We start from the raw sequence: 111,059 nt of genomic DNA, 5'->3' as shown, positions 1-111,059 counted from the left end.
TGTGGGCGCTGTACCTACTGCGCGAACTCCACTTCACCGCGACGGCGTTCGGCCTCGTGATGGGGGCTGCCGCCCTCGGCAGCTGCGCCGGCGCGCTGTCCGCCCCGCGCATGACCCGGTTGGTCGGACCCGGTCCGATGATGCTCACCGCGCTCATCCTGACCCCGATCACCCAGCTTCCCCTGCTGATCGCGTCACCGGGGCGCTCCTGGCAGATTGCGATCGGCGCCGCGCTCACCGTCCAGCTGATGTGCGCGGCGGCGGCCGGCACCACCCAGCGCTCCATCCGGCAGATGATCACCACGCCCCGTCTGCAGGGACGCATGCAGGCGGTCAGCACCTGGCTCACAGGCGGCTCACGCCCCTTCGCCGCACCCCTCGCCGGAGCCATCGGCACCCTGCACGGGGTACGCAGCGCCCTGGTCGCCGGCACCGTTCTGCTGCTCGTCCCCCTCGTCGTCCTGGCCTCCTCCCCGCTGCGCTCGCTGCGTGCCCTGCCGATGACGGCCGCCGATCCCGGCGGTGATGCCCCTTCAGCGGCGGAGGTCCCGGCCGCTGCCGACCCACGCCTTCACCAGCAGGAAGGAAAACGGCAATGACGGAGACCGCTGACCGCCTGCATGGCGAGAGCGGCGAGACCGACGACGTAGATGCGCCGCCTGCCGCCGAGGAGGAGCTGGCGTTCAACCACCCCGGCGGGGACAGCCTGGAGCTGGCCGACCTGCTCACCGGACGGACCATGGCCCGCCGGCTTCCCTCACTGATCCGCAGGACCTTCGCCCTGGCCTGGGAGGTCGACCGCACCACCGTCGTCGCCCTGCTGGTCTGCCAGGTCATCTCCGGGATCTCGGGGGCGCTCGGTCTGTTCGCCACCACCGCGGCGCTGTCCGTGCTCATCGAGACGGCCGACGATCCCAGCCGGCTTCCCGCGGCGATCCCGGCCGTGGCCGTCCTCGCCGGGACGGCCGGCTTGCGCGCGTTGCTCGGCATCGCCATCCAGGCGCTGTCCAACCGGCTCTCGCCCCGCATCTCCCGGGAGGCGGAGTACAAGATGCTGGAGGCGGCCACCAACGCCGAACAGGCCGCCTACGACCACCCCGGCTTCAACGACCGCTACGACGCCGCCGAGCGGGGCGTCGACGTCAGCCGCGACATGATCGGGCAGTCCCAGAACTACGTCTCGTCGCTCACCACGCTGATCGCGGCCGGGGTCGTTCTCGCCAGCCTCTACCCGCTGTTGTTGCCTCTGCTGCTCCTGGCGGCCGTGCCGCAGGCGATCGCCGGCATCCGGGGCGAGCGGATCACCTACCTCGCGGTGGTCGCCACCCACAAGGACCGGCGGGTGAAGACCATGCTGCGCTGGCACCTGATCGCCAAAGACCAGTCCGACCAGGTCCGAACCGACACGCTGGCCCCCTACCTGCTCGCCAAGTACAGGGCCAGCGCCGAGCGAGTGGAAGCCACCAGCGACGCCGCCGCCTGGGACCGGGCCAAGATCGCCGTCATCGGTGCCGCCGCCTCCGGGCTGGCGTCCTCGGCGGTGTGGGGTGCGGTGTTCGGCCTGCTCGCAACCGGCCGGATCTCGGCCGCAGCGGCCGGCACCGCCGTTTTCGCATTGCGCACCGCTGCCACCGGTCTGCAGGGACTCGTCGGCTACGGCCGCGACCTGCTGCGCACCGGCCTCTACCTCGACGACTGGGAGCGGTTCGTCACGGAGGCCGCCGGCCAGCGTCTGGACCGCGGCACCCTCATCCCCTCGCGGCCGCGCCACATCGCCTTGCGGAACGTCTCATTCCGGTATCCGGGGGCGGACGAAGACACCCTCCATGACGTCGACTTGGACGTCCGCCAGGGCGAGATCGTGGCCGTCGTCGGGGAGAACGGTTCGGGCAAGTCGACCCTGATGAAACTGCTGTCCGGGCTGAACCTGCCGACCAGCGGCGTCGTCACCTGGGACGGCGTCAGTGTCTGCGACCTCGACCCGCACGCGATGTGGCGGCAAACGTCCGTGGTCCCGCAGGACTTCGCCCGCTGGCCCATGACCGCGCGCGAGAACATCACCCTGGGCCAGCCGCACGCCGAGGGCGACGCGGCCGTCCATCGCGCCGCGCGGTCCAGCGGAGCCGACGACGTGATCAACACCCTCCGCTCCGGGCTGGGCACGTTGCTGGCCCGGGAGTGGTGGGGCGGTGTGGCGCTGTCTCCCGGACAGTGGCAGCGCATCGCGGTGGCCCGACCCGCGCACCGGGACGCTGGACTGCTCGTCATGGACGAGCCCACCTCGGACCTCGACCCGCGGGCCGAGCACCGGATTTTCACCGGGCTGCGCGACATGGCCGGTGACCGGGCCGTCGTCCTGGTGACCCACAACCTCGCAAATACCTCCGTCGCCGACCGCATCGTCGTCATGGACAAAGGCCGCGTGGTGCAGGAAGGCACCTTCCACGAACTGGTCAGTCAGCCCGGACTCATGCAGGAACTGTGGCTCCTGCAGCAGGACCGAGCCGCCTACCGCACCGAAGGGAACAACGCGTGAGCGCCTCTGCTGCCGACTACTGGGAGCCCCGGTGGGCCGCCGGCCGCCGCTACCGGCAGATCACCGGCACCGAGGCCCAGCTCATGGCCGAACACCTCGGCCAAGGCCACGGGCGGCCGGCGCTCGATGTGGGGTGCGGCGACGGTTCCCTTGTCCGCCATCTGCACCACCAGCTCGGCTACCGGTCCACCGGCATCGACTGTGCACCCAGCGCCATCGCCCTCGCCACGGATGGCGCAGCGGGCACCGGCGATCACCCTCAGTTCCGGGTCATGGACTTCGCCACCGACGACCTGGGCGAGCTGCCCGAGAAGGCGTACGCGGTCATCGCCTGCCGGCTTGTCTTCCGGTTCATCACCGACAAGGCAGGCTTCCTGGAACGCGTCCGTCAACTCCTCGTCCCCGGCGGGACCTTCTGGGTGGTCACCGAGCTCGCCGACCGGCGCTCCAACGACGATCCCCTCAAGAGCCTGGGCATCACCGCGCCCGACGTCGAACTCCTCACCGCCCGCTGGTCGAGCGTGACCGCCGCCGACCTCGACCTGCTGGCGTGCTTCGCCTTGCGCCCGTGACATTCCACCCTCGATCGGAGAGGACCCCATTGAACAGCGATCACACCAACCTGGCGGCCTGGACCGCGTACGGCCGGCATCACATCGAACGGGCCACCGACGTTGCCGAAGTCGGCCGTATCGCCTGGGGTTTCTGGCCGAGCGGCCCCGGTGCCGAGGTCCTGGGCGACCTGTCCGGCAAGCGGGTCCTCGACCTCGGTTCCGGGCTGGGCAAGTACGCCGCCCATCTGGTGCGGGAGTACGGCGCCGTGGTCGACGCCGTCGAGTCCTCCCCCACCCAGCACGAACGCGCCCTCGCCCGGTACGCCACCGTGCCGGGACTCAACCTGCTGCACGCCGACGCCGTGGAGTATCTGCAACAGGCCCAGCCGTACGACGTCATCTACTCGATCCATGGCTTCGGCTACATCGACCCGCACCGTCTGCTCCCGGCCCTGCGTTGCGCTCTGAAGCCCGGCGGGCTCCTGTGCTTCTCCGTCCTGCACACCAACTCCGACGGCCGCGGTCCCTCACCGAGCGTCGTACCCCGCCCCGAACTCCTCCCGCTCGCCGGCGGCGATCCGCTGACGGTCCAGATGTGGGTGCTCACGCCGAAGCTGTGGGAGGACCTCCTGGTCGACAACGAACTGTTCATCGACGGAATCGACATCCTCAACGCTCCAGAGGCGACCAGTCGTGTCTCCTGCCGACTCTTCCGGGCGCGCCGTCGTGTTCCACCGGAGCGGCGGTCCCATCGGCAGAACTTGTCCACAGGGCAGGGCTCGTAGCGTGTCGGTGTCCCCGCAGCTCCCGGCCGTGCACCGACCCCGTGTGACCGGCCGGGTCCGGCCGAGATGAATGCCCCGCGTCCGGCATAGGCCCTGGTCAGGCCGATGACTGCCCGACACAGGGCCCTCGGCCCGCCGGGGTGTCGCCGGCCGGTCCCCCGCGGCCTGGTGACACCCCGGCCCGCACCGCGCTGCGGTCGCCGCCTCTGCCGTTTGACGCGGCCGCACACGGACAGGCGGCCAACAAGCAGGACGGGCCCGGCACCCACCGGCCTGGATGAGGCGTTCGAGGCCTACACATCGCCCGTGGTCTCGGTGAGCGTGATCTGCTGGTCGGTTACGTCGGAGTCGCTGTAGGGGCGGGCGATCGAGGACCCGTCCCACTGGATGTAGTAGCAGCCCATGCCGCTGGTCGACTCCCACGACGTGGTGCGGACCGTGCCGTCCTGCTTTCCGTGGGGCGTCGGCCGCTGAACGCGGTCCTCGGGCTCGAAGTGCAGCGTGATGGTCACCAAGCGCTTCCTCCTTGGTCGTGTGCCGGCAGCTCGTGCGGGGTGGTGATCAACATGAGGCGAGCCGTGGTCCTCTGCGGGGACGCCAGTCCCCTTCCCGCACACCCGCACACACAATGACGCTTAAGTGTTGCACCCAAAGGCTCCCGAGAGTATCATCTTAAGCGTCACAATGGGGTGACTTGCCGCTAGCCATCCCCTTCGTGAGATCGGAGCCCCTACGCGTTGCCCGCCCCGCTCGGCCACCGGCAAAACAGCGCCCTGCAGAAGCTCGCCAGCCACAACTCCGGCTCGTGGACACCTGCGTGCGGGTGGCTGATCGGCACCGCCTCCGAGACGCGCAGGATTCCCGACTCGCTCGCCGCGCGGGGCCTCGCCGTGCGGACATCGGTCCGCCCGCCTCGCTACACGATCACCGTGAAGGGGCTCGCGGAGCTGGGCTGGTACACGTGCGCGGACTGCTCACGCCTGACCCGGCGCCCTTACTTCGCCCGCACAGACGGGCAGCGGATAGTGCGGTGCGAGCAGTGCCACGAGCTGTCCACGTTCGGCCTGTGCGAGCGATGCGACGGGGACTGCAGCGACGGTCTGCCCGTACCCCGGATCGGCGCCTGGCACCTGATGCTCAGCCGCACCTGCCTGGCGGTGATGTACTGCGAGTCCGCCGAGGCGGCCGGCGCACGCTTGTGCGGCAACGCGGCACCCCTCCGCTGATCCGGCCCGGCTTGTACATCCACCGGTCGCCACGCGCGCCGTCACGGACGCGACCGCCCCCTCCATCCGGCGATCCAGGGTCGGCCATCCGCCGGCACACGCGAGAGACGCTTAAGACTTGCGGAGCCGCATCCGCCGACCGTACAGTCTTAAGCGTCACGATGGCGTGGAGAGGCCGCGTCGTAGCCGATGACGTAAAGGAGGGGCGCATGCGCATGTTTGACCAGGCCCCCGCACGCGGGCGCCACCGGCGGCGCCTGGCGATGCGGCAGCAGCCGCTGCTCCGCAAGTCCGCTGCAGGGCGTGCCGGTTGCGCGGAACGGCCTGGGGCTGACTGGCCGCCGGCCTCGGGCACGCGCCCCGGAGCTCGCTCGGCGATCCGCTCTCGCGCCACGGTTCTGGGCGGCGCCCTCGGCGCGGGCCGGGTGCCCGTCAACCATCCACACCTGCCATCACCCAGACTCGACATCCGCGCGGCCGCCGACGCGGATCGGAGCTGTGCCGCCGCGCCCGGGAGGAACGAACCGGGGGCGGGGCGGCGCCGACCGGCACTGACTGGAGGGCCGCTTCGCACCCGCCCCGCCCGCTCGCCTCGAATTCCGGAGACCACCGACATGACCGACCCGCTGCCGCTGCGGCACGAGGATGAAGCCCAGCGCGCTGGAGAGCTGGTGGAGGCCTGGAGCCTGCTGCGGATGTTCGTCGCGCGGGAGCCGGCCCTCGCCGGCGCGCTCGCGACGATCGACACCACCGACTTGTCGGGGCCGTTGGACGGCCCCGCGATCGAACTCGCCCTGGGAGAGGCGCGGGCCGACCTGGACCGCACTGCCGCCTTGGCCGAGCTCGAGCGGCGACGCCGCGCGGCCGGGGTGACGCCGGACGCGCGGTGCACCGCCTGCGGCCATAACAGCACGGCGCATGCGCACCGCATGGAGTCCGGCCGGCTGCCCTGCCCGGCTGGCGGCTGCGGCTGCCGCGACTTGGTCCTGGTGGTCGGCGGCTGATCCCTCGTCCCGTCCCATCCGCTTGATCCGCCTGCTCGCACAGCCGCCGTCGCGGGCAGGCGTACACCGCTATCCAGGAATGGAGATCCGTGAAGCACCAACAGGTCGCCCGCCGCGCCTGGGACGCTCTCGTCCAGGCCGTCGCCGGCAACGTCGACGGCGCGCTGGAGCAGCTGGTCGGCAATGTGCCGGAGAGCCAGGCGTCGTTCGGGCTGTGCTGCGACGTCGCCGAGGCCGGCGCCCGGGCCCTGTGCCGAATACACGGGCTGTTGCCGGCTGCAGCGCAGTTCACCCTCGTCGAGTACGTGCCCGGGAGCCTGGACGCGGTGCCGGGGCGGGCGTTGGCCGCCCGCTTCCTGGAGACGTACGCCAACGGCGACGACGCCGGTGCGCACGACCTGTACGCGGCCGCCGCGGCCCGCGGCCGCCCCGAGCGCCTCGCGTTCGCACGCGAGCTGCTGGCCATCGTGGCCCGCCTGGTGCAGTCCACGACCACCGCTGACGCCTCCAGGTATGCCGCGTGAGCCGGTCCGCACGCATCGCGGCGCCTTCGATCAGGTGCCGTATTCTCACCGAAACTGCAAGTCTTAGGAGTCAAAGGCAGAGTCATGACCGATTCAGAAACGCCCATCGACCTCACCAAACGCACCGAGCCGCTGAGCCTGACCGAGATCTCGAAGGCCTTCCGGCTCGGCCGCACCGCGGCCCAGCGGTGGCACCTTCCGCAGAAGCAGAAGCTCGCCGGAGGGAAACCCACGCGGGAAGTGCCGCTGCTCCACGAGATCGCCGAGAAGATCGGCGTCGAACTCGACCCGGAGATGGTCGGCGGCAGCCGGCCTCGCTACCCGGTCGAGGTGGTCCTGGCTCTCGGCAAGGCCCTCGGGTACCTGGACTCCAAGGGCAAGTACGTGGAGGAACAGGAAGGCACCAGCCGGCGGTGGCTGCCGAAGCACCCGACCATCGATCCCGAAACCGGGCGCAAGAGGGTGTACGTCAACCACTTCACCAAGGCTCTGGGCCTGGGCGAGAGTGCGATTCCCACCGCACTGAGCCGCGGCAGCTTCCCTGAGCCTGACGGTACGGACGAGATGAGCCGGATCTACTGGTGGGTGCCGACGGCTAACAAGGAACTCAAGAAAAGGAACCGAACAGAGCGGTTCTGAGCTGCGAAAACACCAGAAAACAGGTATACTCTTAAGCGTCAAAGGGCGTTGGTCCCGGCACCGGCCAGGCGACTGGACATCTCTGGGCTGGTGCCGGGATCACGCTGGAACACCGAGCGGTTCCCGGAGGAACCTTGACGGATACCACGACGCATCCTGGCCCCGGTGCTGCCGCAGCACAGGCTACCCGGCCCGAGAGGTACCGGTTCGACAAGGCCGTACGCAAGCAGCGCCACGCTCGCATGGCGCTGGACGGGCCCCCCGGCTCGGGCACGCTGTACACCGCGCTCGCCCTGGCCACCGCCATCGGCAAGAAGGTCGCCGCGATCGACACCCAGCGCGGCAGGGCCAGCGTCTACGCCGACACCTTCCCCTTCGACATGTGCCCGCCGCTGTCGTACTTTTCGCCCGAGACGCTGATCACCGCACTCGCGCACTGCGCGGACCAGGGCTACGACACCGTGGTCATCTCGACCCTCAGCCAGTTCTGGAACGGCCCCGGCGGCGTGCGGGAGAAGGCCGTCCGCGCGGGCAAGCGTGGCGCAACCAGCGGCTGGAACGAGGTGAGGCCGCTGGAGTGGAGGATGCTCGACGCCCTCATGGGCTACCCCGGCCACGTGTTCGTCACGGTCCGAGACAGGCTCGACTACGTCAGCGAGCCGGACGAGTACGGCAACCAGCGCAGGCGAGTGATCCCGCTGGGACCGAGCTGGCGCGACGGCCTGGAGTACGAGTTCGACATCGTCGCCACGATGCATCACCCGCACACACTGGTCGTCACCAAGGCACCCACTGCTGATCTCGCGGGTGCGGTCGAGCCGGAGCCCGGCGCCGCCTTCGCGGCCCGCATCAAGGCGTACCTCGACCAGGGCGCACCGATCGAGCCGGTCGACGACCTCGTGGCCGAGGCGCGGGTGCCGGGCCTGTCCTTCGAGGAGCTGGGAGACCTGATGAACCGGGTCCGGCTGCGGCAGGCGGAGGGCTACCCGCTGCTGCTTCCCGACAACACCGGCACCACGCTCGGCGCGTACATCGCCCAGCGCGGCAACGAGCTGCGCGCCGACCGCTAGCCGCGCCCGGTCCGCCTCCGGCGGAGCCCGTCCCCCCATCTTTCGCCTCAACCGCCCAGCAGCACCGGCCCGTTCGCCCCGTGCTGCCCTGGCGCGGCCCGTCGCGGCCGCGCCTGCGGATGAGGCCTTTCCCCAACGTCCCAAGGATGTGCATGCCCCACACGCTGATCGACCCTGCACCGATCTACGCCCTGCTCGACAGCTACCGGGCCCTGGCCGACCGGCACAAGGCTGCCCTCGACCCGTATCTCGACGCCGACGGCGAGCTCGAGGCCGATCGGGAGGAGGAGTACGACGAGCAGGAGCTGGCCATCGCGCGGGAGACCCGGCAGTGGCTGGAGGAGGCCATGAGCACGCTGACCGAGCTGGTCCGGCTGCCCGACGGCCAGCAGGTGACCGTGCCCGGCCGGGACGGTCTGCGTTTCCCCCTCATCACCGGCACGCTCGACGACAACGCTCGCGCCGCCTTCCGCACCGGCCAGTGCCACGCCATGGCCCGCGCCCTGTCCGACACCACCGGCTGGCCCATGGCCGTCCTCATCAGCGACTACTGCGGCAACGACCCTGACCTGTGCGGCGCCGAGGAGGTGAGCGACGGGGTCTGCGCCTGCCAGCTGGAGCACCTCGTGGTCGTGCACCCCGACGGCGTGCACATCGACATCACCGGCGCCTACCCGCCGGGCACCGTTCCCGACTACGAGGACCAGGAGGCCATCGCGGTCGACGAGCGGCTCTGGTCACACCTGCTGCGCTCGCCGAACTGGCGCAGGCCCGCGCTCGACGTGGCCCGCACCTTCGTCGGCCCGCTGATGGCGTCGCTTCCCCCGGCGCTGCGGACGCTGACCGCGACGAAGGACGTCGCGTGATGCGGCAGGTGGTGACGGGGCTGGGTCGCGCCGCCGTCGACGGCGCGGCCCGCTTGCTCCTCCGCCTGGCGGACACAGTGACCAGCCGCTCCCGCGTCCCCAACCCGGTCGCGGCTGTACGGGCCATCCGCGTGTCGGCCGCCTCGGGCAGCGACTGCTGCAAGACCGTCCACGACCACCTGCGCGCCGCCGGACTCCTCACCGATCAGGACCACGACGTGTGCGGTGCCGCCTGCGCTCCCTGCCCCGTTCAGGACCTGCTGGACGTCCTCGGCCCCTGGGGCCTGCGCGGCGCCGTCCGCACCGCCGTCGAGCTGTACGACACCTACGGCGACCCCGACGACGTGCTCTCCACCACCCAGGTCGAGCAACTCCGCCTGGCCACAGCGCACTTCCACGCCGACGACTGACCGCCCCGCCGCCCGCTGCAGAAAGGGACTCCCCGTTGACCGGCCTCGCCGTCCACCCCGTCCTCGCCACGCTGCTCAACGCCTTCGACGACTCCCGCCAGACGGTCATCACCGAGGCCGCGTACGCCACCGGCCTGCTGTGGCCATGCCTCAACTCCGCCTGCTCCACCCAGAGCAATCCGGGCAACGCCGAGTTGTGCTCCGGCTGCGGCTACGACCGCACCGGCAAGCCCATCTCCGACGTCGAGCCTGGCCTCTACCCCATCCCGCCCGAGCTCTGGGAGGAGCTGCGGCATCACCTGCGCACCTGGTTCGCGCAGCGGACCGAGCCCACACCGGACGCGGTGACCTTCCCCTACCGGTCGCAGAACACCCCGTGGTTCCTGCGCGAGGTGACCGCCCACTACGGCGGCCGCACCGAGACCCTCGATGCCGGCTTCGACAACACCGAGATCGACGAGACCCTCACGGCCATCGCCGACGAGGCCGAGCCGAACTACGGCGAGGACCTGCGCATCACCCTGTGAACCCCCATCCCGCCCGCGCCGACTGCCGGGCACCCTTCAGGAGCAACCCCCTCATGGTCGGCTCGCTCACGGCTGCCGATTGCGCCGAGCTTCCCCTGCCCGGCGGGGGCCAGCTGAGCGTGCGCACGCTGTCCGGACCACACGGCCGCGCCCGCTACCTCGTACGCGGCCGCCACGTGCGCGGCACGCTGGTCGTCATCCCCCACACCACCTACGACGGCCCGGTGCTGGCCGAGCAGGTCCGCGTCCAGTTCGGCGACGGTCCCGACCGGGCGCCCCACGGGCAGTCCCGCCTGGACGAGCCGGTCGTACGCGGCGTCCGGGTCCACGGCCACACCGCCGCGCTCGGCCCTCGCGCGGTCACCGCCAACAGGCCGATGCTGTGCGGTGACGCGGTGGCCGTGCGCAAGGACGGGCGGACCCGGCGCATCCCGGAACGGCGCGCGCAACGTCCTCGAGTCCGTGGTCGTCGCCGTGGTGCGGCACTGGCAGCAGCGCCACGACCGCGACGCCCTGATCCTGGCCGCCGCCCAGCACCGTGCCGGCGACCGGGCCGCTTGGGAGGAGCGCCATGTCCGCGCCCTGGAGGGCGAGTTGGCCACTGTGCGTGCCCAGCGGGCACGCGCACGCCGCTGCATCAACCAGATCACCGGCCTGGTCAGGCGCCGACAGCCGGCCATCCTGCCGCCGGCCACGACACCGGCTCGACTCACGCTCGTCGACGGCGCGGGCACCGCGCTGGGGGTGGTGACGGTCCGGGAGCGGGAGGTGATCGCCGCCCAGGGGCGGGTGGTGTACGAAGTCCACGGCGCCCGGATCCACGGCCTGTTCACCGTCGGCCCCGACCGCTACAGCAGCGACCCCGTCCCAGGCGGCATCTACGTCTTCTACGGCTGCCCCACCGGCACCGGCTGGTACGACCGCGCCTGCCGCGACGAGCCCACGGTCAACGGCGTCCAGCTGTCCGGCGGATGGAGCCACCCTCGCAGCAGCGACATCACTCCCACGGCGCCGAGCCGGCTGCCGGCCAGCGTGCGGATCGACGACACCCGCTCCCACTCGGCGCCGTACGCCACAAGCATCCGGGCCGGCGCTATCCTGCGCGCCCTGGCCCTGCACTACCTGGCCCGGCCGGACGTGGCCGGGCTGCGGATCGCCGCCGGGAAGCTGCGCGCCGAGGAGAACCTGAAGGCCGCCCGCGCCCAGGCGGCCCGGCTGCGCCGCGAGGAAGCCCGGGTCGCGAGGAAGCTGCGTCACCGCACCGGTCAGCACCGCAAGTTCACCGCGCTGCTCCCGCAGGCCTCCTCCGAGCAGGCCGCGGGTGAGGCCCGCTCGTGCGGAGCGGCTCGTGCCGCCTGAGCACAAGACCACATCCCAGGCGGCTCGGGACCCACCACCCGGAAGCCTCCCCGAAGTCCGTCACGGACCCGAGGGAAGAAGCCACATCCCGCTGACGCACCGATCTGTCCACACCGATGAAGGGATTCCCGCATGACCTCGCGACGCTACGTCGACATTCCGCGACCCCACCAGCTGAGCCCGGGCCGCTTCCAGGCCGACCTGTACTTCCCGGCCAGCGCCCCGAAGCGGGCGCGGCAGCAGCACGCCGTCGCCACGGAGCTCGCCCGGATCTACGGCGTCAACGCCACCATCCCCGCCCTGGACGGTCCCGACGGATCCGTCGCCCAGGCGCCGGTCACCGGCCGCCTGGACTACCGCCGTCTGAAGGTGCAGGGCAAGCCGCGCTCGCTCGCCCGCTACCTCGCCGCCCTGCGGCGTGTCCTGACCTCCGTCGAGCGGCTGGCCACCCGGGCCGCCCGGGCCTTCGGCAGCTGGCGCCGCTCCCTGCTCACGGTGCTGTCCGGACACCTGGATGACGAGACTCCCTCCACGCTGCGTGCTCGCGCGGCCGGCTTTCGTGCCGAGGTCCTGAGCACGCTGATCTCCTACCTCGCGCGCGGCCCGCAGCAGCTCCCCCGCCGTGATCCGTCCCGGCCGCTGTGGGAGGAGGCCGAAGGCATGGCGTTCGAGGTGTGGCAGCAGGTGGGCGGCATCGACCCGTGGGCCGTGACCGCGGAAGAGATCGACGCCGAGCTCCAGCAGATGCTGCACACCGACCTGTCCGTCGTTGAGCAGCCGGAGACTGAAGACGTGCCGGCGGTGCAGTTCACGATGCCGGAGACGGTCGCTGAGCTGCTGGAGCAGTCCGGACCCGCCGAGCAGGCCCCCCTCGAGGATGTCGTCCATCAGAAGATCGTGATCACGGCGCGCGGTCCCGCTGGCGCTTCGGTTCGTATGCCGGCAGCAGCACGCCGTGCCGTACGACTCGCGGGTGCCGGATCGCGCTGACGTCGTCACCGCCGCTGGTCGTGGCTTCAGGTGCTGTCCGCGCGTTCGCCGTGCGGACAGCACCTCCCCTGCTTCGTGCCCTGACCGCAGGCGGCCATCTGGTGCCGGTCTGACGGGAAGCACCCCTTCTTCGCCTGCCGGTTTGGCACGCGAAGAAGGGGTGCTTCACCACGTGTCATCGCCGGCGCAGGTCGATGCCGCGCTCGCTCGCCAGGGCCAGCAGCGATGTGACGGTGGTGCCCTCACGAAGGCGGCGGCGGACCTGCCGTCCGTCCAGGACGACGTCCAGCGCAGCGGGACCAACTCCCCAGGCCTTGCAGGCCTGTACAGTCGCGGCGCCGTCCACGCCCAGGGCCCGCATCCAGGTCTCCAGTTCCGGGGTCGTCAGACCGAGCGCGGCCCAGGCGGCGGTTCGCTCACGCAGCAGATGCTGCCGCATCCGGGGCGCGAGCGTGGCGATCAGCTGCTTCACCTGGGAGCGTTCCGCGGGGCGGGGACGGGTGTTGCGGCGGGGTGAGCTGGTGCGCGAAGCGGCCGTGCGGCTTCGCTGGATGACGCGCTGCAGTTCGGGCCCGAGATCGAGGCCTTCTCGGGCGGCGATGGCCTGGGCGTTAGGTGTCCGGTGGCGCGTGGCGCGGGCCAGGCGCGCGGGCGACGGGCCTTCGGCCGGGGAGGGGCGCAGGTATGCCCAGATAGCGGTCAGTTCGGGGTCGGTGAAGTGCGGCTCGGCCACGGGGTGCCTCCAGGTTGCAGCGGTTTCGGGCATGCAAAAGGGCCCCGTGCCATCGGCAACGGGGCCCTGTAAGGGGTCGTAGAGAGAAAACCAGTGGGGGTGGGTCGTGTCGGTCCGCCGGTTCAGCAGCGGCGGACGGCGGGTGGCTCCTTCAGATGGGGCGCAGCCCGCGTAGAGCGGCCAGCGTAGCCATTTTTCTCGCCAGCTTCTGAGAGTTGCCGAAAAATGCAGGTCATGGGCGTTCGCCTGGCGGGAGCCCCGGGGTTGGGGTGCGCGACGGGTCGGGGTTGGGTGTCAGGTGGCGTCCTTGATCTGGTCGTAGGGCTGGTGGACGTCGCGTTCGGTGAGGAAGGTGCGCACGGCTTCGACTTGAGCGGGGGTTGCCTGTTTGGGGTGCCACAGCCGTATACGGGCGGTGTCAGCGACGTCGAGGGTGCGGCCGTCCAGCGTGAGGCAGCCGGCCGGGTGGGGAAGGCCCGCTGTCCAGATGCCCTCTTCGCTCTCGTACTCCCAGATCAGGGAGCGGGCGAAGATGCCGGTGAGGGGGTGATCGCGGTAGTAGCGGGCCCATTCGGCATGTGGCCACAGGCGGTTTTCGTACAGCAGCGCGTACAGCCGGCGACGCTCGGCGCTCAGGGACTCTTCGATCTTGCGGGCCAGAAGCCGGGTCGCGTCGACGTTGTGAGGCAGGTACTTGGTCTTGAAGCCGGTGGGCGAGCGGAACGGTGAGGAGGTACGGGTGGTGGCGCCGCCTTCGTCTACGTCGATCCAGTCCACGGTGACCCGGCCCCTGTCGGAGACGGTGATGACGGCCTCGTAGGGAACGTTGAGCCAGATCGCACCGCGGCCGATCCAGCCCAGCTTCAGGGTGCCGTCCGGACCGACGCCGTGGGTGGGCACGGTGCGTTCCTGGAGCTGGTGGGGCGGGACGCCGAGGCGGGTGGCGGTCTTCTTGACCATCTTGGCCAGGTGCCGGTGCGAGTGGGCGCCGGGCTGGACCTCGCGGTGCAGGGTCCAGAGGGCTTCCATGGCCGACAGGTCGGCGAGGGCGGTGAAGACGGCGCCGGACAGGTCGTCGTCGCGCTTGTAGTAGCCGTCCAGGACGAAGGCGTTCTTGCGTGCCACCGTCAGCAGGTCTGCGACCAGGTCCTCGAGCTCGGTCGGCGAGGCGCCGCGGGCGAGGTAGCCGGCGGCCAAGGCGAAGCCGCAGGCCAGGTTACGGGTGGGGGTCCGGTCCGATTTGGCCCACAGCTCCTGCCAGGTGACGTTGGGGTCGGTGCAGTCGTGCAGGGATCCGTCGGCCGACAGGGCGCGTATCGCCTCCGCCACCAGCTCCCGGGCGCCGTCGGCCTTCAGCAAGGCCTTCGTGTGCCGCTTCCAGGCGGCGTCGACCTTGTAGTGCCAGTCCCAGAAGGTTCCGGCCTGCCCGAGGTGCAGCACCAACGCGGTCAGCTCCGGCGGCAGGTGGGTCACCCGGTCCCGGATCCGTTCCGCCCAACCGTTGCCGTGCTCCAGCAGGTCATCCACGCATTCAGCCATACCGTGATCTTGGCAGGCGGCACTGACATACCCGTCCCGTCGCCCAGGACGCCTGCCCGGTCGTGGCTGGGCAGGAGGTGTCGCTTGATCGAGGCCTCTGGCACCGCTGAGCAGGTCGTCTTGGCGTTCGAGCCGTGCGCAGGGCTGTCCTCAGCGCAGGGCTGCCTCGAAGACCTCGCGGTTGGCCGCGGTATGGGCGTATTCCCGCTCGGACCAGCGGATGCGCTCGGTGATTTGCTGGTCGTCAGCGACGCGAGGCCGCGGTTGAGTGAGGTGGCTTCGCCACCACTGGGCGTTACGCGTCTGGCGCTCGAGTATGGCTTCGACAAGGCAGGAGCGGGAGGCGGCGTCGAGTCTGTAGGCATCGGCAAGGATGCGCACCTGCGCTGCCTGGGCGCCGGCAGGCGGTGCCGCGGGTTTGGAGGAGATGCACCAGGTCCACGCCATGTAGCCGAGGTCTTCAAGCGGATCGCCTGGTGCGGCAGTGTCGAAGTCGATGAAGGCGACCGGAACATCGTCGTCTGAGAAGACTGTGTTGTTCGGCCCCGGGTCGTGATGGCAGACCACGGGACGCCGACCAGCGAGGCGGCTGCCACGGGTGGCGTCGTGCAAGGCGCGCAGCAAGGTACCCGCGGCGGCGACTTGGGGGTCACTCCAGCGCTGGAAGCGTGCGGGCACCCAGCCGGGCAGGTAGCTGAGCATATCGCGACCCGCCGGGTCGTACCCAAGGTGGCGTGGGGCACCGGCAAAGCCCTGCTGCTGAAGGTGATCGAGCAGCTCTGCAACGAACGGCGACGATGGCGTAGCCGGCCGTCGAACGGTGTCGCCGACCCTGACCACGCCGCGGGTGATGCGTCCACCGGACAACGGCACTTCGTCCTCCATGGCTCCATCCTGCACGCTTTTTGCTCCCTGTCAGTCCACCGGATGCGAATGTGAGGGCGCGGCCCTGGACGGTGGCGGCCGGGGGCGGTGGCGTCACAGGGGGCCGCTACGGTTCGGACATGGCCGCGCACCTCTCGGGTCCGAACGGACTCGTCCCCGTTCACATTGCTGTCCACGACCCCGCCGAGATGGAGGAGCCCGATCCGCAGGCCGCCGACTACGCGCGCCAGCGCTTCGCGGCCTCGGCCAAGTACGCGGGCATCAGGTGGAGCGAGCACGGTGTTGAACCGCGCTGGCTCAACCAGGACACCAGTACCTGCGCCGCCGCGATCAACCCGAGCCACTTCGCCGATCGGGGCGCCGACGAATTCGACAGGTTCCTCTCCGGGGCGGCATCGCGCCGCGAGCCCGCGCTGATCATCGCCACAATGGGCAACGTTGACGATGACAACAACGGCGTGCGGTCGGTCTTCGGCCGACCTGGCGGCCGCGTGGACTTCCGTCACTTCACCGGCTCGATCGCCGGCAAGCGCCTGCTCGCAGGGGCGGAGGTGTCGTTGGCTCCAGATCTGGACGCGGCCGATCGCGACCTGGGCCTGAGGCTGCGCAACCGCCCGGCCGACGCCCCCTGGTGGGCGATGGCCGTGCAGCCAACCGCCATGGAGGGCCCGCGCGGCACCACCGTGCACACGCCGGAAGGCGAGTTGGTGCCGATCCTCGTGGACAGCCTGGATGAACCCGTCGTCGCACGCTGGACCTCCGGCGACGGTCAGCAGATCTGGTACGTGATCCCTGATGGGATCGACTGGAACACGGTGGTCGACTGGCTCGTCCAGCGTGCCCTTCCAGAGCACGTCCCGGCCGCGCTTCGCCGCGTCCGCTCCCGACACAGCGTCGACCCCGACCTCGAGACGCCCGCAGAGAAGCAAGCCCGCGGCGCCCTTCAGGAGTTGGACCGCCGCTACCTAGAAGACAAGGGCCGCCTGCAGAGCGATCTGGAGCGGGCGCGGCAGGAAGCCGAACCCGTGCGGTCCGGTCTGCTGTACGGCAGCGGCGCCGAGCTGGTCGACGCGGTGGCCGTCGTGCTGCGCGCCGCTGGATTCACCGTCACCGACCTGGACGCGGAACTGGGCACCCAGTCGGCTGACCTCCTCGCCGTTCTGGACGGGTCCGCCTGCCTGGTCGAAGTGAAGGCCGCCGCCGGCGCGGCGGGGGAGAAACTGGTCTCTTACCTGCAACGCCATCTGGAGACCTGGCCGCAGCTGCGTCCCGGCCAGCCAGTCACCTGCGCCGCTTTGATCGTCAACCATCAGCATCGGCTCGACCCCGCCGAGCGCCCTGACGAGGTATACCAGCGCAAGGGGTTCGTCGACGCGCTGCCCTTTCCGGTGCTCGCCACCAAGGCCCTGTTCTCCTGGTGGTGTGAACAGGACTGGCCGGCCGTACGGGCTGCCGTGCTCGGCCACTCCCATCCTAGTGGACCGCCGGGCAGTCCTTCCACGGGCCGGAGCGAGCCGCGAGGCCGCCGCAGACGGCGGTGGTTTCTCTCGGGCGGAAGCGGTACCGCGTAGTGATTCACGGAGCACACTCGGCCCCAGGGCGCCCTATGGGCCTACCGGGGCTCCGAGGTCTCTGATGCGACCACGTTCCTTCACTGCCGGAATGACTGGCGACGTAGTTCAACACGGGCACGTGCGTTGCGGAGCGTCTCCTTCTGTCGGCGTGGGCATGGGTCCTTCAACCACCATCTGCTTCGACTCGATCTCCAGGCTCGACGCCCTCGGCGAGCATCAAAACCAGGGAGCCAGCAAGCCGCCGCGCTGCCTCATTCATACCGAACGTGCCGGTCCATTTCGACGGATCGGGTGGCCGAAGAGTCAGTCGAACCACGCTCCGAAAATTGAGCCCCGAGATACGCTAAGCCCAGTGATCCGCTCATACAAGTCGACGGCCTGATCTTCCGTGAGCACGCAGATGTAGTCACATACAGCTCTGGCTCGACGCTGACGCTCTCCCATTGACCTTCCTGGAGATTCCGATTCGTACCGCAGGAGATCGTCGTAGATTTCCCCCAGGAAGGCCGGAACAGGGTTCTTCATGCCGGGGCTTGCATTGCGACGCTCCAGGAGTCCTTCAAGTTCGTCAAAGAGTCTGGCGATCAACCCTTTCTGTCCCTCTTGCGCAAGCGCAAGAGATGGCCGATTTATGACATAGAACCACGTAAGCTGCTTCAGGGCTTCAACTTGATATTGGATGCCGTCTGGAATCAACAAGCCCGAGGGGCTACTGGAATCGATCTGAAGGGAATTGGCGAACCGGGCGATGAACTCGTTTACAGTCTGCGCGAGATCGGTTCGATCGGCGCGCAAATCGCGCCATTTACGCTTCGGAACCTCCCCCTTGAGTCTCTCGTATTCACTTCGTAGCAGGTTTGACCGGTAGCCCTCGTGGCTCTTCGTAAGGCGCCTGTCAACAAAATTGTAGAAATCCTCTGTCGCTTCGGTCTCCTCCATGGCTAGCGTATGCAGCGGTATCAAGCCAGCCCGGAAATAATCTTGCAGGTCGTGAGTGGCATATGACACGTCATCTGCCCAGTCCATGATTACCGCTGCGGGGCTGCGGATCTTGTTTCGTTCTTCGGCTCCGACTCGGGCTCGCGCAAACTCGAACTCTTCCGATTCTGTGCTATAGACCCCCCACTTGCTGCCATAACTACGATTGGTCCAGGCTTTCCCTGTTGACCTATCGGTGGCGGGGAGTTCATCCTCGTACTGCGGATACTTCAAGATCCCGTTCAGGGTTGCCCGGGTCAAATTGAGTCCGCGCTGCTCCTCCCACGCGACAGCAAGTTTAGTGACGACGCGGAACGATTGCGCGTTTCCCTCAAATCCACCAATCTCTCTCATTTTATCCATGAGTACATATTCCGCGATGTGGCCGAAAGGAGGGTGGCCGATATCATGAGCTAGGCCTGCAGACTCAACGACATCCGGAAGGTACTCCGCCTCGAAGCCAGGGTCGAATCCTTCTCTGTGTATTCGCTGCGCTATCCTGCGCCCCAGTTGCGCCACCTTGAGGCTGTGCGTCAGTCGGTTATGCAGAAGGTGGTGTTCTCGCACCGCTGCTACCTGCGTGACTCCCGCAAGTCGCCGGAACGCAGAGGAGTAGAGTATGCGATCGCGATCATGTTCAAAGTAGGTGCGCTTATCCTTATCTCCGTAATTGCTGACCGCTTTCCTGTCCTCGCGGAGTCGCCACGCGTCGAACGGAGGTGTGTCTGGTGCAATACCCATGTGTGCGCTCACCACCCAGAAGGGCCCGCAGCGAAGGGCGGTTTCGCCTATTCGGTCCCGGCCGGCAAGGCATCCGCCATTCCATGCTGACACAACGGTTACGGTGGCGCACGAGGGGACCTAAGTGACCTCTGCGACCAGTGATCAAGTCGCATTCCCGCGCAACCACGGCACGGCCCGACTGCCCCGACTCGGGATCGATGTCGTGCCAGACTCCGTCCAGCAGCGCCGCATCTACCGCATGTCGATACATGCGGTGGCTAGCGGTGGCCTCCTGACGATCCGGACCGAGCGTTGCCTTTGGTGCAAAGGCATGACGATGGCTCTGCCGTCGACCAGCCGCCTAACGCGACGGGGGGTTGCTTTCCAGCGTCGCCTCGGCTTGGCGGTTCGTCCGCTTCGGCGACCCTCGGCACGTCCGTTGGATGCATCTCCTCGCGGATGCGTAGGAAGCGCACGGGGTGGCGGTGGCGGCCGTCGTCGACGGCGGTGTCTGCGAGGTACTCGACGACGAGCTCGGGCCGCACCGTTTGGTACTGGAGGTCGCCGCGGGTTCCCCAACCGACGGAGAATCGGCGGCCGCGCCAGGGATGGTCGGTGTCGGCGGGGGTCAGCCGTGATCCGAGGTCGCGTCGTGCGGCGGTGGCCAGCGGGGTGGTGCGGGCGACGAGGCGGAGTTCTCCGGACTGGTCGTAGCGGGCCAGGAGCAGGGTGAGCGGCCTGGTGACCGTTCCGGTGACGCCGCCGATGACGGCTTCTGCCGTGGTGTGCGAGCGGACCTTCACCCAGCCGCGTTTGCCCTGCTGATAGGGCTGGTCGAGGCCCTTGACCAGGCAGCCTTCAACACCGACCGCTCCCCAGGCGGGATCAAGCCAGCCTTGCGCCGTCGACCGGTCCCCTGTGGCCGGTATCAGCGTGAAGGGAGCGACGAGTATCTCGCGGTCGATGAGGTCTTCCAGCAGAGCTCGGCGCTCGCGGTACGGGTGGTCGACCAGGACAGTGTCCCGCTGCTCCAAGACGTCGAAGACCCCGAGGTTGGCGGGTCTGTCTGCGGCGGCCTGGACGGCGCTGCGTCCGCGTCGGCGGGCGCGGCGCTGCAACTCGCCGAAGTGCAGCCGTCCCTCATGGGCCACGACCAGCTCACCGTCCAGGACGAGGGCCTGTCCGAGGTGTGCCGCCGTGTGGGCGATCTCCGGGAAGGCGTCGGTCAGGTCAGCGCCGCTGCGGGACTGGATCATGGCATGGCCGGGGCGGGCGAAGACGATAGCCCGGAACCCATCCCACTTGGCCTCAAAGCGGAGGTCACCAGGGAGCGCGCCGTCGGGGGGCAGCTCCCGACGGGCTTCGGCGAGCATCGGCACGATCGGAGGAGTCAGCACCACATCGCCACATTTACGCCGCCCGTGGCCGATGCGCGCGCTGAGGGCAGTGAGCGGCGTGCCTTCTAGTCCACGGCCTTCGAGATCAGCTCCCGGCACCGTTGGACGTCCTTGGTCATCTGCTCCACCAGTGCCTCCACCGTGTCGAACTTCTGCTGCTCGCGGACGAAGGCGAGGAAGTCGACGGCCACATGGAACCCGTACAGGTCGAGGCCGGTCCGGTCGATGGCGTACGCCTCGACGGTCCGCTTGATGCCGTCGAACTGCGGGTTCGTGCCCACGGAGATGGCGGCCGGCAGTTTCTCTCCCCGGGCGTGGAGCCAGCTGGCGTACACGCCGTCGGCAGGGACGGCGGTGTACGGCAGGGTCTGGACGTTGGCCGTGGGATAGCCCAGCTCGCGGCCGCGCTGGTCGCCGCGGACGACGACGCCGTGCACCCGGTGCGGGCGGCCGAGGACCTCGGCGGCGCCGGTGACGTCGCCGGCGGCGATCAGGCGCCGGGTCAGGGTGGAGGAGAAGGGCTCGCCGCCGCCGGCGGTCCCGGACACGTACAGGTCGACGACCTCGACCTCGAAGTCGTACGTCTTGCCCTGCTCGGCGAGGTAGGCGACGTCGCCGGCGGCCTTGTGGCCGAAGCGGAAGTTCGGGCCCTCGACGACCGCCTTGGCGTGCAGCCTCTCGACGAGGACCTTGACGACGAAGTCAGCGGGTGAGAGCTGCGAGAACTCCAGGGTGAAGGGCAGGGTGAGCACCGCGTCCACGCCGAGGTCGGCCATCAGCTCGGTTCGGCGCTGGTGCGGGGTCAGCAGCGGCGGGTGGCTGCCGGGGCGGACGACCTCGCTGGGGTGCGGGTCGAAGGTGACCACGACGGCGGGGACGCCCAGCTGCCGGGCCCGGTCGACCGTGTGCCGGAGGATCAGCTGGTGGCCGCGGTGGACCCCGTCGTACGAGCCGATGGTGACAACGCTGCGTCCCCAGTCCTGGGGGATGTCCTCCAAGCCGCACCAGCGCTGCACTGTGACTGCTCCTCGTCGAAACCCGTGTCCGGGTGTGCAGCCGACCTCGCACACCGTGTTCGAGGCTCCCATGCCGGTGGTGTCGTGCCCGCATCGGCGTCCGGGAAGGACCATGCGGGCGGGGCGGCGGCCGGCGTCAGGGGGTGGGCCGCCGACGGCGCGAGGCGCGTTGCTGCTGTTCTTCCTCCCAGCTCTGGCGGAACCATTCCGCGACGCGTGGATCGGTATAGACCGGTTCGCGAAAGACGGCGGAGTAGTCGGGCTGGGGGCACAGCGGCGGGCGGCGGGAGGGACGGGCCGGGGCCGTGCGGCTGCGGGGGATCGGGGCGGTGGCGGTGCGGCGCACGGGGTTCTCCTTGCTACTTCTTCTTGAGCGCGACGCCCGGATCGTTCTCGCCGGGCAGCGGCTGGGCCGGGCAGGCGCCCAGCACGCGGGCCATGGCGGTGCGCTCGGAGGGTGTGACCCACAGGTGGTACTTCTTCTTCACCGCGATCTGCCGGGCGACGTAGGTGCAGCGCCATCCGGTCGCGGCCGGCAGCCAGGTGGAGGCGTCTTGATCGCCTTTCTGCCGGTTCGCGGAAGCGGACACCACAGCCAGATTCAGCGGATCGTTGGCCAAAGCCTCACGGTCGGCCTGGCTCAGGGCGCGGGCACCGGTGCGCCATGAGTCGCCGAGCGCGACGAGATGGTCAATATCGAGGGAGCCCGAGCTGCCGCGGCCGCGGACGAAGTCGATGCGGCGCCCGGTGTAGGGGTCCTTGAGGAGGGTGCCGGAGGCGACGATGCACGTCGAACCGTCCCGGAACCGGACCTGCGAAAGATCTCTGAACAGGACATCGTTCCGCGTGTCACACGAATTCCGTGCTCCGGGGGCGGAGGTGGTGTCGAGCCAGGCGGTGCCGAACTTGTCGATCCGGTCGTATCCGGACTGGGTTCCGGCCTGGTGGACGGGCAACCTGTCCAGGGCCTGGCGGGCGGGGCTGGATGCCGGCTTGTCGTTGGCGGCGGCGTGCTGGGTGAGCGGGGTGTGGCAGGCGGCGAGGGTGCCGGCCAGGGCGGCGGTGCAGAGCGCGCGGAGCGCGGTGGAGGGCTTCACCGTGAGGGGACCTCGAAGTCTTCGGGCGGGAGCGTGGTGGGCGGAGAAGTTGATGATCACTGATGTGGTGTGCGGGACGGCGGCAGGCGTGGCCAGGGAACGCATGTCCGGTAGGCGGGGACTGCGCGAACGCTCCCCCATGCCGGTCCGTGCGCCGGTGACCGAGCCGTCGGCGAACGTCCGGTGCCGTAGTCGGTGCGGTGGCGTGTCGGCCTGGGGTGGGGGTCAGGGGGCGGTGTCGCTGTGCAGGGGGCTCAGGTCGCGTGCGCGCAGTGACTCGACGAAAGCAGCGGTGCGGTCGGCGGCCTCGGCGATGCCGAGGGGGTCGGGCTGGCCGAGGAGGATGCGGACCACGGGGGATCCGATGACGGCTCCGTCCACGAAGGGGGCGACCTGCGCGGCGAGTTGGGGAGTGGCGACGCCGATGCCGGTGACGACGGGCAGGGGTGTGGCCCGACGCAGGCGGGTGGTGAAGGCCTGCAGGGCGGGTAGGTCGAGGTCGTGCCGGGCGCCGGTCTTGCCGTGGGTGGCGGGCGCGTAGAGCCAGCCGGAGGCGGCGGCCGCGATGTGGGCCAGGCGCGTGTCGCTGGTGTGGCGGGCGACGAACTGCGGGGTGTGCAGGCCTGCCGCGCGGCAGGCGGCGATCCAGGGGGCGGCTGCTTCGAGGGGAAGGTCGGGGATCATCGCCCCGGCGGCTCCGGCGTCGGCCAGCGCGCGGGTGAAGCGGTCGACGCCGTAGCGGTAGACGGGGTTGTAGTAGGTCATCACTACGACGGCGGCATCGGTGGTGGCGGCGGCCCGGCGGACGGTGGTGAGGACATCGGCGATGCGAGTGCCGTGGCGCAGGGCGTGCTGGTAGGCGGTGGTAATGGCCGGCCCGTCGAGGCTGGGGTCCGAGTACGGCAGGCCCACCTCGAGGATCCGCGCGCCGGCTGCGGCGAAGGCCTGCAGGGCTTCGAGATCCAGGCCGGGGGCGGGAAAGCCGGCGGGCAGGAAGACCCCGAGGGCGGGGTCGGTGTGCGAGAGCGCGGCGGTGAGGCGGTCGGGCGCGGGGCGGGTCATAGGTCGTTCCCTTCGAGCGGCGTGCGGCGGGCCGGGGTTGCTCACGCGGCGTGGGGAACGGCGGAGGTGACCTTCACCTTGGCGCGGGCGAGGACGTCGGCGAGGTGCTGCTGTGCGTCGTGCGCGCTGTCGCCGCTGACGACGGCGTACCCGGCGCGGATGTTGTTCGGCGTGGTGCTGGAGGGGGTGAGGGTGGCCGAGTCGCCGACGTCGCACAGCCACTGGAAGTGCTCCAGGTGTCGGTCGCTTCCGGGCCGCAGGTCGCGGTGGGTGACGATGCCCTCGGCTGGCGGGTAGATCATGCCGATGGCGGCGCTGCGCTGCTGGGTGGGGCGCAGGTTGGGGATTTCACCGCAGGCGAGGGCGGCGGACGCCAGGGGCAGGGAGATCCCGGTCGCCAGGCGTACGAGTTCGCCGATGAGGTCGCCGCCCAGGCGCGCGTTGACCTCGATGACCTTCGGTCCGTCCTGGGTGAGGCGGAGCTCGACGTGGCTGACGCCGTGGGTGATGCCCACTGCCTCCAGGGCGGCCGAGGCGATGGGGGCGACCTCGTACAGGAGCGGGTCGCCGGCCGTGACGCTGTGCCCGGTCTCCAGGAAGTAGGGGGCGAAGCCGACCGACTTGCGGGTGACGGCCACGGCGCTGGTGACGCCCCGGTGGGTGACGGTCTCCACGGAGACCTCGGGGCCGTCGAGGTACTCCTCCACGAGCACGCCCTGTCCCTCCGGGCCCTGGTGGGCGGCGCCGGCGGAGGCGATGGCCCAGGCCGCGGGCAGGTCGGTGATCGTGTCCACGCGGACGACGCCGATGCTGCCGGCGTGGGCGGCGGGCTTGAGGACGATCGGATAGCCGACGCGTTCGGCGGCCGAGGCAGCGGCGTCCAGGGAGTGCACCCAGGTGGAGGCGGCCGAGGGAACGCCGGCGGCGGCGAAGCGCTGGCGGGAGGTGGCCTTGTCGCGGGCGGCGGCGACGGCCGACAGGGGGTTACCGGGCCGGCCGCCGAGGCTGTGGGCAAGCCGGGCGGCCGCCATCAGGTGGTACTCGTCCCAGGTCAGTACGCCGGCGATGGGCCAGCGCACGGCGAGCGACGCGGCGGCGGCGTTGACCGCGATCGGGTCGCTCAGGTCGGCCACCTGGTGGTCGACGACGTACGGCTTCTGCCAGGTCAGCGGCGCGTCGTTGATCAGCAGCAGCGGGTAGTGAGCCGCGGTCTGCTCCAGCAGGTAGCCGCGCATGGGGCGCGGGCCGGAACCGATCACGAGCAGCATGGGGTGGGACACGGTGAACTCCCGGGACAGACGGGCGGGTGGGGGAACGGGATCAGGCCGCGCGCGGCGCGTCCGCCTCGGCGGGGACGGGTAGGCCGGCGGGCGCGGGATCGGCGGCTGTGGGGCGGGACGCGTAGGAGGCGCGGTGGTGCCACAGGCCGCGGAAGGCGAGGGCCATGGCCAGGCCCTGCAAGACGGCGCAGGCCAGGAGCAGGCCGGGCAGGGCGCTGGCAGGCAGGGCGGCGACCAGGGCGCCGGCCACAGGCATCGGCACGACGATCAGCACGATGGTCACGCTGAGCGTGCTGCCGAAGACGGCGGCGGGGATGAGGCGGGCGCGCAGGGTGCGCAGGACGACGGTCAGCGCGCCCTCGCCGGCCATCAGGACGCCGATCGTCACCGCGTACACGCCGAGGTTCGGGGCGAGGGCGGTGGCCAGGCAGGCGGCGCAGGCGGTGGCGGCGCCGGCGGCGCCGACCGGCCACAGCCCGAAGCGGTCGATGGCCCGGCGGCAGGCGGCGACGGCGGCGAGGGAGACCAGACCGGCCGCGCTCCAGACGGCGCCGACCGCGATCGAGGAGTGGCCGTAGCTGGTCATGACGGTGATCGGGGCGCTGGCCTGGGTGACGGCGAGGGCCAGGTTGCTGGCGAAGAGTCCGGTGACCAGCCAGGCCAGGGCGGGGATGCCGCGTACGGTGCGCCAGCCGGTGCGCAGGCTGGCTGCCACGGCGCGTACCCCGGAGGCGGTGCTGTCGGCGGACGGCGGGGCGGTGATCGTGCTGGCGGCGGCGGTGGCCGACAGGGCGGCCACGACGGTGAGCATCAGGGTGGGGCCGACGGCCAGCAGCAGGCCGCCGAGGAGCGGGCCGGCCAGCAGGGCGCTCTGGTCGATGCCGATCTGCACGGACTGCACGCGGTGGGCATCGGCGCCGGCGGCGCGGCTGGCGTGTGCGCCGAGCGTCTCGACCGCGACGAAGCAGGCCTGGGAGAGCAGTCCGCCGGCGGCGCCGACGGTCATGACGATGACGGTGGCCGCGGTGCCGGCGGCGGGCACGACGGCCAGGGCGCAGGCTGCGGCCGTGCAGAGCAGCGTGCGGGCGAGCGCGGCGGTGCGGAAGACGCGGTCGGCGCGGAAGCGGTCGACCAGGGGCCCGCCGATGGTGAAGGCCATCAGCCGCGGCAGCCATTCCAGGAGGAACGCGGCTCCGGTCAGGGCGGTGGAGCGGGTCGTCACCAGGATGAGCAGGGGGATGGCGTAGGTGGCGGTCTGGGTGGCCAGGGCGTCGCTGGCGCGCATCAACGAGCTGCGCGCCATCGGCGCAGGAACGGCGAAGGAGAGCATGGCGATACCTGCGCGGTAGAGAAAGAAGAGTGAGGGGAAAAGGGCCGGCGGCCACCGAAGGGGGGCGGTGCCCCGGCAGCACGGGTTGCCGGGGCACCGCGGTCAGGGGTGGATCAGTCCAGGCACATCTTCACGTCGCGGTAGACGTACTTGCCGGAGACCCAGCCCCGCACGCCGGTGTTCTTGTCGGTGATGTTGACCCACTTCGCGCCCTTGGTCCACGAGTGGACCTTGAACTTGTGCGACTTGTACAGGACGCCGAGCGCGGTGGAGTGGGTGGTCGCCTTCGAGCGGATGGTCACCGCGTTGGTGCCGTGCACCGCCCACGGAAGGTAGGGGTTGGCGGTGCAGGACGAGGCGGGAACCGCGGTGGCGACCGACTGCGGCGCCGCGGTGGCCGCCGGGGCGGACAGCAGCGGCAGGGAGACGGCGGCCGCGGTGGCCGCGAGCACGGCTATACGACGTGCAGACATGCACGAACCTCCATATAAGGGGTGTTGTTGGGTAGGGGTGTGCCTCGGCGAGAGGTCGGTGAGCAGGCACTGGACGCGGTGTCGGACACCGGCGTCACCGAGGCCTGGAAAGGTGGGCCTGGCCGTGGTCAGGTCACGGCGCTTGGGCCCGGGCGCTCCATGAGGGAGCGGTCTTAAGGGCGCGTCGCGTCGGCGGCGCGCGGTGGTGCTAGAACCAGCTGGCGGCGACCCAGCCCTTCACGCCGTACGAGCTGCTGGACAGGGACTCGCCGTAGTACCAGCGGTTGCCGTACTTGTTGACGGCGGAGCACTCCACCCAGAACTCGCCGGCGGAGTCCAGGTGGCCCTTGGACTTGTAGGCCACGCCGGGACCGGTGCGGATGTTCGGCCATTCGAGGTTGGGGCCCCACACGCTGTGGTTGCGGTCGTTGCGGGTGCACGCGCTGGAGCCGACCGCGGAGGCCGGAGTGGCCGTGGCGGCGATCCCTCCGACCAGCACAGCCGTGGTGGCTGCGGCCATCGCGGTGCGGCGCAGTACAGGTCGCATCTGCTTCCTTCGGGTTCGAGTACGAGTGGTTGACGAGGCCGTCGTCCGGGGGCCCGGACGCCGGCACGCTTCTAGGCGGCGCCGCGCGGCTTGTCGGTGTCGCCCGGGGTGCGGCGTCGCCCGTAGCGGGCCGCGCCGATCGCGGTCATGCCGACCGCGAGCATCCCGGCTGCGACCAGGGCGAGTTCGCCGTCACCGGAGGCGCCGGTGTGGGCCAGTGAGGCGTTGGCGGCCGGTTCGCTGTCGGGCGTTTCCTGCGCGGACGTCTGCCGGGCGCCGCTGCGGTGGGAGTCGTCCGAGCCGGTATCCGAAGAGCCGTGCTGACTGCCGGAGTTGGATCCGCCGCCGCTGTGGCCGCCGGAGCCTGCGTTGCCGCCTGGGTCCGGTGTCGGCGTGGGATCGGTGCCCGGATCCGTTCCCGGGTCCGTCGGCGTCCCCGGATCGGTAGGCGTTCCCGGGTCGGTGGGCGTCCCAGGGTCTGTCGGCGTCCCGGGATCCGTGGGTGTTCCCGGATCCGTCGGGTGGCCCGGTTCCGTGGGTGTGCCCGGATCGGTTGGGGTGCCGGGGTCGGTCGGGTCGGTGCCCGGATCGGTCGGCGTGCCGGGGTCGGTGGGGTTTCCGGGGTCCGTCGGTGTGGTCGGGTCGGTTCCGTTGCCGGGATCGGTGGGGGTCGGATCGGGCGTGGGATCGGTGCCGTCACCGGGGTTGGTGGGGGTCGGGTCGGTCCCGTCGCCGGGGTCGGTCGGGTCCGTTGTCACGCTGAGTCCGGCCGATGCCGACACCTGCACGCCAGGCAGGAGGTCCGGGACGCTGACGGCCGGTGTGTCCGTGGACTGCTCGGCGGCGGACGCGCCCGGAGCGGCGAACAGACCAGCGGCCGCCACCGCAGCGGCCGTGGCCGCTGCCCGTCTGATCACGCGCGCACGGGTTCTGAGCATGGGAAAGATGCCTCTCCTATCGGGATACGCGACGGCCGGGACTTCCCCGCCCTCGGGCGGGTGCCGTCCGCTGAGAAGAGCTTCCGACGGGGAGCCTGTGGATAGTTTTTGACGCCGCGGCCTCCGGGCGGGCTGGCCTGTGGATAACCCATCGCCTTCAGCGGCGGGCGAGTTGCCTCGGTGCGGCGGTCGGGACAGGCGGTGTCAGCGTGCGGCGTGCGGCGGCGAGGACGAGGCAGGAGCCGGCGGCGCCGGCGACCGTGACGGCTGCCGGGGCCAGTGGTCCGCTGCCGCCGACGGCGCCGGCCAGTGCGGAGCCGGCGGCCTGCCCGAGACCGAGGCTGGCGATCATCCAGGCGGCTGCTTCACCGAGGGTGCCTTGCGGGGCGAGCTGGTCGAGTCCGGCGAACGTCTGGACGAGCAGGGGTGCCAGGAACAGGCCGGGCAGCAGGGCGGTCAGGACGGCGAGGAGCGGCGGCGGCGCGACCAGGGTCGGCAGGAGTCCGCCGAGCAGGCATCCGGCCGTGGCCAGGAGGTGTCCGGTCGGCGGTCCGCTCCAGGTGCGTCGGCCGTAGACGAGACCGCCGGTGAGGCTGCCGGCGGCCAGGGCGGCGGGGATCAGGGTGGACAGGGCGGGTGTGTGGTGGGTTTCGGCGAGTTCGAGCGCGACGATGTTCATCGCGCCCAGGGCGATGCCGGCGCCGAAGAGGGCCGCGGCCAGAACCCTGGGCCCGCGCAGGCGCAGCGGGCTGACCCGGCGGGTGTGCCGGGTGCCGGGCGGCATCCAGGTGCGGGCCGGCGGGGCGGTGGCAAGCAGCAGGGTGCCGCCGAGGACGAGGACGGCGCACGCCGCGAGTGCGGTGCGGGCTCCGAGGGCGGTGTCCAGGAGGAGGACGAGCAGCGGGCCGGCGATGAAGACGACCTCCTGGGCGGCGGCGTCCAGGCCGAGCGCGGTACGCAACTGGCGTGAGCTGTCGGTGACTTCGGGCCACAGCACGCGCAGCGCCGCTTCCAGCGGCGGGGTGGCCCACCCGGCGGCCGCAGTCAGCGCGAGCAGGCCGGCCGGGTGGGCCCCGGGCCTCAGCGCCGCGAGGGCGGCGAAGGACAGGGTGGAGGCGAGGGCGGTGGTGGTCAGCACGCCGTGCTGGCCGTGCCGGTCGAGCAGGCGTCCCCACCAGGGCTGGCCGAGGGCGGCGCTCACGCCGTAGACGGCGGTGAGTACACCGGCCTGCCGCACGGATCCGCCGCCGGTACGGACCGCGAGCAGGAGGGCGAGCGGGGCCATGGCGACCGGCAGGTGACCGACGACGGCGCCGGTCAGCAGCCGCAGGACGTGCGGGCGGCGCAGCAGCTGGGAGTAGCGGGCGGATGCGGTGGGCTGGGCAGAGGGGGTCATGACGGGGTACCGGCCTTGCGGGAGATGCCGCGTGCAGCGGCCAACAGAACGAGACAGAAGTCGGCGGCGGGCGGCCCCGCACCGGTGCGGGGCCGCCCGGCTTCACCCGGCGCGGGGGAAGACCGGCGGCGTCCAGCCCACGTAGTTGGCGCCCCAGCGGTTTTCGATCTCGTCGGCCTTGACGACGTCGATGTAGCCGGGCCTGACGATGTCGTTGGAGGCGATCTCGCCGTTGCCGAGGTAGACGGCGATGTGGCCGGCCCGGTGTCCGGTGTCCCAGTACAGGAGTGCGCCGGGAGGGGGGTGCCGGTCGCCGGGGTGCCGCATGTTGGCGGGTACGACCTTGTAGTGGTCGATGGCGTAGTCGACGCCGCTGAAGGACCAGCCGTAGACGTTGGCGACGAACGCCAGGCAGCGCCGGTACCAGGCGGGGGTCGACAGGGCGCCGGAATGCAGGCGGGCCCAGCGGATGGCCTCCTTGACGGTGCGGGGGTTGTGCAGGGTCACGGTGTTCTTGCCGTCGGTGAAGGTGCCGCTGCTCGCGCCGGTGGTGCTGCCGGGGACCGTGTCGTTGGTGGGGCACTGGCTGGGGACGTCGCCGGAGGCCGCCGTGCTGTCGTCGCCGCTGCTGGCGGTGGCGTTGTCTCCGCTGGTGCCGGTGGCGGATCCAGCACGGGCCAGGTCGATGTCGGCCTCTTTGGCCAGGGCACGGACTTCGGACTCGTGGCCGGCGTACAGCGAGGGGTACTTGCTGTGCTGGACGGCCTGGGCGACGTCCCCGGGCGGGCGGGTCGTCCAGTTCTTGATGTCGATGAGGCCCTGGTTGGTGCCGCGGCCTTTGAAGAAGGACTCGGCGGCGTAGGCGGGCTTCATGATGTTCGCCTTGCTGCCCCAGCCCATCGAGGGCCGCTGCTGGAAGAGGCCGACGGAGTCGAGATGGCCGGTGTCCTGGTTGAGCAGACTCGACTCCTGCATCGCGGTCATCATTGCGATCAGGGTGGCCTTGCCGGGCAGGTGGAGACGGATGGCGACGTTGTCGATGGCCTGCGCGTTGGCTATCTGCTTGTCGTGGACGCTGCCGGAGCCCGAACTGGAGCTGCCGGTGGAGGCGTTGTCGGTGACGGGTGTGGCCGATCCGGTGCCGACGCCGGTGTCCTCGCAGCTGGAGGCGGCGGCCGAGGGCGCGGGCAGGAGCGCGCCCATCAGCATCAGGGCGGCCAGGAAGCACACCCCGGCCGCGATGGCGATCTTCCAGGTGAGGGTCTTCTTGGCGGCGACGGTGACGGCGATCTGTCCCAAGTCCTGCTGCACGCCTACTCCTTCAGGCCGAGCACGCGGGTGACCATCCACGGCTGGCCGACGTCGGCGCGGGCGATCTCGAGGGTCAGGTGGCGGGTGTAGCGGTAGTCGTCGGTGCCTTCGACGGCGATGACGGCGGTGGCCTGCCGGTACACGCGGACGGCGGTGTCCGGTGCGGGCCGCTGGCTGGCGGCGGGCTGGCTGATCGTCACCGTGGTCGGGGCTGCCTTGACGGCCTGGGCGGCGACGAGCTGGTTGAAGTCCTTGTCGTCGTGTTTGGCGAGGTTGGTGACCAGCGGTGCGGAGGCGTAGGGGGCGGCGCGTTCGACGGCGGCCTTGTGCGAGCCGTCCTGCAGGGGCTTGCGGGTGCAGTAGGCGGTGACGAAGGCCTTGGCGATGCCGTCGGGCGTGGTGGGCCTGGTGGTGGTGGTGGGGCTTGCGGTGGTCGCCGGGGTCGGGGTCGCGGGGTCGGCGCTCTGGGCGGCCGCGGCGGTGGGGGTGGCGCTCGGTGCCGGGTGGGCGCCGGCCTGGTGGTCGTGGCCGGACTGCAGCCAGGAGGCCAGGCCGACGGCGCCGGCCAGGACCAGGGCGATGATCGGGATCGTGATGGGGGTGGGTACCTTGCGGCGCTCGGCCTTGACCCACTGTTCGCGCTGGGCGCGGCGGGCCGACTTCCAGGCCCGCCGTCCGCGGCGGCGCGCTCGCCAGGGCAGGTCGGCCAGTTCGTCCGGCGGTGGCTGGTCGCGCAGCAGTTGCCGCCACTGGGCTGCGGTGCGCTCGCCGTCACCCGCCGTGCCGGTACGCCGGTCCGCGCTGCCGGTGTCGCGGGCGGAGGGGCGGGTCGGGTCGGTGTCGTGCTCGGGCTGGGTCATGGTGCGGGGCTCCGTGAGGGCGCGGGTGAAAGGGCGTGCGGGCATGGCGAGATGGCCCCGGGGCGGTCCGGCCGCAGGAAGGGCCGGACCGCAGGGGGTCTCGCGAAAGGGGGTTGGGGAAGGCGGGCGCCGGTCAGTTGGCCGGCGCCCGGGTCAGCTGCTGTCCTTGGCGGGCGGCAGGGCGGGCCTGGCCGCTTGCCTGATCTCGGGGCGAGGCGCGGGCGCGGGCTTGTCGCGGACCACGGATCCGGTGATCACCCGGCCGCTGGCGGGCGGCGGGTAGGAGCGGAACTTCGCGCCGACGGGGTTGGCCGGCTCATCGCGGACCACTTCGCCCTGGATGGTCTTGGAGCCGTTCTGCCGCGGGTGGGGTGGCACGCCGGTGGGGTCCGGGGCGCCGTAGCGCACCTGGTAGGGGCCGGCTTGCCCGGCCCGCTGGCGTGCGGCTGCCGCCTTGTCGGAGCCGGGGGTTCCGGCGCTGGGCGGGGAGCCGGGGCCGCCGGGCAGGCCCGGGCGGGTGGCGGCGTGGTCGCCGTAGGTGCCGGACGGCAGCCGGGGCCGGCTGGGCGGGGGCGGGTAGGTGCGCACGCGCTCGACGGTGATCGACGTGTCGTCGTCGCCGGCGGGCTGCGGGGATGGTGCGGGCGAGCGGCGCGGTATCCGCGGCAGGTTGATGCCGCCGGGGAAGCGGTCACGCAGCACGCCGACCAGGCCTCCGCTGCCCCGGCCGCTGCCGGTGTTGCCCATGGCGTTGCGCAGGCGGCGGGTGGCGGCGAAGTGCCCGGCGGCGTTGAGGATTCCGCGGCCGGCGAGCTGGGCGCCGCCGCCGGAGACGATGCCGTCCAGGCGGCCCTTGAGTTTGATGGCCATGCCGGCGCAGGCGATGTTGAGGCAGGAGACCATCAGCCAGCCGAAGCTGGGCAGCAGCGAGAGCATCGCCAGCGACGTGATCATCGTTGCGCCCAGCAGCATGGTGCCGGTGAAGCTCACCAGGGTGAGGCCGACGAGGATCTCGAACCATCCCACGCCCCACTGGCGGGGCTTGCCGGGAATGCACCACAGGGCGGCGAACACCACACCGCACACCAGCAGCATCAGCGAGCCCAGCAGGCTGGCCAGGGTGGCCGCCGCGAGCGAGAGGGCGAGCACGGCGAAGATCACGGCGGAGATGAGGGCGGCGATCAGCAGGCCGATCCGCCCGGAGGGGGTGTGGCCCTGACGCCACTGGACGGCCTCATGGCCGGCGCGGTCTTCGGTCATGTGGTCCTTGAGGTAGTCCTCACGGGAGTCCATGTCCGAGCCGCGCTTGAGGGTGTCGGGCCCCCACCGCTTGCACGCCTCGATACTCCCCAGATCCGCCAGGCACCAGGGAGTGGCGACGTAGGTGCGCCACACCGCGTCGCTGGCCTTGCGGATCGCGTCGTCCTTGGCGTTCCCGCTCCAGGTGGGGGTGGGGGTCTTGAAGGGCAGGGAGTCGGAAGTGTCGCCGGACAGGCCGCCGTTGATGGTGGTCATGGCGACGGTGGAGCCGGCCTGGCGGACGTTGTCGACCCCTTGGACCCAGGTGGAGGGGCTGGTGAAGAACGTCGTCGCGATCGCAGCGCTGGCGGCGACCCACGCGAGCTGTCCGAGCATGGAGGAGTCGGAGCGACGGGCCCAGGCGATGAACATGCCCAGCGCGAGCGCCGCGGGCAGGAACGTTTGCGCCATGGGGGTGGCGGCCGCGCCGATCGCCTTGGAGATGGCCGGTTCGACCTCGGGCAGGCTGACGACCTTGAAGCACCACTGCACGATCGTCACCGTGGCGCGGCCGACCATGGTGAGCACGCCCATGAGCATCTGGGAGATCTCATACATGCTGCCGTCGATCAGATCGCCGCCGAAGAGGTCGTCGGAGAGCTGCTTGTCGAGCTGGTAGGCGCCGGGGGCGTACGTTTCGAAGAGGGTGTGCTGCCCGTGGGGCGGGGTGATCGGGGACGGCATCAGGTCGCCGATGCCGGCCGGGTTGTACTTGTCGGTGTCGTCGGCGGCCGCGGCCGGCGCGAGCACCACCATGGTGGTGTAGAGCCCGACGATCGGGATCATCAGGTTGCGCAGCCGCGGCAGCCGCAGGCGTCGTGTCAGGCGTCGTATGCGGTCAACGAGCCGTTTGTTCATGGTCATTCCATCTGTGCGAGTACCGCGGCCACGGGGTCGGCGGTGTGCGCGTAGCGGTCGCCGACGTCGGTCTTCTGCTCGATCCGCCATGCGTCACCGTCCTTGACCAGGCGCAGCGCGTAGCGGAAGGGCTTGTCGCCGGTGCGGTGCATGGTGGCGAGGACGCCCTTGCCGGCCGGGTGGGTGTCGGAGGCCGGCACGTCCTGCACGTTGGAGACCTTGATGCTCAGCGGGGCCTGGGTGGAGGCGGGGTCGGCGGTGTCGGCGGCGCTGTCCTCCTGGCGCTGGGCGATGCAGCCCTTGAGGGTGCCGCCGTCGTCGTCGTAGTTCGGGCGCGCGGCCGCGGTCTCGAGCGTGCACATCGTGCGGCCGTCGGAGGGGGTGACGGCCATCCACGCCTTCATGTACGTCGCAGCGGTGGACTTGACCTTGGCGGTGGGGTCCGCCGACGCGGACGGTTTGGCCGGCGTGCCGCCGGAGGACGAGCATGCGGCGAGCGCGCCGAGGACGGTGGCGGTCAGGGCGGCGGCGGCCAGGCGGGTTCGCGAGTTCATCAGGACTCCTTCGTTGGCAAGTACACGTGGTATTCACGCGGCCTCCGATCCTGCCTTGATCAAGTCCGGTTGTCCGCCCGGGTCCTGGCCATCGGTTCCCGGTCCGTCCGGATCGTCGTGCTTTGCCTGCTCGGCGGCCTCGTCGGCGGCCTGGTCCTTGGGGTTGGTCGACAGGGCGCGCAGCAGCTCGGCGGAGGGGGCGTCCCACTGCATGGTGGCGACCCGGTCGCGGCGGTCGCGCACGATGCAGTGCCCGTGGCGGATCTCGCCGTGCGCGTTCTTGCCGACACCGTGGATGAGGGCGCGGCTGGCCGCTCCGACCGGCAGGCGCAGCAACTCGGCGAGGGCGTCTTGCTGTTCGCGGGTGGAGAGCTCGAAGCCGAGCACCGTGGTGATGGCCTCCAGCACACCGTCCAGGCCGAGCAGGGAGCGCGGGTCCTGGGTGTCGATCGCCAGTGACGTATCGAGCGCGCGTCCGGTCCGGGCGATGTAGTCCAGGAAGCGGCGGCCGTCGTCCGTCGCGGTCAGGACGTGCACCTCGGGCACGGAGATGACCTTGGGCAGGTCGCGCAGGTCGGTGCGGGCAGCGGTGTTGAGGGAGTACGCGATCAGACCGCGCATCAGCGCGAGGCTGACCCGCTCGGTCATCGTCATGTCGCCCGGCCTGGTGCCGACCTGGGGCATCGTCAGGCCGGGTACCTGCACCAGCCATAGGCCCGGTTCCGGGCGCAGCGGGGAGGCGCCCTCGCGCGGCCGGCCCAGCAGCGGCGCGCCGAGCTGGGTGCGCGAGACTTCCTCCAGCGCGCGGCCGGCCTCGGCGGCGAGCTCGTTGGTGGAGGACTTGAGCAGGTCGACCACGCGCCAGGAGGCGGGGTCGTCCATTTCGGCGACCTCGTTGCAGGCGCGCAGCAGGTGGGTCTCCACGCCCTGCTCCCGCATCCGCTCCGGCAGCATGATCAGCATCTGGGAGACCACCTGGAGAGCGGCGTCCCCGCGCCCCAGGAGGCGGAAGAGGTCGGCGACCGCAGGGGTGTCCAGGCCGCAGGTGACGTGGTGGGCGTCCAGTCCCAGGTACTGTCCGGCCCGGTACAGGCCGACCTCGTCGCCTTTGAAGCCGAGCATGAGCGCGAACGCGCCGCGCATCGCCGCGGTGAGCGTGGCCAGCATCATGCTGGTGGTCTTGCCGCGGCCGGAGCGTCCGACGAACAGGGTGGTCGTCGCGTCCCCGCGGGCGCTGCCGGCGGTGATGTCGAGGCGGCACACGCCAGGGGTGGTGCCGGTCAGCAGTCCGGCGATCGGCCCGGTGTCGTCGCCGGCTTCGCTGCCGCCCCAGAACATGGACGCGGCCAGGGCGTCGGTCTCGCGCACGTGCCCGAGGTCGGGGACGCGCAGCATGTCGCCGATCTGGCATTCCAGCCACAGTTCGCGCTGCTCGTCCTCGGCGGTGATGACGTCGATCGACAGTCCGTCGTAGTGGGCGATGACGGCATCGACACGGGCGCGCAGGTCCTCCAGCGACTCGGTGGAGGTCACGATGAGGCGGGGGTGGTCCTCGAGGAGGGTGAGGCTGTCGCGCGACATGCGCTGGCGCAGGGCCTCCATGGTGAGCTCGGTTTCCTGGGTCTCGACGAAGGTCTCCCCCGCCGAGCCTTCGGCGGCCGAGCGCCGTTGCTCCTTGGCGGCCTGGCGGACCTTGTCGACGGCCTTGATCGCGGCGCCCTTGCGCCACACCGCGAAGCGGACGCTGGCTTCCGGGCACACCAGGGTCTCGTCGCCGGTGTCGGGGTGACTGTAGGTGATCTCGCTGAGGCAGCGCAGCCATTCCTGTTCGCCGGGGGTGTGCAGCTGCTCGGGGAAGGTGGGCATGGCCAGCACCGCTGTCCATGCCACCGTCTGGCCGCGGGCGTCGAGGAGTTCGACGTGGTCGTGGTGGGGGATGGCGCGGGACTGGGTCAGGCGCACCAGGGAGGCGCCGGTGATGGTGGGCAGGTTCGGCGGGGCGGGCTGCGGCCGGTGGGATTCGCGGGAGATCGCCCAGGCGAGCAGTTCGACCGGGGCGAGCGTTGCCCGCCAGGGCGTGGCCTCCAGGCGGCGCTCCAGCCGGCGGGCGACGGCGTCGAGTTGGGTGAGCTCGTCCTTGGCGAGCCCGGTGGTGCGGATGCCGAGCGCGCCGGTGGCGGCGTTCTTGGCGCTGGCGGTGCCGGCCGAGGAGCGTTCGGCGATCTTCACGCCGAGCAGGAGGTGGCGCTGGGGCAGGTCGAGGCCGTCGAGGCGGTAGGCCCACAGGTCGGCGAAGTGTTCGACGTCGCCCGCGGTGAACAGCTCGCGTGCCTCGGCGCGGAAGGCCTCGCCGTCCAGCCGCGACCACACGATCTTCAGGTGGGCGTTGTACCCGGCCAGCGTCTTGGCCAGGGCGAGGGCGGCGGCGTCCTGCTCCAGGTCCTGGGTGGGCTCGGGCATCAGGTCGGTGTTGGCACTGTGCAGCACGAACCAGGCCTCGGCCTGGGTGGAGGTGACGACCAGGCCGTCGGCGAGGGCGACGAGCTGGGGCGGGGGCATGAAGCGTTCGGCGCCCAGGCCCAGCAGGCGGCCGACGCGGGAGACGCTCTTGCGCTTGGCGCGGGTCGCGGTGGTCATCGCAGCTCCTTCGGGGTGGCGCCGCGAGCCCAGGCGTGTGCCTCGGACTCGCTCAGGTACAGGGCCTGCAGGCGGGTGGCGGTGCGGTCGCGGACGGCGTGCAGCCGGCCGGGGATGACGGAGACGGGCGGTACCGGCCAGATCTCGGGGGCGATGCGCGCCCACAGGGTCTGGCCGGCGTAGGCGAGGAGCCGGGTGGGGAAGAGGTCGGCGATCGCGGTGCCGAAGTGACGGCCCAGTCCCTGCGGGCTGCCGGCGGCGATCCGGATGCCGCTGGCGGGTCCGGCGCCCAGCAGCATCTGCAGGGCCTCCACGCCGGGGGCTTCGGCCAGCTGGCTGTCCGGGCGGGTGTCGGACCAGAACTGGCGCAGGGCGAACACGAGGCGTTCGGCGTGCTCGATGACGATCAGCCGCTGCGGTCGGGGGGCGGCGGCGTGGCGCAGTTCGTCGAACAGGCCGATGAGGTGGTCGTGGATGGCTGGGATGCGCCGGAAGTAGGAGACGTTCTCCACTGCGGTGGCCCAGGGGTGGGAGGGGCCGCGCTGGTCGAGGTCGAGGATGTCGACCAGCTGGCCGCGGGCGAGGCTCTGGGCGGCGAGGGTGCGCAGCACGGTGGTGGTGCCGCCTCCCCCGCCGGCGGCGACCAGGACGTGGCCGGCGTCGTCGGGCCAGGTGACGGGGGTGTCCTCGGCGGCGAGTCCGATCAGTACCCCGCCGCCGGTGCGCAGGGCGCGGGCGGTGTGCGCGTCGCCGAGCCGGACGAGGGTGCGCAGGGCGGTGATGGGCATGGTCGTCTGGACGGTCATCGCGATTCCTTGGGTGCGGAGCGGCGGATGCGGCGGGCGCGGCGGCGGGCCTTGGCCACGGCGTCCGGCCCGTACAGCCGCGGGCGGGGGGTGAGGTGCAGCGCCTCGCCGGCCGAGCGGGCGGGGTCGGGGCCCTCGGAGGTGAACAGGGAGGACAGGCCCGGCATCTGGGACAGCTGCGGGGCCCGCTCCCCCAGCCGGCGGCCGCGCAGCCGCATCCCGAGGCGGCCGTGCGGGATGCGGCCGCGGCCGATGACCGGGGCGATGCCGCGCAGCAGGTACTGGGCGCGTACGGCCCAGACCATGAGGTTGGTGCGCCGCCAGTAGATGAGGGAGCGTTTGGCGCCGTAGTAGGTCAGGCCCAGCGGCGGCAGCAGGAAGAGGGGGAACAGCGGCCTGGAGGGCAGGCCGAACAGCAGCAGCCAGGTGCCCCACCAGAGGGGGAAGATCACCGCGCCGTAGCGCAGGGTGGTGCGGGGGATGCCCTCTCCCAGGTCGATGCCGAGCAGCTCGTGCTGGCGCATCTCCAGGTCCCAGTGCCTGCTGAAGGTGTGTGAGGTACGCATGTCTGGGCCGCCTCCTACTGAAAGATCGAGAAGGCTTTGCCGCCGACGAACGTGAGGATGTCGATGGTCTTCTGCGTGTTGAAGATCGACATCGCGGCGACGGCCGCACCGAGTAGATGAGTGATCAGCTTTCCCCACTCGCTGCGCGCCCAGTGGCCGAAGCTGCGGACGGCCAGCACGGCGCCGAAGAGGGTGCCGACGATGGTGATGACCCACGTAGCCAGGCTGTTTCCGCCCATGGCTGGTATCTCCCTTGCTGCTGGTGGTGCTCGTAGCGGTGCGTGCCGCCGCGTCGGGGCGCGGGCCGGGGCGGTGGCTACTGGGCGGTGACGGACCACACCTGCCAGCGGGAGGCGCCGCTGGCGCTGACCCGGGTGAGGGTGATCCGGTAGGTCTGCTGGAGGGTGGCGCCGCCGGTCTTCCAGCCCACGACGGCAAGTCCGGTGCGCTTGTCGTCGGAGCCGTCCTGGACGTTCCAGGAGTCCAGGCCGCCCAGGACGATGCCGTCGCCGAGCGGGGCGATGTCGGCGCCGGGCGCGGCGGTCTGGTCGGCGGTGCCGGCGGCCCATGCGGTCAGGAAGGCCTCGACGGTGGAGCGGGTGGAACTGCTCAGGTCGGCGTCGGTGTCCGGGGCGGCCGGCTCCGTGTAGGTGACGGCCTCGGGCAGGCCGACCAGGGCGGGCTGGCCGGTGACCAGGACGCGGCCGCCGGACTCGGCGACCGGTACTTCCAGGGCGCGCCAGGTCGAGACGGTCTTGGTCTTGGTGCCGCTGCCGGTGGTCGTGGAGATCCTGGCGTCGACGACGACGCGGGCGTGGTGGGGGGATGTCTGGGTGATCTTGCCGGGGATGGTCTGCGCGACCAGCTGGGTGCCCTGCCCGTCCCAGCCGGCCTTCGGGTCGGCACCCTTGGGCAGGTCCCGGGCGAGTTCGCTCTCGCGGGCCTTGGGGTCGTCCTCGGACCAGGTCAGATACGAGCGGGTGAAGCGGGCCGCGACCTGCGCCGCCTCGGCCTCGGGCACGTCGTCGCGGGCGGCCTGCGCCTGCGGGTCGGACGTGGTGGTGCGGGCCGGCGGCTGGGCCGGGGCGATCCAGGTCTTCACGCCGGTGAGCGCGGCCAGTCCGATGACCAGCCAGAGCACGACGCGGCCGGTGCGCCGGGCAACGATGTGACCGGACGGCTCGTCCTCCTCCGCCCAGCCGGCCGCCTGCGTCGGACGGGTCTCGGCACCCGCGTCCTGGGACTCCTCGGGCTCCGGGACATCTGTCACCGCGCCGTCGGCGGGCCTTTTTCGGGCACGCCCGGCAAGGGCTTCGGCGAATTCCTCGCCCCCCGCCCTCTTCTTTTCAGGAAGGTTCAGAAACCTTCGCAGTCGGCTCATTTACTAACTCCTCGGCCGTGTCGCGCTCGAATCCCGCGCCCGGCAGGCACGACGGAACACAGCACCCCGCATGCATGTGCGGGAAGCTCACACCGAAAAGCTAAAGCGGATGCCCTGTGGATAAGTTTTTGCATCCAGGAGCGCTCGCACGCCGGAGGATGCGGACAAAAATGGGGCCCGCACCGGCTGGTGCGGGCCCCATCGGGCTGTCGGTTCGGTTACTCGGCGTCGTCTTGCTCGTCCGGATCGGCTTCAGCGCGCGCCATCGGCCGATTCCGTTCCCACCGCAGGAGGTCGGACGGCAGATAGAACAACTGCTGCCCCTTCTTCTCCACGTGATCGGGGAATTCAGGATCGATGGCGCGGGCTCTGCGCAGGGCCGCGAGGGTGAGGTGCGGCAGGTATTTCTGCTGGGCCTCCCGCAGACTGACGGGCGCCTCGGCCTCCTCGGCCGCAGCCTCACCGGCCGCGCCGTCCGTGGCGTCCTGTACGGATGCCGATTCGGCGCCCTCGGCACGGTCGGGCGCCGCGGCCTTCAGGGCAAGCGGCCCGTGCGGGCCCGCCTCACCGGCCTGTGACGCCCCTTCCGCCATGCCGCCCGATATGCCCTGTATGCCCTGTGACCCTGTGACATCACCCCCCTGTTTTCCCTGGTGGACAGAGGTACCTGTGACCCTGTGACCCTGTGACATCTCCTCCTTGGCGAGCGAGACGGTCGGACCGGACGCGGCCCCGGCCATGGCCCAGGCACGAGCCTCGGCGTCGGTCATGAACATCACCTGCGTCTCGTGCGCAGTGCCGCCGAGCACTACCTGGGCGCGGCCGATGTGCCGGGTCGACTTCGGAGCCGGCTGGACCTCGGGCACGAGCATGCGCCACGCGTTCTGGGTATAGCGGGCGAGAATGCGCGTAGCAAAGTTCTCACGCATTTCCGGACCGCCCAGGGCACGCGCGGTCGCCGACTGCGCCACCAGCAGAACGTGCAGCCGCACCGCGCGGCCCATGAAGAGGATCTCAGCGAGCGCATCGACCGCCGGGGAAATCTTCGGGTCGCCCTTTTCCTTGATTTTCTCCCAGTAGCGGGTGAGCTGTTTCATCGTCGCATTGATCTCCTCCAGGAGGATCACAATGCGCGGCCCAACCTCCGACGGGTCGGCGTCGTCGCTGAGCTGCTCCGCCGCATGAATACGCCGACGTCCCTCGGCGCCGAGCGCAATAAGCGCGTCGTGAATATCGGCGATATCCCGGCAGTAGCGCACGTTTTTCACGCCGCGCGCCCACAGGTGCGAGACGCGTTTGAAGTCGAGAATGTACGCGTGCGCGCCGTGGTGAATCAACTGGGAGGCGATAGTCCGCAAAATGACGGATTTACCGCCGCCGGTGCCGGCCGATACCAGGACGTGCGGCGATTCGGCGTCGAGGTCGACGCTCACGATCTTATGGCCGCGTTCCAGGCCGATCAGCGGGGCGGACTCGGGGACCTTCTGGACGAGCTCGCGCACCTTGGGATCGGAGAAGACCACCTTGCTCGGGGGCCGGTGCACCTTCTTGACCAGCACATACGGCTCGCGGCCGTCGTACTTCCAGGAGAAGCTCACGCCCTGCAGGGCGAGCTTCTTGACGACCATCTCGGAGACCTTCTGCTCGTTGAACTGCAGGTCCACCGGCAGATCGATCCGGATTTCGGCGTCGTCGTCGGAGAAGTTCAGCGGGATGTGCAGGTAGGCGTCCGGGCGGGTTCCCTCGGGCACGCCGAGCGGCTCCTTGAGGGCCAGGTGCAGCGGCTCGACCCACTCGCGCATCAGCTCACGGCGGCCGCGGGTGCGGACCCGGTGCAGCACTCCCCCGGCCAGCAGCAGGCCGCCGGCCGCGGAACCGATCGTCGGCGCGAGGTCCTGGGCCTCGTGCAGCAGGGCCATCGTGCCGTCGGGGTCGTCGTAGTAGCTCCAGCCGCCGGCACCGAGCGCGCCGAGGGTGAGCAGCCGGGTCCCGGCGCGCTGCCAGCCGGCCCGGTAGGAGCCGCGGCGCACGGTGCCTTCGACTCCGTCCAGAACGCGGGTGCCGCGCTTGAAGAAGGTCGCGTCGGTGCGTTGCACGCCGTCCAATTCGCGTCCGGACAGCAGCCGGCCCAGACCCAGGGCAACGGCCTCCACCGTCTCCTCGATCTGCCGGTCCACCTCGCTGCGCGCCATCGCCGAGCTCCTCCACACCACAACGCTCCGCCGCCCGTCCGACGGGCGGGGACGATCTTGTGCGGGCACGCTACGAGCGGCTGCCTGTGGATAAGTCACGGCGCCGCCGGCGCCCGGACTCCCCCGGCGTCACACGCCCCGGCCCCGTGGTCCGTCCCGGGAGCAACGGGTGCAGCAGCAGGGCACGCAACAGGCGGCCCGCGGAGGCGAGGGCCGTTGCGCTGGGCGGGCCACGTTGTGCAACGGGGCGCGGCCCGCTGCTGGACGTTGCGCAGCACACGTGTTGCGTCGTTGCTGCGTTGCTGCGTTGCTGGGTGAGCGCTGCCCGGCTGCATCCGCAACGACCGCGCGACGCAACAGGCGCAACCAGGGCAGCAGGTTCGGCGCGGCGTTGCTCGGCCCCGCGGCAGCGGGCCGTTTGCCCTGGTTGCCGGTGGCAGTACGGGAGAGCACCGTGCCGGCGGCCGGCGGCCCTGTACAACGGCGGGGCCGGGAGGCGGGAGCGGCGACGCGGGTGATCGGCGAAGGGCGCCGGGCGGTGCGGGCGCTGTGGTGGACGCCGTCCGGTTGCGTGGGCGCGTTGCCTCGGGGATGCAACGGCTGCGTCGAGCGGGCGGGGTCCGGTGGTAGTCCGCGCCGGGCGTTGCGCAGCAACGGGTTGGCGCGTTTCACCCCGGCGCCCGGGGTGGGAGCGTTACGGTGCTGGCAGCCGGGGCGGGGCGTTCCCCCGTCGCCCCGTTCCCGGCGCTACCCGTTGTCTACGCTGCAGTCTGCTGCAACGGGTCGGTTTCCGTCTCCCGCTGGGCGTCGGCGTGCGGTTGCTTGCTGTTTCTCTCGGCGGCCTCGGCGACGCGGAAGGCCTGGCCGCGGTTGACCTTCTTTCCGTGGAGCTTGAGCCACTCGACGAGCTGGGCGTGGTCGAAGGTGTTGAGCACGGTGATGGCGTGGCGGATCGCGTCCGCGGGCCGCATCCCGGCGACGATCTTGGCCTGGTCCTCGTCGCGCTCGAACGGGGGGCTCGTCGCCTGCTCGCCGCCACTGCCGCTGCCGGCGTGGGCGGCGGTGTCCTCGCCGGGCTCGTCCTGCTCCACGTCGGGTCCGTCTCGCCCCTCGTCTATCTCGGCCTTGCCGGCCTGGGGCTCGCCGGTCGGCGTCGGCTGCTCGACGACCTGCTGCTGGTGCCGCGCCGGCTCCTGGCCCGAGGCGGCCTCCCGGTCCGTGTCGCAGTCCGCGCCGGGGCGCGTCTGGTCGTCCGAGTCGGCCGACGGCGGCCGAACGGCGGGGGATGGCGGCTGCGGCGCGGCGTCCGCCCCCTGCGATGGCTCGGGCGCGGTCGGGTCACCGGTGGGTTCCAGAGCGCGGTGTCCCGTCGACGTGGCGGGCGCGGCGAGGAGGGTTGCCGGGTCCAGGCCGAGGAGCAGGGCCGTCTCAGGCGTGAGGGAGTCTCGGATCGGTATGCCATAGCGGGCCATCTTCAGGGGCATGCGCGCTTCGACGGGAGCCTTCGAGCGCCACTTCCAGCCGAACCGCGAACGCAGCCGGGCCCGGTAGAGCATCCTCTCCTGCTCCAGCGTGATGGTCGTGGCGTAGGAGGTCAGCTCCCACAGCTTCATCCGCCGCCACAGCAGCAGCGTGCTGCGCGGGGCGAGGAACCAGCGGGCGAGGCGGACGCTGTCCATGGGCCGGTGTTCGGACAGCCCGGCGAGCCGGCTGATGGCGCGGCGGGCGGCCTCGACGGCGGCGAGGAAGCTGAGCGGCATGGTGGCGTGCATCGCCATGGCGACCGGATCCCCGATCGCCGCGGCGGCGTTGAAGGCCACCGTGGCACCGGAGAGGAACCAGGCCGCGTAGCGCAGCAGGAGCAGCTGCATGCCCAGCCAGTCCAGCAGCAGGTCCAGGGCGAGCAGCATGACGATCGCGGCGTCGACGCCGATGGGGAACCAGGCGGCGAACTCGCCGAAGCCCTTGGCCCGCGCCAGGTCGCTGACGGCCGCGTACGAACCGACGAAGCCGATGGCGGCGACGACGGCCACGCCGAGGACGACGATCGCGATGAGGACGCGGTGCCATCGCGTCAGCTGGATGCGGCTGGTGCTGGCCGGCACGCCGGACTCCTTCCATGAGTGGAGTCTGGGAGTCTTCGACAGCCGGCCTGTGGACAGATCACGCTCCCGGGCCGCCTGGCCCGGCGCCTTGAAGCGCGCCCTGCTTGCCCATGACGTTGCGGGCAGTGGTGCGTGACAGGCCGGTCAGCCGGGCGGCTTCCGCCTCCGCGATCCCGCCGTGGGCCGAGCGGGCCAGGAGCCCGTCCCGGCCGCGGGCGTTGTACCCGTACGCCGCCAGGTCTCGGCGAACCCCGGGTAGTTGCCCGTGGCCAGCTCCTGCAGCACCGGCAGCGGGCGGCCTCGGGGCCGTGGCCGAGGGCGGGCGGCTCGGTGGTCTGTCCACAGGGCGGCGCTGGCAGCGTCGGTGGTCTCCCCCGCCTCGCCCGTCCCGGCAATCTGCCGGAAGGAATCGAAGGGATCACGCGTGCCCCCGCCCCAGATTCAGCAGACCACGCCCCTCGCCGTGACCCGCGCCGCCCACTACACCGACCTGCCGGCGGTCAACGCCCTGCACGCCCGCTGCTCGCTCGCCAGCACCTACGCCCGTTACCGGTGCGCCCGGCGCTCCCTGACCCGACGCGAATGGACGCGGCTGGTCCACCCCGCCGCCGGCCGGACCTGGGTGACCAGTCCCACCGGGCAGCCGGAGACGGTCATCGCTGTGACCCACCTGCTGCGCACCAGCATGCCGGGAGTGTGCGAGCTCGCACTCCTCGTCGAGGACGCCTGGCAGGGGCAGGGCCTTGGCACCCGGCTCGCCGCCGAGGCCCTCGCCGCGGCGGAGGCCGACGCCTCCTGCCGACGCGTCGAACTGCTGGCCGGTGCCGGGTGTGACCAGCTGCTGCGCCAGCTGCGAACGGACGACACCGCCACCCTCGAGATCGCGCTGATGGAGAACTGATCGTGTCTTCCACCACTGAGCCCGCCCGCCGGGAGCGCAGCGCCCGGTCGTTCACCGAAGTGCAGCGTCCGGACGGCGCCCGCCTCGCCGTTTACACCGAAGGGCCCGCGTCCCCCGACCTCGTGGTCGTCTTCAGCCACGGCTGGCAGGCCACGGCGTCCGTGTGGGACCAGGTGGTGCGGCACCTGCCGCACGACCGGGCCCGGATCGTGCGCTACGACCAGCGCGGCCACGGCGCCTCCACGCCCGGCCGGGCCCGGCCCTCGATCGCGCTGCTGGGCGATGACCTCAAGGCGGTCATCGACGCCACCGTGCCCGCCCGCACCCCGGTCGTGCTCGTCGGGCACTCCATGGGCGGGATGGCCGTGACGGCTCTGGTCGCGCAGTACCCGCATCTGATCGGTTCCACGGTCTGCGCCGTCGTTCTGGCGGCCACGACCAGCGGCGGCCTGGACACCAGCGCGGCCGGCCACCCGTGGTCGCGGCGGCTGGTGGGGATCTCCCGCCACGCCATGGCCGCCGTCTGCATCCGCGCGCCACGGCCGGCCTGGCATGTGCGGCAGATGGTCAGGCCCCGCCCGTATCCGCAGCCCCCGATCGACCTCGCCGCGCGCTGGTTCCGTGCCCTGATGCAGCACGATGTGACCGGCCGACTGGAGGCGTTGGGCCGGATCCCCGTACACATCGTGGTCGGGGAGAAGGATCAGTTGATCCCGGCCGAGCATGCGCTGCGGCTGGCCGATGAGATTGCCACCGCGCGCGTGCGCGTCGTGCCCGGCGGCAGCCATCGGCTGCCGACCCAGCATCCCGAGGCCCTGCTCGCGGTGCTGGAACAGGCGTGCCAGCAGGCCCGATCCGCCGTCCGGCCGCGGCGCAGCCGCTGGCGCAGGCCCCACATTGCCGCAACCACGTAGCCGCGGGCGCCGGCCTCACCTGCCCGATCGTGCACCTGTATCCCGTTCTGCGACAGGGCGTTGACCGCTTCGAGGGGGCGGGGGCGGTGGATAGGGTGACCCGGTGACTGTGGCTTTTCAGATAGCGGCCTGCGCCACGTGCCATGCCATCGCGGACGGTTGGTGGACGCACGGCATCGCCGACGACCGTGCGGGCCTCAGGGCGGACGAACTGGCCTTCTACGAGCACCTCGCGTCCGCCCACCCGACCGTCACGCTGCACGGCCGAAGCGAGTGCCGCGACTGCCGCTCAGCGGTGGCGATGGCCCAGTTCGCCATGGCCGATACGGCCATGTACCTCAAGGACGGCACCCCGGTGGACCCGGCCCGTCTGCACTTCATCCACCACCTGCTGGAGCAGACCGCCGACCTGGACCAGGCCAAGGTGACCAGCGTCCACTCCTTCACGGCGTACCTCTACCATCACGCCTCCGGCGCCCCGGCCGGTCACGTGTGCTCCCCCGACCGCGGGCACCGCTACGACGTCACGGTCGAACTCGTTGCACCGGCACGCCTGATGAGCGACGAGCAGACCACCACACTGAAGACCGTGGTCGCCGAGCTGGACCGCGATCTGCAGTACCGGGAGGTGGAGCGGCTCGACGCCGACAGGGCCCTGGCCACCCTGGATGATCTCGCCCGGTGGGTCCACGCCGCCGTCACGGCCCGGCTCGCCGACGGCCTCGGCAGGCGCCTGCGCGTCAGAGTGCAGGCGCCCGACGTCTCTGCCGGCCCGGCGGTCTTCCCGCCCCCGCAGTAAGGCCCCGCGGCCACGGGCGCCGGCGGCTAATGGACGCGGGTGGGCTCGGCGTACCAGAAGTAGGTGTCCTCGGCGAAGTAGGCGGCGGGCTTTCGGTCGACCAGGCGGGCCTGCTCCCAGGCGTCGATCCGGTCGCCGCGTTCCTGGGCCGAGCGGATGCGTGCCTCCTTGAGGTGGCTGGCCAGGACCCGGTAGGCGCCTTCGCACCAGCGGTCCCACTCCTGCTCGCCGGCCCCCTCCAGCCGTGCGATGTCGGTCAGGCGCAGCCGCCCGCCGAGGCTCGGATCGCCCAGTGGCCGTACGGCACGAAGCTGCCGGCGACGTCCGGCCGCCTCCGGCTCGGGGCGCAGCCACGCCATCGGTGCCGTCAGGGGCAGCGCGGCCATGCGCTCGCCCGTGCCACGGCGGAACGTGCTCTCGTACAGGGCGAGGGCGAGCGCCACCAGGATCATGTGGGCTTCACGGTCCGGGGTGTCGTTGTCGAAGACCTGCTCGTACAGGCGTCCGTGCTGGAGCAGCGCCCAGGCCGTCAGGGCGCGCGCCCAGGACAGGGCGATCACGAAGGCAGGGCCGTTCTCCTCGGCCGCGAAGCCGAAGCCGCTCTCCCACTGCACGCGCGGGTCCGCGTCGTCCGCCTCGTCGAGGTCGCGGAACGCCGCGAGCGTGCGGTCCTCATCCAGCACCGGAGTGATGTCCAGCCACGGTGCGCCGCCGCCGAGCGGTGCGGGAACCTCCAGCGTTTGCTCTGCAAGAGGTCGGGCGGACAGCAGGCGGACCTTCAAGGCGGTGATCCGCGGCTCGGCGAACGCCCGGTTGTCCTGCGGGCACACCACGACAGCCGTGTCGTCCCCGGCCTGGAGGGTGAGCCCTGTGCTCGTCCCGCACTGCGGGCAGGCGAGCGTGCGGGTGAAGTCCTCGAAGGTGAGGCGGTCACTGTCCCTGACCTGGATCTCGCCGGGCACGGTCAGCCGTACGAGCCCGTGGAACTCGTACTCGGGTTGTGCCTGCGTCACTGCGCAATCCTCCTTGCGGGAAGCGGCGCGCGCAGGCGGCGTCCCCCTTGGAACGGTTCGGGCTCAGGGGCCGGCGGCCCCGAACGATGGTGGGTCGGCCAGATCGCCGGGCGGCCCCTGGCACAACGCCCCACGATAGTGAGGCCGTTCGCCTCGTACGCGCGGGCCGGGCCTGTGACCGCTCCGCCGCAACCACCTGGACCGGGCGGTCGGGACAGCCTCGCGTGGGCTCTGGCTGTGCCGGGCTGAGATCGTGTGACAGCCGGCTGGGCTCCCCGGTGGCGCCGGCGGGCCCCCGATGGAGCTTGGTGACGGACAAGGAGAGTTGATGCTCGACCTGGAAGAGCGGGTCTCGCGGGTGTTCAACCCGGACGTGCGGCCGCTGGTGCGGGAGGCGCACCGCTGCTACGCCTCCGGTGCCGCCCGCGCGGCGATCGTGCTGACCTGGACGGCGGTGTGCGCGGATCTGATCCACAAGGCGGAGATCCTCAAGGAGGACGGGGAGAGCGACGCCCGCGGCCTGGTCGAGGACGTCGAGCGGGCCCAGCAGCCGGGTCAGGCCGACGCGGTGAACATCATGCTCGGCATCGAGCGCAGCATCCTGGAGATCGCCGAGAAACTCGAGTTGATCGACCGCACGCAGAAAATGCAGTTGGAGCGGCTGCGCGAGGACCGGCATCTTTGCGCCCACCCCTCGCTGCGCCCGCTCGGTGAGCTGTTCGAGCCGACAGCCGAGTACGCCCGGGCTCACCTCGCGGTGGCGCTGGAGGCGGTGCTCGTCCACCCGCCCAGCCAGGGCCGCAAGATCCTGGCGAGTTTCATGGTCCAGGTCGCCGACCCGGCGTTCACCTTCGATCCGCAGTACCTCAGCTACGCCTTCTTCGACCGTGTCCGCCCCTCGGCCCGCGCCAAGGTGGTCGAGTTCGCCGCGAAGTTCGCACTGCTGCAGATCGACGATCCGCAGGTGACGATCCCGGCCGGGATGCTCGCCGACCGGATGGCCCTGTGCCTGCGGCACTTCGCCGGGCGCGATGCCGCCCTCGCCACGGACTGTCTGGCCCGGCACGCCGACCGCCTGGTAAAGGCCGACCCGGCCGTCCAGCTCGCCGCTCTGGCCCGGCTCGGCGACCTGCCGGCGTTCTGGGCCTGCCTGCCCGAGGCTCTGATCACACAGTTCAACGCCCGGATCGAGGGCATCGGCCAGGCCGAACGCACCGGCGCGCTGCCGGCGGAGGAGGCAACTGTGCTGGCCCTGGTGGCGAACGCGGAGGTCCGCACAAGCCTGCCCGCCTTGGAAGGGGCGTTCGCCGCACTGCATGTCAGCGACCGCTGCCAGGTCATCGCACAACGCCCCGACGCCTACTTCGCCGCCCATCTGCCGGGCGTGCTGGAGGAGGTGGGCAGCTTCGACCACGGCCAGTTCGTCGCCCGGACCGCGGTGCTGCCGTGCGCGGGCGTGCTGAGCATGGGCGACCTGCGGGCCGTGCTGCGCGCGTGGTGGGACAACGACCAGTGCTGGGGGCGGGCGATGCCCGGCTACCTTGTCGAGCTGTACACCGCCACCGCGCACCTGGGCGAGCAGCGCGACGCGGTGTGGCGGGAGTTCCTGGAGGAACTGCGGGAGTTCAAGGCGCTCTTCAACGAAATCGCCGCCGGCACCGGCCTGATGGACGTGCAGGCCGACTGAACCGTCACCGGCCCGTCCAGGGGCAGCGGGCCCGGCGTGTCCGCCCTGCGGGGCGCAGGAGGACTGATCGTCACGGTGCCTCATCACGCCGCCTGGCCGGGTCTGGGCGTGTAGGGGAAGGTCGGGCGACGGGTGTCGGACAGGTCCCAGCCGTGCCATCTCTCGTCGTGCACCTCGCCGGTCGCCGGGTCGACGACCCCGTCGGGTACCAGGACGAGGCCTCGCCGCTGGCCTTGACGCAGCTGCCGCTCCTCCAGCCACCGGCGGTAGCAGACGCGTTCCACCTGGTGCCGGGCACGGCGGCACCGGCCGCGACCGCTGGTTCCTCGCCGGTGGGCGCTGTCGTCAAGGAGGTCCTCGTCGGGGTGCAGGCGTGCGGGCCCGGCGAGCGCGGAGGCGAGGTAGTAGTAGCCGTCGAGTTCGGCGACCAGGCCGTCGGCGACGAGGTGGCGCAGCCGGCGCTGGATGGTGCTGCGGTGCAGGCCGGTCGCCTCTCGCAGGGCTCTCACGTCGAGGCCGTCGAGCGGGTCGAGGCAGGCCAGGATCCGCGCGCCGGACAGGCCGTGTCCGTGGTGGTGGAAGGCGTCGTGGTGCATCAGCGAGCCGACCGCCCGCGTGTCCGTGTGCACGGTTGGGACAGTTCCTGCCCCCCGGTACCCCGCGGTTGGCGACCGTCCTACTCGCGCACCACCTGTCTCTGCGGTCACACACGGGCGCAGACGGTCGGGGATCTTCAGCCGCCACACCGAGCCGTGGAGTTTGCCCGAGCCGCTCTTGACCAGCACCAGCCAGTCCCCGTCGACGAGGCGGCGGTTGCTCGCCTCCACCGTGGCCCGCGCGCAGCCCATCGCCTCGGCCAACTGCCGCACCGACGCCGTGTGCTCCACACCACCGGACCGCTCGCACAGCGTGAGCCGGGCGATCAGGTTCTTCAGGTCGCTGCCCGCACCACCGGCCGCCGACCACGGCTGGTCCTCAACGACCTGGCGCACGGCCTCGATCGCCTCCAGTGCGTCCTGCCGGCACGTGATCACCGGGGCCTCGGCAACCAGCCGGCGCGCCTTGTCGAGCATCGCGCCGAGTTTCGCCTCGGCGTAGTCGGTGCCCTTGCGCTCGCGCAGCTGCCGCGCCCACGCCCCGCCGGCCGTCGGCGTGTACAGCAGGGCCTCGAAGAAGTCCGCCGGCGTCCAGGCCCGGCCCGGCTGCGAGCAACCCACCGCCAGCGCCATGGTGAGGCGGTAGCCGCCATCGGAGTCGGTGGCGCCGCCGTAGCGGCCGGTGACGTCCCCCTCCAGCAGCAGCCGGCGCATCCGGGCCGACAACCCACGCCGCTCCCACACCGGCACCGCGCGCCGGCCACCGCGCACGGGCGGCCGAACCTGTACAACCTGGCCCGTCATGCGTGCACCAACTCCCGCACCGCACGCTCGGCGTCCTCCGGCAGGGCCTTCGCCGCGAGGTCGGGCAGCACCCGGTCCCAGTCGGTCACCTCGACCGGCGCCGCCTTGCCGAGGGAACACACCGCCCGCAACTCGGCCAACAGCTCGCCCAGCCACCGCTCGGCAACCCGGCGCCGGGCCGCCTCCCCCGCCGCCCGCACGGCATCGCGGGCCTCGACCGTGTGCGCCTCGCGCTGCTTGCGGCGCACGGCCGCGGCCGCCATCCGGGCGGCCTGCTCGGCCTCCTCGTGCTGCCCGAGCCGCACGAGCGCCGCCTGCCGGCGCCGGTCCCGCAGCTCCTCGATCAGCCGACGGCCTGCGAACGCCACGGCCGCCTCATCGTGGCCCTGCTCGCGCAACCGGCCGAGCCGCTCAGCCAGCACCGTCCGGGTCACCCGCTCGCAGTCCTGCCACAACGCCCTGGTGCCAGGCGCATCGTCCGCATCGAACCGCAGCGCCAGCGCGTACCGGACGGCATCCTGCAAGGCCGCCTCCATCCCGCGCCGCTCAGTGCACCCCAGGCACAACCCGGCAGCCTCCGGCAGCCCGCAGTCCGCACACGGCGCCGCCGCCCGCGCCCGCTCCGCCTCGGCGAAAGCGCGCCGCTTCAACCCGTACGACGCATCCCGCACCACCTGCTCGGCCACCGCCCGCGCCCGCGCCGCGGCCTTGCGAACCAGCTCCTCACGCACGGCTTCCTGCAGCCGCCGCTCGACCTCCCGGCCCACCTCCCGCTCAGCCAGCACCAGCCGCCCCGACAGCCGCTCCTCCAGGACCTGGCTCGCCACCCGCTGCCGCAGCCCCCGCCGGTCCCCCACCAGCACCTGACAGCTCTCACACGCCCCCCGCGTGTCCATCCTCAGGCCCTCGTCACACACCTGCGACCAGCACCCAGGCCGCTGCGGCAACCCACGCTTCAGCAGCCAGCCCACCAGATCCCCCACCGGCGGCCGCTGCGCATCCAGCCGCCGCTCCAGCCTCTCGGCCAGCACCCGCTGCGCCAGCTCAGGACCCACCAGCCCCCGCAGCCGGCCGACCTCACCCCGCACCAGGCCCGCCAGCCACCGCCGGGTACTCGCCCGGCCCAGCTGAGACCACAACCCCGCCACCGGCGCCAGCGCCTCACTCAGCTCTTCCGGGACCGACGCAGCAGGGCCGAACACCCGCCGCTTGCTGCCGAATTCGCCTCCACCCGACCTGAGCCGACCAGGCTTCTCCCCGCGCAGCGGGCTACCCCCAGCCCCACCCGGGACAGGCGACGACGCACCAGGCGCGTCCTCACGCGCACGCACGCGCTCCCGCCGACTACCTCCGCCCCCGACGGCAGAGCCGGAAAACCCCCCATCACCCGCACTCTCTTCTTCAACCTCAGCCACCCCAGCGTGGACCGCGTGTAGGCACGCGGCATCGGGGCGCCCCGCAACCTCGCTCCCAGCACCCTCGACAACGTCCGAGACAGGGCGCTGACCTGGGGCATTGCCTTGCTGACCGGAGTCAAGATCTCCGGGTGCAGCAGCGGGGCGCTCCTTAAAGAGGTCCTCGAACGACTCCTGCCACCACCCCTCCCCCGCCAGAGGCGACGCCTCATCCGCCGACTCCACGGCCGCGCACGCCGGACAAGCAGACGATGCGGCAGCGACGGCCGGCTCCGGCATCCCCTGGACGGGCGCAAGACCGGCACCCGGCACGGCACCACCATCGGCGGACGCGTCGGCGACCGCCGGCACCAGCAGCAGCTGCTTGCCCCGCATCCCCGACCCCGTACGGCGCGACGGGGTCTGCACGACCTTCCACCGCCGCAGCCGCGCCAAGACCTTGCTCCCGCCCGACACCGAACAGCCCAGCAGCTTCGCCACCGTCGCCGCACACCGGCCACGCCCGCCCTTGACCGTCCCACCCACCAGCGGAACCGTTCCGTCCTCACGCGCGTGCAGCACCAGCAGCAGCAACGCCAGCCGATCGGTGGCCGCACCCCGGCCATCACGCTCCGCGAGCAACCCCGCCGGCGTCTCGACGCCCGCCCAGCCCGGCGCGAACAGCGCCTCCAACAGCCCCAGAAGGACGGCGAACTCCTTCTTCGTCAGCGCGAGCGCAGCCCCGTACTCGCCCCGCACCTCCCACACCGGCTCGACTCGGCACAAAACCCCCTCGACCCGGCCGCTCGGCGCCGTGACGACCTCCGTCGTCACCGCCTTCGCCGCCACCAGGGCAGGGAACACATCATGATCAACACTCGACTCCGTGACCCCCAGCCACCGGCCGAGCTCCCGAGCCGTCGTCTGGACCCGACCAGAGCGATGGTTGGTCTTCCCCATCAGCACCACCGCGGCCAGAAGCTGCGTGTGCGTACAGCCCGCCAACCGCGGATCAGCGATGAGCGCCCGGACCGCCGCAGAAAGCCGCGTCCGCATCACCCGCCCGAGGCGCAGCGGGCGACTGCGCGGGCCCTGGGTGATGGACCTCGACTCGTCCACGCCGGAATGCGAGGAGCGACGCGAGGCTGACCGAGGCGGATGAGCCACCGATGGTGGAGATTGAGTCGTATTGGGCTGTTCTCCCCCGCCTGTTTCAGGCATGACTGAGCCAGCCCTCGTACGGGTAGCTATGATCTGCTCCTGTCGAGGAGGTATTGGACGTCCGTCATCGCCACCCGGCCCGCTAGGGCGTAGCAGGACAGCCGGGCAAGCGACGTGATTCAGCTAGGGATGTCGGTTCTTCCTCACCTCCTCGACAACAGGAGAGGCCTGGGATTCGCGGTCCCAGGCCGTTCTCTTTTGATCACTGGCCCGCTCTCTCCTGGTTGATGGAGAGCGGGAGTCTGGTTGGAGCGGGCGCCCGGCTTGGGGCCGGCATGTGGCGTCCAGAGCAGTGAGTGGCAGGCGGGTTCGACGAGCAGCACGGGTCAGTCGCGTTCGGTGATGTGGAGCGACAGACCCGCATTCGAGGACCACCTTCCGACCTTGGACTTATGACGCCTTTGTCTTGGATGCGGCGGGCCTGGGACGTCGTCCCCCCACGGGGGCTCGACGCGGAGCGCTCCGAGGCGTGCGAGCGAGAACGGACTCAAGTTCGTGGATCCAGCGTCCGATTGGGAGGCGAAGGACCGTCTGCGCGTCGAAGAACGAAGGCTCGTCCCCGGTGGGGTCGGAGTTCTCGAGCTCGGCCCGCTCCTTGCGGGTATGGACGACCTTGGTGGAGCCCTGGAGGACGTAGAGCGTTGTCTCGGGAGTCGTCTCGGAGTCCGTGACGGCATTCCGAGTCGCGTTGAGTGCCGTGCGCTGCCAAACGTCGAGCTCATGCTTGGCGGATCGCGGCTTGGGGCGGTCGGGCCACACGAATTGCGATAGCACCCTGTAGACCTTCAGCACGACCACGTCTGCGGGGAAGCATGGCTCAGAGAGGACGCCGGCCTCGATTGCTCGGTATGCCCAGCTGCGGTCGAGATTGGCGGCTACGGCGACCGCGTTGGCGCTGAGGACTGTGCCCGGTGGCATCCATGTCTCCAGAGGTCATGGGTGTTCTGACGATGCCGAGGCTATCGCAAAACGCGTCACGAATGCGCTGTCAGCCACATCGGCATAGCCCTTAGTCCGTCAGCTGGCAGCAGGGTGTTGAGGTAGGTGGGTAAGGAGCCATCAGGGAAGGACGATCGGAAGCGCTATAGGTATGGACATCGGTATAACGCGAGATCAGGAGGCTGACGTGCTCGATGTGTTCCGTTCAGTGACCGACCAATAGCGATGCACTGCGACCGTCCGATGGCGGATGCGTGCGCTGCAGCTGTTACGCCAAGGCCGCAGCCCAGGCAGGCGGAACAGGGCAAACGGAATGAAAATCTACTTGCTTGCGGCGTGTCGTACACGCAGAAGACGGCCTGGCCCGGTTGCACTTCAACCAGGACAGGCCGTCGGCGAGAGCTCAGAACAACGGCGGAAGTTCAAGGCGCGGAAGGGGACCGGCCTCCCGAAGCTGGCTCAGGAAACGGAGCATCAGCGCGGAATGAACGTAGAGGCCTCTGCGCGCGAAGTCAGCTTCATCGCAGAGCTCCTTCAACTCGTAGTGCTTGGAAGCTGCCTCCGCGCTGACCCGAAGTGTGGTTTTCCGCCCGGACGGAAGCTGCCCTCGGAACTTCCCTGAGAGCTCCTCGTAGAGAGCGTAGATCTCCTCCATGTCGAGGGGCGCTGACTCAAGCACGATGTTCATGTAGTGCCCATTTGCAAGATCGCGATTGCCAGACGAACGTCGGTCAGCAGCGATCTGCTCTCGGAGCGCAGACCAGATGGGCGGGATCATGTTCGCGCCGATCGTCTCCCACGTCTGTGAGTTGGTCCGAGAGGCTTCGAAGGATGTATGGACAAGACGGTGACACGGTGCCATCTCGTCTTCAGCCACACCAGCGTCGCGCCGGGCTGTGCGCGACGACGAGCGCGTAGCAGGAGCAGATCGCTTTCCACTTCGCGCTGCGGGGGTGGTCTTCCGAGTTTCGGAGCCGCGTCGCCGGCTTGCAGGGCTGTCGTCAACTGGCACCTGCTCCGACGGAGCGCCGTCCTCTTGATCAGGACCCTGCTCCTGGCGGTCTACGTGGCCGCCGGCCCTCTCCCCCGTCTCGCCGTCTGCGCCTTGGGCGTCCGGTGACTGATCTACCTCAGCACTTGACGACTCAACGCTCAGCTCTGGTTCGTCGTCACGAACCTCCACGCCGGCTGCGGTCACCCCTTCTTGCTCTGGAAGATCCCGAGCGGGTGCTTCTGCCACCCCGTCTGAGTCCGGCTTCTCACCTTGGTCGGCCTGAGGCGACGGTTCCCGCACGGCCTCGGGCGCAGGCCCCGGCGACGGGATCTGCGCAGGTGCCGCAGCTGGCAACACCTGTTCGGTCGGGGCCTCCGCCTGCGCCGCGGCCGCGACGGGAAGTGCCACCACGGATCCTTGCTGACCGGAGGCGTCTGCCGGGGATGCGAGGGGAGAGACCGCACCGACTGACAACTCGCTGGACTCAGGAGCCGAAGCTCCGAGAAAGCCAGCATCCGCTACCTGCTCTGCTTGTGCCTGCAGTGCCCTGGCTCGAGCTTCACGTTCAGCAGGCGATGCAGTGCGCCTCCTCCGCCGCGCCCCTGCTGCGATCCCCGCGAACGGCTGGTCGCCAGCATCCTTCTTCTTGCTGCCCGTTGTGGCGCTGGACTGCGATGAAGAGCTTTCAGACAACGGAGCCCTCCCTCGCGTCAAGGACCTCCGAAGCCGAAGGCGCAATCTGCCATTCGCTCTCTGGGGACTCCATCCGGACCAACACCTCGCGGAGGAGTTCGGCGTACCGCTTGCCGCACGCGTGGCGAGCGAAGCCGACTACCGACGGAACGCCCGCATCGTAGCTTCGGGAGATGCGGGTGTCCTCTCGTATGTCAGTGACGAAGGGCAGGAGACCGGCGTCGACCATCAGGTCGCGAACCTCGATCTCCTCTTCCTTCCATTCCGAAACCGGCTTGGACATGTTGAGCACCGCACCGAGGTACTTCGGCTTCGTCTGGCCCTGGCCCGGAAGATGCTTGATCGTGGCTCGCATGGCCACGGCGCCTTCGACGGTGGCGTGCTTTGGCAAGCACAGGGTCAGCGCGTAGTCGCTCGCCGCAAGGGCGACGGCGTTGAGGGCCTCGACAGCCGGCGGTGTGTCCAGGATGGCGTAGTCGAAGTCTTCGTCGAGGGTGTCGAGCAGGTCATTGAGAACGTGGGTTCGTTCCTTGCCAGCAGCGTGGAGGATGTGCTGGGCATTGACCATCGTTCGCTGCTCGGAAGCGAGCAAGGCAAGGCGACCGTGGTTGGGCCACTTCGCAAGGATTTCAGTCCTGTCAATGACGATGTCCTCAAGGGTGGCCGGCATGCCCTGCGCGGCCAGCTGGAGCTTGAGTCCGAGGGAGAGATTGAGCGTCGACTGGTCGAGTCGAGTGCCCAGCGCCGTGCCGGCCTGCGCCTGAGGTTCGACATCGACGACGAGGACGTCGGCTCCGCCCAGTGCGAGACCAGCGGCAAGGTTTACGGCCGTCGTGGTCTTACCCGGACCGCCCTTCTGACTCACGATGGCGATTCGTTGCACGTGATCATCTCTCCTCGGTGAGAGGGAAGCTAGGTGGAGCGGGAGGATTCCGCCCGGTTTAGAGCTTTTGTGTTGACCTGTGTGGTCGAGGTGCCTCTCGCAATGTTGCTGTCAGCGATCTCGCAGGACGTAGTGACGATAACAGGTATGACGGCTGTGGCTCAGGACCTGCGTGTCGTTTCACGGGTGTGCAGGCAGCCCCATTGATGGATGGGTTCGGAGCAACGCGCGTCTATGCCCTGGTTGTTGTTACTGCAGGCAAGTGTGTTGGAGCGGATGTCGTTGGCTCCGGCCTCCGGTCGGGCGCTGCGACGTCAGAGCGGTGCGTCGTGTGGCGGGTAGCTCGTTGGCTCCGGCCTCCGGTCGGGCGCTGCGACGTCAGAGCGGTGCGTCGTGTGGCGGGTAGCTCGTTGGCTCCGGCCTCCGGTCGGGCACTGGGACGTCAGAGCGGTGCGTCGTGTGGCCGGTTGGTCGCTGGCTGTAGGGGTCGTCACTGCGGACGATCGGAGCGAGGGCGTCTATACCCAGATGTGCGTACGGCGGTGGGGCGTTGCTGATGTGCAGGGTCCGTACTTCTTTTCGGAGGGCTGGAGGCAGCTAGGAGCTAATGGAATCACCCTCGGTGTGCAGGTCGGTCTACTCCTCGTTGGTCAGTCCGTATCTACGGACGTTCTCGCTGAGAGTCCACCGGAGTCTCGTAGCTTCGTAGCCCAGTAAGTAGCCCACTACATACGTACGGAAGTTGGCAGAGTAACCGGCACGTACGTAGGTATGTGAGGAAGAGCGTAGCTTTTTACGGATGGAAGGTCCGAAAGGGTTAACGCGCTAAGGACGTACGGACTGTTCGTCATAAAGTCGCAGTCACGTAATGTTTATGACTGTTACCTACGTACTGAAGGACGCACCTAGCTAGGTAGGGAGCTACCTCAGTACGTACTGAGGTAGCTAAGTGCGGAAGCATGCAAAGTCGTACTCACGAGCGTTGCTACGTACGGTCTCATGCACTTATGGAGTGCAGATCGGTCGACAGAAGGCAGGCTCGAAGTGTGTGAGGAACCTAAATAGTCACGGACGGAAGGTTGGAACGCACGTAAGAAGCGCGGACGTTCCTAGGTGCGCCAGGAAGTACGTAAGGAAGGTAGGTGTCGACATCGGAACGGTGATGGCTCTGCTCAAGGTAACGACTAAGGGTCGTCTTAGGGGTCCGTATATGGGAAGTGGTATGTGACTTCGCTAAGGACTGTCTAAACGTACATTGATAGCGATTTTTAAGAGGACACACGTGTAGCTGTTGATCAAGATATTGATGGATCTATCTATGAGGTCGGGCTATTGGTCTTTGATGAGACCTCACATAAGCCTGCCGATCAGGATGGGCATCGGTGTACGTACGAGGCTTTCTGTATGCCTAGCGATCGACCTATCACTAGGCATAGCTATCGGTATATTCCCAGGTCAGAGGCAGTAAAGACGGGCTGGACTGGTAGGGCTGCCGAGGTGTCAATCAAGCCGCGCTGCGGGTCTTCAGTGGGTGACGAAGCTGCAACGCGGATGAGTGTGCAAGCTGGACGTCGCACGTGAGCCAGGATGCAGGCGCACGGCCCGAAGGGCGACGGTCGACGCCTTTCGAGCTCGGGCCCGACAAGAAGCTGGGGCGGAGCATCTCGCCATGAGGTCGGAGTCAGGCATGCGGACGCCCACTGCAGGATCACAATGTCAGACCGGACGACTCTCTCTACCCGTCATCGAGGCATGGCGCTTGCCGCGCTCGGTGATGCGGGACCGCATGACGGCAACGGCGGAACCCTCTCGACGCTCCCCCGGGATGCCGTGAGTGTCGTCGATGATGACCAGAGTGCGGTCAGCAAGTCGGCGCAGGGCAGCGCCGAGGTCGAGAGCAGCGTCCGCTCGGCAGTGGATCTGCACACTTCCGTCGTCGAGCACTGCCCCAACGTAGGCGGCTGCCGCGCGGTGACTCGGCGCGGTGTCGGGCAATGGAGCGCGAACAGACGCGGCGTAGAGGACGTGGAGGAGCGACTGGTCGTCCGGGGACAGGGCGTGACGGGTGGCCGTCTCGACGACGCCGGCGGCGAGGTAGACCGGGCCGGAGGCGAGGTCCTGGACGAGATGGGGCTCCAGCTCGGGGGCCAGCTCAGTCACCTCCGCCTCGCTCACGCCGAGGATGTCGGCGGCCTCGTGGATGCCGGCGAGGGGAGGGACGGCGGGAGCTGGCAGCTGGGCCTCGCGTCGGTCGAACTCGGCCTCGGTCATGACCTCGGCGTGGATGACGGTGTCGGGGGTGATGTCGGCGGCGATTCCTGCGCCTTGTGCGGCCTCGACACCGAGGGTGAAGGCGCGGGGGACGGTGTCGGTGTCGATGAGGAGGCGCACGGAGATGTTGCCGTTCTCCGCCGGGCCGACCGCAGGCCGGTACCGCTCCGGCAGGGCCTGCAGGAGGCGGTCGTACGTGTCGAGGTCCGCCTTCCGGGCGAACTCCACGTACACGCTGAACGAGTTCACGTGTCGAATCTCCTCATTGTCTGGGTTGAGTCGGTGGCGGGTGGCCGCCGGGTTGGTGCCCGGCGGCCACCGGTTGGTCGCTACCGCCTCTTGTTCCCGGCCTTCTTCTTGGCCTTGCCCTTGGTCTGGCCATTGTCCCGGTCCTGGAACCCTGCCTTGCGGCAGTAGGCCTTGGCGTTCTTCAGTGCGTGGGAGTCGGAGGGGGTGCAGGGCATCCCGGTGACGAACTTCTTGCCCTTGAAGACGTGGTAGTGGTTCGTCCCTTTGCTCTGCTTGACCGTGAAGCCCTGCTGCTCAAGTTCCTTCTTCAGCTTCTGGACTTCCTTGTTCACCGTGCTCTCCCCTGTTGCCCTTACCTCTCCGGCTTGACGCTTAAGACTATACAGGGAAGATCCGGAGTGTGCAAGCCTTAAGCGTCATCATCGGATGGCTGGGGCCACTCACAATGCGGGTTTGCCAGCGGCGGCGTCCTGTGTGCCGAAGCCGATCGGTCCTGCTGGTGCGCGGGCGGCCGCGGCGCACTGGCCGGTGGGGGTCAGGCCGGGTTCGGGGAAGCGGTCAGGGCTGTGATGGCGCCCTCAGGGGAGTGGCAGGGCTGGGTGAGGTTGTCGGCGGTCCACAGTCCATCGGGCGTGGGGCGGATGGTGCCGAGATTGCGGCCCTGGACGAGGACCATGATGGATCCGTCGGGCTGCTTGGTGGTGGCGGCCTGGGCAGCGGTGGCGAGGATGGCGGGCAGGGTGCCGAGTCGGCCGGCGTCGCGGAGGACCGCGCCGGTTGCCTGCAGCCGGTCGGCGGCGTCGGCCGCGAGCAGGGCCAGCTCGGCGGCGTGGACCGTGAACAGCTGGGCGTCGGTGGGGCGTCGGGCGGCGGCCGCGGGGAGGGCTGCGGCAGCGGCGTGGATGGTGCGCAGCACGGTTGCGGTGGCCTGGCAGCTGTCGGCCGTGCGTGCCGCGTCGCGCCAGGGGAGGTCCTTGCAGGCCTGAGCGAGGGTGTCCAGACCGGTGGTGAGCTCGGCGGGGCGGTTCAGGCCGCGCTTGCGGTCGGTGAGGTCGTGGTGGGCGCGGCGGACGGCGGCGATGGCCTCCTCGGCCAGGTATCGCGCGGAGAAGGGGCCCGCGAACTCCGGCGCTACGTCCCCGTTTTGGGCGGTGGCGGTGAGGCGGGTCCGGGCAAGGTCGGCGTGCACGATCAGCGCGGCGAGAGGGAAGAGCATCCACTCGCGTGCGTCGCCGGTGTGGGTGTCGAGCAGCGTGCGGGCGGGGACCGGCAGCTCGGCCAGGAGACGGGCGGTGCGCCGGCAGGCCGCGGCGGTGGTGGTCGTCATCTCCGGGATCAGCAGGTCCAGCCCGGCGAGGATGGCGGCGACGTGGGGCTGGCGGCCGGCCTCGAAGAAGAAGGCGCGGGCGGCAGAGTCGACCACCTCGTCGCGCAGGCCGACCAGATGAGAGAGGTCCGCGCGGGCCTGGCGCACGGTGTCGTACGGGAGTTGGGCGATGTCGAGGGTGTCGATGCCGTGCTCGTAGAGGTGGAGGATGACGGCGTCGGTTGCCGCCTGGAGGGCGTCAGTGCGCCGGGGGCCGGCGCCTGTCGGCGTGTGGGCCCGCAGGCCGTCGTCGCCGGTGACGTGCCCGGCGAGCACGTTGTCGGGGCCGGTGACGGGGCGGCGGCCGGTGCCGTCGTCGGCGCCGAGGCGGAAGGAGGGGAAGAGGGGGAGGGACTGCACGAAGGCTCCACAGGTGCGGTCGAGTTGGTGTGGTTGGTCGGCCGTGGGGGAGGGGGTCAGTGCGCAATGGGCGGGCCGAGCTCGGGGAACAGACGGCTGACCTCGCCCTGTGCCCAGTGCAGGAGGGCGTCCGCCTCGTCCGACTCCTCGTCGTCGAACTCGTCGCGCCAGTAGTAGGCGTGCTCGAGGCCGCGCTCGCGCAGCTCGGTGCGCAGGGTCTTGATGACCTGGCTGTAGGTGAGGGTGGGCAGGTCGTCGGTGTCGTCGGAGCGGTGCTTGGAGCACAGGACGGCGGTGATGGCGAAGGCGTTGAGCTGGTGCACGACGGGCATCTCGATGCGGATGGATCCGTCGGTGTAGCGGTGGGCCTTGAAGCGGGTGGCCATGTGGTTCCTCGGCGGGCTATAGGAAGTGAAGCGGACGGGTGGCGGGGGAGGGGTGGTTGGTCGGCCGGGCCTGGTTCCCGCCGGGCGTCGGCCCGCGCTCGATGACCTGGGTGAGGCGTTCGAGACGGTCGGCCGCGGCGGCGAAGCGCGGTGCGTTGGGCCGCGTTCGGCAGGCGTCGAGTGCGGCCAGGATGTCGCTGAGCTCGACCCGCACGCGCCAGGCCTGCACCTCGTGCGGCGGGCTGTAACGGGCCCGCCGCACCGGCTGGTTGAAGTACAGCTCGCTGAAGACGCCCCACCGGCCGGCGACCATGGCGTAGTAGTGCACCCGGCGGATGCTCGGAGTGGGGCCGGGCTCGCTGAAGGCGAACCGGACCTCGGTGCCGCACCGTAGGCGGATCACGTCGCCGTCGCGGGCTGGGCGGTGCAGCCGGTCGCCGTCGGGCGCCCCCTCGGCCGGCGAGAGAGCGCCCGCCGGGGTCGGCACGACCGGGATCGCGTGCCGCGCGCCGAGCCGCTCCTGGCCCGGGCCGTGGGCGGTGCCGGACGCACCCGGCCGCAGCTGCGCTGGTGGCGGGGCGGTCCGGCTGGAGCTGGTCACCACCGGCTGCCGTGGGCGTCGCGGCCAGCAGTGGTGACCAGCTGCTCCACGAGCGCGTCGACGAGCTGGCCGACCACGTCGGCGGATGACTGCTCGGTGAGAGAGTCGATGACCTGACGGGCCTTGCGGGCGTGGGAGCGCGCGTCAGCTCGCAGGGCAAGCGAACCGGGCAGGTAGGGGCTGAGGCTGCCGAGCTGCTTGGCCGCCTGGACGATGTGGTAGCGCAGGTCCATGGGCAGCAGATCGAGGGCGGCCTGCTGGCCCAGCGGGACGGGCTCGGGCGTGTGCTTCTCCAGCAGGTGCGCCTCGCGTGCGTCGACGGCCCCGCTGCGCGAGGTGAGGGCGGCGACCTCGCCGTGCCGGTCGCAGACGACGATGTGGTCGGTGAACGGTCCGGCGCCTACCTCGTCAATCCGCACGGAGGGGTCGTCGGTGACGTCCTCGGGCCGCACGCGCCCCGGTCCCGATCCGTAGCAGTCGCAGGAGCGCTCCCGGTGTGCTGCGGCGCCCTCGTCGTCGGGCACGTGATGGAAGCGGTTGCCCGCGTCGACGACGAGAACGCCCCGGTAGGGGCCGGGCTCGGAGATCCAGGTCGCCTCGGCGTGCAAGGTGCGGCGCTGGCGTCGGGCGATGTCGGAGAGTGTGGCCAGCGCGCCGTCCCACACGCCGTGGCTGCCCGCCATATGCTGCGGCCCTGCCTCAAGTCCTGCAAGGGCGAGGCCGTCGGTGGTGTAGGTGAGGGTGAACTGGTCGTCGTTCTCCAGGCGGCGCAGGTGCTCCAGCTCCTGGCCGATGGCCTCCAGCGGGACTGCGGTGTCGAAGGTGACGCGGCCGGTGATGCTGATATCGGCGCCCAAGGCGGTGCTCCTGCGCAGCTTGCGGGGTGGTGGGGGCGCGCAGACAGTGTTCCCGGCCCGCGTGGCCTGCCTGGGAAAGGCGCCCTCGTTGACGCTTAAGATGCTACTCTCACCGGAACGTGCATGCAAGTCTTAAGCGTTATTGGCGGCTGGTGTTGATCGCGGCCGATAGGTCCAACTCCGCTTCCAGCCGGGCACAGCGGGAAGCCGCCAATGCGCGGGCGCTGCCCAGAGCCCGCAGTCGAAGGATCCAGGCGTCGTCGCGGAGGCCCGCCTCTCGGCAGGGCAGCCTCCGAACCGCGGCACGTCCCGACAGATCGCTGGACTACCCGAGTCCGGGGGAGACTCGCCGGACTGCGGATCCGGCACGCCGGAGCTACGTTGGCGTGATGGACGACGTGCAGATCTCCGTGTGGCACTACTTCTCGTTCGACCACGCGCTGACAGCGTGCACGTTGTCGCGGCACTGCGGCCGCCTGGAAGCGGAGTACAGGGCCGGCTCGGGGGAGGGGACCAGTCCCGCCGAGCACATGGCCTACGCCACCGGATCAGTGATCGCCTCGTTTTGCTTCCTGGAGGCGAGCATCAATGAGTTCTACGCCACGGCCGGCCGGGACAACCTGGAGGTGGCCGGCGGGCGCGGCGGGCTCGAAGCCGGTGATCGGGAACTGATCGCCGAGATCGCCGAGGACGTGGAGAGGCTGCCGACGCTCACGCTCTTCCAGCTGGCGCTGACTGTGCTGCGCCGGCCGCCGCTGGATCCGGGGACCCAGGTGTACGCCGACGCGGACCTGTTGCGCCGGCTGCGCAACGCGTTGGTCCACTACACACCGAGGCTGCGTCCCGCGGACGGTGCCGAGTCCGGTGGGGCCGACGACACCACGAGGCTCGTCACGCAGCTGCGCCAACGGGGCTTTGAGCCGAACGTCTTCTACGCCGACTCGGGCAACCCCTACTTCCCGCAGAAGTGCCTGGGCCACGGCTGCACGACCTGGGCGTGGAAGACGGCACTGGCGCTCGCCGATGCCTTCCACACCCGGCTCGGCATCACCCCGGTCTACGAGGACGCCCGTGCCGCTGGCCGGCTGGAGCCGTAGAACGCCTGTCGCGGCGCCGACAGGTGGCCGGTGCCCGGTCAGGCGGGTGGGCGCTCTTCGTAGCGGGCGCCGAGCTCGCAGGGCCGGTAAGCCCACTCGGTCTCGGGCTCGTAGTAGTACACCCGGGCGATGCGGCCCGGTGCCTGGCTCGATGGGCCCTGGTTGATGTCGTAGCCCCTGGTCGGACCCAGGTAGACGATGGTGCCCTGGCCGTAGGGGTCCGCGATCTCGTCTCCCGGCCGGATCTCCGCGCCGGTGGCCTGGTCGACCAGGCGCAGGAGGTCGGCCTCCGGGCCGGCCAGGCGTTGCCGCATGCGGGCCTGCTGCTCCGCGGCGGGCGTGCTCGTGATGTTCAGTGCTTCCTCCGATCGGATGCCGGTGCGGGCTCCTCGCGGAGCGCGTCCAGGACGCGGCGGCCGGTCAGCTCCTCGGCCAGGGCGGCACGGCGCTTCGGGCTGCGGCAGGCGGCGAGGGCGGCGAGGCGGTCGGCGGGGACGAGTACCTGACCGCTGCGGTCGCACGGCGCCTGGAAGCGGCCGGTCCCGGCGGCGTAGGCGAACAGCATGCCCGGCTCGCCCGTCTCGTGCTCGGTGCGCAGCTGCAGCGCGAGGTCGCCGCCGACGGTGGCCAGCTCCTGGAACAGGTCCGCGACCTCCTCGACGTCCAGGGTGTAGGAGGTGAAGCCGCCCACCAGGTCCTCGTCGGTGACGTCGTCGGCATTCTCGTCGGCGTCCTTGTCGAGGAACGGTCCGGCAATCAGCTCGCGTACGGCCTGTGCGGTCGGGCCGGGAGTGCAGCGGACGATGTCGAGCCGGGTGTAGGGGTCCTCCATGGTGATCACATCTCTCGTCGAAAGAAGCCGAACGGAAAGGGGAGTTGAGGCAGCGTTCAGGCCGCTGCGGCCTGGTGCGCGTGCGTGCTGTCGGTGTTGTCGTCCGGGGTGCACCGCTCGTCGTCGCAGGCGACGCCGTCGTGGTAGCGGCGGGCGGTCTCGTCGAACAGGTCCCGGACCGCCGCGGGGACGTCGTCCTCGTGCTCGGTGACCGACTCCAGCCACTCGTGATCGGGGCCGGTGGCACCGGGATCGACGACATGGACCGCGATGGTGGGGCCGCTGACCTCGCGGCCGTTGACGAAGACCGTCACGTCGGTGAAGGCGTCGGGGTCGCGGTCGACGACGACGTCGATCCGGTCCGGGACGCCGGGCGCGGTGCGGCGCAGCAGGTAGTGCAGGCTGCTGCTGACGCGGATCTCGTAGGTGCCCGTGACCCGGTCCAGCTCCCGCAGCCGTGCGCCCGCGTGGGACAGAGCCTCCCAGGCCTCGGCCACCTCGATGGGGCGGCCGGTGACGTCGTGGGCTCCCTGGTGGACCGAGGCATGGGTGAGCTCCCGCTTGAGGGCGGTGATGATGCGGGTGCTGGTGCGGGCGATGGTGCGCAAACGGGCTTCCTTGTATGGGCGTTGACGCGCCGGGGCGGCGCAAGGCGGGGCAGGGATGAGGCGGGGAGCGGTCGGCTGGTGGCCGTGCTAGGCGGGCGTCTGGGGTGCGGGTGAGGGGATGTGCGGGCAGGAGCTGGTGTCGCGGACGTACTCCAGTGCGGCCTTGATGGGCTGCTGCTGGTCGAAGGAGCAGCCCGGCCGCTTGCACACGGCCCGGTACTGCCGTCCGGGACAGGGCTCGCCCTTGCGGTGGGTGCAGGCTCGCCGTTGGCGTGCACGGGCTTGGCGGCTGCCCGGTGGCGAAGGGACGGGGACACGGGTTCGGTGGGGTCCTTCCTGAGCGGGCGCGGCCCCTCGCGAGAGCGGGCCGCACCGGGATGGGCAGGCCGGTCAGGCGGCCCGCGCGAGGCGGATGATCTTGGCTAGGGTGGCGACCGGCTCGTTGTCGAGGGTGAGAGTGACCCGGCCGAAGGCGGCCTGCGCGGTGCCCCGCTCGCTCTCGTCGAGGTGGACGATGTCGAAGTCGCCGTCCTCGCTGGTCAGCTCCTCGTAGCTGGGCCACGGGTCGTCCTGGCAGATCTCGCAGTCCTCGCCGTGGCGGCAGCTCTCGCGCTCGGTGACCCAGGCGCGGACGCGCTCGTAGCCCTCCGGGGTGACCTGGGTGAGCTGCATGCGGGCGCGGTCGCCGTGGCTGGTGGCGAGGAAGTCGGCGGTCAGCGGACCGGCCGCCAGACGGCACCAGGTGCCGGAGGTCGGCTCCGGCAGGTGGATGGTGCCCTCGACGCCGACGGCCTCGGCGAGCAGGGTGGCTCCGGCGTAGGCGGCGGCACGGCTGGCGGACTTGGCGACGTCGACTGCCAGCCGCCAGGCGGAGTCGCTGGAGGCGTCCATACGGTCGGCGACGTAGGTGGCGTGGTGCATGGCGTTCCTGTCGGTTGGCCGGGCAGGCAGCCCGGGAGCCGGAGGGGGGAGGGAGTGGTCAGAGGGTTCCGGTGACGTGCAGGTCGCTGACGCACGGAAGGGCGGCGAGGATGTCGCGGACCTCCTGCGGGGTGAAGCGGGAGCGGCGGGTTGCCTTGGTGGGTGCGGCCCACAGCTCCAGCTCGACCGGAGCGAGTCCCGGGGTGTCGGTGAGGGTGTCGGCGTCGGCGCACTTGTACTGGCGGCGCAAAACACGGGCGGTGTACTCGCCGAAGGCGATGCGGTCCTTGCGGACGGGGACAGGCCGGTCGCCCACGTCCCAGATGAAGTCGGCGGTGTGCTCGACGCCGTCGATGACCAGGCCGAGATCGATGGTGACCTCTACGCGCACGGTTGGGGTGTGTCCTCCTTCTTCGGGGCGGGGGTGTCGGGCTTGAGGGAGCGGCAGTACCAGCAGCGCAGTCCGGCCTCGGTGGGCAGGAACCACGCGTGGCCATCGCCCTCGTCGTGCGGGGCTGCGCCCGGGCACCGCTCGGGAACGGGCAGGCTGTCGAGCAGGACCAGGGCCTTGGCCTGCAGCCGGGCATCCAGCGCTGTACTGCGCGGGTTGCCGACGAGCAGAAGACGCACGAAGTCGGCGAGCCGGTCGCGCTGCAGACGGACGGCCTCCAGTGGCGGATCGGTCCGCTCGGCCACGGCTTCAGTCACGGGGCCGCACCACAAACGGGGTGAAGTCGTTGATCCACAGCCGCTCGCCCGGGGCCAGCGGGAGGCTGGCGCGGTCGACGCGGGCCTTGCACCGGTAGTACCGGCACTGGAGCCCGCCGCCGTCATAAGGGGTGTCCAGCGTGCCGTTCTTACAGTGCGGGCAGGGGATGCGACGGCTCTCGTAGCTCCGGTAGGCCTTGGCTCCGTCGTCGAACAGGTAGGCGTTCGGACCACGCTGTGCCCGCGAGTCGGGGCGGCACCAGTTGACCAGGGCTTGCTGCTCGGTCACGTCCCACTCCTTCACTCCATCGCCATCGTGACGCTTAAGATAATACTCGATTCACGCATCACTTGCAACCCTTAAGCGTCAATAGCGAGTAGGGTTGCTGGGCTGCGGTTGGCCCGGCCTGCACTGCTTGGGTGGCCCCCGACGCCAAGGCCGGGCGCCGCCCATCTCCCCGCATGCATGCGGCGGATCAGGCGCCAGCCGCCCCCGGCCACGGCCGGCCCGGGGCTGGGGGTGATCCCGCAGATGCAAGCCCTGGGCCTGGGCGCGACCGACCGCCTCGGGCGGGCAGGCCCTCGCTCATCGCTCTGCCGTCGACGCCTGGGCCCGTACGGTCGTGTGCCGTGCTCCTTGGCGGCTCGGCGCCCAGGCCTCAAAGGCTTGGCGGATCTAGGGGCGCTCGGCGAAGTAGTCGCGCCGAGCGCGATCGAGAATGGCATCGGCGCCCCGGTACTGCTCCTCGGGCAGGCTGTCGGCGAGGTGCAGGAGATCGCTGATCAGGTCAGCGATCGTGACGCCCGGATGCGCGGCGGCGTACAACTCCCAAGCGGGGCGCGCATACTCGGCCATTTGGGCCGCCGACGGGCTGCTCGGGTCCTGGGCGATGTCGTCCACGGGCATGTTCCTTCGGATCGGATCTGGCTCGGAGCTGCCTGCACCCGTGACCAGGGCGCCGTCGGCCCGGTCAGATCCCGGATGCAGGACTTCGCGCTCGGGCAGAGCTGGGGAAGAACGGCGCCGGTCACCGGCCGCCGGTCTGCGCGGCGCGGACCGCCTCGGCGAGCGCGCCGCCGGGAAACGACGGCGTCCCGCCGAACTCTCGCGCCAGGTACCGGCTCTGCAGGCCCCCGGCGCCCTCGGACCGCGCATCGGTGAGCCGGTTCAGCCGCGTGACGCCCTCGGCGTCCTTGTCGGCCACCCACACCTGCGCCGGGTCCAGGTCGCGCACCTCGCCGTGCCCGAGCAGGGTGGAGTCGTGGGAGGCGAACACCAGCTGCGCATACCGGGAGTTGGCCGAGCTGTCGAACAGGAACGGGATCTCACTGACCAAGCGCGGGTGCAGGCCCGCCCCCAAGTCGTCCACGAGCACCGCGTGCCCCCGCTCCAGCGCCGTCACCAGCCCCGACAGCAGCACCACCGTGCGGCGCGTCCCGGCCGACTCGGCGGAGTAGGGGAAGGCAACCGGCTCACCGGCCGTACGGTGCAGCAGGTGCACCGACCCCCAACGCGGGTCGATCGTCACCCCGCTCACCCCAAGGTCGGCAACCCCCAGCAGCGCGCCCACCCGCTCCCGGTGGGCCTCGTCCTCGAACAGCCGTCGCAGGACGTCGCGCTCCGCCTCAGCGGCCTCGGGCCGGATCTCGGTCAGGTTGCCGACGAACCAGCGCGCCAGCGGCTCCAGATCGGGATTGCCGGTCGCCCCGGCCACCGACAGCAGCAGAGCGTTGTCCCGCGTGATCTCGCCCAGCAGCCGACGGTCGCGCACCCGGTTGCCGGGCCACTGGAAGACCTCGCTGCGAGAGGCGTCCCGGTCCATCCAGACCTGGCGGCGGCCCTGGGGGAAGCTGTAGATCCACTCCCGCTCCACGCGCCGGGTGCTCAGCTCGAAGCCGTAGCGCCACCGCACTCCGCCGAGCAGCACGTCGACCTCGTACAGCGTCCATGCGCTGGCGCTCGTGGTGTCCAGGGCGAAGGGGGAGCGGGGCAGCTCCTCCAGCCCGACCCAGTGGCCGAGCGAGGACACCACGGCCTCACGCATGTCGGCGAGGGCCCGCAGAGTGTTGCTCTTGCCCGACGCGTTCGCCCCGAAGATCCCCGCTGACATCGCGACGCCGTGCCAGACACCGTTCACCGCGACCGGGACCGTGCCGTCGGCATGGATGTCGTGCTTGGGTGCCTGAAGGTCCAGCGTCTCCTCGTGGCGCAGCGAACGGGAGTTCGCCGTGCGGAAGGACAGCAGGAGGTCGTCGCCCGCCGCCGTATTCTCGGCCGGTCCGGTGGTGGCGCTGGGGGTGCTCACGGTCTCCCTCACGGTCAGCTTCAAGAGGCGGCACATCCGCCTTGATGACGCTTAAGATATTACATTGGAGGCTGGTGTGAATGCAAGCCTTAAGCGTCGAGCGGGGGCACGTGTCAGGCGTGGCTCCTGCTGCCGCGGCATCACGGACCGGCCGAAGCGTGATCCGCTCACCTTGTTTGACGGGCACCGATCGGCGCGCCGGCGCAAGCCTTCGACAATGCAGAACCCGGTGCCCGCTACGCCTGATGACGACATGGGCCAGCTGCGGGACGCCGCCGACCTCGCCCGCCGCTTCCCCGAGCCCGGCACGATCGGGGCGCAGGTGTTCTCGACGTTTGTCGAGCAGAAGAGCCTCCCCGAGCGCTCGCGTTCCACCATCGCCCTCAGTCCGCAGGAGCGCACGCTCGTCTCGATGATGCGGCCGTAAGCGCCTCCTGCCGTATTGCTCGTGGCAGTTGAGTACGGCAGGCCGGCGCCGTTGTCAGTGGCCGCTGTCATCCTGCGGTCATGCTCATCAGCCCGCAGCATGCCCGGGATCTGCTCGCCGACCTGACCCGCACGTGCCCGATGCGCCTGGCCACAGCTGCCCTCGGTACCCGCGGCTTCCATCACCACGGCCACGTCTTCTTCGGCGACACCGCTCTGGAGGGACACAAGGCCAAGAACCGCTGGTGGTTCGTCGCCGAGGAGGTGGAGCAGGCCGGCCGCACGCTGGCCGGCTTGCGGCTGGAACCGGGTGACCTGGTCGAGGTCCACTTACCCGTGCGGCAGCCTGGCGAGGTCCGCGGCGATAAAGGCAGCGACTGGCTCGGCCCGGACACCAACTGGCGCCGGGAGATCGTCAGCTGGATGGGCAACGCCGCCTTCCACGAGCTGGAGCCGGAGGGCGACTGGGATCTCCTCCATACGGTCAACCTCCACGGACTGCCCGGGGCGCTGACGATGGAGGCCTTCCGCGCACGGTTCGGCAAGATGGTCCGCGCCGGCACCTATCCGCTGGATCACATGACCTGGACCGGGACGTCCTGGCAGATGCCCCGCGAGTACGTCGAGGTGATGGACCGCTGGCAGGCCCGCGACAACGAGCTGCTGGAGCAGGCCCGCATCTGCCGCGGCTGCGGAAGTCTCGGTCCGCGCTACGGCGCATGGCGCGCACCCACCCCGCGCGGCTACGTCACGCTGTGCCCGGCATGCTCGGTCGCGGCCTGCGAGCCGTACACCGGGCAACTCGCCGGCGTTGCTTACACCTCCGTGCCGCGCACCACCCGGCCCGCTCGCTTCCTGTGCCGGATGTGCGGACTCAGCCGGGCGTTCACTTGGGACCACTGCCACGACCACGGCCTGGTCCGCGGCCCGCTCTGCGCCAGCTGCAACACCTACGAAGGCAAGGGCGTCCGCTTCCTCGAGCGACCGGGCGCCCTCGCCCTTCTGCTGGACTGCCCGGCATGCGAGCGGAAGCAGACCCTGCCGGAACGCTTCCGCGTCGACATCGCCACTGAGCACGTGCGCCGTATCGAACGGCACGGCCGCTGCCCCAGCCGCCCGAGGGTCCAGGACACCACCCCCACCCACTCCGGGCTGACCTTCACCCTCGGCTGCACCGCTCACAACACCGTGTGGAGCCGAAGCATGACCGCCGCCGAGATCGCCGCCGTCGTCGCCGCCTTCGTCACAGCCGGCCCCGCCACCGCGTCCTGACGTGAGCATGAGTGGCGCTGTCAGTGGCGTAGGCCAGGCTGTGGGAGTGACTCACCAGCCAGCATCCGAACTCCCTGCCCAGAGCGCACTGTTGCCGCCACAGCACACCGGCGAGCACGCCGGTGCCGCCTACCATCCGCGCTACCGTCCGCCGGCCCGCGCTTACCGGTGTGACCTGTGCCCGGATCCGGCGGCGTTCTGGGACCACTGCCACGACCACGGTCTGATCCGCGGCCCGCTGTGCCGCAGCTGCAACGGGAGCGAGGGCTTCTGGGTCCACAGCCGCCACGGTGTTGAGCACCTGATGCGCTGCCCCGACTGCCGGAGCGCCGGCCACCCCCCGATACGCAACCGCGTCGCCCGGATCCTGCCGACGATGCAACTTCTCCTGCACCACTACGATCCCGCGCGGCATCCGCTGTACGGCGACGCCGTTTGGGCCGACGGCGTCGGCGTCTGGGAGCGCGTGTTCGCCCAGCTGTCCGCCGGATACGCGAGCGCCGAGGCGCAGTGCACACACCGCGACTGCGGTGCCCGGTGGACGGTGTGGATCGACCGCGCCCGCTTCGAGCGGCTGGACCAGCTCAGACTGCTGACCGGCAGGGAACTGCCCGGACAGACCTACACATCCGGCAGTCCGCGGTGGCCGGCCGAGCCGACAGACGTGTTCTGGCTCGACAACCCGGCCGGTGTGCCGGCGGCGGCGCAGCCCCACGAGGTGGCCACCGTGGTACTGCCGGGAGCGTACGCGCGCCGTCTGCAGGAAGCCGCGCCCGATGTCCTCAACGAAGTGGCTCTCAGCCGCTGCTGGACCCGCCGCGGACGCGCTGAGGCCCTCGAGATCACCTCGGACACCGTCGGCCTGATCACCCTGTCCACCGTGCTCTACCTCCCGGTCCGCAACGACCCGGAGCGGCCCTGGACACCGGCTGAGCGAAGAGGGCTGGACCAGGCGAGTGCCCGGATCCGAGGGTCCCTGCATGCCCTCACCAGCGGGCGCTGAGGCGTCCGGAGGCTGCGCCGGACAGGGCCCTTGGGAGTTCGACGCGCCGTAGGAGTGGCTCCGCCGCGGGACGGCGCAGCCGGACTGCGTGTGTACGGACATCGGCTGTTGCCGGTTGGGGCCGCGGGCTCACCGCATCGTGGCCGGCCACCGGAGTGCTGGCAGGCTCCAGCCGAGCGGGTAGGGGCGGCCGGTGTAGAAGCGGAGGTGATCCCGGACGGCGTGCTCCATCGCCGGGCTGCGCACCCCGGCACGGACAAGATCCGTATCGTGCACGGTCAGCCGCTTGCCCAGCCGCCGGCGCTGGCGCAGGCCCGGTGGGCCGATGAAGACGGTGAGCTCGTCGAAGCGCAGGGTCGTCACGTCAAGGCGTCCGATCTGCGGGTTGATCGTGGTCAGGTACAGGCCCGAGTACTCGTCACGGACGACCGACTCCGCGAGTGAGATGTGGAAGACGAGATCGTCGACGCGGAGCACCTCGCGGTCGCCGGTGACCAGCGCGCTGGACTCGACGCGGCGCAGCAGGCCGAACTGGCGGAGCGTGGCCCGGTGGTTGACGGTGGCGTAGAAGGGATCGCTCAACGGGGCGTCGTTCCTCTGATGTGCCGTAGGGGATGGCGGGGCGGCCCGGCTACGGCGGGCAGGCGACAGTCGGACAGGTCGGCCCTGCTGCGGCCAAGGCCGGAGGCGTGAACTCAGCGGGCGCAGTCACCGATCTGGGGGTGCCGGATCGCGTCATCGTCTGCTTGGTCCCCGGCCAGCCGCCACGAGGGGCAGCCACCCCCAGCGACGGGCACGACGACGCCGAGGTCGCCCTCGTCGTCACCCCAGAACTCCAGGCAGCCGACGAGCTCATGGTCCTGGCCGATCCACGCGGACAGCTCGGCAAGCCGGTCCTTGACGGCGTAGGAGTGGATCCCCATGTCGACCACGCGAAGGCTCTGGACCCGCCTGGGACGATCCTGCTCGTCCGTGCCGCCGTCGGGGTCGGGAACGAGTACCCACATGTTCTCCTCGACGAAGGTGTTCAGGGCCGCCTCCGTGGCACCGGCCGGGGCGAGGGAGAACCGGCCGCTTGCTGTCAGTTCCCACAGCTGGGCGAGAGGGACGGACGGCCGGAACTCGATGGCTCCTTCGACGGTGTACTCGATCACGTCCTGATCCTGGTGAGTTGATGACGGGCGGACTGTTTGCGGGGCTCCTGCCACCGACGGGGCCGGCAGCGGGCGCAGTCGGTCGGGAACATGGCCGGGGGGTGCGCGTCGCAGCGCACCCCCCGGGGAGGACGGGGGTCAGTCCTCCTCGGTCGCCAGCCGGACCGTCTGCTCGCCGTGGCCGTAGCGGGCCAGCGACTCCGAGCAGGCGAAGTGGGAGTCCTCCGGCTCGCCGGTGGCGATGTTGTGGCCGGTCAGGCGCCACCCTCCGATCCACACGCCCGACTCGCTCTTCTGGAACGGCATGACCTCGGTGGCGGTGCCGACCCAGCTGGTCGACCGCGCGCTGCCCTTCATCGTCCGGGTGACCACGATCCGGTCGCCTTCGGCAGGGAAGAACATAGAGCCTCCAAAGGGAAGTGGAGTTGGGGACCGCGCTGGTGCGCGGCCGCGGGAGCGCGTGGCCGGAGCGGAACCCCGGTTGACGCTTAAGAATGTACCCGCTGCATGCGGAAGTCGCAAGTCTTAAGCGTCAAGCGTGTGGGTGTTTGCTGCACGCGTTCACCGCGCCCCGGACGGCGGGCTCCCGGACGAGTCGCCGTGCGCGATAGGCCCGGTGCGCTGCTGCGCGGCGTGCTGAAGGTGGCGTGCCAGGCTCCACCTGCACCACTCGGGCCACCCCGGCAGGGCCCGCCCGGCATTCAGTGCTGCGGCGTTGCGTCGCACGTCCTCGGTCTGGTTCACGTGCATGACGGCGTTGATCCGCATGTGCTCCAGGGGAGTTCGCACGTCCTGATGCCATGTGTAGGGACGCCAGCGCACATGTGTCGTGCCGACGGAGACGATCTCTCCGGCGAACGCGTGGCGGGTCCGGGGGCCGGGCCGGTGCTCGGGCAGGAACTGGACGTGCATGCCCGGCACGACGACGCCCGGTCCGGCGATGATGTCCGGTACCCCGTCCCACAACTCCCCGTCCCCGTCGTCCTCCTGAACGCTCGCAGGGCCCGCGTCCCCGGCCTCCTCGGATTCCGCATCCGCGCCGGCGGCCTCCCTGGCGGCCTCGGCCTCCTCGGCGGCCAGCTGGGCGGCCTCGGCCCGCAACTCGGCGACGACCTCCAGGTCCAGGCCGTGCAGGCGGACCTGCTCGTCGGTGGGCACCCAGCCGCGCGGGCGCTTGCGCCATGTGTATCGGACGCCCTCGACGGCGGCCCACGCCTTCCAGCGCCGCTCCTCACGCTCCTCCTCGGCACGACGTATCTCCCACTCGGCCCACCACTTCTCCCGCTCGATGCGGCGGCGCTCCTCCTCGGCGAGGAACTCATCTCGGCGCTGGCGCCACTCCTGCCCGTACAGCAGCGGGCGCAGCGGCATGCACTCCTGCCTGCGGGAGCGCGTGACAGGCTCGGGCTGCTCCGCGTCCCACACCAGCAGGGCGCGCAGCCCGTCGGCGGTGGCCTCGATGCGGCGGGAGCCGTCGGCGGCCTTGACCGTGGCGAGGAATCCGGCGCCTTCCAGGGCGCTGATCCGGCCTGCGGCCACCCGGGCACCGGCCCGGCCGGCGCGGGTGATGCGGCGCGGGGTGCCGTCGGCGTCCCGGACGAGCTCGCCTGCGGCGGCCCGGCGGACGGCCTCGGCGTGCTGGGCTGACCAGCCCAGCTCCTTCGCCTGCTCCTCGCGGCGCCACCGCTCACGCCAGTCGACGACGGGTGCTGTCTCCACCGCCTCATCGGATTCGGCCGCGTCCGCGGTCTCCTTTGCGTCGGCCGGTGCGGGGGGCTGCTCGCGGACGCGCTCGCACGCCCCGTTGCGAATGGACGTCACCGGGTGGCCGCCCGAGTAGCGCACGGAGACCGTGAAGGCGAAACCGCCCAGCTCCGGTGCTTGCTCGATCGCGTCGGCGTGAGCGGCGACGGTCTCCTGCGCGGCGCGGGTGTACAGGACCACAAAGGTGTGCAGGCGCTCGCTGCCCCGGTAGAAGCCTGTGACGCGGAAGTCCTTGCCGCGGCCCTGGGCCAGGCCCAGCCGGCGCAGGACGCGGGCGATGGCGACGGAGGGAGTCTTGGGCTGGGGCATCACAGCCACGGAAGTAGCTCCTTCGGGGATCTCGGCGGCGGAGGCCTTCGGCGGCGGCTCGCCGGCGGTGAGCGGGATGAGCATCTGGCCGTTGCGGACCAGGGCTTCGGCCTGCAGCTCCTCGCAGAAGAGGGCCGGGGCGAGGCGGGGACCGGCGACGGCGAAGATGTGGCCGCGCCGGTTGCGGATGTAGGCGAGCGCGCGGGTCTCGCAGAGGTGGGAGTCCTCGCCGCGGGCGAGGCGCTCGTCCCGTTCGCAGCGCTCACGCTGGTGCCCCCGCACGCGGCCCGGACCTCGAAGGCGAGGCCGGGGCCGCGCGGGGCGCGGGGTCAGCCGGCGGCGCAGGTGACGTCCGTCCGCACGGCTTGGAGGAAGGCGCGCTCGGCGGTGGTGCGGTACTCGTACAGGCCGACCGGTGCGACCTCGGCGGTCAGGGCCACCACGCCGTAGCGGGCGCGGGAGCCGTGGCCTGTGCGGAAGGACCAGCCGGACGGGGTGTCCTCGCCGCTGCGGTGCACGGGGTGGAAGTCGTGCGCGCCGGGGTGGACCGCCTGTGCCGCCGCGCGGGCGTCGTCCTCGGCGAGGGCGAGGCGGACGACGGGGTCGGCGGTGCGCAGGAAGTCGAGGGCTCGGCCGAGCTCGTCGAGGGCGCCGCGCCACTCAGGGTCGTCCGGGTCGGGGGCCGTGCGCACCCGGGCGGCTGCGGCGCGACAGCGCCGGTGCGCCTCGACGATGTCCGTGCGGTTGGCCCGCAGGCAGGTCTCGGCCCTCCACCGCGCGCCGCCCTCGACGATGACGTGGGCGCTCTCGCCGGGCGGGACGGGCGCCATGCCCTCGACGGTGCGCAGGTGGCCGTCGGGGCACACGATGCGGTCACCCTTGACGAACACGGTGCGCCTCCTTCTCACGGTCCTTGTCGTCGAACTCGTCCGGCTCGTCCTCGCCCTCGGCGGTGGCGCACTCCTCGCAGTCGCCTGCGGGCTGCTCCTCGTGCTCACGGCACAGGGCCTGCCACCCGTACTCCGGCTCGTCGGCCGGGCTGCTGTCGTCCTCGGCGTTCAGGCGCACCGCCTCGTTGGCGGCCGCGACGGCGCAGTCCATGGAGTCGACGCACCCCTCGCTGCCGAACACCCCGAAGCGGGTCTCGGGGGCCCGGCGCGCACAGGCGGTGACCGGGTCCCCGGCGACGTCGTCGTGGGCGTAGAAGTGGTGCCGGCAGCGTTTGGCGGCGAGCTTGCGGCCCTTCATCGGGGCGAGTGCACCGGCCGGGAAGACGCGCGCGGCGCACCCGCCGTCCGCCTCGAGCGCCATGCCACCGCGGCGGATGGTGGACAGCAGCCGGGCGAGGTCGGCGGGCGACTGCTCACGCAGGATCTCGCGCGCGGGCTCGGAATGGGACGGGGCGTCCGTGCCGCTGGCGTGCCACTGGCGCACGGTGCCCGCAGCCTCGTCGCGGTGCGGGACGCCGACCACGTTGTTGACGCGGCCCTTCGCGGTAACCCAGCCGTAGGCGACGGCGGGGCCGAGACCGTTGCGGAAAGTCCAGCCGACCGGCACACGGGCGTCGTCGCCCTCGGGCAGCACGGCCTGGAAATGGCGGGCGCGGGAGTCGGCCAGGAGGGCGAGCATGCGGGCGAGGATCTCGCTGCGGACGATCTCGCGCAGCTCCTCCATCGCCGCACCGGCGGCGGGCTGATCCGGCTCGACCTCGCCGCGCTCCTCGTTCGGGCCGGCGACGTACTCCAGGCTCCCGCGCAGACGCCAGCCGAAGGCGGCCAGAGCATCGCGGATGCTCGCGATCCCGTGCGGCAAGGCGATGAACGCGAAGGCGTCCGCCTCCCCGCGGCGGCGAATCGAGATGCGGTCCTCGCGGTATCCGGGACTGGCCAGGACGGTCGCGCACACGACGAGGAAGCGGACCTCGCCTGAGGTTGGTGACATGGGATTCCTCTCAGTGTCCGTCACCAGGGCCGGCCTGCGGATCAAGCCCGCCAAGTGACGCTTAAGACAGTACATTGATGCAGGTCTGCTAGCAAGTCTTAAGCGTCATAGGTCGGTGGGTGCCGTTGAAAGGACCAGGAGTTGAGAGCGTTGCGGGTGCCGCCCGTCGTGCTGTCAGGTCTGTGGGCGGGGTGTCGACGGGGCGGAGGCCGGACAGCGCGAGGTGCTCGGCGGGGGAGGGGGCAGCGGTTGTGTCCGGGTGCACCGGGATGCGGCGGTCGGCGTCGACCGGGTAGGGGCCGGCAAACTCGGCGCTGTCCGTGAGGATCTCGATGCGGTGGGCCACGCGCGTCAGTCCGGTGACCGTGTGCAGGTGGCTCTCCAGGGTGATCAGGTCACCGATCTCCAGCTCGGCAGCGTTGCGCGGCTCGTACGCGGCCGCCTCCCAGTCGCCGGTGTAGCGGGTCTCCAGGGCGTTGTAGGTCTCCGGGCCGAGCATCACACGGACCATGTCCTCGATCGCTTGCAGGTGCTCGCCCCAGGGGCAGGCCCAGTACACGCGGCGGGTGATGCGGTCGATGCCGAAGTAGACGCCTCGGAACTCGAGGATCAGGCCGTCGCCGATCTCATCGATGACACGGGGGAGTTCGGTCACGGCGGTGCGCCCTTCCGGAGTGCCGGCCGTCACCGGCTGGTGGGGCGCCGGGTGCGGCCGGTGCGGTCCCAGCGCTCCAGAACGGCGATCACCGTGTCGAGCGCGGCGCGCATCTCCTGCGCGTCGGGGTCGTTCAGGACCACCCACTCGTTGGTGACCGGATCGTGCAGCGGCCTGCCGTCCTCGCCGTACTGGTGCTCGGTGGGCCGGTCGAGAGCGGCGCGGGCCGTGCGGGCGCGGGAGAGGACGGTGCGGACTTCGGTCAGGGCCCTGCTGGCGTCGGTGCCGCGCGAGGGGGCCGGGCCGTGGCCGTCGGCGAGCCGCAGCAGGTGCAAGGCGGCGGTGGTGGCGGGGTGTTCGGGGTCGGCGCTGTCGGCATGGGCCAGCAGGGCCACGTGCAGCGCACTCTGGGCGCTGATGTCCATGGGGCTCCGGGCAGTCAGGGGGCGCCGGCGGCGCCGGGCGAGCGGTGGGCAAGGATGGGCGGGCGCGGGCCCGGGGCGACGCAGCGTTCCGGGCCCGCGATACCGGGCTGACCGGCGAGCCTCCTCGGGCCCGGTGGGGTGGGCTACTTGGGGGGCGTGTTCTGGGCGAACGCCTCGACGAACTTCACCAGGGCCTGCACGAGCTGCTCGCCGCTCGACGGCTGCCGGGCAGCGCCTGCCGAAGTGTCCTGGGCGGGGTCGGGGTGGCTGATGTAGGCGCGCAGGATGCCGCGCACGAGGCTGCGGGTCTCCTCGGGGTTGATCTCGGGGCGGTTGACCCCGGCGCGGTCGGCGGCCTCGTCCATGTCGCGGTCGGTGATGCGGTCGACGTCGGACGGCAGCATGCGGCCGTTGTAGCTCGTGATCAGCCAGAAGGCGATCGTGGTCGCCTTGCGGCGGCGGTTGTGGTCCTCGTAGACGTGCTCGGGAAGGCCGGGCGGCAGGCAGTGCTGGGCCAGCGGCAGCAGGTCGGTGCGATGCATCAGTCTCCGGTGAGTTCTCGGGTTGTGTTCCCGTCGCGGGGGACGGGCTGCCGTGCGGGGGTGCGGCGCAGCCGGGCGCGTACCTCGTCGGGGGTGCAGCCCTCGGTCAGGTAGGCCAGCTGTGCGGTGACGCCCGCGGTGTTGATGCGTGAGGCGAGCTGGTCGGCGTCGTCATGAACCGCATCGTGTGCGTCCCAGAAGTCCAGCTCGGGGCGGGCGCCGTTGTTGAACGCGTCCGCGGCCCGGTCGTGGGCGCGGTCCTCGACCTCTTCGTCCAGGTCGCCCTCCTGGAGGGCGAATTCGGTGGCGATGGCTTCCAGTTCGGCCTCGGTCACGGTGGGGTGCACGGGCTGATTTCCTTCCGGTCGTGATTTCTCGTACACCCCACCGAGTGACGCTTAAGAGTATACGTGACGAGTGCTGTTCGATGCAAGTCTTAAGCGACACCGGGTGTGGGTTTGTCAGGCGGTTTCCGTGCAGTACGAGCCCATCACCCAGGCGAACGAGGTGGTGCCCAGCTCGGTGGTCTGCCGGGCGAACAGCCGCCCCGAAGCGCGGTGGTAGGACGCCTCGCCGTCACCGTCGCGCAGGATGGTCAGCAGAGCGGTGCGGACCTCGTCCAGCATCAGAACGGGCGGGTAGTCCTCTTCACGCTGCAGCTCCTGACGCGACAGCTGCCGCGCGAGGTCGCGCACGGAGGCGAACTCATAGCGAGGGCTGGGGCCGCGGGGCGGCAGGCGCAGGAACGGCAGCGCACAGTCGGCGGGCGCGAGCACCAGGCGGGAGACGTCCACGGTCCGCACGGGGGAGCCCGGCAGGGTGCTGTCGAGCGGAGGATGCCAGGGGACGAACCGCATCGCGGCGCGCCCGTCCTCGCGCCGGCGTCCCAGCGCGGCGCGGGCCTGGGCGTCGGTGTAGGGCCCGCGGCCCTGGGCGTACAGATAGTTGATCCACTGCCCGTTCCAGCGGTGCCACACCTTCTCGCTGGTCGTGGAGTACATCCGGTCGCGGTCCCAGAACCGCAGGGGCCGGGCGGTAAGGGGCTTGTCGACAGGCGTGAGAAGCGCTGGTGTCATCGAGGTCTTTCGGTCACGAATGGGGTGATGGGCGCCGGTAGCGTGCGGGTTCAGGGCGAGGCCGGCTGGGTGCCGGGGGCGTGGTGGCGGTCGAAGAGCGCGGCGGCCTGTGCCCACCACCGTTCGCGCACCGAGGCGTCCTCGCGGGCCTGCCGGCACTGGCCCTTGTGCTGGCCCATCCCGCCGGTGAGCGGGGTGAACAGGTGGGGGACGGACGGGACGAGGAGGTCGATGTAGTCCTGGCCGCCGAGAAAGATCACGTCCGCGTCGCCCAGGCCCAGCGCGGCCGTCTGCACACTCAGACCGTCCGCGGTGATCGCCTCCGGGTCGCCCGGCCGCACGTCGTACCGGCGCAGCTTGCGCGTCAGGGGGACGAGCCCGTGCAACGCCGAGACGATCCGGATCAGTGGCGGGCGGGTCAGCGCGGCGGCCGCGCCGCGCAGCGAGAGGTGATAGCCGCCCGTGTACAGCTCGCCGGCCGGGTACCAGCGCTCGGGGTCGGGCTGCTTGTTCTGGCCGCAGGCGACCAGCACGATCTTTCGGCGCCGCACGTCGATGCCGCCGCGCTGGCGGGCGTAGGCCCGGCCCTGGGCGGTGAGGTAGAGGGAGTGCGGGTCACCCGGGTAGGCGGTGGCATAACCGGCCTGCCGGATGCCGTCCAGCGTCCGGGCCTGGAACCACTCCTCACCGTCCGCCGCGTTGTCCCGTCCGGGCACCAGCTGGTCGGGGCGGCGCGCGGCGGTCAGGACCGCCTCGTGCTGGCGCGCGGGCAGCCTGGGCGCAATGCCCGGGGACGTCGGGGCGGGCCGGCCGTGCTCGGTGATCCAGTCCGCCAGGGCCTGGTGGCCGGCCTGGGTCATGGTGGGCGTGCCGAGCCTGTAGCGGATCAGGCGGTCGGCCTCGAGCCGGGCCAGTGCGGCGGGGTGGCCCCGGACGATGCCGTCCTCGTTCTCGGCGAGGATGCGCGCGCCGGTGGGGCTGAGCGTCATCGGATTCCTTCCGCAGGGGACGGGCCCGGCCGGCACGAACGCGAACGCCGGCCGGGGCTGGGTGATGAAGGGGGAAGAGGGGAGCGGCGGCGAGCCGGCGCGGCAGCGCTGCCGGTGCGATCGCGGTGGCGGCCGCCGAGCGCGCGCGGGGGCTACCAGGAGACGCGCACGAGGTAGGAGCCGTCCGGGGTGAGCCCCTTCTGGGCGAGGTCGCTGAGGATCACGCCGGGGTGCGGGTCGCTGCCCTCCCCTGACAGCCACAAGTCGAGGTCCTGGCGGTCGTTGGGGGCCAGCCCGGGCTGCTCGACGAGCCGGCCGTCGCCGTACACCAGGGTGTGCGTGAGCGACGCGGTGACCTCATAGACGCTGTCGTTGCCGCCCTCCTGCGCGACCACGGCGGAGTACGGGCGGCCGTAGTGCTCCCGCGCGTAGTCCTCAAGGGCGCCGTAGTCCAGCAGATGGAACGCGCCGACCTGCGTGTGCAGCCGCGGCGCGGGTGCGGGGCGGCTGGCGTCGGCACTGTCAGCGTCGGCCGGCGGACCGTCCGGCAGCATGTCTCGCAAGGCGTCCAGGGCGTCGAGCACCCGTCGGCCGAGCAGTCCGTTGCCCTCGGCGGCCAGCCACGCCTCCACGGTCGTGCCGGACGGCAGCGCCATCAGGCGCTGCGCCATGTCCAGGACGTCGACCAGGGGCGTGCCGTCCTCGTCGCAGGCCGAGTCGTAGCTGCCGATGCCAGGCACGTGGGCGACGTAGTGGCCGACGGTGGCGTAGGGGTCCTGCCAGATTTCGAAGGCTGCGCTGGGCGCGTCGCGGCGCAGGGTGTCGGCCAGCTCCGCCGACTTGCCGACGCTGGCCTCGTCGGTGCCGTAAAGCTCGCCGAGCTCCAGCGATGTCGGCTGCCTACGGCCGTACCCCAGCCGCAGATCGGCCTCGGTGATGGCCTTCAGCGCGGCCGGGCGCTCCGCGTCGCTGATCGCGTAGATGAGGAGCTGAAGGGGAGCAGAGGACACACAATTCCTTTCGTCGGACGATGAGGGAATGGCGGGGAGCCGGAGCCGACGGTCCCGAGTGCGGACCGGGCGCCGATGCGGGCCCACGACGGGAGGCCCCGCGGGGCGGATCACCAGATGACGAGGCGGACCGCGTGCGCCACCAGTGCGGTCAGGCACGCCCGGGTGACGGGCTGGTGCCAGATGACCTCCAGGGTTGAGGCGGGGTGGTAGCGCGTGTCCTCATGCCGGAGCACCGTGTGCTGACCCTCGTGGCTGAACTCCGTGTGCCGGATGCCAGGGAGGCGCTCGGGAAGCTCGGCCGCCTCCGCCGAGGCGGCGTTGCCTGCGGCGTCGGCGATGTCCGCGGCCAGGTACCGAAGGCGCCAGTCGTCGTGAGCGCACACGCCGTGGCACCGCAGGGTGGCCACGAGCGGCCCCCCGGCCCGGCCGTGCACCGCGTGCTCGGTGACGTTGCCCGAACGGCTCGTGTGAACGGGCGCGTCCTCGGCGGCGGGGTCGCTTCGCACCACCCAGAACGCCTCGCCCTCGGCATCGACGAACGACCAGCTGAACTGGACCCGGAAGTCGTCGCGCAGGTCCGGCCAGTTCACCGAAACGCCCGTGCTCACGTTCTGCCACGTCAGCAGCTCCACGTAGCTGCGCCCCTGCGCGGGATCTGCCAGCAGGGCCCCCGGCGTCAGCGCCCACGGCCGGACACGGCCCAGGCACAGCGGCGAGCCGGCCGGCCACTCGATCGGCTCGTACCTTTGCGCCGCCTCCTGCACGGGACAGGTGCTGCACGAGGCTCGCCCCATGCGGCAGCGCTCGTAGCCGCCCCAGCGCTGCCGCCCGGTGCGGCTCTCGAACAGCGACGCGAACCGGATCGGCAGCAGTCCGCACTGGTTGCGGACGTCCATGTGCGCGTTCAGCGACAGGCGGCTCCACCCCTTGCCGTCCGGACCACCGGGATACGGGTCTGGCTGGGGGAGGAACAGGGGCGACACGGTGAACTCCACAAAGACAAGGCCGGGTTGGGCCCCGGCGGGGGGCGAACGGAAGGGCGAGAATCGGAGGGTGGTGCTGTCGAGGCTTCAGCGGCCGGCGGCGGCCTGGTACGGCTTCAGCGCCTCCAGCACGGCCGAACCGAGGAACGCGGCGCCGCCGCCAGCCAGCCACTCGGCCACCGTCGTGTGGTCGGGGAGCGCCGACAGGCGGGCGAGTAGGTCGGGCAGGTTCACGTGCGGGACGCCCTTGAGGTCGCACCCGGTCTCCACGGTGCCGACGGCCGGTACATGGGCGACGTACGAGCCGTCCCGCTCCTCCGAGGGGTCCTGCCACAGCTCGAACACGGCGCTCGGCGCCTTCTCGATCAGCCGCCGGGCGACCTCGGCCCACTGCCCGTCCCACTCCTCGTAGGTGCCGTAGAGCTCGCCCAATGCGAGCGTCGCGGGGGCGTCAGTGCGGTCGAATCCGAACTCCAGGCCCGCCTCGGACAGGACCTGCAGAGCCGCGTCACGGTCGGCGGCGTCGGCGGCGTAGATGTAGACCTGCAGGGGCGATTCGGCCATGGCTTCCTTACGTAGGGGGCGGGTTGGGCGGACGGCGGCCGTGCCGCCGGGTGCGGCGGGATCGGCCGCCGGGTCGGGCGGTCCGGAACTCAGGCGGCGCGGGCGCATCCGGGGGTGCGGGGAATCGCGAGCAGCAGGGCGCCGGGCGGGTAGACGGTGCAGCCGTCCACGACGACGTGGCCGCTGCCGGGGGTGATGCACATGTAGAAGGCGTTGTGCGCGCACCAGTCGCAGTGACCGGCGTCGAACGGCCGGGCTCCGTGCTGCTGGACCTTGGGCGTGCCGGTGAAGTAGCTGACCCACTGGGCGCGGTCGTCGAGGGGCATGAGAGTCCGCCGGTCGTGGCGGGGCTGGCAGGTGCCCAGCACCACGTCGCCGGGGCGGATGTCCGCTGCCGGGACGACGCGGACCGCGGCCGGGTCGAAGCTGCCCGGGGTGGGGGTGCCGACCTTGACGCCGGTGGTCGGGCCGGTGGGGATGTAGGAGACGGGCGCCGCGACGTGGACGCGGTACAGCGGGATCGGCGTGGCGGTCAAAGCGTGCTCCTCGGTGGCGACATCCTGCCCTGATGACGCTTAAGAGCATACGGCACCTCGCCTCGAAATGCAAGCCTTAAGCGTCATCTGCGTTTTTCGACTGCCGGGCGGGCCGGCGCGCGGGACGGTCCTGGCCGCGCGAGCGCCGAGGGGCGGACCGCGCGGCCGGACCGGCGGCTCAGCGGTGCGCGGCGGCACGCAGGCCGTAGACCACCAGTGCCCAGACGACCGCCGACGGCGGCAGGTGCCCGCCGTGGAAGGCGAGCGAGCCGATGAGGAGCGGCACCAGCACGAAGACCAGCGCCGCATCGCTCACCGCCGCCGCGGCCGACCAGCCGAACCCCGCACGGGATGCTCCGCCGCGCCGAGCGAGCGGGCTGACGCCGAAGCGGAGCATGCGCGCCGCGACCACGACGAGCACCGCCACGACCAGTACTGGCCACGCGCCCGGCGTCGCCAGAGACAGCGCCGCCACGGCCAGCGCGGACGCCTGTGCGGCACGGTGCAGCGGGCGGCGGCATGCGTGCGACCGGGTGCGGGTGGCGGAGGGGCGTGTGGCCGGTCGGCGGGCGGCGGGCGTCGTGACGGTGCTGCTGGACACGGGGCGTTCTCCTATGGCTGGTTGGCGCGGGCGCCGGGGCGGCGCCTGGGCGGGAAGGTGAAGCGGGTGACCGGGATGCCTCACGCGCGGGTCCGCCTCGATCAGGCGGTCGCACAAGGGCGGGCGGGCCGTGCGGCCCGCCCGGGGCCGGTCAGATGACCCGCATGCCGAACAGGCGGGGGCTGGTGTCGACGACGCCGCAGATCTCCTCGGCGCAGTCGCCGCACAGGTTGGGGCAGCCGCACTCGCTGGTGAACACGTGCCAGCCCGCGTCGTGCGCCTCGTGCGTGCCGTCGTCGCCGTCGTCGAAGAACGGCGAGCGCTTGCCGCACTGGTCGCAGGTGATGAAGTCGAACTCGGCCACCGTCATCCGGATTTCGGTCTGCTCGGCGATGACGGCGGTCATGAGATCACTCCCTGCGGGTGGTTCCGGCGGCCGCTCCCCGTACCGCCTTTGACGCTTAAGATATTACTAGCGGGCACCCGTCAATGCAAGTCTTAAGCGTCAAAGATGGAGTTGTGTGGTCAGGCCCAGGCGACCTCCCGGCCGTGGGCCGCGCACCACTGGGCCAGGTCGTGCAGGTCGAGCAGGCGCCGATGGAGGTATCCGGCCGAGCGGCCGCCGTCATAGTGACGCCCGGACTGCGTCCACGGCGCGCCCGGATCCTCGGGCGCCAGGGCCAGGGCGATCAGCACGCGCCCGAGGAAGAGGTCGGCCGCCATCTGGCCCCACGCGTCCTGGCCCTCCTGGCTGTCCAGGCCCAGCGCCGCCAGCAGGAGCCGGGTGTTGGCACCGTTCGCCTCGACGTCCGGGGCGGGGCCGTCCGGGTCGAGCGGCTCGACCAGGAGCGGGGAGTGCGGGCAGATGTCCGGCAGTACGCAGCCCGGCAGCGGCCCGCGTGTCCCGGCGGCCCCGGCGGCCAGGGCGGCCCGGACGGCCGCGTCGTAGCTGCCGAGTGGGGTGGCCTGGTCTGTGGCCGGAGCGCAGCCGCAGGTCACCGCATACGCCACAGCCTGCCGGTGCTCGGCGGTGAACAGTACGGACATGCAGAACCTTCCAACACTTGGGAGAGCCGCAGGCGGGCGGCGGGCGATCATGGGCAGGCGCCGGCCGGCGGGCGGGCCGGTGCGGGTGAGGGGCAGGGAACCGGCCGGGGTGCAGGTACCCCGGCGTGGTCAGAGGTCGGCGACGAGGGCCGTGGCGTTGTCGTGACGGGGGTCCGGCGAGCGCACCGCGCGGTTGACGAGCCGCACCGCGGTCTCGCGGGGCCGCCCGTCCCGCATCGCCCCGGCCAGGTCCCAGCCGTGGTCCTCGAAGGGGGAGTAGACGCCGTCGGAGAGCAGCACCAGCCGTCCGGGGCCCTTGACCGGCTCGGCCTCGCCCAGGGGTCCGTGCGTGCCGTCGTCGGGGTGGCGGCCGAGGTGCGAGGCGACCATGTTGCGGTACCACCATGGCGCCTTGCGGCCCTCGGCGCGCGCGATCTCGGCCCAGTTGTGGTCCACGGTCAGCGGCTTGCCGTTCCAGTACGCGCGGGCGTCGCCGGTCCAGGCGACGAGCAGCACCCCGCCGGGCAGCCACACCGCCACGACCGCTACCGCGCTCGGTTCATCGCTGCTGTCGGGGTCGTGGCGCTGCTCGGGGCCCTCGTGGTCGACGACCGCGCGGACAGCGGCGAGGGCGGCCGCCGGGCTGCCGGTCTGCGCCGCGATCCGGGCGAGCAGGCGGGCCTTGTCCCGGGTCCAGGCGCGCACCTTGGCCGTCGAGCCGATCCCGTCCAGCAGGGCGAAGGCGCGGTTGCCGCCGTCGGCGGCGGTGGCGGTCGCGTCGCACTGGTGGCTACGGGTGCCGAGGCGCTGGGCGGTGGCGTACGAGGTGGTCACTGTTCTCCGGATCAGGTCGTGAGGAAGGCGGCTGACGCCCGGGGGCGCGGCCCGCGCGATGGGAGGCCGGCGGGTCCACCCCGCCCCCTTGGTGACGCTTAAGACAATACATGGATGGCGCCGGCGATGCAAGCCTTAAGCGTCAAGGATGGTGGTGTGGCAGCCCGGGCTTGAGCTGCGGCCCGGTCGGCAGGGGGGCGCAAGGTGGGTCCCTGGGTCCTCAAACCGTCATTTCCCCAGGTGAAAGCGTTGAGCTGGGTCCTGGGTCCACCTGGGGCTGGCGAGCGGAGCGGTTGCTGGCCGTGTGTGCCGGCAGTCCTCGAGACGCGCCGCAGGCGCGGGTGGTGCCCAGGGAGCTGGCCTGCCGCCTGCCGGGGCGCGGACCGGCGGGGGAACCCGCGCCATCCGGAGCGGGACAGGTGCGCGTCACGCCCGGCGCAGGAGTGCGGCCGTGCGCTGGGCCGGTCAGGGACCGTCGGGCGGCAGTGCGAATCCTTCGGCGGCCAGGCGGGCCACCAGGTCGTCCAGGCCGATGCCGCCGGAGTCGTTCGCGTCGTTCACGATGTCGGAGATGATCCGCAGGATGCGCTCGTGCGGCTCGGGCGGAGCGACGGGCCACCACATCTCGCCGATGGGCTCACGCAGGTACTGGCCGATGATCACGGCGTGGTGGTCGGTCTCGGGACCGTGCGGCTCCAGGTCGCACGAGACGTCGTTGCCTTCTTCTTCGTCGCGGCCGGGGGCGCCGCACACCGTGCGGTCAGTCACGCTGTCGGCACCTCACACCAACGACCACTTGCCGGAATGCTCGAACGCTCCGGTGGCGAGGTTCACCACCAGGTGGTCACCGTCGCCCGGGGGGTAGCTGCGGGCGTAGTCGGCCAGCAGGTCACGGAACCGCTCATCCAGCGCGGCCTGCTCCGATCCCTCCTCCAGCGCCTCGAAGTCGAACGGCACCGGCTCGCCGCCGCTTTGATCGTGGAGGTAGACCGCCTCGTCGTCCCAATACACCTGGTCGTCGTAGTTCGCATCGGTCACGAACTCCACGCGGGTCACGGGCGGTTGTCCCGGCTCGCGTGCGCACATGGTGCGCAGTACCTCCAGCAACTCGCCCTCGATGCGCCGGTCCCCCTCGCCGACCAGCGTGTTCCCGAGCCTGTAGAGGTCGTCGCGGCTCCAGTGGGCGACCATCGCCGCCACGCGCTGCCGGTCGGCGAAGAACGCGGCGTCCAGGCGCGGCGCGGGGGAGCGGCGGCGGTCATGTCGGCGAGGGCGGAGGCGTCGCCGGGAGACGAGGGGGAGGCGGGTGCGGACGGCCGGCTCAGGGGCAGCGGCCGGGGCGGGCGTGCGGTTCACGCCGACACCGAGGAAGCGGCCGAAGTGCAGGTTCACAGGGTTGTTTCCAAGGGGTGGGCGGGGCCGCCCGGCGCGCGGGGCCGGGCGGCAGGCAGGCGGGGGCGGTGGCCGGTCAGGCGGCCCGGAGGGCAGTCACGGTGTCGGCGAAGCGGCGCCAGGGGTAGCCGGAGCACTCGGCCGACCACGCGGCGGCCCGCGACACCAGCACCGGAGCGAGCGCGGCGACCTCGCTCTCCGGTACGACGCCGTACGCCAGCAGCCGCCCCGCGCCCTCGTACAGGTCGAGGTGCCAGGCATCGCCGAGGCTGTAGGCCACCAGCCGGGCGTCACCGTCCGGCTCGTACGTGTAGTAGCTGCGGCGGTCGTGCCACCCCTCGCCCATGAACTCCGGCTCACGCCTGCGGGTCCGGGCGGTGCCCTGGTCGGCGACGGTGAACAGGTCCTGGAGGTTGCCGTTGGGGCTCAGTGCCTCGCCGACGAGCCGGATCACCTCGTCGGCCGGAATGCCGTCCCGCTCGCCGAGCACGCCGATCACGTGGCGGGCGTTGTTCACGAGGTCGCGGTTGCTGTCGGGCTGCCACGTCCGCCCGTCCTCCTCGTCGCGCTCGCGCAGCAGCCGGATCATGTGCCGGGCGCTGGCGGCGATCTGCTTCAGCTGTGCGATCCGGTCGGCGCCCGGCTTGTCGGGCAGCGCCTCGACAGCGTCGAGGATCCGGGTGAGCTGATGGCTCGTCTGCCGGACGGCCTGCGCCACGACCAGGTCGGCGCGAGCCGTCAACTCGCGGGTGACGGAGGACCGGAGGGCCTCGTCGTGCTTGCGCAGGGAGGTGAGCAGGCCCATGTAGCGGTCGCGCGTGGCGATGTGGTCGGCCTGCAACATGTCGAACCCGGCGTTGAGGACGTCCAGGTCGGAGAGGTGGTCGAGCGGCTCGCCGGTGGCGGCCGCGTACTTGCGCAGTGCGGCGACCCGGTCGGCGGCGGTGGTGCGAGCGGCGGTCAACTGACTCCTCGGGAATGTGGGGCCGGGCTGGGGCGAGGGGGCTTAGTCGTGGGCGGGATCGGCGCAGCCGGACTGCGCGCAGTCGTCGAGGTGAATGCAGGCCGGGCAGGTCACGACCTGGCGGTAGCCGCCGTACGGGTGGGCGCCGGTGATGCCCTTGCCGTACCAGCCGCACCAGGCGGGATTGGTGAGCCCCTGGCGGCCGCCGCCGAGGTCCACGGTGATGGGCGAGGTGGCGATGATGTGCCGGTACGCGGTGGCGTCCTGGGCGTTCATGGTGCTCCGTACGGTCGAAGGCGGGGGTGGCGGTCGAGGGGAAGCAAGGGGGGAGGGGCGCGGTGTGCAGCCCGCGCCTCACCCGCCGAGTGCGGTCAGAAAGCTCCGCTCGACGTCGTCGCCGACGCCCGAGCGCGCCGCGTGCTCGGCCTCGACGACCTTCTGGTCCCGGCAGCTGCCGACGCCGTAGTCGTCGTAGTCGAGGGCCCGCTGCGCCGACTCCGTGTCCGCGAGCGCGTCCAGGACGGCCGTGAGCAGCTGCTCACGGCTGGCCGTCGCGGCCAGTTCGCGGATGGTCTTGCGGCGCTCGTCGGGGCTCATCTGCTTCTTCCTTGCGTCGTTCGGGGCGGAGCAGCCGCCTTGCGGAGGCGGCGGGCCGGGGCCCCGCGCCGGAGCGCGGGGCCGGTCCGGTCAGACGGTGGTGCGGCGGATCGTGTAGTTGCGCGCGTCGTACTGGCGGACCTTGGCCAGGGCGAGGCGGCCGTTGACGGTGTTCTCACCGCCCAGGGCCATGGCGTGCTCGCGGGCCACGCCGCGCCAGATCTCCGCGTCGATCTCGGCGATCTCGCGCAGCTGCGCCTCGACCTTGGTGGTGTCGGCGTCGTCGTCCAGGACGATGACGGTGTCGTGACCGGGGACGATGGCGAGGTAGCCGTTGCCGTCGATGAGGCGCAGTTCCCGCACGATCTGCCCTTTCCTAGAGGTGGCGGGCGGGGTGTTCCCCGCCCTGTTGACGCTTAAGACTATACAGGCGGGAGATCCTGAATGCAAGCCTTAAGCGTCAAACTGGTTGCTGGGGGAGAGCTACGCGGTCACGCGAGCGGGATGCTGCGCATCTGCGTGACGCACTGCGGCACCACCGACCGGTGCGCATCCGGGTTCACCGTCCTGCGGACCGTGGCGCGGCCGCCGAGGGCACTCATGAGGCGCCCGCAGGCCCGCGCGAGCGGCCAGGGGCCGTGCTCCCAGGAATCGTTCGGCGCGCACCCCAGCGTGACCGAGTGCCGGCCGTCCTCGCGCAGCTCCGGCAGGAACCACCACTTCCTGTAGAACTTCTCCCAGTACGCGTCCACCGCCGCCTGCGGGTGTGTCGCGTACGGCTCCCGCACGATCTCCACGTCCAGCCGCCCGAAGGCCCATGTGACCCGGTGCGGCTTGTCGTCCAGGTAGGCGAAGACGTCCGGGTCCGCCGACGTGACCGTCCACACCTCCTCCTCGGTCCACGGACCGCCGTCGGCCGCCGGAAGCTCCTTCGGGCCCACCCCCGCGACCACGGCCGTCTGCGTGCCGTCGGCATTGCCCCGCAGCCACGCGCCGCCCATCACCTCGACGAAGCCGGCCCCCGGAGACCAGGGCTCGGGAGCGTCCGCGAATGCCGCCTCGCCGAAGAACAGGTCCACCTCGACCAGGTGCCGGAACGGCTCGGCACTGTCGGGTGTCTGCCGCGCTGCGCGGAGGATCTGGCGGGTGAGGCTGCGGTTCACGGCGACGACTCCTTGTCCGGGTCTATATGACGCTTAAGATAATACATTCAGGGCAGGATGTCTGCAAGCCTTAAGCGTCATTGACTGTGTGGGATGTATCCCGGAGGACGCGCAGTGGCGGACGGTTTGTCAGTGGGCGGGGCCAACTGCCGTGCCCTTCCCGGTGCGATGTCATCCGCCGGCACGAACGCGGTATCCCCGCACCGGATGTCGGCACGACGGCTGGCGATGACCACGCTGCGCCATGCCTTGCCGTCGACCGTGGGTGCGATACACGCCACCGTCACGCCGCAGGGCAACGCGTAGACGCGACCCGCGTGATTGATCCAGGTACTCATCGGCTCGCCTTTCTGCAGGGCCCGCCGGGGCCGACGAGCCAGGAAGGAGGCAGGGGGCGCGGTCGGCGCTCGGAACTGTCAGGCGGCATCGACGAAAGACGCGGCGGCCTCGGCCCACCTGAACCGGTCGCAGTGGTTGTCCGGTTCGACGGCGGAGCAAAACAGCGCCCGCTTGAAGGCCTCGGCGCGCAGGCCGTCGAACCCGTAGCGGGCGATGGCCTCGGCCCGCACCTGGTCGGCCTCGTACGGCGTGACGAGCGCGCCGGTGTCGTACATCGAGATGTACAGGGCCAGGCCGGTGAAGCCGAGGTTCATCACGTACGTTCCTTTCGGTGGTCCAGTGGTCCCGGTGGACGGGCTGCGCAGTCAGGCGCGGTTGAGGTGAATGGCGGCCGCCATCGGCATTCCGCTGCGGGTGCGGCCGCCCACGGTCACGGTCACGGCGTGCGGGCGGCGCCGCTGACCGGCGCCGTAGGTCGCCAGCAGCGGAGCGGTCACCGTGCTGACGGCCGTGCGGCCCGGCCCGCCGTTCCAGCTGACGGTGATCTCGTTGGCGTGCTTGCCCTGGCCCGTCCGCACGGAGAACTTCACGCCCGGGAAGGTCCGGCGCAGCACGGTGCGCAGGTGTGCGGAGACGTACTTGGTCGGCAGGGTGGCCCACACTGCCTCGTTCAGCTCGTCCTCGCCGACCACCGGGCGCACCGAGGTGTGCCGCACGTGCGTCACGCCGGGGCGCTGGGCGCCCGGGGCCCACAACTCGTAGCGGGTGGCCGGAAGGCCGCGCAGGACAGCCAGCACGCAACGGCCGCAGGAGCAGGGTCGCACCGTCCACCGGCCGTGGCCTTCGGTCGCGGTCCCGTGGTACGTCACCTCGGTGCCGGCGGGCAGCCGGAGTGCCAGGTAGGCGGCGGCCAGGGGCTTGGCGGCGAAGGTGGCGACAGACACGGTTCCTCCTGTGATGCAGGGGCGGGAGTTCCGCCCTGATGACGCTTAAGAAGTTACATGCAAGTGGGCGTGAATGCAAGTCTTAAGCGTCAATGATGAATAGGCTGCCGGTTTGGTGTGACGCTTAAGGCTTGCAAGATGCGTGGAAGTTATGTACTGTCTTAAGCGTCGTAGGCGCGCGGCTGGACGGTCCGCGCCGTTCGCCACCAGCCAAGGAGCCCTGCATGTGAGCCTTCAGCGCACCTTCACCGCCGCATCCGAAGGCGCCGTCTGCCTCGGTCTGGCGAGCCCGATCGGGGAGATTCTGGTGACCGTGGACACCGCAGCCACCCGCGCCGAGGTCGTCGTCAGTGCTGGCGCACCGGACAGTCCGTCTGCTGATGTGGTCCGTGGCGCCAAGGCGGCAGGCGAAGTCAACGACCGGTACGCCGCCATGGCCGTGATCGTCCCCGATGGCCCCGGCATCGTCACCGATACCGACACCGTCGCTGTCCATGCGACCCTGCCGCCGGATTCCAGCCTCGTGCTCGACACCCAGTTCGCGAACCTGCGTGTTGAGGGCGACCTGCACATGCTCAGCTTCAACAGCGGTGCAGGCTCCATCGTGGCCGAGGGCGTAAACGTCCTGACTGGCAGCACGGTCGACGGAAACGTGACCGTCGCACGCGTACACCAGGTCGTGGATGTCGAGACAGGCGACGGGGATGTGACGGTCGACGCCTACGGCGGGCGCAGTCTCGATGTGGAGACAGTGACCGGCGCCGTCGATCTGACCGCGACAGCCCAGGCGAGTGGGTCGGCCAGGGTGGCCACGATCGCCAGCGTCGCCCGCGTGCGCGGAGCCTTCAACGTCGACCTGCAGGGCCGCTCTGTCTCCGGAAGTGTCCTTGCCATGTGATCGCGCCCCGGACTCGCGCGCACCCTGGCTCGCCGCCCGATCGGGTTGGCCCGCCGGGACAGGCTCTGAAGTCCACTTGAAATGGACGCTTAAGACTTGCATCTGAAGCTCGGGCGAAGTATTGTCTTAAGCGTCAAGTAAGGGTGCTGGGGAAACGCCGGCACTTCACCTCGACCCTCCCGGGAGTCCTGCACGTGAGCACTCAGCGCACCTTCACCGCCGCAGTCGACGGGCCTGTCAGCATCGGCGTGATGAGCGGCATCGGTGAAGTCCGCGTCACGGTGGACTCCACTGCCGTCCGTGCCACGGCCGCGGTCAGCACCGGCGCCCCGGACGGCCCCCTGGCGAAGGCGGTCCGGGATGCCACGTCCATCAATGAGACCGGCGACGGGCAGCCCCGCATGTACGTGGAGATCCCGGACGTGGCCGCCCGCGTCGTGCGCTCCGGCGGAAGCACCTACAACTTCGCCGGTCGGGTCGCCGTCAGCGATGTCACCGTGGGCTCCGTGCGGAAATCCGTCTTCACCGTCTCTTCCGCAGGTGAGTGCGACAGCCGCGACACCGACACGATCACTGTTCACGTCACCGTCCCGCCCGACTCCAGCGTCGTCCTGGACACGAAGAGCGCGAACCTGCGCGTGGACGGAGACCTGCACGTGCTCGGCTTCCGCACCGTCTCAGGCTCCGTCACGGCCGACGGCGTCAACATCCTGGTCGGCGGCACGGCAAGCGGTGCAGTGACCGCCGGGCACGTGAAGAGCGCGGCGAAGGTGAAGACCGAGTCCGGGGACGTCACCGTGAACGCCTACAGCGGCGACAGCCTGGAGGTGGAGACCGGCTCCGGCACGGTCGAGGTCACCGCCACCACGCAGGCCTGCGGACCGGCCGCCATCACCACAGTCAGCAGCATCGCCCTCGTCCACGGCGCTACCCGCCTCGACCTTCAGGGACAGTCGGTCACGGGCCGCGTGGTCCCCCTGTGACGACCGGCCGCCGCCGGGCAGCTCGCGGCGCCCGTCACGCCCCCTGCAGCCTTGGTGGACGCCGCTGGCGGCCGGTCCCGGCCCGGCCGGTTGTGGTCACCGCTCCCGGAACCCGCCGCGTGAAGTCGTCCACGACCGCCATGCCGACACCCCCGCACCCGGCTTCGCACACCTGGAAGGAGTACCGACATAACCCCCGACACCACCAAGCCCCCCACCCGCGCGCAGCGCCTCGCCCTGACCGGCGCCCTCACCGACGACGCGGGCCGCCTCCCCGCCGACACCAAGCCCCGCGTGCTCGCCTCACTCACGGCGGCCCGCTGGGTCACGGCCGCGCCCGGGGCCGACCCGCAGGACGCAACGGGCCACCACATCAACTCGGCGGGACGACGGGCCCTGTTCACCGACACCCAATGGAAGGCCCTGCAGGAAGCAACCGCCGAGGGCCGCCTTCCGGCATCGACACCCTGGCCGGCCGTACAGGCCATGCAGGGCGCAGGATTCGCCGAGTACCGCGACGCCGAGGGGCAAGCACAGCCCCACGACGGAGGAGGCCGGAACTCCGCCTACCTCACCGCCCTCGGCCTCCGGGCCAGGACCGCGCCACCCGACGCCACGGACAACGGCTGACACCTCGGCCGGCCGTCCCCGCCGACCGGAAACCTGACCGCCCATTGACGCTTAAAGGTTGCATCGCCCGTCGGGGCGATGTATAGTCTTAAGCGTCAACCGGCGGAGGGTTCGCGCCGAACACACCACCTGGAAGGACCGCCCAGTGAGCCTGCGCATGCGACTGACCGTCTGGCACAACACGGACAGCGACGGCCGGTTCTATGGCTACCTGCCGGACCACCCGATGCTGCGGACCTTCTCGTACACCACCGACGACGGCGACCACGAGGCCGAGCTCAAGCGCGCCGTCACTCTGTTCAACATCGATCCGGAGCTGCTGGAGGGCACCGACCGGGAGATCGCCGCGCACTACCGCTTCCTTGGCATCCCCTCGTTCTCCAAGGGCGATGGGCTGAGCATCCGCCCCGCCGACGGCGGCCCCGAGAAGTTCTGGGCCAGCAACGGCCGCGATCTCCTCCCGCAGGGCCGCCCGTACACCCGCCTCGCCCTGGGGGACGTGTGGGGCACCCACGCCCACGGCCACCGCGTCCGCTACGCCATCCCCGCCATGGACTCGCGCATCCGCGACGGGCTGTTCGAGACGGACGGCAGCGAGACGTCCGCCCGGGAGGAGATCGCCGCGCATCACGGGCGCGCCCCGCACGAGGTCGTCGTCATCGCGGGCCCGTACCCGCCGTCCCCCGCGCTCCCGCACTAGCGAGGACGAACCCCGTGCCCGTCCACCTGGCCGAGCCTGCGGCCCCGCCCCGGGGCCTCGACGGGCAGGGGTGGAACAGGCTGACGACCGGCTTCCACATGGGCATCAGCGGCCCCCAGTGCGCCCTCAACCCGCGCACCTGTGGCAGCGCCTCGAGCCCGGTCCTGACAGCGACGCCGAAAAGCTCCTGGTCCGCATCACACACGATGCCGAACACGCGGGCGGCGGCTGGGAGGTCGGCCAGTCCTACGCCGACCAGTTGGGCGAGGGCTGCTGGATTCATCGCCGTCCGGACGCACCCGAGGCTCCGGACCGATCCGGCCAGTGACCATACGCCGCACCGTCCAGGCCGGCGGCCACGCCCCGTCTACGACATCCCGAACGACCCGAAAGGGCAGGAGAGATTCCCATGCGCCCCGACGACGGCATCCGTCGCATTGCGAGCACCGAGTACGCCTACGACCCCGATTCGCTCCCGTCTCTCGTCGACGCCGCCCGCCGGCTGCGCCATGACTTCCGGCGCGACCACGGCGGCTACGAGGGCGGTTCGATGAGCGAGGGAGCGCTGGAGCGCGGCGCCGCGGTGCGCCGCGAGTATTGCGCGAAGGCGTGGGACATCGTCAACGACCTCGCCCTGATGCCGGCCCAGCCGACGCCGGGCGGGCTGCCCAGCGCCGAGACGGCCGCCGCCTACCTCTACGGCGAGTACCGAGGACGAGCGATGACCCGCGCCAGAGCGGCCGACACGCTGGTGTGCGGCCCGTACGGTCTCACCGGCGGCGCGGCCACCGCGCTCGTCAACTGGCTGGCCGAGGGCGGCTACCTCACGGCTCTGGACCTCGATGCGCGCGACGGTCGCGTGCGCGGGGTCTACCGCGCCGGACGGCCCACCGTCCACCACGACAAGCTCGCCGACCAGCCGCGATGGCTCAGCGCGACGATGACCGTCACGCGCCGTGCGGCGTGGGCTCCCCTGACGGGCGTCAGCACCGTCTACATGCACCCCGACGAGATCGACGCCCACTTCGCCCACTGACCTCAACTCGCCACCGGCCGGGCGGCGTACACCGTCCGGCCGGCCACCCGCACCCAGGAACCACCCATGCACACCCGTGAGCAGGTCGCGCGGCAAGCCGCGCGCATGTCAGACACGATGCACGCCTTCCTGCGCGGCGCCCGGACCGGATGGATCGCGATCCGACTCGACGACGGCGGTAGCGACGGCGGCATCTACGCCGACCGTGCCCAGGCCGAGACCGCCCAGCGCGAGCCCTGCCTGATCCTTCAACTGCCCGAGCCCACCCGCGCGTACGGGCCGCCGCCGGTCCCGCTCACCTTCAACGAGTGCGCCGACCACCTCCGATTCATGGCCGAACTACGCACGACGCACCCCACTCACACACCGGTCACGCTGCAGGACGGCGGCGGTCTGCTGGGCCTGCCCACCGATGGTTCCTACTGGGGCACTTCGTTCCACAAGGTCCGCCGGGAGGACGGACGCAGGCCCGTGCGCACGACCGTCGACAGCATGGAGATGAACCGCGACCTGAGCACCCACCTCCCGGGCGAGGGACGACTCGCCTCGACGGACGGCCGTGTCGTGCGACTGAGCATCCGCGAGCCGGCTGCCTCCTGCGAGATCACCTACACGTGGCTGGGCCGGGCTGACCCCGCCTGACACCGAGGCCGAAGCCGGGATGCACAGCGCACTCGCCCGCAACTCCAACCCGACATGACGCTTAAGGCTTGCCCTTGCGCCACTCTCCATGTAAGCTCTTAAGCGTCAACGGGAGTTAGGGGGAGTTACGTGAGCGCCGGATTCGCGGGTGACGTCGACAAGGCCATCGAGACCTACGCCGCCTATCAGGAGGCGCAGGCGGACAAGTTGGACCGGCTCGCGGACGCGTGCGCGAACGGTGAGGGCTACTTCGCCGCCTACTCCCCGGCCGAGCGTGACACGCGGGCCCAGGAGCTTCGGCAGAACGCCCAGGCGAACCGGAACACCGCGGCGGCCAACCGCACGCCCGAAGGCCGGGAGCACCTGCGGACAACCGGCCTGTGGCTCCCCGGCTAGAGGCGCCGCGCCTCGGTGCGCCCGCCGGCAGCACACGCCAGGGCGCATCGAGGCGACGAGCGGCCCCGCAAAGCGCCCGGGCGGCGAACAACGAATCAGCTCACCCGCCCGGCCGAGCCGGACTCCCCGGCCGGCGCCCGCCCACCAGCCACCAGATCCCCGCACCCCGAGAGGCCCTTCATGGCAGAGCAGACCGCGCAGCACCAGACCGTCTCCAGTGGGACCGGCATGGCGACTTCGTGGGCAAGCTGTCCGTATCTGCGGGCTACCCGCTGAGCGGCATCGTCGAGTGGCGTCGACACGTGAGCGCCAACGGCGGCTACACCGCCGAGGCCGGCGCACCTCAGGCGGCAGCACAGCCGTGAGGTTCCGGGCCACCGCCAGCAGGCGCAACGACCGATCCGGCGGCCGACCAGCGCCAACTCCCTGGAGACCACGCCGGTGCGCCACCACGGCGACCGGCTCCCCCTGACGGCCGAAAGCGCCCACTGCCCGCCGCCATGCAACCCAGCGAGAGACTGACCCGAGGAAGGACCGCCGTGGACGACGAGACGAACGACGACAGCAAGGTGGCCGTTGACGTGCGCGCCCTGTCAGTAGACGGATACGACTGCCTTCACGCGGTGCCCCGGGGGCACCTGCTGCTCCTGGAGGAGCCCACGCTCGGCATGAAGGCCGGATACCTGCGCGCTGACTGGGGCTACGGCTGGGGGAACTACCCCGCACCCCTGCGTGAACTGGTACCGATCACGCCCGAGCGGGCCCAGGAGCTCATCGGACAGGGCACGCCTGTGCATGCCGCGCGGCGCTCCGCGGACTGGAACAGCGACTTCCCTGTCCTCGTGCGCGGTCTGCGGCTGAGCGAGCTGCGAGAGGCCCTCGCGAACATCGACTTGCCCGACGACGCCATCGTGGCCATCGGCTCCGCAACAAACCCGCAGGAGTTCATCAGCTCGCCCGCCGCGCCGCGGGTCGAGGTCGGCTTCTACGAGCCTGACCCGGCCAACGGCACCTACGGCTATGCGGCCGGTGGCGCGCCGGACCTGACCGAGGACGGCAACGTCCCGCTCCACCTGCCCGCCCTGGTGCTCAACCCCACCCACTGACGCCTGCAACAACCCCGCCCCACGCGAGCCACCCAAGGGAGAAAAACCCCCACGTGAGCGACGACACGGCCCCGACCGGGGAGCCCACAGCGCCCTGGACATGCGCATGCGCCTTCACCAACACCAGCGGCACCGATGACTGCGGCGGCTGCCATCTCACCCGCTCCGGGCAGGGCGAGCCGATGCCGCCCTGCACGTGCGGCTGCGACCCGACCCCCGGCAAGTACGGGGACTACGACACCCAGTCCTCGGCCTCGCGCCAGCACTTCATCGACACCGGAATGTTCCTGCGCCCAGGCGAGGTCATCGCCGCGGCCTAGTGCCCCGCCCGGCCGCCGGATGCCGCAGCTCCGGCGCCGCCACACGGCCGTGGCAGAGTTGCCCCGGGAGATCAGCCGAGGGGAGGCCATGGGCACGAGCGACAAGCAGCAACGGCAGGCGGTCCGCGCGGCGGCCGGCCTGGCCGGCGGCGCCGCGCTGTGCGCCCTGCTCGCGGCCGCCTCGACGCAACACTGGCCGGTCCTGCTGTCGGTCGGCCTGCTCGCCGGAGCCGTCGGCGTGTACCGCCGAGCCGTGGCCGGACAGGCCTATTCCTACTGGGCGGCGTGGGCCGCCGCGCCCGTCATGACGCTGCTGCTGCTTTGGGCACAGCCGCCATCCATGTATGAGGCCGCCCGCCTCCTCGCGCTGCCGTGGGCGGCGGTGTCCGCACTGGTGGCCGCCGTGCTCTTCGCCCTGTGGCACTCACGCCGTGACGGGCACCTCGACTGGCTGGTGGAGCACCCCGACCAGGGCGTCCTGCGCCGCGAGCCCACCAGGCGGGCCGCCCTCGCCTGGGCGCGCTACCACTACGGCCAGCCCTGCAGGATCTTCCGCCTGGACCTGGCCCCGCAGATGGCCGAGCAGACCCCGATGTACCCGTACGCCGACCGGCCGATGCTGCGCCGTCAGACCGACGAGGCGAAAGAGCGCCCGCAGTGAAGGCGGATGCGATCCGCCGGGCCACCATCGACGATCTGCCGATCCTGCTCGGGCTTCTCGGCGCGGAGTGGCCGCAGGAGCGCAGCACGGCGGGCGCCCGCGAGTGGCGGGAACGCCTTCGCGACCTGGACAGCAACGACGACGGCCACCCCGAGTTCGACGTGTGGTTGCTGGAGCAGGCCGGGACGGTGGTGGCCGCGGCAGCAACTCAGCTCCTGCCGCGCCGCCGGCACAAGCGGGTCGGCGCGTGGACGTACCCGGTCTACTTGATGTACCTGGCCCGGCCACCGCGGCCGCGGGTGCGGCCGACGTCTGGAGGACTACCTCAGCGAACACCTGAGGCGGCGCGGATACAGCGGCGCCTACCTGCTGGTGGAGCCGGGCAGGTCCGGCGCACTGCTGTTCTGGGAGCGGCAGGGCTGGAAGCGGGCGGATACGGCCGACCAGCCGCCCACGCGGGTCATGATGACCAAAGAGATCACTTCCTGACAGGGCGTTGCGCCGCGGCGACCCCGCGAGTACACCCCTGACCGCAAGTGACGCTTAAGAGTTGCTGGCATGGTGTTGGGTGGGTAGTATTTTAAGCGTCATTCCGCGTGCTGGTGGCGCCTGCCCCACGAACCCACGCGAACCCCTCCGTCCGCTGGAGATCCGTGACCACTCCCAACGGCCCTGCTGGCCAGCCCGCTTCGCTATTCAGCCCGCCTCCGACAGCCGCCACTGTTCTCGCGGCCTGCACGGCCGCCGGCGTCCCGGCCTTCTACGACGCCGGCGAAAACGTCGTCTACGCGCACCAGGCGCACATCCCTCGTGACCGTGCCCTCGACGGCCAGCACGTCATGATCGAGTGGGGCGGAGACAACCCGCAGCCGGACAGGGCCCGACTGTCGGCAACCATCTGGGTGCCCGACGGCCTGCCGGACTACGCCCAGGTCGGGACCGTCTACACCACGCCCGAGCACGGGCCGCTCGGCGCTGAGGCCCAGCACTGCGCACGTGCCGTGGCCCAGTGGCTGGCGGATCCGGACCGCACCGCCGGAACGGTGCTTCTGGCCGAGCTCGCCGAGCGTGGCATCACGCCGGACGAGCTGTCCGTCGTCCGAACCACGCACAGCGACACCTGCGACGTGACCGTCCAGCTCGGCCGCGGCACCTTCGGCCGGCTGTCCATCGCGGACCGCTCCGGCTCTGTCAGCCACGTCCCCGCCGCCCACACCGGTTGGAGCGTCCTTCTGCACAACGAGCGGGGCGAGTCCGTCGGCGACCCGGTCTACATCGCAGGCGACGGCGGCCTGGTGGACTGCGCACAGGACTCCGCAGTCGCGGCGACGTTCGTCGCGGGCTGCGTGAAGAACCCGGTCCTGCGGCACTGCGACTGCTACGCCCAGGACCGGCACAACCCGCGCCATGACCATGAGTGCCACCTGTACGCCATCCCCCGCGTCCACGTGACGGCCGCTCGGCCGGCCGGTGCCTGAAAGGATCCGCCCGTGAGCTCATCACCCTCAACTGCCCATGTAGACGGCGGCGGTGCGCAGTACCGTGCTGACTTCAGCGACGCCGAGACCTACTCGCCGCTCGAGCCGGTCTACGACGACCTTGCCTCCGCCCAAGAGCGCTGTGAGACCGACCTGCGCAGCGCCTGGCCGGACGGTGACGCGCTGGAGATCACGTGGCAGCCGGACGAGTCCTTCTCCTGGTGGAGGATGATGGTCCGCACTCCGCGGATGCGCGAGCCGGTGTCTGCCGGCTACTCGGTCACGATCGTCGACTGTGAGTTCGACGGTGTCAGGCAAGATTCGCCCGCTGCCGGGACCACCAGGTAAGGCTGCTCGCCGCTCTTCCGCGACGTGGGCTTGCAGGTCCGATGCCTCTGCGGACCGTCTGCGGCGACGGGCCGGGCCCGTCCCTCCGGCCTGAGTACCAGCCGCGCACTGCCGCTTCCCGCTCTTCGCTCCCAGGGCTCAGGGGCCATGCCTCGCAGCACCGACTGCTGCCGGTCAGCGCCGTTCCCCCATCAAGAGTGACGCTTAAGAGTTGCACGCTGCGGCGCTGCGGGGTAATATCTTAAGCGTCATCGGGGGTTTGGGGTGACGGGCCGGAAGGCTGATGTCGCCCCTCCCCGGTGACCCACACGCGGACCTGGGCGCCTGATCAGCGTCCGGGTTCAAGGGAGGGTCGCTACCTCCTGGAGCTGGAGTGACTGGCGTGCACACCCCCTGTTGGGGGAGGAACGGGTTCAAATCCCGTCGGCTCACTGGGTTCTCCCCGTCCCTTCCCCCCGCCCGGGGCGGGAGGAACCCCGCCGCAGGCCCCATCCCCCCGGGGCCTGCGGCACCGCCCCAGAGGGGCGGAAGCGAATGCTGCTGCTCCTGTAGTCCAGCGGATAGGGCACCGGACTACGGATCCGGAAGCCGGGGTTCGAATCCCCGCAGGAGTACCAGACCAAGCCCACCGCCTTCGGTCGGACGGGCTTGCTGATCAGGCCTCTGTGGTCCATGGGTAGGGCGCCGGGTTGTCAACTCGGACGGACGGGGTTCGAGTCCCCGCAGAGGCGCTCGGCTCTCCCACCGCGGGTTTCCCCTGCCTGCAACCGGGAGTGGCCAGCTGTCGCGCCGCCAGGCGGTGCACAGAGGTGAGGGTCCAACCCAGGGCGCGCTCGCCGAAGTCCCGTCCGTTTCCCCGGAGCTGCGACTCCGGGGAAACGGACGGCTGCCGCCGCACCCGGCGGGCTGCAGGGATCACCGGATCGACCTGGAGAGCGCCGTACATGACCAGCCGGATCGTTGTCCCGGACAGGCCCGCGCGCTGTGGGAGCTGGCCGGCACATGGAAGGTCCACCTGCTCGAGATCCGAGCCGGCCACCCGTGCCCACCAGCACCGAGCGACGGTCACCGTCCGCTCCCAAGGCGACAAGTACGTCTGTGAGGTCTCACAGCTTCCCGGGCAGACCTTCGGCCCCTGGGACATGCCGGAGATGATCCAGGACCTCACCATCTCCGCACTGCTGACCCCGCTCCAGGCCCGCGACGTCGTCATGGACGCCGCCATCCACGGCGAAGCAACGACCGAGATGAACCTCTGACCACGCCCGCAGCCTCGCCGGAGGCAAGCCGCCCCTCGCCGGGCCCGCGCCCCACACCAGACACGACCTGGAGCACTCCCTTGCTCAACCCCGCCCCGCTTGACCAACTCGCCGCTCTCACCGACCTGCTCGGACCCGCGCGGCCGGCATCGCCCGATGACGTCCTGGACGCTGCCAGGGCCTACGCCCGTCACGTCCAAAGGGCGCGCGGCGCCGAGGAGTTCGGCCGGTACTGCGCGGGCGTGGTGCCGGGGGTGCTGCTCCGGCTCGCTGAGGCCGAGGCCACCCTGGCCGTGCTGCGTGCCGCCGTGGCCCGGCACATTGCCGCAGCAGACCAGGGCGATGACCCCGCCCCGCGTGAGCTCCTGGACGAGCTCGCCAGTGCCGGCATCGACCTCCAGGCCGAGGTCGACCTGGCGGCGGCCGTCCGGGACGCCGAGACCCATACGGCGGCCTTCGGCTGACGACCCACGCCGCCCGGCCGGATACCTCAATGTTGCGTCGTCACCACGTGACCAGCAGCTCCCCGCACCGCCGAGCCCGCTGCGCCGACGCGCGCGCCGCCCGGCCGGCACCGGCGGGAGCCGTCGTGAACGTACTGACCCACCCGGAGATAACCCTGACCGCTCTGACTCCCCAGACCCAACTCGTCGCCGACCTCGTCGGCCCCCTGCAGCGGACCCGAGGCATCGGCGAGATCGCCGATGCCGACCTCTCGCACATCGCGCCCGACCTGCCCGACCTGATCGAAGCGGCCCACCGACGAGTGCGGGGCATGCGCGCGGCCGTCATCAGCCTCACCACCGGCCGAGGCGCGCCCGTTGCCTGCGCCGCACTGCGCTCCAGCACGGGCGCCGCCGAAACGGCCGACTTCGTCAACCTGTGGTGTCTCGCGCTGGAAGCCGTCGAGGGCAAGCCGCGCAGCGTTCAAGAGGCGATCCAGTGGTCCGGAACGCCAGTTGACGAGCGTATTGACCGGGCCTACCCCGGCGTCCGGCTCTCCTCCACTCCGGCCGACGACCGCCGCAGTGAGTTCACCCTCTACGCGCGGGGGGAGGAAGCCGTACGCCAGCTCGCGAGGCTGTTGCGGGCCGCGATCACCGCTTGGCCCGAACCCGACTGGCGGGCCCAGGTACGGCGTGAGAAGTTCCTTCGCGCGGCACTCGACGCTCACGCCGAGGGCCGAAGGGGCGACCTGCGCCGCCTCATCGAGGACTTCGCCGACGCCCCGGCAGCCGACCCCGACTCACGCAACTGACAGACCAGCCGCGGAGGATGCTGGGCCTAGCACGTCACCGGCGCCGGCCGTCAATAGAGTGGGGCCATGAGACTTGGGGCCTGGCGGAGAGACACGCGAGCACGTCAGCGGCGTCCGGGAGATGTACAACTGACCGCGCGCTGTGCGTACGGGCACGGCACCGACCGCGCCTGCCGAACGCACGAATCGGTTCTGCTCGTCGTCCGGGCCGACGGCACTCCCGAGCTCCCGCCGGGATGGACCTACGGCACCCTGGGCGAGTCGCATTCACTTCCTGCCGCGTTCTGTCCCGCTCACGGCCCCGGAGCAACACAGGCACGCTACGTCGAGGCGCCCGCCGAGTACGTCGAGGGCGGACTGCCGGCCGTGTTCCTGGCCGGCGGCATCGGTCTGTGCGAGAACTGGCAGCAAGAGGCGGCACCCGCCTTCGCCGACCTGGACGTGGTGGTCCTCAACCCCCGCAGGACCGAGTTCCCGGTGCACGACCCGGAGGCCGAGACGGCCCAGGTGACCTGGGAGTACACGCATCTCCACCGCGCTGCGCTGGTCCTGTTCTGGTTTCCCGCCTCGGAGTCCCATCAGCCGATCGCCCTGTACGAGCTGGGGAGGATGGCCGCGGGCGGAACGCCGATCGTGGTGGGTGCCGATCCCCGCTACGCACGGCGGAACAACCTCGTGGTCCAACTCCGCCTTGCCCGGCCGGGCCTGGAGGTTCACGCAACCCTGGCCGACACGGTCAACGCTGCCCGGGCCTTCTTCGAAGCACCCGAGCAGGTCAATCACGCCGCAGGCCCCTGACCACCGTTGAAGGCGCCGTCCCGCGTGCAGGTGAATCGGGAATCAACGGACCGGCAACGGCGGGCGCCGCCCGAACGCTGCCGATCATGAGGACCAAGGTCACTGTGTTCCGGTGCGACTGGCCGGAATGCGATGCGAGACTGGTCGCGCCCGAGGCCGCTTCGGTGGACGCGAAGCGCTTCGCCGGGGAGTGCGGATGGCTGTGGACGGCCGATGATGCCGAATAGCACTTCTGCGGCAGGGGACTTGGGGCGGCACGCAGCGGACATGCACGACTCGTCCTCGACGCGCACCACCCCGCCCTCATTCGCTTGAGGCCGCCGTGGACCGGCTGGTTCGTCGGCTGCTGGTGCGGGTGGTCGGCATCAGGGTTCCTCACGGCCCTGGCCGCGGACACCGCAGACGAGGCACGCGAACGGTGGGCCGCACACCTCGTCCAGTCGCCGTCGCAAGCCGCGTGACCTGCGATCCGGGCGGGACCCGGTCAGCCACGAGTGAAGAAGCCAGCCACAGCGGGCCGGCGCGCGTCGGCGGTCTGCCAGCCCGCTGGCCGCAGACTAGTGGTCCTGACCGGCCCGGCCGGTGCCGCGCCACAGCTTCGCGAGCTTGACGCCGACGAAACGGGCACCCTCACGAGGGTGGACCACGGTGAACTCGATGGTGACGACGAGGTAGAAGAGCGGGCTGCGGCGACCCGCGTTCACCTGGCGGATGAGCCAGACATGGACGGCCTCGTGCCGGCGCTCGAGACGCAGGTCGATCTCCTGGCCGATGAACAGCGCGCCGGCGACGAATCCCGTGAGGAACAATCCCAGCGCGAAAGCAAGTTCGAGCATCGTGCTTCCTGGTCGGGGGCGGTGCCCTGTGGTCGGTCGGATCAGTGGCTGCTCGCACGGCCGCAGCGCATGGAGCGGCCGCTCTGCGGCCTACTCGGCCTCGTCGATCATCCGGCGCGGAGGCGGAGGGCTGCCGCCCAGCCGCGAGCCATGGCATCGGCATGGGACTCCTCAGGTCCGGCCGTCATCCGGGCGATTGAGGCCCGCAGTCCGGGGGCGAGGAGAGAGATCTGGCGAGGGCTGAGGCGGGAGGCCGACTCGGCCTCTTCCATGGCGCAAGCGATGACGCCGTTGGCGCGCGCCTCCACATCGGCGTCGGGCATGACCCCCGCGCCGTTGATGCGGATACGCAGGGCGCGCAGCGAGGCGTGCTCGGTGATCAGGTCCTGGTATTCGGCGATGGTGGTCATGGTCTTCTCTCCCTGATCAGGTTGGCGTCCGCCCCGCCCGGTGACGCTTAAGACTGTACAGTCTGAACCCCTGGGGTCGCAAGTCTTAAGCGTCATCATGTGTTTCCGTACTGACTGGTCATCCCCTCGGGTGGTTCGGCTTGATCGACGAACCCCTCGCCCATCGATCGCCGGTGAGGGTCGAGGGTGCCGGTTTGCCGCTTAAGGCTTGCGGTCGACCTCTGCTTCGTGTATTGTCTTAAGCGTCGTCGGGGAGCGATCGAACCCGACGGCGCCAGGCAGCGAGGAGCGGCCGATCCGCGTTGTATGGCAGGTCCGTGGCCCAGTTGGTAGGGCGGCCCCCATGCCGGGGGAGGGAAGGGGTTCAACTCCCCTCGGACCGCGAGGTGCCGGTGTTGCCCCTCCAGGGACACAGCCCCCTTGAGAGGGCACGCACCGGCACGCTGCTCGGACCCTGCCGGTTGATCACCGGCCGGGTTGAAGAGGAGAGGACGCTCTCCTTGGGACGGTAGCTCAATGGGCAGAGCAACCCTTCGGGGTTGGGTACGGGTTCAAATCCCGTCCGTCCACGACGTACCAGCGGGAAGGCGATGCTCTCCCCGGCGGACCCGATCTGCTGGCGCGCGTCGCCCGCGGCTCCTGGGGAGGGGCCAACGGCGGCCCTGCCCCGGCCGGGGAAGGTGATGGGCAAGCTCCTCGTGGGCCCTACCTGATCCGATCTCCGGTCGACGGCGGGACATGCCCCCGTGGAGTAGTCCGGCTCAGCTCGCCCCGTTCTCAGCGGGGAGGTCGCGGGTTCGAATCCCGCCGGGGGTACGCGACGCCGCGCAACTGCGCGCCCTTCGGACCTTCTTGGTGTCGGCAGCACCCCTCCCGGGAGGGGGATCACGCCCTGCAAGGCTCAGGACGCCCTACGGCAACGCCCCGGTAGCGGTGCCGGACGGCTCGGCGCCGCCGCTCCCGCCTCGCAGCGTTGCCGTCCGGGCCAGGAGAGTCCGCCTGTGACGGCCTCAGGGGCCCGGAACACGGCGAGCAGGCCGGCCGCCGAGGCGGCGGCCGGGCAGCTCCGCCCTCCCGTCCTGGTACGGCCTCCATCTGAAGGGAGAACTGCCGCGTGAGTGTGGATCACTCGTTCTATGCCGTCTATGGCGTCGAGCTTGTCGAGGCAGATTGGGCCGTCGTCGACGACGGCCTGACCGAGCTGCGGCGTACCCGACGTCTGGGCGACGGGAGGGAAGATGTGCAGCTATACACGGTGAGCCGCGAGGAGGGCCCCGAGAGCGTCGTCATCGGCGTCACTTCCAAGGAACTGCCGCCCGGCACGTGCAAGCCGGTGCAGGATTTCCCAGCATCGTCCGAGCGGGACCAGGTCCTGCGTGCAGCCGCCGCGTTCCTGGGCTGCCGCATGAAGGCCGAGCCAGGCTGGCTGATCGTGCATGACTTGAGCTGACCACCGCCGTACCCCTGTACCCGGTGCGCGCCGCTGGCAGTCCCATGGTTGGTCCGGATGGCTGCGTGACGCATGACGCTTAAGGTTCGCAATCCGACTGAAGTGAATGTATTATCTTAAGCGTCATCGAGGGTCCGGCGTGGCGGACCCGAGAGCTGATCGACTCCGTTGGCGCCACCACTCACCCAGCATTTCACCGCAATCAGCAGGAGATCTCATGAACGAGTCACTCATCGGCCGACGGGCTGGAATTCTGCTGGGCCTCATGCTTGGCGCTGTTGCTCTCGCGGTGCCCGTGTCGGTCCTCCTCACGCTGCCCGCTCGTGCTGCCGGAAGTCTGGAGTGCCGGGAGAACTCGGTTCCGCCGACCTGTGAGCGGGTAGATCGCAGGGTCCAATTCGAAACCTCATGGGAGTGCGCCATGACCCCGGTCAGGGCCAGCATCACACCGTGAGGCAAGGAGCAGAGCCGGACATGAGCAGCCGGACCATCAGCGTGGGCAACATGGACTTCGAGCATTGCTCCGGCTGCGGCCAGGCCTACCCGTACGAGCAGGCCCACGATTCGTACACCGGATGCTGCAACGAGGGGGTCTGCGGCGGTCCCCGCGACGACGGGACGGCGAACTGGAACCTGGCCACATCCCGTGAGGGTGAAGCCCGGTGGGTCACCGTACGCGTCATTCGGGCCTGCTGCGGAGCGGGCGCGGACGTCCTCGCCAAGGAGCTCGGCCTTGTCGTCACCTCGATGAACGTTGGCCGCGACTGAGTGATGACTGTGCCAGCGTCAGCCTGACCGAAGCCGTGGCGGGGCTGGCAGCACGTTGTCTGTTCATCGGCCGGGTTTTCTGGAGAAGGCCCCGCTGGCATGCCCTGAACTGGACCACGCCACGCGCCTCACCCAATGCGCGCGGCGCTCTTGGCGAGGAAGTCGGCGTCCATCATCGGGCGGGGTACCTGTGACATCTTCTCTCGCAGGCCGCCCGATATGCCCTGTATGCCCTGTGACCCTGTGACATCATCCCCCTGTTTTCCCTGGTGGGAAGAGGTACCTGTGACCCTGTGACCCTGTGACATCTCCTCCTTGGAGAGCGTGACGGTCGGGGGTGCCGTTGGTGGTGGCCGGACGGACGGCTGCACCCGCGAGCGCGGTGAGCAGGAGCCGCCCGCCATCGGCGGCGGCGATGGTGCCTGCGCCGATCGCGCGCACCCCGAGCAACGTCCAGCAGCCTGTCGACGGGCATGCTCTGAAGGGCGAGGCCGGCGCGGAGCCTGGTACGGCGTGCGGGTGATGAGGGGGTGTGTCGTCCCGGTGGCCTGGGGCTGTCCGTGGCGGCTTGTGGTCGAATGCTGAGTGGTGGGCCCGGCGGGGTCCCTGCCCCGTGCTCGACCCGACATCGAGCACGCCGTGGAGGAGCCAACTCGGCCGGCACCGCTGCAGGTTCTGAATGTTCCTCGTGGCTCTGCGCCGCGTGCTGTGTCGGGACGGCTTCGCGGTGTTGAAGGGGCTCCGGGTCATGAAGACAACCGCCGTCGAGCGTCGCGCTGAGCTGTTGTGTCTGTACACCGGGCTGCCCTGGCAGTCCGCCCGGCGCCGGGTCGAGGCCGCCGCGCCCGGCTCTGAACTGATCCCGCTTCCGGACGCCGACCAGCTGCTGCTGGAGGCCGGGGTGATGGCCGCACTGGCCTGGCGCCGGGTCACCACGGTGCACTCCTGGGGCATCGAGTACGTCGACCCGCGCACTGACCGTCTCCTGATCCGGTTCGAGGCCGACCCGGTCGAGCGGCGGGACCCGGCCCAGACCCAGGTCCTGGATCTGGCCGAGGTCCTGCTGCCGCGCGCCGACGAGTACGGCGGCATCCAGGGGGTGCCCGGGGCCCGAACCCATGTTGAGGGCGGGCAGGTGGTGCTGCGCCTGCTGGATTCGTCGGCTTCCGTCACTTTGCTGGGCGTGGACCCCGATGAGTGGCTGCGCGCAGTTGACATCCAGGACCGGCAGACGGGCTTGTGCGGCATGACGCCGTGCCACCGGGACCTGCCGGGTGGGTGGCATGCGGCTGAGCGTGTCTATCGGCGTGTGGGCCGTGGGGGTGCTGCGGTGTCGGCGTGGCTGGCCAGCGGGCTGCTGCGTCGGGTTGGCCTGATCCGCACTCTGGGTGTGCCGTTGGGGGTGACTGGCTGGTTGGGTCATCGCGAGTGTGGTGGTGGCGAGCGGTGGATCATCGATCCGGTGTTCGCGGAGGGTCATGGTGCTGCCGGTCACCGGCGGTTGATGGCGTTGCTTGCCGCGCCCGGCTGGGGTTTGCCTGTCGCGGTGGTGGACGAGGACTGTAACTGCCGTCTGCCGCCTGGTTGCAGTGACCAGTGCACCACCGTCAGCGCTGGTCTTGCCGGGTGGCCCGGAGTGCTGGAGGTGCGTGCCATCCAACGCCGCGGCGAGCGGCTGGAGTGGTTCCGGGATCACCAGCCGGTGCTCTACGCGGCCCGGCAGCAACGTGTCCTGTCCGTGCCCGCCTGGGTGGACCGGTGGCTCGAGCGGGGCGGAGCGCCTGCTGCGGGTGCGCCGGTCGGTGCCGGCAGCGGCCTTGACTGAGATTCACGCGGAGCACGGTGGCGGGCGGGAGCGGCGGCCGGAGCAGGATGTGCCCGGATGGGTTGGTGTGTGGGGGAGCATCGCCGTATGGACACCGTCGACAGCCTCCCGCCTTTACGGTCGCCGCGGTTACGGCCCGGGGACCGGGTACGGATCGTCTCTCCGGCCAGCCCTCCCAGCCGGGAGGGAGTCGCCCGCGGCGTCGAGTTGCTGGCGTCGTGGGGGCTGCGGGTCGAGCTGGGGGAGCACGTCTTTGACCAGTGGGGGTATATGGCCGGCCGGGATGAGGACCGCGTCTTCGACCTGAACTCGGCGTTCGGGGATCCGGGGGTCCGCGCCGTGATCGCCACCCGGGGCGGCAAGGGCGCCTACCGCATCGTCGACGACCTCGACACCGCCGCGCTGCGCCGCGACCCGAAACCCGTGGTCGGGTTCAGCGACATCACCCACCTCCACCTCGTCCTGTGGGCCCGCTGCCGCCTGGCCTGCCTGCACGGCCCCTTCGCCAACTGGAGCGAGGAATGGTCCGGGCGCGCATCGGCCGACGCCCTGCGCCGCGCGCTGATGACCACCGACCCGGTCGTCATCCGCCGCGACACCGGCCAGGCCATTGCGGGCGTCACCGTCGAGGGCACCGCGGCCGGCGTCCTGGTCGGCGGCAGCCTGGATGCGGTCCGCACCCAGGCCGGAGCCGGTCTGCCGAGCCTTGAGGGGGCGATCCTCTTCCTGGAACACCAGCGGGGCACAGGGCTGGGGGAGGTCGACCGTGCGCTGACCCAGCTCACCCGCTCCGGGGCCCTTCACGGGCTGCGTGGTGTCGCACTGGGCCAGTTCCTCGGCTTCGAGCAGGATGCCGGCGATCCGGCCCTGGGGGGATGGGGTATCACCGACGTCCTGCGCGACCGGCTGACTCGCCTGGGCGTTCCGGTTCTGGGCGGACTGCCCGCCGGACACGGCCTGCACCCTCCGACCATCCCGCTCGGCACCCAGGCCACGATCGACACCGTCGAAGGAACCCTGACCGTTGAGCCGGCCGTCGTCTGACCGCCGAACTGCCGTGCCGGCGCAGCACCACGACGGTACGGCTGCCCGGGGCCGGGGGAGCGGGGGATCTTCAGTTGCCTGCTCGAGTACGGCTTCCACCAGGCCCGCACAGCACCGGACGGATCCGGTGTCCGGCGCACGCGTCTCAGGTGCGACACCTGCTGCGCCCGCTCGTGCCGCGGCTGTCGTACGGGGCCGGGGTGCTGCGGGGCCTGCTCGCCGGCCGGTGACACCGGGCCCCTGCGCTCGGGGC

The 111,059-nt window shown here is 70.9% G+C and carries 123 protein-coding genes, 6 tRNA genes and 1 pseudogene (1 of these 130 running past the window's edge); 51 read left to right on the top strand and 79 right to left on the bottom strand.

Features of this window, described 5'->3' with window-relative positions:
* The 4 genes in view from ACFYZ8_RS33760 to ACFYZ8_RS33745 are tightly spaced (at most 29 nt apart) and all read left to right on the top strand, a layout consistent with a single transcriptional unit that may run on beyond the window.
* On the top strand, positions 1 to 599 hold the end of the coding sequence (locus ACFYZ8_RS33760) for an MFS transporter (protein ID WP_389050431.1). The gene continues 727 nt to the left of window position 1, outside the view; 599 of the gene's 1,326 nt are visible here — the last part of the coding sequence; its start codon lies off the left edge, out of view; its stop codon occupies positions 597 to 599.
* Positions 596 to 2,536 carry an ABC transporter ATP-binding protein gene (locus ACFYZ8_RS33755; RefSeq protein ID WP_389050429.1) on the top strand — a complete coding sequence of 647 codons (1,941 nt, stop codon included), beginning with the start codon at positions 596 to 598 and terminating at the stop codon, positions 2,534 to 2,536. The genes ACFYZ8_RS33760 and ACFYZ8_RS33755 overlap by 4 nt, the downstream gene beginning before the upstream one ends.
* Positions 2,533 to 3,108 carry a class I SAM-dependent methyltransferase gene (locus ACFYZ8_RS33750; RefSeq protein ID WP_389050426.1) on the top strand — a complete coding sequence of 192 codons (576 nt, stop codon included), beginning with the start codon at positions 2,533 to 2,535 and terminating at the stop codon, positions 3,106 to 3,108. Before ACFYZ8_RS33755 ends, ACFYZ8_RS33750 begins: the two co-directional genes overlap by 4 nt.
* 29 nt (positions 3,109 to 3,137) lie before the next feature.
* Entirely contained in the window at positions 3,138 to 3,875 is a 738-nt protein-coding gene (locus ACFYZ8_RS33745; RefSeq protein ID WP_389050424.1) for a class I SAM-dependent methyltransferase, read from the top strand.
* Between the two features lie 293 nt (positions 3,876 to 4,168).
* Here the strand turns inward: ACFYZ8_RS33745 and ACFYZ8_RS33740 are convergent, their stop codons facing one another.
* On the bottom strand, positions 4,169 to 4,390 hold the full coding sequence (locus ACFYZ8_RS33740; RefSeq protein WP_389050421.1) for a hypothetical protein: 222 nt from the start codon (positions 4,388 to 4,390) through the stop codon (positions 4,169 to 4,171).
* A 222-nt stretch (positions 4,391 to 4,612) separates the two neighbouring features.
* Between ACFYZ8_RS33740 and ACFYZ8_RS33735 the strand changes: the two genes are divergently transcribed.
* From ACFYZ8_RS33735 to ACFYZ8_RS33700, 8 genes are all read left to right on the top strand, one after another.
* On the top strand, positions 4,613 to 5,101 hold the full coding sequence (locus ACFYZ8_RS33735) for a hypothetical protein (RefSeq protein WP_389050419.1): 489 nt from the start codon (positions 4,613 to 4,615) through the stop codon (positions 5,099 to 5,101).
* Positions 5,102 to 5,715: 614 nt separating this feature from the next.
* On the top strand, positions 5,716 to 6,105 hold the full coding sequence (locus tag ACFYZ8_RS33730) for a hypothetical protein (protein WP_389050418.1): 390 nt from the start codon (positions 5,716 to 5,718) through the stop codon (positions 6,103 to 6,105).
* 89 nt (positions 6,106 to 6,194) lie between these two features.
* A complete protein-coding gene (locus ACFYZ8_RS33725) occupies positions 6,195 to 6,629 on the top strand; it encodes a hypothetical protein (RefSeq protein WP_389050417.1) in 435 nt (144 codons plus the stop codon).
* Positions 6,630 to 6,713: 84 nt separating this feature from the next.
* Positions 6,714 to 7,268: a hypothetical protein gene (locus ACFYZ8_RS33720; RefSeq protein WP_389050415.1), complete on the top strand. Its 555-nt coding sequence runs from the start codon at positions 6,714 to 6,716 to the stop codon at positions 7,266 to 7,268.
* Between the two features lie 134 nt (positions 7,269 to 7,402).
* Positions 7,403 to 8,338 carry an AAA family ATPase gene (locus ACFYZ8_RS33715; protein WP_389050412.1) on the top strand — a complete coding sequence of 312 codons (936 nt, stop codon included), beginning with the start codon at positions 7,403 to 7,405 and terminating at the stop codon, positions 8,336 to 8,338.
* Positions 8,339 to 8,490: 152 nt separating this feature from the next.
* Positions 8,491 to 9,204, top strand: a complete 714-nt coding sequence (locus ACFYZ8_RS33710) for a hypothetical protein (protein WP_389050410.1) — start codon at positions 8,491 to 8,493, stop codon at positions 9,202 to 9,204.
* Entirely contained in the window at positions 9,204 to 9,614 is a 411-nt protein-coding gene (locus ACFYZ8_RS33705) for a hypothetical protein (RefSeq protein ID WP_389050776.1), read from the top strand. Before ACFYZ8_RS33710 ends, ACFYZ8_RS33705 begins: the two co-directional genes overlap by 1 nt.
* 35 nt (positions 9,615 to 9,649) lie before the next feature.
* Entirely contained in the window at positions 9,650 to 10,141 is a 492-nt protein-coding gene (locus ACFYZ8_RS33700) for a hypothetical protein (RefSeq protein WP_389050408.1), read from the top strand.
* Here ACFYZ8_RS33700 and ACFYZ8_RS33695 read toward each other — a convergent pair.
* Positions 10,111 to 10,470 (bottom strand): hypothetical protein, encoded by a 360-nt coding sequence (locus ACFYZ8_RS33695; protein ID WP_389050406.1) that lies wholly within the window; start codon positions 10,468 to 10,470, stop codon positions 10,111 to 10,113. The genes ACFYZ8_RS33700 and ACFYZ8_RS33695 overlap by 31 nt on opposite strands.
* 133 nt (positions 10,471 to 10,603) lie before the next feature.
* Between ACFYZ8_RS33695 and ACFYZ8_RS33690 the strand changes: the two genes are divergently transcribed.
* Positions 10,604 to 11,500, top strand: coding sequence for a hypothetical protein (locus ACFYZ8_RS33690; RefSeq protein WP_389050404.1), 897 nt, complete (start codon positions 10,604 to 10,606; stop codon positions 11,498 to 11,500).
* Positions 11,501 to 11,632: 132 nt separating this feature from the next.
* On the top strand, positions 11,633 to 12,490 hold the full coding sequence (locus ACFYZ8_RS33685; RefSeq protein WP_389050402.1) for a hypothetical protein: 858 nt from the start codon (positions 11,633 to 11,635) through the stop codon (positions 12,488 to 12,490).
* 175 nt (positions 12,491 to 12,665) lie between these two features.
* Here ACFYZ8_RS33685 and ACFYZ8_RS33680 read toward each other — a convergent pair whose 3' ends face one another.
* From ACFYZ8_RS33680 to ACFYZ8_RS33670, 3 genes are all read right to left on the bottom strand, one after another.
* Positions 12,666 to 13,223 carry a hypothetical protein gene (locus ACFYZ8_RS33680; RefSeq protein ID WP_389050399.1) on the bottom strand — a complete coding sequence of 186 codons (558 nt, stop codon included), beginning with the start codon at positions 13,221 to 13,223 and terminating at the stop codon, positions 12,666 to 12,668.
* A gap of 294 nt (positions 13,224 to 13,517) precedes the next feature.
* Positions 13,518 to 14,762 carry a DUF4132 domain-containing protein gene (locus ACFYZ8_RS33675; protein WP_389050397.1) on the bottom strand — a complete coding sequence of 415 codons (1,245 nt, stop codon included), beginning with the start codon at positions 14,760 to 14,762 and terminating at the stop codon, positions 13,518 to 13,520.
* A gap of 150 nt (positions 14,763 to 14,912) precedes the next feature.
* Positions 14,913 to 15,647 carry a phosphotransferase family protein gene (locus tag ACFYZ8_RS33670; protein ID WP_389050394.1) on the bottom strand — a complete coding sequence of 245 codons (735 nt, stop codon included), beginning with the start codon at positions 15,645 to 15,647 and terminating at the stop codon, positions 14,913 to 14,915.
* A 119-nt stretch (positions 15,648 to 15,766) separates the two neighbouring features.
* Between ACFYZ8_RS33670 and ACFYZ8_RS33665 the strand changes: the two genes are divergently transcribed.
* A complete protein-coding gene (locus ACFYZ8_RS33665) occupies positions 15,767 to 17,218 on the top strand; it encodes a hypothetical protein (RefSeq protein ID WP_389050392.1) in 1,452 nt (483 codons plus the stop codon).
* A gap of 306 nt (positions 17,219 to 17,524) precedes the next feature.
* Here the strand turns inward: ACFYZ8_RS33665 and ACFYZ8_RS33660 are convergent, their stop codons facing one another.
* From ACFYZ8_RS33660 to ACFYZ8_RS33555, 22 genes are all read right to left on the bottom strand, one after another.
* Positions 17,525 to 18,940: a deoxyguanosinetriphosphate triphosphohydrolase family protein gene (locus ACFYZ8_RS33660; protein WP_389050389.1), complete on the bottom strand. Its 1,416-nt coding sequence runs from the start codon at positions 18,938 to 18,940 to the stop codon at positions 17,525 to 17,527.
* A gap of 260 nt (positions 18,941 to 19,200) precedes the next feature.
* Positions 19,201 to 20,418, bottom strand: coding sequence for an ATP-dependent DNA ligase (locus ACFYZ8_RS33655; RefSeq protein ID WP_389050387.1), 1,218 nt, complete (start codon positions 20,416 to 20,418; stop codon positions 19,201 to 19,203).
* The gene (locus ACFYZ8_RS33650; protein ID WP_389050386.1) at positions 20,385 to 21,335 is read right to left on the bottom strand and encodes a bifunctional riboflavin kinase/FAD synthetase; all 951 of its coding nucleotides are present in this window, start codon (positions 21,333 to 21,335) and stop codon (positions 20,385 to 20,387) included. Before ACFYZ8_RS33650 ends, ACFYZ8_RS33655 begins: the two co-directional genes overlap by 34 nt.
* Positions 21,336 to 21,694: 359 nt before the next feature.
* Complete coding sequence (locus ACFYZ8_RS33645; protein WP_389050384.1) at positions 21,695 to 22,537, bottom strand: HNH endonuclease family protein; 843 nt, start codon at positions 22,535 to 22,537, stop codon at positions 21,695 to 21,697.
* Between the two features lie 120 nt (positions 22,538 to 22,657).
* A complete protein-coding gene (trpA, locus tag ACFYZ8_RS33640) occupies positions 22,658 to 23,494 on the bottom strand; it encodes a tryptophan synthase subunit alpha (protein ID WP_389050382.1) in 837 nt (278 codons plus the stop codon).
* A gap of 41 nt (positions 23,495 to 23,535) precedes the next feature.
* Positions 23,536 to 24,774: an acetyl-CoA carboxylase biotin carboxylase subunit family protein gene (locus tag ACFYZ8_RS33635; RefSeq protein WP_389050380.1), complete on the bottom strand. Its 1,239-nt coding sequence runs from the start codon at positions 24,772 to 24,774 to the stop codon at positions 23,536 to 23,538.
* A gap of 40 nt (positions 24,775 to 24,814) precedes the next feature.
* The gene (locus ACFYZ8_RS33630; protein ID WP_389050378.1) at positions 24,815 to 26,104 is read right to left on the bottom strand and encodes an MFS transporter; all 1,290 of its coding nucleotides are present in this window, start codon (positions 26,102 to 26,104) and stop codon (positions 24,815 to 24,817) included.
* A gap of 113 nt (positions 26,105 to 26,217) precedes the next feature.
* Positions 26,218 to 26,577, bottom strand: a complete 360-nt coding sequence (locus ACFYZ8_RS33625) for an SH3 domain-containing protein (RefSeq protein WP_389050375.1) — start codon at positions 26,575 to 26,577, stop codon at positions 26,218 to 26,220.
* Between the two features lie 208 nt (positions 26,578 to 26,785).
* Positions 26,786 to 27,124, bottom strand: a complete 339-nt coding sequence (locus tag ACFYZ8_RS33620) for a hypothetical protein (protein ID WP_389050374.1) — start codon at positions 27,122 to 27,124, stop codon at positions 26,786 to 26,788.
* A 71-nt stretch (positions 27,125 to 27,195) separates the two neighbouring features.
* The gene (locus ACFYZ8_RS33615; RefSeq protein WP_389050371.1) at positions 27,196 to 28,062 is read right to left on the bottom strand and encodes a hypothetical protein; all 867 of its coding nucleotides are present in this window, start codon (positions 28,060 to 28,062) and stop codon (positions 27,196 to 27,198) included.
* A gap of 157 nt (positions 28,063 to 28,219) precedes the next feature.
* Entirely contained in the window at positions 28,220 to 29,458 is a 1,239-nt protein-coding gene (locus ACFYZ8_RS33610; RefSeq protein WP_389050369.1) for an MFS transporter, read from the bottom strand.
* Between the two features lie 102 nt (positions 29,459 to 29,560).
* Positions 29,561 to 30,769, bottom strand: a complete 1,209-nt coding sequence (locus ACFYZ8_RS33605; RefSeq protein WP_389050366.1) for a peptidase M23 — start codon at positions 30,767 to 30,769, stop codon at positions 29,561 to 29,563.
* A 2-nt stretch (positions 30,770 to 30,771) separates the two neighbouring features.
* Complete coding sequence (locus tag ACFYZ8_RS33600; RefSeq protein ID WP_389050364.1) at positions 30,772 to 31,674, bottom strand: hypothetical protein; 903 nt, start codon at positions 31,672 to 31,674, stop codon at positions 30,772 to 30,774.
* A 108-nt stretch (positions 31,675 to 31,782) separates the two neighbouring features.
* Entirely contained in the window at positions 31,783 to 33,786 is a 2,004-nt protein-coding gene (locus tag ACFYZ8_RS33595) for a hypothetical protein (protein ID WP_389050361.1), read from the bottom strand.
* Between the two features lie 2 nt (positions 33,787 to 33,788).
* The gene (locus ACFYZ8_RS33590) at positions 33,789 to 34,340 is read right to left on the bottom strand and encodes a hypothetical protein (RefSeq protein WP_389050359.1); all 552 of its coding nucleotides are present in this window, start codon (positions 34,338 to 34,340) and stop codon (positions 33,789 to 33,791) included.
* 33 nt (positions 34,341 to 34,373) lie between these two features.
* On the bottom strand, positions 34,374 to 36,977 hold the full coding sequence (locus ACFYZ8_RS33585) for an ATP-binding protein (RefSeq protein ID WP_389050357.1): 2,604 nt from the start codon (positions 36,975 to 36,977) through the stop codon (positions 34,374 to 34,376).
* On the bottom strand, positions 36,974 to 37,783 hold the full coding sequence (locus ACFYZ8_RS33580; protein WP_389050356.1) for a cell division protein FtsK: 810 nt from the start codon (positions 37,781 to 37,783) through the stop codon (positions 36,974 to 36,976). Before ACFYZ8_RS33580 ends, ACFYZ8_RS33585 begins: the two co-directional genes overlap by 4 nt.
* Positions 37,780 to 38,349 (bottom strand): hypothetical protein, encoded by a 570-nt coding sequence (locus tag ACFYZ8_RS33575; RefSeq protein ID WP_389050354.1) that lies wholly within the window; start codon positions 38,347 to 38,349, stop codon positions 37,780 to 37,782. The genes ACFYZ8_RS33580 and ACFYZ8_RS33575 overlap by 4 nt, the downstream gene beginning before the upstream one ends.
* A 14-nt stretch (positions 38,350 to 38,363) precedes the next feature.
* On the bottom strand, positions 38,364 to 38,588 hold the full coding sequence (locus ACFYZ8_RS33570) for a hypothetical protein (protein ID WP_389050351.1): 225 nt from the start codon (positions 38,586 to 38,588) through the stop codon (positions 38,364 to 38,366).
* Positions 38,589 to 38,665: 77 nt separating this feature from the next.
* Entirely contained in the window at positions 38,666 to 39,619 is a 954-nt protein-coding gene (locus ACFYZ8_RS33565) for a conjugal transfer protein (protein WP_389050350.1), read from the bottom strand.
* 329 nt (positions 39,620 to 39,948) lie between these two features.
* Positions 39,949 to 41,922: a pRL2-11 gene (locus ACFYZ8_RS33560; protein ID WP_389050347.1), complete on the bottom strand. Its 1,974-nt coding sequence runs from the start codon at positions 41,920 to 41,922 to the stop codon at positions 39,949 to 39,951.
* A gap of 758 nt (positions 41,923 to 42,680) precedes the next feature.
* On the bottom strand, positions 42,681 to 44,027 hold the full coding sequence (locus ACFYZ8_RS33555; RefSeq protein ID WP_389050346.1) for a DUF2637 domain-containing protein: 1,347 nt from the start codon (positions 44,025 to 44,027) through the stop codon (positions 42,681 to 42,683).
* A gap of 424 nt (positions 44,028 to 44,451) precedes the next feature.
* Here ACFYZ8_RS33555 and ACFYZ8_RS33550 point away from each other — a divergent pair, with 424 nt between their 5' ends.
* From ACFYZ8_RS33550 to ACFYZ8_RS33540, 3 genes are all read left to right on the top strand, one after another.
* Positions 44,452 to 44,928, top strand: a complete 477-nt coding sequence (locus tag ACFYZ8_RS33550; RefSeq protein WP_389050344.1) for a GNAT family N-acetyltransferase — start codon at positions 44,452 to 44,454, stop codon at positions 44,926 to 44,928.
* Positions 44,929 to 44,930: 2 nt separating this feature from the next.
* Positions 44,931 to 45,842, top strand: a complete 912-nt coding sequence (locus ACFYZ8_RS33545; protein ID WP_389050341.1) for an alpha/beta fold hydrolase — start codon at positions 44,931 to 44,933, stop codon at positions 45,840 to 45,842.
* A 103-nt stretch (positions 45,843 to 45,945) separates the two neighbouring features.
* Positions 45,946 to 46,641 (top strand): hypothetical protein, encoded by a 696-nt coding sequence (locus ACFYZ8_RS33540; protein ID WP_389050339.1) that lies wholly within the window; start codon positions 45,946 to 45,948, stop codon positions 46,639 to 46,641.
* A 26-nt stretch (positions 46,642 to 46,667) separates the two neighbouring features.
* On the opposite strand, the gene ACFYZ8_RS33535 is transcribed toward ACFYZ8_RS33540, so the two are convergent.
* A complete protein-coding gene (locus ACFYZ8_RS33535) occupies positions 46,668 to 47,654 on the bottom strand; it encodes a hypothetical protein (RefSeq protein WP_389050337.1) in 987 nt (328 codons plus the stop codon).
* Positions 47,655 to 47,982: 328 nt separating this feature from the next.
* Between ACFYZ8_RS33535 and ACFYZ8_RS33530 the strand changes: the two genes are divergently transcribed.
* Positions 47,983 to 49,341 carry a hypothetical protein gene (locus ACFYZ8_RS33530; protein ID WP_389050336.1) on the top strand — a complete coding sequence of 453 codons (1,359 nt, stop codon included), beginning with the start codon at positions 47,983 to 47,985 and terminating at the stop codon, positions 49,339 to 49,341.
* A gap of 83 nt (positions 49,342 to 49,424) precedes the next feature.
* Here the strand turns inward: ACFYZ8_RS33530 and ACFYZ8_RS33525 are convergent, their stop codons facing one another.
* From ACFYZ8_RS33525 to ACFYZ8_RS33480, 10 genes are all read right to left on the bottom strand, one after another.
* Positions 49,425 to 50,741 (bottom strand): helix-turn-helix domain-containing protein, encoded by a 1,317-nt coding sequence (locus ACFYZ8_RS33525; RefSeq protein ID WP_389050333.1) that lies wholly within the window; start codon positions 50,739 to 50,741, stop codon positions 49,425 to 49,427.
* Complete coding sequence (locus ACFYZ8_RS33520) at positions 50,738 to 53,254, bottom strand: hypothetical protein (protein WP_389050331.1); 2,517 nt, start codon at positions 53,252 to 53,254, stop codon at positions 50,738 to 50,740. Before ACFYZ8_RS33520 ends, ACFYZ8_RS33525 begins: the two co-directional genes overlap by 4 nt.
* Positions 53,255 to 54,698: 1,444 nt before the next feature.
* Positions 54,699 to 54,983, bottom strand: a complete 285-nt coding sequence (locus ACFYZ8_RS33515) for a hypothetical protein (protein WP_389050328.1) — start codon at positions 54,981 to 54,983, stop codon at positions 54,699 to 54,701.
* 991 nt (positions 54,984 to 55,974) lie between these two features.
* Positions 55,975 to 56,865, bottom strand: coding sequence for a ParA family protein (locus tag ACFYZ8_RS33510; protein WP_389050326.1), 891 nt, complete (start codon positions 56,863 to 56,865; stop codon positions 55,975 to 55,977).
* A 1,716-nt stretch (positions 56,866 to 58,581) separates the two neighbouring features.
* Complete coding sequence (locus ACFYZ8_RS33505; protein ID WP_389050323.1) at positions 58,582 to 59,385, bottom strand: hypothetical protein; 804 nt, start codon at positions 59,383 to 59,385, stop codon at positions 58,582 to 58,584.
* An 80-nt stretch (positions 59,386 to 59,465) separates the two neighbouring features.
* Entirely contained in the window at positions 59,466 to 59,717 is a 252-nt protein-coding gene (locus ACFYZ8_RS33500) for a hypothetical protein (protein ID WP_389050321.1), read from the bottom strand.
* A gap of 203 nt (positions 59,718 to 59,920) precedes the next feature.
* Positions 59,921 to 61,111 (bottom strand): hypothetical protein, encoded by a 1,191-nt coding sequence (locus tag ACFYZ8_RS33495; protein ID WP_389050318.1) that lies wholly within the window; start codon positions 61,109 to 61,111, stop codon positions 59,921 to 59,923.
* Positions 61,112 to 61,167: 56 nt separating this feature from the next.
* Positions 61,168 to 61,497 (bottom strand): hypothetical protein, encoded by a 330-nt coding sequence (locus ACFYZ8_RS33490; RefSeq protein ID WP_389050316.1) that lies wholly within the window; start codon positions 61,495 to 61,497, stop codon positions 61,168 to 61,170.
* A 16-nt stretch (positions 61,498 to 61,513) separates the two neighbouring features.
* A complete protein-coding gene (locus tag ACFYZ8_RS33485; RefSeq protein ID WP_389050314.1) occupies positions 61,514 to 62,098 on the bottom strand; it encodes a hypothetical protein in 585 nt (194 codons plus the stop codon).
* Positions 62,095 to 62,955, bottom strand: a complete 861-nt coding sequence (locus ACFYZ8_RS33480; RefSeq protein WP_389050311.1) for a hypothetical protein — start codon at positions 62,953 to 62,955, stop codon at positions 62,095 to 62,097. The genes ACFYZ8_RS33485 and ACFYZ8_RS33480 overlap by 4 nt, the downstream gene beginning before the upstream one ends.
* A 389-nt stretch (positions 62,956 to 63,344) precedes the next feature.
* On the opposite strand from ACFYZ8_RS33480, the gene ACFYZ8_RS33475 reads away from it, so the two are divergent.
* The gene (locus ACFYZ8_RS33475; protein ID WP_389050310.1) at positions 63,345 to 64,052 is read left to right on the top strand and encodes a hypothetical protein; all 708 of its coding nucleotides are present in this window, start codon (positions 63,345 to 63,347) and stop codon (positions 64,050 to 64,052) included.
* A 38-nt stretch (positions 64,053 to 64,090) separates the two neighbouring features.
* Here the strand turns inward: ACFYZ8_RS33475 and ACFYZ8_RS33470 are convergent, their stop codons facing one another.
* From ACFYZ8_RS33470 to ACFYZ8_RS33425, 10 genes are all read right to left on the bottom strand, one after another.
* Positions 64,091 to 64,366: a hypothetical protein gene (locus ACFYZ8_RS33470; RefSeq protein ID WP_389050308.1), complete on the bottom strand. Its 276-nt coding sequence runs from the start codon at positions 64,364 to 64,366 to the stop codon at positions 64,091 to 64,093.
* Positions 64,367 to 64,404: 38 nt separating this feature from the next.
* The gene (locus ACFYZ8_RS33465) at positions 64,405 to 64,884 is read right to left on the bottom strand and encodes a hypothetical protein (protein WP_389050305.1); all 480 of its coding nucleotides are present in this window, start codon (positions 64,882 to 64,884) and stop codon (positions 64,405 to 64,407) included.
* 56 nt (positions 64,885 to 64,940) lie between these two features.
* Positions 64,941 to 65,492, bottom strand: coding sequence for a hypothetical protein (locus ACFYZ8_RS33460; RefSeq protein WP_389050303.1), 552 nt, complete (start codon positions 65,490 to 65,492; stop codon positions 64,941 to 64,943).
* Positions 65,493 to 65,579: 87 nt separating this feature from the next.
* Positions 65,580 to 65,702: a hypothetical protein gene (locus ACFYZ8_RS33455; RefSeq protein WP_389050300.1), complete on the bottom strand. Its 123-nt coding sequence runs from the start codon at positions 65,700 to 65,702 to the stop codon at positions 65,580 to 65,582.
* Between the two features lie 180 nt (positions 65,703 to 65,882).
* Positions 65,883 to 66,413, bottom strand: a complete 531-nt coding sequence (locus ACFYZ8_RS33450; RefSeq protein WP_389050299.1) for a hypothetical protein — start codon at positions 66,411 to 66,413, stop codon at positions 65,883 to 65,885.
* 58 nt (positions 66,414 to 66,471) lie between these two features.
* Positions 66,472 to 66,804, bottom strand: a complete 333-nt coding sequence (locus ACFYZ8_RS33445; RefSeq protein ID WP_389050296.1) for a hypothetical protein — start codon at positions 66,802 to 66,804, stop codon at positions 66,472 to 66,474.
* Positions 66,795 to 67,121, bottom strand: a complete 327-nt coding sequence (locus ACFYZ8_RS33440) for a hypothetical protein (protein ID WP_389050294.1) — start codon at positions 67,119 to 67,121, stop codon at positions 66,795 to 66,797. The genes ACFYZ8_RS33445 and ACFYZ8_RS33440 overlap by 10 nt, the downstream gene beginning before the upstream one ends.
* Complete coding sequence (locus tag ACFYZ8_RS33435; protein ID WP_389050292.1) at positions 67,114 to 67,410, bottom strand: hypothetical protein; 297 nt, start codon at positions 67,408 to 67,410, stop codon at positions 67,114 to 67,116. Before ACFYZ8_RS33435 ends, ACFYZ8_RS33440 begins: the two co-directional genes overlap by 8 nt.
* Positions 67,411 to 67,797: 387 nt before the next feature.
* Complete coding sequence (locus ACFYZ8_RS33430; protein WP_389050290.1) at positions 67,798 to 68,022, bottom strand: hypothetical protein; 225 nt, start codon at positions 68,020 to 68,022, stop codon at positions 67,798 to 67,800.
* Between the two features lie 127 nt (positions 68,023 to 68,149).
* Positions 68,150 to 69,427, bottom strand: coding sequence for an ATP/GTP-binding protein (locus ACFYZ8_RS33425; protein WP_389050288.1), 1,278 nt, complete (start codon positions 69,425 to 69,427; stop codon positions 68,150 to 68,152).
* 217 nt (positions 69,428 to 69,644) lie between these two features.
* Between ACFYZ8_RS33425 and ACFYZ8_RS33420 the strand changes: the two genes are divergently transcribed.
* From ACFYZ8_RS33420 to ACFYZ8_RS33405, 4 genes and pseudogenes are all read left to right on the top strand, one after another.
* Complete coding sequence (locus ACFYZ8_RS33420; RefSeq protein ID WP_389050285.1) at positions 69,645 to 69,854, top strand: hypothetical protein; 210 nt, start codon at positions 69,645 to 69,647, stop codon at positions 69,852 to 69,854.
* 80 nt (positions 69,855 to 69,934) lie between these two features.
* Positions 69,935 to 71,125 carry an endonuclease domain-containing protein gene (locus ACFYZ8_RS33415; RefSeq protein WP_389050283.1) on the top strand — a complete coding sequence of 397 codons (1,191 nt, stop codon included), beginning with the start codon at positions 69,935 to 69,937 and terminating at the stop codon, positions 71,123 to 71,125.
* A gap of 7 nt (positions 71,126 to 71,132) precedes the next feature.
* A pseudogene (locus ACFYZ8_RS33410) lies at positions 71,133 to 71,399 on the top strand (endonuclease domain-containing protein); the annotation flags it as partial.
* Between the two features lie 102 nt (positions 71,400 to 71,501).
* Positions 71,502 to 72,128 (top strand): hypothetical protein, encoded by a 627-nt coding sequence (locus ACFYZ8_RS33405; protein WP_389050778.1) that lies wholly within the window; start codon positions 71,502 to 71,504, stop codon positions 72,126 to 72,128.
* Positions 72,129 to 72,257: 129 nt separating this feature from the next.
* Here ACFYZ8_RS33405 and ACFYZ8_RS33400 read toward each other — a convergent pair whose 3' ends face one another.
* The 29 genes from ACFYZ8_RS33400 to ACFYZ8_RS33260 form a co-directional block, all read right to left on the bottom strand.
* Positions 72,258 to 72,710, bottom strand: a complete 453-nt coding sequence (locus ACFYZ8_RS33400) for a hypothetical protein (RefSeq protein WP_389050281.1) — start codon at positions 72,708 to 72,710, stop codon at positions 72,258 to 72,260.
* Positions 72,711 to 72,823: 113 nt separating this feature from the next.
* Positions 72,824 to 73,282: a hypothetical protein gene (locus ACFYZ8_RS33395; RefSeq protein WP_389050278.1), complete on the bottom strand. Its 459-nt coding sequence runs from the start codon at positions 73,280 to 73,282 to the stop codon at positions 72,824 to 72,826.
* Between the two features lie 138 nt (positions 73,283 to 73,420).
* Positions 73,421 to 73,684 carry a hypothetical protein gene (locus ACFYZ8_RS33390; protein WP_389050275.1) on the bottom strand — a complete coding sequence of 88 codons (264 nt, stop codon included), beginning with the start codon at positions 73,682 to 73,684 and terminating at the stop codon, positions 73,421 to 73,423.
* 159 nt (positions 73,685 to 73,843) lie between these two features.
* On the bottom strand, positions 73,844 to 75,637 hold the full coding sequence (locus ACFYZ8_RS33385; RefSeq protein ID WP_389050273.1) for a hypothetical protein: 1,794 nt from the start codon (positions 75,635 to 75,637) through the stop codon (positions 73,844 to 73,846).
* Positions 75,638 to 75,684: 47 nt separating this feature from the next.
* A complete protein-coding gene (locus ACFYZ8_RS33380; RefSeq protein WP_389050271.1) occupies positions 75,685 to 76,245 on the bottom strand; it encodes a hypothetical protein in 561 nt (186 codons plus the stop codon).
* On the bottom strand, positions 76,229 to 77,296 hold the full coding sequence (locus tag ACFYZ8_RS33375; RefSeq protein WP_389050269.1) for a hypothetical protein: 1,068 nt from the start codon (positions 77,294 to 77,296) through the stop codon (positions 76,229 to 76,231). Before ACFYZ8_RS33375 ends, ACFYZ8_RS33380 begins: the two co-directional genes overlap by 17 nt.
* A gap of 88 nt (positions 77,297 to 77,384) precedes the next feature.
* Complete coding sequence (locus ACFYZ8_RS33370; protein WP_389050266.1) at positions 77,385 to 77,951, bottom strand: hypothetical protein; 567 nt, start codon at positions 77,949 to 77,951, stop codon at positions 77,385 to 77,387.
* Between the two features lie 29 nt (positions 77,952 to 77,980).
* Entirely contained in the window at positions 77,981 to 78,376 is a 396-nt protein-coding gene (locus ACFYZ8_RS33365; protein WP_389050264.1) for a hypothetical protein, read from the bottom strand.
* A 143-nt stretch (positions 78,377 to 78,519) separates the two neighbouring features.
* A complete protein-coding gene (locus tag ACFYZ8_RS33360) occupies positions 78,520 to 78,918 on the bottom strand; it encodes a hypothetical protein (RefSeq protein WP_389050262.1) in 399 nt (132 codons plus the stop codon).
* The gene (locus ACFYZ8_RS33355; RefSeq protein WP_389050261.1) at positions 78,918 to 79,265 is read right to left on the bottom strand and encodes a hypothetical protein; all 348 of its coding nucleotides are present in this window, start codon (positions 79,263 to 79,265) and stop codon (positions 78,918 to 78,920) included. The genes ACFYZ8_RS33360 and ACFYZ8_RS33355 overlap by 1 nt, the downstream gene beginning before the upstream one ends.
* A gap of 114 nt (positions 79,266 to 79,379) precedes the next feature.
* Complete coding sequence (locus ACFYZ8_RS33350; protein ID WP_389050259.1) at positions 79,380 to 79,994, bottom strand: hypothetical protein; 615 nt, start codon at positions 79,992 to 79,994, stop codon at positions 79,380 to 79,382.
* Positions 79,995 to 80,044: 50 nt separating this feature from the next.
* Positions 80,045 to 80,983 carry a DUF6884 domain-containing protein gene (locus ACFYZ8_RS33345; RefSeq protein WP_389050258.1) on the bottom strand — a complete coding sequence of 313 codons (939 nt, stop codon included), beginning with the start codon at positions 80,981 to 80,983 and terminating at the stop codon, positions 80,045 to 80,047.
* A 152-nt stretch (positions 80,984 to 81,135) separates the two neighbouring features.
* Positions 81,136 to 81,993: a hypothetical protein gene (locus tag ACFYZ8_RS33340; protein ID WP_389050256.1), complete on the bottom strand. Its 858-nt coding sequence runs from the start codon at positions 81,991 to 81,993 to the stop codon at positions 81,136 to 81,138.
* Positions 81,994 to 82,103: 110 nt separating this feature from the next.
* A complete protein-coding gene (locus tag ACFYZ8_RS33335) occupies positions 82,104 to 82,979 on the bottom strand; it encodes a hypothetical protein (RefSeq protein ID WP_389050254.1) in 876 nt (291 codons plus the stop codon).
* A gap of 87 nt (positions 82,980 to 83,066) precedes the next feature.
* Positions 83,067 to 83,543: a hypothetical protein gene (locus tag ACFYZ8_RS33330; RefSeq protein ID WP_389050252.1), complete on the bottom strand. Its 477-nt coding sequence runs from the start codon at positions 83,541 to 83,543 to the stop codon at positions 83,067 to 83,069.
* An 89-nt stretch (positions 83,544 to 83,632) separates the two neighbouring features.
* Positions 83,633 to 84,079: a hypothetical protein gene (locus ACFYZ8_RS33325; protein WP_389050250.1), complete on the bottom strand. Its 447-nt coding sequence runs from the start codon at positions 84,077 to 84,079 to the stop codon at positions 83,633 to 83,635.
* 178 nt (positions 84,080 to 84,257) lie between these two features.
* Entirely contained in the window at positions 84,258 to 84,680 is a 423-nt protein-coding gene (locus tag ACFYZ8_RS33320; RefSeq protein WP_389050248.1) for a hypothetical protein, read from the bottom strand.
* 151 nt (positions 84,681 to 84,831) lie between these two features.
* Positions 84,832 to 85,086, bottom strand: a complete 255-nt coding sequence (locus ACFYZ8_RS33315; RefSeq protein WP_389050247.1) for a hypothetical protein — start codon at positions 85,084 to 85,086, stop codon at positions 84,832 to 84,834.
* Positions 85,087 to 85,205: 119 nt separating this feature from the next.
* Entirely contained in the window at positions 85,206 to 85,727 is a 522-nt protein-coding gene (locus tag ACFYZ8_RS33310) for a hypothetical protein (protein ID WP_389050246.1), read from the bottom strand.
* 129 nt (positions 85,728 to 85,856) lie between these two features.
* Positions 85,857 to 86,561 (bottom strand): PP2C family protein-serine/threonine phosphatase, encoded by a 705-nt coding sequence (locus ACFYZ8_RS33305; protein ID WP_389050244.1) that lies wholly within the window; start codon positions 86,559 to 86,561, stop codon positions 85,857 to 85,859.
* Positions 86,562 to 87,026: 465 nt separating this feature from the next.
* Positions 87,027 to 87,329 (bottom strand): hypothetical protein, encoded by a 303-nt coding sequence (locus ACFYZ8_RS33300; RefSeq protein ID WP_389050241.1) that lies wholly within the window; start codon positions 87,327 to 87,329, stop codon positions 87,027 to 87,029.
* A 12-nt stretch (positions 87,330 to 87,341) separates the two neighbouring features.
* A complete protein-coding gene (locus ACFYZ8_RS33295; RefSeq protein WP_389050240.1) occupies positions 87,342 to 87,953 on the bottom strand; it encodes a hypothetical protein in 612 nt (203 codons plus the stop codon).
* Between the two features lie 76 nt (positions 87,954 to 88,029).
* Positions 88,030 to 88,917, bottom strand: a complete 888-nt coding sequence (locus ACFYZ8_RS33290; protein ID WP_389050238.1) for a hypothetical protein — start codon at positions 88,915 to 88,917, stop codon at positions 88,030 to 88,032.
* A 42-nt stretch (positions 88,918 to 88,959) separates the two neighbouring features.
* Positions 88,960 to 89,193, bottom strand: coding sequence for a hypothetical protein (locus tag ACFYZ8_RS33285; RefSeq protein WP_389050236.1), 234 nt, complete (start codon positions 89,191 to 89,193; stop codon positions 88,960 to 88,962).
* Positions 89,194 to 89,271: 78 nt separating this feature from the next.
* A complete protein-coding gene (locus tag ACFYZ8_RS33280; RefSeq protein ID WP_389050235.1) occupies positions 89,272 to 89,514 on the bottom strand; it encodes a hypothetical protein in 243 nt (80 codons plus the stop codon).
* 90 nt (positions 89,515 to 89,604) lie between these two features.
* Positions 89,605 to 89,877: a hypothetical protein gene (locus ACFYZ8_RS33275; protein WP_389050232.1), complete on the bottom strand. Its 273-nt coding sequence runs from the start codon at positions 89,875 to 89,877 to the stop codon at positions 89,605 to 89,607.
* 128 nt (positions 89,878 to 90,005) lie between these two features.
* Positions 90,006 to 90,677 (bottom strand): hypothetical protein, encoded by a 672-nt coding sequence (locus ACFYZ8_RS33270; protein ID WP_389050230.1) that lies wholly within the window; start codon positions 90,675 to 90,677, stop codon positions 90,006 to 90,008.
* A 416-nt stretch (positions 90,678 to 91,093) separates the two neighbouring features.
* Positions 91,094 to 91,330, bottom strand: a complete 237-nt coding sequence (locus ACFYZ8_RS33265; protein WP_389050228.1) for a hypothetical protein — start codon at positions 91,328 to 91,330, stop codon at positions 91,094 to 91,096.
* Between the two features lie 51 nt (positions 91,331 to 91,381).
* The gene (locus ACFYZ8_RS33260; protein WP_389050226.1) at positions 91,382 to 91,960 is read right to left on the bottom strand and encodes an LPD29 domain-containing protein; all 579 of its coding nucleotides are present in this window, start codon (positions 91,958 to 91,960) and stop codon (positions 91,382 to 91,384) included.
* A gap of 226 nt (positions 91,961 to 92,186) precedes the next feature.
* On the opposite strand from ACFYZ8_RS33260, the gene ACFYZ8_RS33255 reads away from it, so the two are divergent.
* From ACFYZ8_RS33255 to ACFYZ8_RS33160, 20 genes are all read left to right on the top strand, one after another.
* Complete coding sequence (locus ACFYZ8_RS33255; RefSeq protein ID WP_389050223.1) at positions 92,187 to 92,858, top strand: hypothetical protein; 672 nt, start codon at positions 92,187 to 92,189, stop codon at positions 92,856 to 92,858.
* Between the two features lie 194 nt (positions 92,859 to 93,052).
* Positions 93,053 to 93,841 carry a DUF4097 family beta strand repeat-containing protein gene (locus ACFYZ8_RS33250; RefSeq protein WP_389050222.1) on the top strand — a complete coding sequence of 263 codons (789 nt, stop codon included), beginning with the start codon at positions 93,053 to 93,055 and terminating at the stop codon, positions 93,839 to 93,841.
* Positions 93,842 to 94,135: 294 nt separating this feature from the next.
* Entirely contained in the window at positions 94,136 to 94,471 is a 336-nt protein-coding gene (locus ACFYZ8_RS33245) for a hypothetical protein (RefSeq protein WP_389050219.1), read from the top strand.
* 145 nt (positions 94,472 to 94,616) lie between these two features.
* The gene (locus ACFYZ8_RS33240; protein ID WP_389050218.1) at positions 94,617 to 95,171 is read left to right on the top strand and encodes a hypothetical protein; all 555 of its coding nucleotides are present in this window, start codon (positions 94,617 to 94,619) and stop codon (positions 95,169 to 95,171) included.
* Positions 95,172 to 95,580: 409 nt separating this feature from the next.
* Complete coding sequence (locus ACFYZ8_RS33235; RefSeq protein ID WP_389050215.1) at positions 95,581 to 96,207, top strand: hypothetical protein; 627 nt, start codon at positions 95,581 to 95,583, stop codon at positions 96,205 to 96,207.
* A gap of 105 nt (positions 96,208 to 96,312) precedes the next feature.
* Entirely contained in the window at positions 96,313 to 96,849 is a 537-nt protein-coding gene (locus ACFYZ8_RS33230; protein ID WP_389050213.1) for a hypothetical protein, read from the top strand.
* A gap of 129 nt (positions 96,850 to 96,978) precedes the next feature.
* Positions 96,979 to 97,245 (top strand): hypothetical protein, encoded by a 267-nt coding sequence (locus ACFYZ8_RS33225; protein WP_389050210.1) that lies wholly within the window; start codon positions 96,979 to 96,981, stop codon positions 97,243 to 97,245.
* Between the two features lie 539 nt (positions 97,246 to 97,784).
* On the top strand, positions 97,785 to 98,351 hold the full coding sequence (locus ACFYZ8_RS33220; protein ID WP_389050208.1) for a hypothetical protein: 567 nt from the start codon (positions 97,785 to 97,787) through the stop codon (positions 98,349 to 98,351).
* A gap of 53 nt (positions 98,352 to 98,404) precedes the next feature.
* Entirely contained in the window at positions 98,405 to 98,671 is a 267-nt protein-coding gene (locus tag ACFYZ8_RS33215) for a hypothetical protein (protein ID WP_389050207.1), read from the top strand.
* An 88-nt stretch (positions 98,672 to 98,759) separates the two neighbouring features.
* Positions 98,760 to 99,332 (top strand): hypothetical protein, encoded by a 573-nt coding sequence (locus tag ACFYZ8_RS33210; RefSeq protein ID WP_389050204.1) that lies wholly within the window; start codon positions 98,760 to 98,762, stop codon positions 99,330 to 99,332.
* A gap of 312 nt (positions 99,333 to 99,644) precedes the next feature.
* Positions 99,645 to 99,821 (top strand): hypothetical protein, encoded by a 177-nt coding sequence (locus tag ACFYZ8_RS33205; RefSeq protein WP_389050773.1) that lies wholly within the window; start codon positions 99,645 to 99,647, stop codon positions 99,819 to 99,821.
* Positions 99,822 to 99,985: 164 nt separating this feature from the next.
* Entirely contained in the window at positions 99,986 to 100,810 is an 825-nt protein-coding gene (locus ACFYZ8_RS33200) for a hypothetical protein (RefSeq protein ID WP_389050202.1), read from the top strand.
* A gap of 12 nt (positions 100,811 to 100,822) precedes the next feature.
* Positions 100,823 to 101,158: a hypothetical protein gene (locus ACFYZ8_RS33195; protein WP_389050199.1), complete on the top strand. Its 336-nt coding sequence runs from the start codon at positions 100,823 to 100,825 to the stop codon at positions 101,156 to 101,158.
* A gap of 364 nt (positions 101,159 to 101,522) precedes the next feature.
* Positions 101,523 to 101,591, top strand: a tRNA-OTHER gene (locus ACFYZ8_RS33190).
* A 109-nt stretch (positions 101,592 to 101,700) separates the two neighbouring features.
* A tRNA-Arg gene (locus ACFYZ8_RS33185) sits at positions 101,701 to 101,775 on the top strand.
* A 42-nt stretch (positions 101,776 to 101,817) separates the two neighbouring features.
* Positions 101,818 to 101,889, top strand: a tRNA-Asp gene (locus ACFYZ8_RS33180).
* A 608-nt stretch (positions 101,890 to 102,497) separates the two neighbouring features.
* Positions 102,498 to 102,881 carry a hypothetical protein gene (locus ACFYZ8_RS33175; protein ID WP_389050196.1) on the top strand — a complete coding sequence of 128 codons (384 nt, stop codon included), beginning with the start codon at positions 102,498 to 102,500 and terminating at the stop codon, positions 102,879 to 102,881.
* 47 nt (positions 102,882 to 102,928) lie between these two features.
* Complete coding sequence (locus ACFYZ8_RS33170) at positions 102,929 to 103,675, top strand: hypothetical protein (RefSeq protein WP_389050194.1); 747 nt, start codon at positions 102,929 to 102,931, stop codon at positions 103,673 to 103,675.
* A gap of 66 nt (positions 103,676 to 103,741) precedes the next feature.
* Positions 103,742 to 104,473 (top strand): nucleoside 2-deoxyribosyltransferase domain-containing protein, encoded by a 732-nt coding sequence (locus tag ACFYZ8_RS33165; protein WP_389050192.1) that lies wholly within the window; start codon positions 103,742 to 103,744, stop codon positions 104,471 to 104,473.
* An 86-nt stretch (positions 104,474 to 104,559) separates the two neighbouring features.
* On the top strand, positions 104,560 to 104,700 hold the full coding sequence (locus ACFYZ8_RS33160; protein ID WP_389050190.1) for a hypothetical protein: 141 nt from the start codon (positions 104,560 to 104,562) through the stop codon (positions 104,698 to 104,700).
* Between the two features lie 330 nt (positions 104,701 to 105,030).
* On the opposite strand, the gene ACFYZ8_RS33155 is transcribed toward ACFYZ8_RS33160, so the two are convergent.
* Both ACFYZ8_RS33155 and ACFYZ8_RS33150 read right to left on the bottom strand, forming a co-directional pair.
* Positions 105,031 to 105,309: a hypothetical protein gene (locus tag ACFYZ8_RS33155; RefSeq protein WP_389050188.1), complete on the bottom strand. Its 279-nt coding sequence runs from the start codon at positions 105,307 to 105,309 to the stop codon at positions 105,031 to 105,033.
* 107 nt (positions 105,310 to 105,416) lie between these two features.
* Positions 105,417 to 105,719 carry a hypothetical protein gene (locus ACFYZ8_RS33150; protein ID WP_389050186.1) on the bottom strand — a complete coding sequence of 101 codons (303 nt, stop codon included), beginning with the start codon at positions 105,717 to 105,719 and terminating at the stop codon, positions 105,417 to 105,419.
* 309 nt (positions 105,720 to 106,028) lie between these two features.
* Between ACFYZ8_RS33150 and ACFYZ8_RS33145 the strand changes: the two genes are divergently transcribed.
* The 7 genes from ACFYZ8_RS33145 to ACFYZ8_RS33115 all read left to right on the top strand — a co-directional run bounded on the left by ACFYZ8_RS33145 (position 106,029) and on the right by ACFYZ8_RS33115 (position 110,806).
* Positions 106,029 to 106,103: transfer RNA gene (locus ACFYZ8_RS33145), tRNA-Ala, on the top strand.
* 118 nt (positions 106,104 to 106,221) lie between these two features.
* Positions 106,222 to 106,290, top strand: a tRNA-OTHER gene (locus ACFYZ8_RS33140).
* 169 nt (positions 106,291 to 106,459) lie between these two features.
* Positions 106,460 to 106,535 (top strand) — tRNA-Glu (locus ACFYZ8_RS33135).
* A 298-nt stretch (positions 106,536 to 106,833) separates the two neighbouring features.
* A complete protein-coding gene (locus ACFYZ8_RS33130) occupies positions 106,834 to 107,169 on the top strand; it encodes a hypothetical protein (RefSeq protein WP_389050184.1) in 336 nt (111 codons plus the stop codon).
* A gap of 474 nt (positions 107,170 to 107,643) precedes the next feature.
* Complete coding sequence (locus ACFYZ8_RS33125; protein ID WP_389050183.1) at positions 107,644 to 107,937, top strand: hypothetical protein; 294 nt, start codon at positions 107,644 to 107,646, stop codon at positions 107,935 to 107,937.
* Positions 107,938 to 108,616: 679 nt separating this feature from the next.
* Positions 108,617 to 109,762 (top strand): hypothetical protein, encoded by a 1,146-nt coding sequence (locus tag ACFYZ8_RS33120; RefSeq protein ID WP_389050180.1) that lies wholly within the window; start codon positions 108,617 to 108,619, stop codon positions 109,760 to 109,762.
* 87 nt (positions 109,763 to 109,849) lie between these two features.
* Positions 109,850 to 110,806 carry an LD-carboxypeptidase gene (locus ACFYZ8_RS33115; protein WP_389050178.1) on the top strand — a complete coding sequence of 319 codons (957 nt, stop codon included), beginning with the start codon at positions 109,850 to 109,852 and terminating at the stop codon, positions 110,804 to 110,806.
* Positions 110,807 to 111,059: the final 253 nt, after the last annotated feature.

Origin of the sequence: Streptomyces sp. NPDC001668 (assembly GCF_042893155.1) — a bacterium.
Classification (GTDB): domain Bacteria; phylum Actinomycetota; class Actinomycetes; order Streptomycetales; family Streptomycetaceae; genus Streptomyces.
This window is presented reverse-complemented; position numbering and strand designations above follow the sequence as displayed.

Coding starts and splice junctions, on each gene's coding strand:
- ACFYZ8_RS33710 (WP_389050410.1), top strand. CDS start 8,491: ATGCCCCACACGCTGATCGACCCTGCACCGATCTACGCCCTGCTCGAC.
- ACFYZ8_RS33670 (WP_389050394.1), bottom strand. CDS start 15,647: ATGGAGGACGAAGTGCCGTTGTCCGGTGGACGCATCACCCGCGGCGTG.
- ACFYZ8_RS33310 (WP_389050246.1), bottom strand. CDS start 85,727: ATGTCCGTACTGTTCACCGCCGAGCACCGGCAGGCTGTGGCGTATGCG.
- ACFYZ8_RS33350 (WP_389050259.1), bottom strand. CDS start 79,994: ATGACACCAGCGCTTCTCACGCCTGTCGACAAGCCCCTTACCGCCCGG.
- ACFYZ8_RS33685 (WP_389050402.1), top strand. CDS start 11,633: ATGACCTCGCGACGCTACGTCGACATTCCGCGACCCCACCAGCTGAGC.
- ACFYZ8_RS33420 (WP_389050285.1), top strand. CDS start 69,645: ATGCAGAACCCGGTGCCCGCTACGCCTGATGACGACATGGGCCAGCTG.
- ACFYZ8_RS33450 (WP_389050299.1), bottom strand. CDS start 66,413: ATGCACCACGCCACCTACGTCGCCGACCGTATGGACGCCTCCAGCGAC.
- ACFYZ8_RS33345 (WP_389050258.1), bottom strand. CDS start 80,983: ATGACGCTCAGCCCCACCGGCGCGCGCATCCTCGCCGAGAACGAGGAC.
- ACFYZ8_RS33515 (WP_389050328.1), bottom strand. CDS start 54,983: ATGAACATCGTGCTTGAGTCAGCGCCCCTCGACATGGAGGAGATCTAC.
- ACFYZ8_RS33285 (WP_389050236.1), bottom strand. CDS start 89,193: ATGAACGCCCAGGACGCCACCGCGTACCGGCACATCATCGCCACCTCG.
- ACFYZ8_RS33630 (WP_389050378.1), bottom strand. CDS start 26,104: ATGCTCTCCTTCGCCGTTCCTGCGCCGATGGCGCGCAGCTCGTTGATG.
- ACFYZ8_RS33730 (WP_389050418.1), top strand. CDS start 5,716: ATGACCGACCCGCTGCCGCTGCGGCACGAGGATGAAGCCCAGCGCGCT.
- ACFYZ8_RS33720 (WP_389050415.1), top strand. CDS start 6,714: ATGACCGATTCAGAAACGCCCATCGACCTCACCAAACGCACCGAGCCG.
- ACFYZ8_RS33570 (WP_389050351.1), bottom strand. CDS start 38,588: ATGGGCGGAAACAGCCTGGCTACGTGGGTCATCACCATCGTCGGCACC.
- ACFYZ8_RS33265 (WP_389050228.1), bottom strand. CDS start 91,330: ATGAACCTCGGCTTCACCGGCCTGGCCCTGTACATCTCGATGTACGAC.
- ACFYZ8_RS33125 (WP_389050183.1), top strand. CDS start 107,644: ATGAGCAGCCGGACCATCAGCGTGGGCAACATGGACTTCGAGCATTGC.
- ACFYZ8_RS33530 (WP_389050336.1), top strand. CDS start 47,983: ATGCTCGACCTGGAAGAGCGGGTCTCGCGGGTGTTCAACCCGGACGTG.
- ACFYZ8_RS33595 (WP_389050361.1), bottom strand. CDS start 33,786: ATGAACAAACGGCTCGTTGACCGCATACGACGCCTGACACGACGCCTG.
- ACFYZ8_RS33475 (WP_389050310.1), top strand. CDS start 63,345: ATGGACGACGTGCAGATCTCCGTGTGGCACTACTTCTCGTTCGACCAC.
- ACFYZ8_RS33675 (WP_389050397.1), bottom strand. CDS start 14,762: ATGGCTGAATGCGTGGATGACCTGCTGGAGCACGGCAACGGTTGGGCG.
- ACFYZ8_RS33755 (WP_389050429.1), top strand. CDS start 596: ATGACGGAGACCGCTGACCGCCTGCATGGCGAGAGCGGCGAGACCGAC.
- ACFYZ8_RS33405 (WP_389050778.1), top strand. CDS start 71,502: ATGCAACTTCTCCTGCACCACTACGATCCCGCGCGGCATCCGCTGTAC.
- ACFYZ8_RS33155 (WP_389050188.1), bottom strand. CDS start 105,309: ATGCTCGAACTTGCTTTCGCGCTGGGATTGTTCCTCACGGGATTCGTC.
- ACFYZ8_RS33315 (WP_389050247.1), bottom strand. CDS start 85,086: ATGACCGCCGTCATCGCCGAGCAGACCGAAATCCGGATGACGGTGGCC.
- ACFYZ8_RS33330 (WP_389050252.1), bottom strand. CDS start 83,543: ATGGCCGAATCGCCCCTGCAGGTCTACATCTACGCCGCCGACGCCGCC.
- ACFYZ8_RS33165 (WP_389050192.1), top strand. CDS start 103,742: ATGAGACTTGGGGCCTGGCGGAGAGACACGCGAGCACGTCAGCGGCGT.
- ACFYZ8_RS33580 (WP_389050356.1), bottom strand. CDS start 37,783: ATGACCGTCCAGACGACCATGCCCATCACCGCCCTGCGCACCCTCGTC.
- ACFYZ8_RS33590 (WP_389050359.1), bottom strand. CDS start 34,340: ATGAACTCGCGAACCCGCCTGGCCGCCGCCGCCCTGACCGCCACCGTC.
- trpA (WP_389050382.1), bottom strand. CDS start 23,494: ATGACCCGCCCCGCGCCCGACCGCCTCACCGCCGCGCTCTCGCACACC.
- ACFYZ8_RS33280 (WP_389050235.1), bottom strand. CDS start 89,514: ATGAGCCCCGACGAGCGCCGCAAGACCATCCGCGAACTGGCCGCGACG.
- ACFYZ8_RS33235 (WP_389050215.1), top strand. CDS start 95,581: ATGCGCCCCGACGACGGCATCCGTCGCATTGCGAGCACCGAGTACGCC.
- ACFYZ8_RS33490 (WP_389050316.1), bottom strand. CDS start 61,497: ATGGCCACCCGCTTCAAGGCCCACCGCTACACCGACGGATCCATCCGC.
- ACFYZ8_RS33615 (WP_389050371.1), bottom strand. CDS start 28,062: ATGCTCAGAACCCGTGCGCGCGTGATCAGACGGGCAGCGGCCACGGCC.
- ACFYZ8_RS33415 (WP_389050283.1), top strand. CDS start 69,935: ATGCTCATCAGCCCGCAGCATGCCCGGGATCTGCTCGCCGACCTGACC.
- ACFYZ8_RS33705 (WP_389050776.1), top strand. CDS start 9,204: ATGCGGCAGGTGGTGACGGGGCTGGGTCGCGCCGCCGTCGACGGCGCG.
- ACFYZ8_RS33620 (WP_389050374.1), bottom strand. CDS start 27,124: ATGCGACCTGTACTGCGCCGCACCGCGATGGCCGCAGCCACCACGGCT.
- ACFYZ8_RS33625 (WP_389050375.1), bottom strand. CDS start 26,577: ATGTCTGCACGTCGTATAGCCGTGCTCGCGGCCACCGCGGCCGCCGTC.
- ACFYZ8_RS33465 (WP_389050305.1), bottom strand. CDS start 64,884: ATGGAGGACCCCTACACCCGGCTCGACATCGTCCGCTGCACTCCCGGC.
- ACFYZ8_RS33150 (WP_389050186.1), bottom strand. CDS start 105,719: ATGACCACCATCGCCGAATACCAGGACCTGATCACCGAGCACGCCTCG.
- ACFYZ8_RS33120 (WP_389050180.1), top strand. CDS start 108,617: ATGTTCCTCGTGGCTCTGCGCCGCGTGCTGTGTCGGGACGGCTTCGCG.
- ACFYZ8_RS33610 (WP_389050369.1), bottom strand. CDS start 29,458: ATGACCCCCTCTGCCCAGCCCACCGCATCCGCCCGCTACTCCCAGCTG.
- ACFYZ8_RS33115 (WP_389050178.1), top strand. CDS start 109,850: ATGGACACCGTCGACAGCCTCCCGCCTTTACGGTCGCCGCGGTTACGG.
- ACFYZ8_RS33360 (WP_389050262.1), bottom strand. CDS start 78,918: ATGCATCGCACCGACCTGCTGCCGCTGGCCCAGCACTGCCTGCCGCCC.
- ACFYZ8_RS33665 (WP_389050392.1), top strand. CDS start 15,767: ATGGCCGCGCACCTCTCGGGTCCGAACGGACTCGTCCCCGTTCACATT.
- ACFYZ8_RS33600 (WP_389050364.1), bottom strand. CDS start 31,674: ATGCCCGCACGCCCTTTCACCCGCGCCCTCACGGAGCCCCGCACCATG.
- ACFYZ8_RS33230 (WP_389050213.1), top strand. CDS start 96,313: ATGTCAGACACGATGCACGCCTTCCTGCGCGGCGCCCGGACCGGATGG.
- ACFYZ8_RS33660 (WP_389050389.1), bottom strand. CDS start 18,940: ATGGGTATTGCACCAGACACACCTCCGTTCGACGCGTGGCGACTCCGC.
- ACFYZ8_RS33645 (WP_389050384.1), bottom strand. CDS start 22,537: ATGCGTTCCCTGGCCACGCCTGCCGCCGTCCCGCACACCACATCAGTG.
- ACFYZ8_RS33560 (WP_389050347.1), bottom strand. CDS start 41,922: ATGGCGCGCAGCGAGGTGGACCGGCAGATCGAGGAGACGGTGGAGGCC.
- ACFYZ8_RS33365 (WP_389050264.1), bottom strand. CDS start 78,376: ATGGACATCAGCGCCCAGAGTGCGCTGCACGTGGCCCTGCTGGCCCAT.
- ACFYZ8_RS33375 (WP_389050269.1), bottom strand. CDS start 77,296: ATGTCACCAACCTCAGGCGAGGTCCGCTTCCTCGTCGTGTGCGCGACC.
- ACFYZ8_RS33470 (WP_389050308.1), bottom strand. CDS start 64,366: ATGCGGCAACGCCTGGCCGGCCCGGAGGCCGACCTCCTGCGCCTGGTC.
- ACFYZ8_RS33160 (WP_389050190.1), top strand. CDS start 104,560: ATGAGGACCAAGGTCACTGTGTTCCGGTGCGACTGGCCGGAATGCGAT.
- ACFYZ8_RS33390 (WP_389050275.1), bottom strand. CDS start 73,684: ATGTTCTTCCCTGCCGAAGGCGACCGGATCGTGGTCACCCGGACGATG.
- ACFYZ8_RS33585 (WP_389050357.1), bottom strand. CDS start 36,977: ATGACCACCGCGACCCGCGCCAAGCGCAAGAGCGTCTCCCGCGTCGGC.
- ACFYZ8_RS33575 (WP_389050354.1), bottom strand. CDS start 38,349: ATGCGTACCTCACACACCTTCAGCAGGCACTGGGACCTGGAGATGCGC.
- ACFYZ8_RS33210 (WP_389050204.1), top strand. CDS start 98,760: ATGGGCACGAGCGACAAGCAGCAACGGCAGGCGGTCCGCGCGGCGGCC.
- ACFYZ8_RS33525 (WP_389050333.1), bottom strand. CDS start 50,741: ATGACGGGCCAGGTTGTACAGGTTCGGCCGCCCGTGCGCGGTGGCCGG.